64 protein-coding genes and 3 pseudogenes (1 of these 67 cut by a window edge) are annotated in these 115,343 nt (G+C 47.4%); 26 read left to right on the top strand and 41 right to left on the bottom strand.

Translation table 11 applies throughout. The features are described from left to right. From BGM27_RS00475 to sspO, 3 genes are all read right to left on the bottom strand, one after another. Positions 1 to 232, bottom strand: the 5' portion of a protein-coding gene (locus BGM27_RS00475) for an Hsp20/alpha crystallin family protein (RefSeq protein WP_007410324.1). It extends 140 nt beyond the left edge of the window; 232 of the gene's 372 nt are visible here — the first part of the coding sequence; the start codon lies at positions 230 to 232; its stop codon lies beyond the left edge, outside the window. Between the two features lie 93 nt (positions 233 to 325). Next, on the bottom strand, positions 326 to 472 hold the full coding sequence (locus BGM27_RS00470; protein ID WP_003153984.1) for a small acid-soluble spore protein P: 147 nt from the start codon (positions 470 to 472) through the stop codon (positions 326 to 328). A gap of 29 nt (positions 473 to 501) precedes the next feature. Further along, positions 502 to 648, bottom strand: coding sequence for an acid-soluble spore protein SspO (gene sspO / locus BGM27_RS00465; RefSeq protein WP_003153982.1), 147 nt, complete (start codon positions 646 to 648; stop codon positions 502 to 504). A gap of 231 nt (positions 649 to 879) precedes the next feature. Between sspO and acnA the strand changes: the two genes are divergently transcribed. The 7 genes from acnA to BGM27_RS00430 all read left to right on the top strand — a co-directional run bounded on the left by acnA (position 880) and on the right by BGM27_RS00430 (position 5,677). Continuing rightward, positions 880 to 3,606 carry an aconitate hydratase AcnA gene (gene acnA, locus BGM27_RS00460; RefSeq protein WP_007410323.1) on the top strand — a complete coding sequence of 909 codons (2,727 nt, stop codon included), beginning with the start codon at positions 880 to 882 and terminating at the stop codon, positions 3,604 to 3,606. Positions 3,607 to 3,667: 61 nt separating this feature from the next. Then, on the top strand, positions 3,668 to 4,177 hold the full coding sequence (locus BGM27_RS00455) for a TlpA family protein disulfide reductase (protein WP_007410322.1): 510 nt from the start codon (positions 3,668 to 3,670) through the stop codon (positions 4,175 to 4,177). A gap of 79 nt (positions 4,178 to 4,256) precedes the next feature. Next, positions 4,257 to 4,382: an FbpB family small basic protein gene (locus tag BGM27_RS00450; protein ID WP_012117651.1), complete on the top strand. Its 126-nt coding sequence runs from the start codon at positions 4,257 to 4,259 to the stop codon at positions 4,380 to 4,382. Positions 4,383 to 4,445: 63 nt separating this feature from the next. Then, positions 4,446 to 4,592, top strand: a complete 147-nt coding sequence (locus BGM27_RS00445; RefSeq protein ID WP_003153977.1) for an acid-soluble spore protein N — start codon at positions 4,446 to 4,448, stop codon at positions 4,590 to 4,592. 24 nt (positions 4,593 to 4,616) lie between these two features. Then, entirely contained in the window at positions 4,617 to 4,859 is a 243-nt protein-coding gene (gene tlp / locus BGM27_RS00440) for a small acid-soluble spore protein Tlp (RefSeq protein ID WP_007410320.1), read from the top strand. 86 nt (positions 4,860 to 4,945) lie between these two features. Beyond that, on the top strand, positions 4,946 to 5,362 hold the full coding sequence (locus BGM27_RS00435; RefSeq protein WP_003153973.1) for a YbgC/FadM family acyl-CoA thioesterase: 417 nt from the start codon (positions 4,946 to 4,948) through the stop codon (positions 5,360 to 5,362). 15 nt (positions 5,363 to 5,377) lie between these two features. Continuing rightward, the gene (locus BGM27_RS00430; RefSeq protein ID WP_007410319.1) at positions 5,378 to 5,677 is read left to right on the top strand and encodes a hypothetical protein; all 300 of its coding nucleotides are present in this window, start codon (positions 5,378 to 5,380) and stop codon (positions 5,675 to 5,677) included. A gap of 34 nt (positions 5,678 to 5,711) precedes the next feature. Here the strand turns inward: BGM27_RS00430 and BGM27_RS00425 are convergent, their stop codons facing one another. Both BGM27_RS00425 and plsY read right to left on the bottom strand, forming a co-directional pair. After that, entirely contained in the window at positions 5,712 to 5,999 is a 288-nt protein-coding gene (locus tag BGM27_RS00425) for a HesB/YadR/YfhF family protein (protein ID WP_007410318.1), read from the bottom strand. An 88-nt stretch (positions 6,000 to 6,087) separates the two neighbouring features. Beyond that, entirely contained in the window at positions 6,088 to 6,669 is a 582-nt protein-coding gene (gene plsY, locus BGM27_RS00420) for a glycerol-3-phosphate 1-O-acyltransferase PlsY (RefSeq protein ID WP_007410317.1), read from the bottom strand. Between the two features lie 151 nt (positions 6,670 to 6,820). Here plsY and BGM27_RS00415 point away from each other — a divergent pair, with 151 nt between their 5' ends. The 3 genes from BGM27_RS00415 (at position 6,821) to parC (ending at position 12,045) form a co-directional block, all read left to right on the top strand. Next, complete coding sequence (locus BGM27_RS00415) at positions 6,821 to 7,228, top strand: CoA-binding protein (protein ID WP_007410316.1); 408 nt, start codon at positions 6,821 to 6,823, stop codon at positions 7,226 to 7,228. A gap of 423 nt (positions 7,229 to 7,651) precedes the next feature. Then, complete coding sequence (gene parE / locus BGM27_RS00410; protein ID WP_007410315.1) at positions 7,652 to 9,619, top strand: DNA topoisomerase IV subunit B; 1,968 nt, start codon at positions 7,652 to 7,654, stop codon at positions 9,617 to 9,619. A 2-nt stretch (positions 9,620 to 9,621) separates the two neighbouring features. Further along, entirely contained in the window at positions 9,622 to 12,045 is a 2,424-nt protein-coding gene (gene parC / locus BGM27_RS00405; protein ID WP_007410314.1) for a DNA topoisomerase IV subunit A, read from the top strand. A 52-nt stretch (positions 12,046 to 12,097) separates the two neighbouring features. On the opposite strand, the gene BGM27_RS20700 is transcribed toward parC, so the two are convergent. Together BGM27_RS20700 and BGM27_RS00400 are read right to left on the bottom strand one after the other, a co-directional pair. Next, positions 12,098 to 12,223: a hypothetical protein gene (locus BGM27_RS20700; protein ID WP_007410313.1), complete on the bottom strand. Its 126-nt coding sequence runs from the start codon at positions 12,221 to 12,223 to the stop codon at positions 12,098 to 12,100. Positions 12,224 to 12,247: 24 nt separating this feature from the next. Further along, positions 12,248 to 12,601, bottom strand: coding sequence for a hypothetical protein (locus BGM27_RS00400; protein WP_007410312.1), 354 nt, complete (start codon positions 12,599 to 12,601; stop codon positions 12,248 to 12,250). A 376-nt stretch (positions 12,602 to 12,977) separates the two neighbouring features. Here BGM27_RS00400 and BGM27_RS00395 point away from each other — a divergent pair, with 376 nt between their 5' ends. From BGM27_RS00395 to BGM27_RS00340, 12 genes are all read left to right on the top strand, one after another. Beyond that, a complete protein-coding gene (locus BGM27_RS00395) occupies positions 12,978 to 14,396 on the top strand; it encodes an alanine/glycine:cation symporter family protein (RefSeq protein WP_007410311.1) in 1,419 nt (472 codons plus the stop codon). 200 nt (positions 14,397 to 14,596) lie between these two features. Next, positions 14,597 to 15,553 (top strand): sugar kinase, encoded by a 957-nt coding sequence (locus tag BGM27_RS00390; RefSeq protein WP_007410162.1) that lies wholly within the window; start codon positions 14,597 to 14,599, stop codon positions 15,551 to 15,553. A 29-nt stretch (positions 15,554 to 15,582) separates the two neighbouring features. After that, positions 15,583 to 16,602 (top strand): zinc-binding alcohol dehydrogenase family protein, encoded by a 1,020-nt coding sequence (locus BGM27_RS00385; protein WP_007410161.1) that lies wholly within the window; start codon positions 15,583 to 15,585, stop codon positions 16,600 to 16,602. Positions 16,603 to 16,615: 13 nt separating this feature from the next. Further along, a complete protein-coding gene (locus BGM27_RS00380) occupies positions 16,616 to 17,251 on the top strand; it encodes a bifunctional 2-keto-4-hydroxyglutarate aldolase/2-keto-3-deoxy-6-phosphogluconate aldolase (RefSeq protein WP_007410160.1) in 636 nt (211 codons plus the stop codon). Between the two features lies 1 nt (position 17,252). Next, positions 17,253 to 18,329 (top strand): mannonate dehydratase, encoded by a 1,077-nt coding sequence (gene uxuA / locus BGM27_RS00375; protein WP_007410159.1) that lies wholly within the window; start codon positions 17,253 to 17,255, stop codon positions 18,327 to 18,329. Next, the gene (locus BGM27_RS00370) at positions 18,326 to 19,162 is read left to right on the top strand and encodes an SDR family oxidoreductase (protein WP_007410158.1); all 837 of its coding nucleotides are present in this window, start codon (positions 18,326 to 18,328) and stop codon (positions 19,160 to 19,162) included. The genes uxuA and BGM27_RS00370 overlap by 4 nt, the downstream gene beginning before the upstream one ends. 83 nt (positions 19,163 to 19,245) lie before the next feature. Continuing rightward, on the top strand, positions 19,246 to 20,247 hold the full coding sequence (locus BGM27_RS00365; RefSeq protein ID WP_007410157.1) for a substrate-binding domain-containing protein: 1,002 nt from the start codon (positions 19,246 to 19,248) through the stop codon (positions 20,245 to 20,247). A 74-nt stretch (positions 20,248 to 20,321) separates the two neighbouring features. Continuing rightward, a complete protein-coding gene (locus BGM27_RS00360; RefSeq protein WP_007410156.1) occupies positions 20,322 to 21,593 on the top strand; it encodes an MFS transporter in 1,272 nt (423 codons plus the stop codon). Positions 21,594 to 21,711: 118 nt separating this feature from the next. Continuing rightward, positions 21,712 to 22,527: a hypothetical protein gene (locus tag BGM27_RS00355; protein ID WP_007410155.1), complete on the top strand. Its 816-nt coding sequence runs from the start codon at positions 21,712 to 21,714 to the stop codon at positions 22,525 to 22,527. After that, positions 22,524 to 23,132 carry a DUF4166 domain-containing protein gene (locus tag BGM27_RS00350; protein ID WP_007410154.1) on the top strand — a complete coding sequence of 203 codons (609 nt, stop codon included), beginning with the start codon at positions 22,524 to 22,526 and terminating at the stop codon, positions 23,130 to 23,132. Before BGM27_RS00355 ends, BGM27_RS00350 begins: the two co-directional genes overlap by 4 nt. Beyond that, positions 23,126 to 24,754, top strand: a complete 1,629-nt coding sequence (locus BGM27_RS00345; protein ID WP_007410153.1) for a YndJ family protein — start codon at positions 23,126 to 23,128, stop codon at positions 24,752 to 24,754. Before BGM27_RS00350 ends, BGM27_RS00345 begins: the two co-directional genes overlap by 7 nt. Before the next feature lie 181 nt (positions 24,755 to 24,935). Continuing rightward, complete coding sequence (locus BGM27_RS00340) at positions 24,936 to 25,214, top strand: hypothetical protein (RefSeq protein WP_007410151.1); 279 nt, start codon at positions 24,936 to 24,938, stop codon at positions 25,212 to 25,214. 517 nt (positions 25,215 to 25,731) lie between these two features. Here BGM27_RS00340 and BGM27_RS00335 read toward each other — a convergent pair. Beyond that, positions 25,732 to 26,868: an alpha/beta hydrolase gene (locus tag BGM27_RS00335; protein ID WP_007410149.1), complete on the bottom strand. Its 1,137-nt coding sequence runs from the start codon at positions 26,866 to 26,868 to the stop codon at positions 25,732 to 25,734. A gap of 259 nt (positions 26,869 to 27,127) precedes the next feature. Beyond that, a complete protein-coding gene (locus BGM27_RS00330; RefSeq protein WP_007410148.1) occupies positions 27,128 to 28,627 on the bottom strand; it encodes a cellulase family glycosylhydrolase in 1,500 nt (499 codons plus the stop codon). Positions 28,628 to 29,076: 449 nt separating this feature from the next. On the opposite strand from BGM27_RS00330, the gene BGM27_RS00325 reads away from it, so the two are divergent. Next, the gene (locus BGM27_RS00325; protein WP_007410147.1) at positions 29,077 to 29,388 is read left to right on the top strand and encodes a magnetosome magnetite crystal formation protein family; all 312 of its coding nucleotides are present in this window, start codon (positions 29,077 to 29,079) and stop codon (positions 29,386 to 29,388) included. 52 nt (positions 29,389 to 29,440) lie between these two features. On the opposite strand, the gene BGM27_RS00320 is transcribed toward BGM27_RS00325, so the two are convergent. The 18 genes from BGM27_RS00320 to BGM27_RS00235 form a co-directional block, all read right to left on the bottom strand. Beyond that, a complete protein-coding gene (locus tag BGM27_RS00320) occupies positions 29,441 to 30,841 on the bottom strand; it encodes a sensor histidine kinase (protein ID WP_007410146.1) in 1,401 nt (466 codons plus the stop codon). 2 nt (positions 30,842 to 30,843) lie between these two features. Continuing rightward, on the bottom strand, positions 30,844 to 31,551 hold the full coding sequence (locus tag BGM27_RS00315; protein WP_007410145.1) for a response regulator transcription factor: 708 nt from the start codon (positions 31,549 to 31,551) through the stop codon (positions 30,844 to 30,846). A gap of 143 nt (positions 31,552 to 31,694) precedes the next feature. After that, positions 31,695 to 32,966, bottom strand: a complete 1,272-nt coding sequence (gene xynC / locus BGM27_RS00310) for a glucuronoarabinoxylan endo-1,4-beta-xylanase XynC (protein WP_007410144.1) — start codon at positions 32,964 to 32,966, stop codon at positions 31,695 to 31,697. A 51-nt stretch (positions 32,967 to 33,017) separates the two neighbouring features. Continuing rightward, positions 33,018 to 34,553, bottom strand: coding sequence for a glycoside hydrolase family 43 protein (locus BGM27_RS00305; RefSeq protein ID WP_007410143.1), 1,536 nt, complete (start codon positions 34,551 to 34,553; stop codon positions 33,018 to 33,020). A 173-nt stretch (positions 34,554 to 34,726) separates the two neighbouring features. Next, positions 34,727 to 42,586 carry a bacillomycin D non-ribosomal peptide synthetase BamC gene (gene bamC, locus BGM27_RS00300; RefSeq protein ID WP_007410142.1) on the bottom strand — a complete coding sequence of 2,620 codons (7,860 nt, stop codon included), beginning with the start codon at positions 42,584 to 42,586 and terminating at the stop codon, positions 34,727 to 34,729. Between the two features lie 83 nt (positions 42,587 to 42,669). Beyond that, the gene (locus BGM27_RS00295; RefSeq protein ID WP_020954026.1) at positions 42,670 to 58,794 is read right to left on the bottom strand and encodes a non-ribosomal peptide synthetase; all 16,125 of its coding nucleotides are present in this window, start codon (positions 58,792 to 58,794) and stop codon (positions 42,670 to 42,672) included. A 44-nt stretch (positions 58,795 to 58,838) separates the two neighbouring features. Continuing rightward, positions 58,839 to 70,787 (bottom strand): bacillomycin D hybrid PKS/NRPS BamA, encoded by an 11,949-nt coding sequence (gene bamA / locus BGM27_RS00290; protein ID WP_020954027.1) that lies wholly within the window; start codon positions 70,785 to 70,787, stop codon positions 58,839 to 58,841. A 19-nt stretch (positions 70,788 to 70,806) separates the two neighbouring features. Further along, the gene (bamD, locus tag BGM27_RS00285; RefSeq protein WP_007410138.1) at positions 70,807 to 72,009 is read right to left on the bottom strand and encodes a bacillomycin D biosynthesis malonyl-CoA transacylase BamD; all 1,203 of its coding nucleotides are present in this window, start codon (positions 72,007 to 72,009) and stop codon (positions 70,807 to 70,809) included. A gap of 559 nt (positions 72,010 to 72,568) precedes the next feature. Beyond that, positions 72,569 to 73,354, bottom strand: coding sequence for a 3-hydroxybutyrate dehydrogenase (locus BGM27_RS00280; protein ID WP_007410137.1), 786 nt, complete (start codon positions 73,352 to 73,354; stop codon positions 72,569 to 72,571). A 12-nt stretch (positions 73,355 to 73,366) separates the two neighbouring features. After that, positions 73,367 to 74,029, bottom strand: a complete 663-nt coding sequence (locus BGM27_RS00275) for a CoA transferase subunit B (protein WP_007410136.1) — start codon at positions 74,027 to 74,029, stop codon at positions 73,367 to 73,369. Positions 74,030 to 74,046: 17 nt separating this feature from the next. Next, entirely contained in the window at positions 74,047 to 74,748 is a 702-nt protein-coding gene (locus BGM27_RS00270; RefSeq protein WP_007410135.1) for a CoA transferase subunit A, read from the bottom strand. A gap of 24 nt (positions 74,749 to 74,772) precedes the next feature. Next, positions 74,773 to 76,209 (bottom strand): GntP family permease, encoded by a 1,437-nt coding sequence (locus BGM27_RS00265; RefSeq protein ID WP_020954028.1) that lies wholly within the window; start codon positions 76,207 to 76,209, stop codon positions 74,773 to 74,775. A gap of 304 nt (positions 76,210 to 76,513) precedes the next feature. Next, positions 76,514 to 77,710 carry a cytochrome P450 gene (locus tag BGM27_RS00260; RefSeq protein WP_007410133.1) on the bottom strand — a complete coding sequence of 399 codons (1,197 nt, stop codon included), beginning with the start codon at positions 77,708 to 77,710 and terminating at the stop codon, positions 76,514 to 76,516. A gap of 1 nt (position 77,711) precedes the next feature. After that, positions 77,712 to 78,731, bottom strand: a complete 1,020-nt coding sequence (bioB, locus tag BGM27_RS00255; RefSeq protein ID WP_007410132.1) for a biotin synthase BioB — start codon at positions 78,729 to 78,731, stop codon at positions 77,712 to 77,714. 2 nt (positions 78,732 to 78,733) lie between these two features. Beyond that, positions 78,734 to 79,435, bottom strand: coding sequence for a dethiobiotin synthase (gene bioD, locus BGM27_RS00250; RefSeq protein WP_007410131.1), 702 nt, complete (start codon positions 79,433 to 79,435; stop codon positions 78,734 to 78,736). Continuing rightward, on the bottom strand, positions 79,432 to 80,592 hold the full coding sequence (bioF, locus tag BGM27_RS00245; RefSeq protein WP_007410130.1) for an 8-amino-7-oxononanoate synthase: 1,161 nt from the start codon (positions 80,590 to 80,592) through the stop codon (positions 79,432 to 79,434). Before bioF ends, bioD begins: the two co-directional genes overlap by 4 nt. After that, a complete protein-coding gene (gene bioA, locus BGM27_RS00240) occupies positions 80,582 to 81,928 on the bottom strand; it encodes an adenosylmethionine--8-amino-7-oxononanoate transaminase (RefSeq protein ID WP_007410129.1) in 1,347 nt (448 codons plus the stop codon). Before bioA ends, bioF begins: the two co-directional genes overlap by 11 nt. Continuing rightward, the gene (locus tag BGM27_RS00235) at positions 81,925 to 82,695 is read right to left on the bottom strand and encodes a 6-carboxyhexanoate--CoA ligase (RefSeq protein ID WP_007410128.1); all 771 of its coding nucleotides are present in this window, start codon (positions 82,693 to 82,695) and stop codon (positions 81,925 to 81,927) included. The genes bioA and BGM27_RS00235 overlap by 4 nt, the downstream gene beginning before the upstream one ends. A 223-nt stretch (positions 82,696 to 82,918) precedes the next feature. On the opposite strand from BGM27_RS00235, the pseudogene BGM27_RS00230 reads away from it, so the two are divergent. The 3 genes and pseudogenes from BGM27_RS00230 (at position 82,919) to uptA (ending at position 84,934) form a co-directional block, all read left to right on the top strand. Next, positions 82,919 to 83,370: pseudogene (locus BGM27_RS00230) on the top strand (GtrA family protein). 6 nt (positions 83,371 to 83,376) lie between these two features. After that, the gene (gene galU / locus BGM27_RS00225) at positions 83,377 to 84,276 is read left to right on the top strand and encodes a UTP--glucose-1-phosphate uridylyltransferase GalU (RefSeq protein WP_007410126.1); all 900 of its coding nucleotides are present in this window, start codon (positions 83,377 to 83,379) and stop codon (positions 84,274 to 84,276) included. A 67-nt stretch (positions 84,277 to 84,343) separates the two neighbouring features. Beyond that, positions 84,344 to 84,934, top strand: coding sequence for an undecaprenyl phosphate transporter UptA (gene uptA / locus BGM27_RS00220; RefSeq protein WP_007410125.1), 591 nt, complete (start codon positions 84,344 to 84,346; stop codon positions 84,932 to 84,934). A 54-nt stretch (positions 84,935 to 84,988) separates the two neighbouring features. Here uptA and BGM27_RS00215 read toward each other — a convergent pair whose 3' ends face one another. The 14 genes and pseudogenes from BGM27_RS00215 to BGM27_RS20845 form a co-directional block, all read right to left on the bottom strand. Next, positions 84,989 to 86,518: an acyl-CoA carboxylase subunit beta gene (locus BGM27_RS00215; RefSeq protein WP_007410124.1), complete on the bottom strand. Its 1,530-nt coding sequence runs from the start codon at positions 86,516 to 86,518 to the stop codon at positions 84,989 to 84,991. A 17-nt stretch (positions 86,519 to 86,535) separates the two neighbouring features. Next, complete coding sequence (locus tag BGM27_RS00210) at positions 86,536 to 87,315, bottom strand: enoyl-CoA hydratase (RefSeq protein ID WP_007410123.1); 780 nt, start codon at positions 87,313 to 87,315, stop codon at positions 86,536 to 86,538. A gap of 13 nt (positions 87,316 to 87,328) precedes the next feature. Further along, complete coding sequence (locus BGM27_RS00205) at positions 87,329 to 88,228, bottom strand: hydroxymethylglutaryl-CoA lyase (protein ID WP_007410122.1); 900 nt, start codon at positions 88,226 to 88,228, stop codon at positions 87,329 to 87,331. A gap of 15 nt (positions 88,229 to 88,243) precedes the next feature. Next, positions 88,244 to 88,456, bottom strand: coding sequence for an acetyl-CoA carboxylase biotin carboxyl carrier protein subunit (locus tag BGM27_RS00200; protein WP_007410121.1), 213 nt, complete (start codon positions 88,454 to 88,456; stop codon positions 88,244 to 88,246). Further along, positions 88,453 to 89,802 carry an acetyl-CoA carboxylase biotin carboxylase subunit gene (locus BGM27_RS00195; protein ID WP_007410120.1) on the bottom strand — a complete coding sequence of 450 codons (1,350 nt, stop codon included), beginning with the start codon at positions 89,800 to 89,802 and terminating at the stop codon, positions 88,453 to 88,455. The genes BGM27_RS00200 and BGM27_RS00195 overlap by 4 nt, the downstream gene beginning before the upstream one ends. A gap of 21 nt (positions 89,803 to 89,823) precedes the next feature. Beyond that, complete coding sequence (locus BGM27_RS00190) at positions 89,824 to 91,464, bottom strand: AMP-binding protein (RefSeq protein ID WP_007410119.1); 1,641 nt, start codon at positions 91,462 to 91,464, stop codon at positions 89,824 to 89,826. 44 nt (positions 91,465 to 91,508) lie between these two features. Continuing rightward, on the bottom strand, positions 91,509 to 92,651 hold the full coding sequence (locus tag BGM27_RS00185) for an acyl-CoA dehydrogenase family protein (protein ID WP_007410118.1): 1,143 nt from the start codon (positions 92,649 to 92,651) through the stop codon (positions 91,509 to 91,511). A gap of 140 nt (positions 92,652 to 92,791) precedes the next feature. Further along, positions 92,792 to 94,330 carry a glycoside hydrolase family 10-like protein gene (locus BGM27_RS00180; protein WP_007410117.1) on the bottom strand — a complete coding sequence of 513 codons (1,539 nt, stop codon included), beginning with the start codon at positions 94,328 to 94,330 and terminating at the stop codon, positions 92,792 to 92,794. Positions 94,331 to 94,451: 121 nt separating this feature from the next. Next, positions 94,452 to 94,832, bottom strand: a complete 381-nt coding sequence (locus tag BGM27_RS00175; RefSeq protein WP_007410116.1) for a DUF1360 domain-containing protein — start codon at positions 94,830 to 94,832, stop codon at positions 94,452 to 94,454. A 73-nt stretch (positions 94,833 to 94,905) separates the two neighbouring features. Further along, positions 94,906 to 98,709: a non-ribosomal peptide synthetase gene (locus BGM27_RS00170; RefSeq protein ID WP_007410115.1), complete on the bottom strand. Its 3,804-nt coding sequence runs from the start codon at positions 98,707 to 98,709 to the stop codon at positions 94,906 to 94,908. 18 nt (positions 98,710 to 98,727) lie between these two features. Continuing rightward, positions 98,728 to 103,911, bottom strand: a pseudogene (locus tag BGM27_RS20465) (amino acid adenylation domain-containing protein); the annotation flags it as partial. 1 nt (position 103,912) lies between these two features. Next, a partial coding sequence (locus tag BGM27_RS20460; protein ID WP_254122721.1) for a non-ribosomal peptide synthetase occupies positions 103,913 to 109,572 on the bottom strand: 5,660 nt, incomplete at its 3' end. A gap of 25 nt (positions 109,573 to 109,597) precedes the next feature. Then, a pseudogene (locus tag BGM27_RS00160) lies at positions 109,598 to 114,739 on the bottom strand (amino acid adenylation domain-containing protein); the annotation flags it as partial. Between the two features lies 1 nt (position 114,740). Next, positions 114,741 to 115,343, bottom strand: a 603-nt coding sequence (locus tag BGM27_RS20845; protein ID WP_483297755.1) for a phosphopantetheine-binding protein, incomplete at both ends; no start/stop codon positions are given.

The raw sequence follows: 115,343 nt of genomic DNA, 5'->3' as shown, positions 1-115,343 counted from the left end.
ACGTCCGTTCAAGCGTTTTAACAGAGAGCATAAACTCATTCCCCGAAAGAGTGACGGTTATCGCTTGCACCTGCTTCAGCGCCGTCAGGTCGGCTTCAATGATATATTGACGGCTTGTTTCATATAGATCGATCGGCAGCGTCTCGTCATACCAAGCATACGGGTCCTCGTAAAACTGCCGCAGCCATTCTTCCGTATCATCAAATTCTTCAGCGTTTTTTGAGTGATTCATGGAAGCATTCCTCCATATTAAAAAGCCTTGCTATAACGTATGCAGAAGCTTTGAATGGGTGAATGGCACAAAAAAACAGACACGGGGTCTGTTTTACATATCGTGGCTTGTATTATGTTTTTGTCTTGTATGGTTGCGGTTTTTCACTTTTTTGCTTCCGCTCAGCGGTTCCGGCTGGCCGGGGTTATGGCCCTTCGGAGCATTTTTATGCATATCTTTACTCGTATTTTTATTTGTCATGTTAAAGCCTCCTTTTTAAGGTGTTCCGGCTATTGGTTTGTTTTTCTTTTTTTATTGTTCTGCCGTTCTTCTTCCGTCAGGACGAGCTGGTCATTTTCTATATAACCCGCGCCTTTGCCTTGGCTTTTCGCATCATTCATGCCGTTAATGACATGATTGGCTTTCCGTTTTACCATGATCATCACCTCAACATTAATATGGCTCTTTACAGCCCGTTGTATGAGGCGGAAAATCGGACAAAATTTACCGAAAATCATGCTGATAAGACGATCTTATTGTATTTAATAAAAACATTGATATTTACTTATGTATGATTTTATACTAAGATGAAATTGTGAGAAAATTGTGATGGAATGTGAACATTCATCTAAAGAACGATCTTGATCATTGAAGGGGGATTTTGGAGAATGACAAATCAGCAAAAAGTCGCAACACAAGACGTTTTCCAAGCAAGAAAAACATTTTCTTCAAATGGGAAAACATACAACTACTATTCATTAAAAGCATTGGAAGACGCAGGGGTCGGCAATGTTTCAAAACTTCCTTATTCTATTAAGGTTCTTTTGGAATCCGTTTTGCGTCAGGTAGACGGACGCGTCATTACAAAAGAACATGTTGAAAATTTAGCAAGATGGGGTACTGCTGAATTAAAAGATATCGATGTGCCGTTTAAACCGTCACGGGTTATTCTACAGGACTTTACCGGCGTTCCGGCCGTAGTTGACCTGGCATCTTTAAGAAAAGCCATGGCTTCTGTCGGCGGAGACCCTGATAAAATCAATCCTGAAATTCCGGTTGACCTGGTCATTGACCACTCCGTACAAGTCGACAAAGCCGGTACGGAAGACGCGTTAGCCATTAATATGGACTTAGAATTCGAAAGAAATGCAGAACGTTATAAATTTTTAAGCTGGGCAAAGAAAGCGTTTAACAATTATCAGGCCGTTCCGCCTGCAACAGGTATCGTTCACCAGGTAAACCTTGAGTTTTTGGCAAGTGTCGTTCATACGAAAGAGGAAGACGGAGAACTTGTGACATATCCTGATACATTGGTGGGAACAGATTCCCATACAACAATGATTAACGGAATCGGCGTCCTCGGCTGGGGTGTCGGCGGTATTGAGGCGGAAGCGGGAATGCTCGGCCAGCCTTCATATTTCCCTGTTCCTGAGGTCATCGGCGCGAAACTTGTCGGAAAATTGCCTAACGGAACGACGGCGACTGACTTGGCGCTGAAAGTCACTCAAGTGCTGCGCGAAAAAGGCGTAGTCAATAAATTTGTTGAATTCTTCGGTCCTGGTGTTGCTGAGCTTCCGCTTGCGGATCGGGCGACTATTGCCAATATGGCGCCGGAATACGGAGCGACTTGCGGATTCTTCCCGGTTGACGAGGAAGCACTTTCTTACCTGCGTCTGACCGGCCGTGAAGAAGAGCAGATCGATATTGTGGAAGCATACTGCCGCAACAACGGTTTATTCTATACGCCTGACGCGGAAGAGCCGATTTTTACAGACGTTGTGGAAATTGATCTGTCAAAAATTGAAGCGAACCTTTCAGGACCGAAACGTCCGCAGGATTTAATCCCGCTTTCCGTTATGCAGGAAACGTTTAAAAAACATCTTGTCAGCCCGGCCGGCAACCAAGGATTCGGAGCGGATGCTGCTGAAGAGAACAAAGAAATTTCATTTAAACTTAACAGCGGCGAAGATGCGGTTATGAAAACGGGGGCGATTGCAATCGCTGCTATTACAAGCTGTACGAATACATCAAACCCTTATGTATTAATCGGTGCCGGATTGGTAGCCAAAAAAGCGGTAGAATTAGGCTTGAAAGTGCCGAATTATGTTAAAACATCACTTGCACCGGGGTCTAAGGTTGTTACTGGATACTTAGTCAACTCAGGCCTGCTTCCTTACATGAAGGAGCTCGGCTTTAACCTCGTAGGGTATGGCTGTACGACATGTATCGGGAACTCCGGCCCGCTTTCTCCAGAGATTGAAGAAGCGGTTGCTAAAAATGATCTCTTGATCACTTCTGTCTTGTCAGGTAACAGAAACTTTGAAGGCCGGATCCATCCGCTTGTCAAAGGAAACTACCTTGCGTCACCTCCGCTTGTTGTCGCATACGCATTAGCAGGCACTGTGAATATCAACCTGAAAACGGATCCGATCGGTGTCGGAAATGACGGACAAAATGTTTATTTCGATGACATCTGGCCGTCCATGGATGAAATCAATTCTCTCGTCAAACAGACTGTTACGCCGGAATTATTCCGCAAAGAGTATGAAACGGTATTTGACGACAACCAGCGCTGGAACGAAATCGAAACGACGGATGAAGCGCTGTACAAGTGGGATCAGGATTCCACTTACATTCAAAACCCGCCGTTCTTTGAGGAAATGTCTGTAGAGCCGGGAAAAGTTGAGCCTTTAAGAGGACTTCGTGTTGTCGGCAAATTCGGCGATTCTGTGACGACTGACCACATTTCTCCGGCCGGAGCGATCGGAAAAGACACACCGGCGGGCAAATACCTGCAGGAAAAAGGTGTTTCTCCTCGCGACTTTAACTCTTACGGCTCACGCCGCGGAAACCATGAAGTCATGATGAGAGGAACATTCGCCAATATCCGCATTAAAAACCAAATCGCACCGGGTACAGAAGGCGGATACACAACACATTGGCCTACCGGGGAAGTGACATCTATTTATGATGCCTGCATGCGGTATAAAGATGATAAAACGGGTCTTGTCGTCCTGGCCGGAAAAGATTACGGAATGGGCTCTTCACGTGACTGGGCTGCAAAAGGAACAAACCTGCTCGGCATCAGAACAGTCATTGCCGAAAGCTTTGAAAGAATTCACAGAAGCAACCTCGTCTTCATGGGTGTGCTGCCGCTTCAGTTCAAACAGGGTGAAAACGCGGATACACTCGGCTTAACCGGTAAGGAAGTCATCGAGGTGGATGTTGATGAATCTGTACGTCCGCGCGACTTGCTGAATGTCAGAGCAATCAGTGAAGACGGTACGGTAAAAACATTTGAAGTTGTTGTCCGTTTTGACAGTGAAGTGGAAATTGATTACTATCGCCACGGCGGCATTTTACAAATGGTGCTTCGCGATAAAATGAAACAGTAGCAGAATGAACAAAGGAGAGAAAGCAGTCTGCTTTCTCTCTTTTTATGCGGGAGGCCTTAAGATGCTTGCGAAATGGCTGGGCGGAATGTTACTTATCGGGTTGTTAGTATATGCGGGCTGGAACATTTATTCTGTACAAAAAAGTCCGAAAGAAGGGACAGAAGAAGGGATGAAAGCCCCTGACTTTACACTTGATACATTGTCAGGAAAAAGCATCTCCCTTTCTGATTATAAAGGAAAAAAAGTGCTCCTCAATTTCTGGGCGACGTGGTGCAAGCCGTGCCGAATGGAAATGCCCGATATGCAGGAGCTGCAGAAAGAATATCCTGATATTGCGGTAGCAGCCGTTAATTTTACGTCCTCTGAAAAAAATATACAGGCTGTGAAATCATTTGCTGATCATTATCAGCTGACCTTTCCTATTCTGATTGACAAAAGCGGAATTAACGGAGATTTCAACGTGCTTTCTTATCCGACAACATACATATTAGACGAAGAAGGAACCATTCAGCATATTCGCGTAGGCACGATGACAAAAAAAGAAATGAAAGAAAAACTGGATCTCAAATAGAGGTTCAGTTTTTTTATTTGTGGAGGGCTTAGGTTTTGAAAAATTGGAAAAAATGAATGAAAACACGGAGGTGAGAAGATTGAAAAAAATGCGAAAACGTTCTTTTCATGAATTGGTTATGGAAAATAAACGTGAGCTGATGACCAATACGGAATATTTGAATCAGCTTGAAGAAAAGCTGGAGCAGCGGTTCAAACAAAAATAACCTTTAATTTGCAGTCATGTTTGCACCTCCTTTTGCAAAATATACTCTTAAGGAGGGATGAACATGGGCATAAACAAGAAAGACGGCCAGCCGCAATACGCTCCGAGCCACTTAGGGACAAAACCCGTTAAATATAAACGCAACAAAGGGGAAAAGTTTCATGACAAGTCAAACGGACATCCGATTGTCATGCAGACGAAAGGCGAATAACATCATCAAAGGAGAGCAGACATTATGACAAACAATTATCAAAAACCGAATCCGGATGACCGTTCCGATAACGTTGAAAAGCTGCAGGATATGGTGCAGAATACAATTGAAAATATAGAAGAAGCCAAAGAATCAATGGAATTTGCGACAGATGAGGAAAAACAGCGCATTCAAGAGAAGAATGCCAGACGCAATGAAAGCATTGAATCGTTCCGCAGTGAAATCCAGGATGAATCGGCTGCAAGAGAAAACGGCTATCAATCATAATAAAAACCAGGGAAACCTGGTTTTTTTCTCTTTCCGGCTCGTTGTGATAAAATGGGGCTAATCTGATAATAAGGGAGCAGAGAACGTTGCATGTGTCAAAAAAAGAAATAGAAGTGCGTTATGCGGAAACAGATCAAATGGGCATCGTCTATCATGCCAATTACTTAGTCTGGATGGAGGTCGGCAGAACGGCGCTGATTAAGGAACTCGGATTCCTTTACAAGGATATGGAAGACAGAGGAGTGCTGTCCCCTGTATTGGATATCAGCATTTCTTATAAAAAGCCGCTCCGCTACGGAGAAACGGCTGTCGTACATACTTGGATTGAAGAATATAACGGATTTAAAACCGTTTACGGCTACCACATCTATAATCCGGATCAAGAACTTGCCATCAAAGCGACATCCTCTCATATATGCGTTGATAAAGAGAGCTTCAAACCGATTCAGTTTCGCAAGGCTTTTCCTGATTGGCATGCCGCTTACGAAAAGGCAAAAAAATAAGGAGCGGCTGCAGTTATGGCATTTGGAATTACGCGTAAGGAACTGGAAAGATGGAAGCGGGATGTATCGGAAGGGAAAATCGCTTTTTTAACGCATTACTGGCTGGACGACCGCTTTCCGGAGGCTAAGACCGTGACGAAGGCCGGTTCAAGCGATCTCAATAAACTGATCAGATGGGGAGCGGAGTACGGGCTGAAGCCGGAGTGGATTCACCATAAAAATGAATTTCCCCACTTTGACCTGCTCGGTGATACGCAAAGAAGCATATTAGAAAAAGAACATCTCACTGATCATCTCAAAAGGTTCAGGCTGTAAAAAAAAAGAACGCATCCGCTGCGTTCTTTTTTTCTTACACGTAATCAAATACCGGCTCTTCTGCCTGATCTGAATATGTGACTGACAAATCGTGATTATCAAAGTACCATAAGTCGCTTTCTTCAATAAAAAAGGTAATGCCTTCAACTTCCGTGCTGGTGCCGATGTTCATCGGCCGGTCTTTTAAAATGCCGAGAGAAAAGCCTTTCTGAACGTTGCTGCATCCCCCGTAACGGACAAAGAAACGGACATGGTCGCCTGTTTCCAGATCGAGCTCTTCTTTGTACCAATCCAGCGCGCCTTTCGTTACTTTCATGTTCATCCGGAACACTCCCTTTTTGTTTCTCATATAAAGAAATTATCTCTATTATAAACGCATATGGCATTTTGATGTCAAAATTGAAGTTTCATCAAAACCATTTGATCTTCGGTTCTGTTTTGTTTATAATCCGTTTGATGTTTGCCCTGTGTCTGTAGATAACAAACGCGGTCAAGAGCGTCACTACGACTAATAAATAAGGGTCTTTTACAAACAGACAGTAAATAATCGTATAAATCCCTGTTAACATTGAAGACAGAGAAACAAATTTCGTAAGGAATAAAAATACGAAAAATACTGCAACCATCGTAACGAATAACAGCGGAGCATAAAACAGCAGGACGCCCCCTGATGTGGCTACGGCTTTGCCTCCCTTAAACTTTGCGAACACGGGGAATACATGGCCGATTACTGCTGCCACCCCTGCGAGAAGAGGATGAATGGGGACGTGCAGTAAATATGGGAGCGCCGCGGCCAAGGTGCCTTTTAAAATATCGGCTGCGATGACAACAGATCCCGCTTTAACGCCAAGCGTGCGAAAAGCATTTGTAGCGCCCAAATTGCCGCTTCCGTGTTCTCTAATATCGATCCCTTTCGCAAGTTTGCCTACGATTAAACCTGACGGGATGCTGCCTATTACATAGGCCAAAATAATCAATAAAGCAATCAACATCTACATTTCTCCTTTTCAATGTCCCTTCACTCTATTTTAACACGAGTTGTTACCGTCTGATGACAAGTTTTTTGAGAATTAAGCTGACAAAGCGCTTTTTTTGATTCCGGCGAAGCGGTCATGTACAATATATCAAAAGGAGATGGTAAAGATGCAAAATCCTTCAAAATCAGAGATTAAAGAAATTCTGGATCGGAGCAAACGGATCGCAGTCGTCGGGCTGTCAGACCGTCCCGACCGGACTTCTTACATGGTTTCCAAAGCGATGCAGGATGAAGGGTATGAAATTATTCCCGTCAATCCAACGATTGATGAGGCGCTTGGCGTTAAAGCCGTCGCTTCATTAAAAGACGTGGAGGGACCGATTGATATCGTGAATGTGTTCAGACGCTCTGAGCAGCTTCCCGGCGTCGCTGAAGAATTTTTACAGACGGACGCTCCCGTTTTTTGGGCGCAGCAGGGCCTTGCAAATGAAGAAGCGTATCGCATGATTACAGACAAAGGACGGACGGCTGTTATGGATTTATGTATAAAAGTCGCCCGCGCTGTTATAAAATAGGAACAAAAAAAGCAAAAATCCTTGGCAAATCAGGGGTTTTTGCTTTTTTATTGAAAGAATACTCTTTGCGTATGATGATGAAACAGATACAATAAAGCATGAACAGCTTTTTTAGAAACCCCTTTATACAGGGGTTTACAGTCTGTTTGCGATGGCCGGCATAAAGCTATATAATAGAAAGCGAACTCATGTTCTTATTCGCTGAAAAGGGCACCAGAAAGATGAAAAGCCGTTCGAATGTATGTCTTGCGGCCTAAAAAACGAGCCATTCGCTTAAATATGTTGCGAAATCAAGCATATTGGTTATAATTGTGAGTCCGAGGAGAATTGGACCGAAGCTTGCGCATACTGAAAAACAAAGACATGAAAACATTTAAAAAAGAAAATGATTAAGAGCAGGTTTTTTGAAAGGGGTTTGTACGTTTGGCTAGAAAACAGCAATTTGATTACAACGAAGATGCCATACAGGTGCTTGAAGGCCTGGAAGCCGTCAGAAAACGACCGGGAATGTACATCGGTTCGACGGACACACGCGGCCTGCACCATCTGGTATATGAGATCGTCGACAATTCCGTCGATGAAGTTCTTGCCGGCTACGGAGATCATATTATCGTAACGATACATAAGGACAACAGCATCTCCGTACAGGACAGAGGACGCGGAATGCCGACCGGGATGCATAAGCTCGGAAAGCCGACGCCGGAAGTTATTTTCACCGTGCTGCATGCCGGGGGGAAATTCGGACAGGGCGGCTATAAAACAAGCGGCGGTCTGCATGGTGTCGGCGCATCTGTCGTAAACGCATTATCGGAGTGGCTGACGGTTACTATTGAGCGTGACGGATATGTGTATAAACAGCGGTTTGAAAACGGCGGCAAGCCCGTGACTTCACTTGAAAAAATCGGAACGACCAAAAAAACGGGAACGCTTACCCATTTTAAACCTGATCCGTCAATGTTCAGCGCAACGGTTTATAATTTTGACACACTGTCAGAACGTCTGCGCGAATCGGCTTTCTTGTTAAAAGGTTTGAAAATAGAATTAATTGATGAACGGAACGGAGTAAAAGAAGTATTTTATTATGAGAACGGAATTGAAGCATTTGTCGCTTATCTAAACGAGGAAAAAGACGCTTTATGCGAAGTGGTTTCCTTTGAAGGCGAGCATCATGACATTGAAGTCGATTTCGCGTTTCAGTTTAATGACGGGTATTCAGAAAATATGCTGTCATTCGTTAATAACGTCAGAACAAAGGACGGCGGCACCCACGAATCAGGAGCCAAAACGGCAATGACAAGAGCGTTTAACGAGTACGCGCGAAAGGTCGCCCTTTTAAAAGAGAAAGACAAGAACCTTGAAGGCGCCGATATCAGGGAAGGTTTGTCCGCAATCATTTCCGTGCGTATCCCGGAGGAACTGCTGCAATTTGAAGGCCAGACGAAAGGGAAGCTTGGCACAAGTGAGGCGAGATCCGCCGCGGATGCCGTCATTTCCGAGAATCTTGCTTATTTCCTGGAAGAAAACCGCGATACAGCAACCCTGCTTGTCAAAAAAGCGATTAAAGCAAGCCAGGCCCGTGAAGCGGCCCGTAAAGCGAGAGAAGAAGCGAGAAGCGGCAAAAAGCGCAAAAAATCAGAAGCGACGCTGAGCGGAAAACTCACACCGGCCGGTTCCAGAAATCCGGCGAAGAATGAATTGTATCTGGTGGAGGGAGACTCTGCGGGAGGTTCTGCAAAACAGGGAAGAGACCGGAAATTCCAAGCCGTGCTGCCCCTTCGCGGAAAGGTCATCAACACAGAGAAAGCAAAGCTTGCAGACATCTTCAAAAATGAAGAAATCAATACGATTATTCATGCGATCGGAGGCGGTGTCGGCGCAGATTTTGAGATAGACGACATCAATTATGACAAGATCATCATCATGACGGACGCGGATACCGACGGCGCGCACATTCAAGTCTTGCTGTTAACGTTTTTCTACCGCTATATGAAACCTTTAATCGAGCACGGAAAAGTCTTCATCGCCCTTCCGCCTCTTTACAAAGTGAGCAAAGGAAGCGGTAAGAAAGAGATTATTGAATATGCTTGGTCCGACGAAGAAATGGACGGCGTTTTAAAGAAAGTCGGCAAAGGGTATACCATCCAGCGCTATAAAGGGTTGGGAGAAATGAACGCAGACCAGCTCTGGGAAACGACGATGAATCCCGAATCGCGAACGCTCGTCAGAGTCAAGATCGACGATGCGGCACGGGTAGAACGCCGTGTAACGACATTAATGGGAGACAAAGTAGAACCGAGAAGAAAATGGATTGAAAAAAATGTTGCCTTCGGATTAGATGAGGAAAGCAATATTTTAGAAAATGAAAACTTGTCGGTCGCTGAGGAGGTTTAATAGTGGCACAGCCAGAATTATTTCATGATTTACCGTTAGAAGAAGTAATCGGCGACCGTTTCGGACGCTACAGTAAATACATTATTCAAGACAGGGCGCTGCCCGACGCTCGTGACGGTTTAAAGCCGGTGCAGCGGAGAATTTTATACGCCATGCACGCGGACGGAAATACATTCGATAAAAATTTCCGTAAAGCGGCGAAAACGGTCGGAAACGTTATCGGTAATTATCATCCGCACGGTGACAGCTCTGTTTATGAAGCGATGGTGCGGATGAGCCAGGATTGGAAAGTGCGGAATGTGCTGATTGAGATGCACGGCAACAATGGAAGCATTGACGGTGATCCGCCGGCTGCCATGCGTTATACGGAAGCGAGATTGTCTTCTATCGCGTCAGAGCTTTTGCGTGACATCGATAAAAATACGGTTGAATTCGTTCCGAACTTTGATGACACTAGTAAAGAACCGGTTGTTTTGCCCGCCATGTTCCCTAACTTGCTTGTCAACGGATCAACCGGAATTTCAGCGGGCTATGCGACTGATATTCCCCCTCATCATCTGGGTGAGGTCATTGATGCCGTCATTAAACGGATTGAATCTCCGGATTGCACCGTCGATGACTTGATGCAGGTGATTAAAGGGCCTGACTTTCCGACAGGAGGCATTATTCAAGGAGTCGACGGCATTCGGAAGGCTTATGAAACCGGGAAAGGCAAAATTATTATCCGCGGCAAGGCTGAAGTGGAATCCGTAAGAGGCGGACGGGAGCAGATCGTCATTACAGAAATTCCGTTTGAAGTAAACAAAGCCAATCTCGTAAAGAAAATGGACGAATACCGCATAGACAAAAAAGTCGAAGGCATTTCTGAAGTCCGGGATGAAACTGACCGCACGGGGCTTCGGGTGGTCGTTGAGTTAAAGAAAGAAGCCGATGCAAAAGGCATTTTGAATTTCTTATATAAAAACACTGATCTGCAGACAACATATAACTTTAATATGGTCGCCATACATAACCGCCGGCCGATGCTGATGAGTCTTACGGCCATCCTGGATGCGTATATTTCCCATCAGAAGGAAGTGGTGACAAACCGCTCCGTCTTTGAATTGCAAAAAGCAAAAGAGCGGCACCACATCGTTGAAGGACTGATGAAGGCACTGTCTGTGTTAGATGAGGTCATAGCCGTCATCCGGGCCAGCAGCGACAAGAAAGATGCGAAACAAAACGTAATGTCTAAATTCGCATTTACGGAGCCGCAGGCCGAAGCGATCGTATCCTTGCAGCTGTATCGTCTGACAAACACGGATATTACGGCGCTAAAAGAGGAAGCGGAAGAGCTCAGCAAGAAAATTCAGGAGCTCGAAGCCATTTTAAGTCATGATAAAAAGCTGTTAAAAGTCATTACAAGCAGCCTGAAAAAATTGAAAAAGACCTATGCTGACAGCAGACGGTCTGTCATTGAAGAAAAGATTGAGGAAATTAAAATCAATCTTGAAGTCATGGTAGCCTCTGAGGACGTATATGTGACAGTCACAAAAGACGGCTATGTAAAACGAACAAGTCAGCGGTCATTTGCCGCTTCTAACGGCCAGGATTTCGGTATGAAGGATACTGACAGGCTGATTCACCAATTTGAAATGAATACAACGGATGTTCTCCTGCTCTTTACCAATAAGGGAAGCTATGTTTATTGTCCGGTTCACCAGCTTCCCGATATCAGGTGGAAAGACATGGGGCAGCACGTAACGAACATCATCACGATTGACCGTGATGAAACCATCGTGAAAGCTATACCGGTAAAAGAATTTGATCCATCTTCATATTTATTGTTTATGACGAAAAACGGCATGGTGAAGAGAACTGAAATGACGCATTACAAAGCGCAGCGTTACTCGAAAGCGCTTGTTGCCCTTAACCTTAAAGGGGACGACGAGCTGATTGATGTTCATGTCACAGACGGCGGCAGCCAGCTGTTTATCGCCACCCGCCTCGGGTACGGTTTATGGTTCGGTGAAGATGAAGTAAATGTAGTCGGTGCCCGTGCGGCCGGCGTAAAGGGCATAAATGTAAAAGACGGTGATACCGTCGTATCAGGACAAATCCTGCATGAGACAGATTCGCTTGTCCTTGTCACACAGCGGGGAGCAATCAAGCGGATGAACCTATCTGAATTCGAAAAAACATCCAGGGCGAAGCGCGGTGTCATCATGCTGCGTGAGCTTAAAAAGAACCCGCATCGCGCAGTCGGCGTATTCGCGTGCGCTTTAGCCGACATGATCGCTGCGGAAACAGAAAAAGGCGAGAGAATCGAAATCGCCGTGAAGTCCTTGCGGGCGAATGACCGATACAGCAACGGTTCCTTCTTTACCGATGAAGATGAGACAGGGCCGGTAACAGATGTATGGCGTATCCCCGCGTCTGATGTTTAAGAGTAAAAATAAAATAAAAAAACCTCCGCTCATTGAGCGGAGGTTTTACTATTTAGCTTTCATGGTTGCCGAATAAGTCAGTGATAGCGTGAATGACTTCGATTCCCTGCCATACAAATAAATTCAATGCAGTGAATGAAAACAACCCTAAAATCACCATTCGTAAGATAAACAACATGTTTAACAACCTCCTCATTTTATGTTACATAGATAGGCGATGTTGAACATGAAGCTCATCGAAATACGAGGACTGATAAAATTTAGCGATTAAAAAGCTTTTCTTTCGCTGTCTTCCCCGGGAAGCGGGGCGTCTCCTGTCTGATATCACGATCAGTGAGACAGAAGCGGCAAAAAGCGCCGTCAAGATATATGAGCCCGTCAGCGATTTTTTCTCATCATCAGCATTTTGGCCGGCCTTCATTTCGTGCATTTCCTGCTGGTCGGCTACCGCTTTAAAATGATGAGCAGTATCGAACGCATGGGGAATGGAGAGCAAATGAAAGCTTGCAATCGCTAAAAATAAAATAGAAGCTTTTAAAAACAAGATTTTTTTCAAATGTTCTCCCCCCTTCATAAGTCTGAATATTTTTATTATAATACCCTAATTTAAATGTAAAGTAAACATATTTATTAAATTTAAAAAATTATTATCCTGGTTAAGTATATACCATTCCATCCATCTTTTCATCTCTTTCTTCTTAAAGACCTATTTGTTATGATATGCACGCATTCCTTATGACGTGACAACATTTTTCGGGCTGTAAGATAAAAAACGGGGCATGACAGCAAAAGACGTGATGTAGAAACCGAAACATTTTCTTAAAAAAACTTCTCAACCACTGTTGTTGTGATATAATAATACTCGTTGTGTTAAAAGATCTAACATATGCAGCAAAAATGACAGTAAAAGATATGTAAAAGGGAGGTTAAACATGGAGGCTTTCATCAGTGAAATCATAAATGTTCCAAATGATTTTATTTGGAAGTATCTTGTTTATATTTTAGTCGGGATCGGATTGTACTTTACGTTCCGTTTTCGCTTTATTCAATTCCAATACTTTATTGAAATGTTCAGAATCGTCGGGGAGAAGCCGCAAGGGAATAAAGGAGTGTCTTCAATGCAGGCATTCTTTATCTCAGCCGCTTCTCGTGTCGGAACCGGAAACTTGACCGGCGTCGCGCTGGCGATTGCAACAGGCGGTCCCGGCGCAGTATTTTGGATGTGGATCGTAGCGATTGTCGGTATGGCTTCCAGCTTTGTGGAAAGCACCTTGGCGCAGCTGTATAAAGTGCGTTCCGGTGACGAATTCCGCGGCGGTCCGGCATATTACATGGCTAAGGGACTGGGCGCCCGCTGGCTCGGTATTTTATTCGCCGTATTGATTACCGTTTCTTTCGGACTTATCTTTAACGCCGTGCAGTCAAATACGATTTCTGTGGCGTTTGACGAAGCATTCCATGTGAATAAAACAGTTATCGCAATCATTTTAGCTGTATTAACGGCTTTCATTATATTCGGCGGTCTGAAACGTGTTGTTTCCGTTTCGCAATTAATCGTTCCGGTCATGGCGGGTATGTATATTCTGATCGCGCTGTATGTCGTGATTGTAAATATTACAGCGGTACCTGAGCTGTTTGTTACGATTGTGAAAAATGCGTTCGGTCTTGAACAGATCGTCGGCGGAAGCTTAGGAAGCATCATTATTATCGGTGCGCAGCGCGGCCTGTTTTCAAACGAAGCGGGTATGGGAAGCGCGCCGAATGCCGCAGCGGCTGCACATGTGTCGCATCCGGCTAAGCAGGGATTAATTCAGACGCTCGGCGTGTTTTTTGATACATTTATTGTTTGTACATCGACTGCCTTTATCATTTTATTGTACAGCTTTACGCCTAAAGGCGACGGCATCCAAGTGACACAAGCCGCATTGCAGCACCACCTCGGCGGCTGGGCCCCGACATTTATTGCGATTGCGATGTTTTTATTCGCATTCAGCTCTGTGGTCGGCAACTATTACTATGGTGAAACGAATATTGAATTTATTAAAACAAGCAAAACATGGCTTAATATTTACCGCGTATTCGTCGTAGTGATGGTGGTATACGGATGTTTGGCTGACTTCCAGATCGTCTGGGACATGGCAAACTTGTTTATGGGACTCTTGGCTCTCATTAACTTAGTGGCAATTTTACTGCTGAGTAATGTAGCCTACAAGATCTATAAGGATTATGCCGCTCAGCGCAAAAAAGGTCTTGATCCCGTATTCAAAGCCGAGAATACCCCGGAGCTCAAGCATATTGAAACATGGGCGGAAGAAGAAGGTACAAGCCCCGAACGTAAGACTGCTAACTGAGGAAACATGCATACAATTTTCAAAAAACCTCTTACATTTTGTTGTGAGGGGTTTTTTTATGTGAAAAACCGGGTTTTTTTACCGAAAACAGTTTTTTGAATTTATTGTATTTTTCTCTTGCGTGTGTAAGGGTTTTCATATAAAGTTTTACTAAACCGGTTTACCAAACCGATTTAGTCTTAAAAGAAAGGAGTATTGATGTGGCTTCTGATTATGGCATTTTTACGATCGGTGATGCGATGATCACCTTAAATCCCGCAAGCACAGGACCTTTGCGTTTTGTTACCCATTTTGAACGAAAAGCAGGAGGAGCTGAACTGAATTTTGCGATTGCATGCGCCAGATTGAATCTGCACTCAAAGTGGGTCAGCAGACTGGGGAAGGATGAGTTCGGCAGAGTGATTTATCAGTTTGCCAAAGGAGAAGGAATTGATGTGACTGACGTCTCCTATGTTGAAGGCTTTCCTACATCTTTAAATGTCAAAGAGATCAGAAATGACGGTTCAGGCAAGACGTTTTATTATCGTTTCAATTCACCAATTCTGACTCTTGCACCGGAAGATATAACAGAGAATATGTTTGCCGGCATTCACATTGTTCATCTTACCGGTGTGTTCCTCGCGCTTGATAAGAAAAATGTTGAAATTGCTGAAAGGGTGCTTTCCATCGCCAAAGCAAGAGGGATTCCCGTATCTTTTGATCCGAATATCAGGCTGAAGCTGTGGACGATCGAGGAGGCGCGTGCGGCATTTCATCAAATCTTTCCGCATACTGATATTCTTCTGGCGGGCCGGGACGAAATGAAACAGCTGACAGGTATAGGGGAAAATGAAGCATTAGCCCGGTTTGCAGAGACCTATTCAATCAGTCAGCTTGTCATAAAAGACGGTGAAGCAGGTTCTGCGCTGTATCATGATCATAAGTGGATTCACAAAGAGGCTTTCCCGGTTGCGCCTGTTGACACGGTAGGAGCGGGTGACGGCTTTAATGCCGGCTACCTGTACAGTTATCTGCATGGTTTTGAACCGGAAAAACGTCTGGAGTTTGCCAATGCGGTCGGTGCGCTCGTCACTACAGTTTCCGGTGACAATGAAGGGCTTCCCTATCTAGAAGAGGTTCTGTCATTTATAAACAAAGAGACTGTGATTGAACGGTAGCAAGCACAACTTAAAAAGCGGGTGGGAAAATGAAAGCGGTTCTAGTACGGAAAGCATTTGATCTGGTGGTGACGGAATGTGAGAAACCGTCTGTTGTCCACGCGGATGATGTTCTTGTCAAGGTGAAGCGGGTCGGAATTTGCGGATCAGATTTGCATATTTATCATGGGACAAATCCGTTAGCGTCCCTGCCGAGAGTAATCGGACATGAAGTTACAGGGGAAGTCGCAAATACCGGTTCTCATGTCCGGCGTTTCAAGCCGGGTGACCGCGTAGTGGTTGAACCGATATCTTATTGCGGAACATGCTATGCCTGCCGGAAAGGACGTCCGAACGTCTGCAAAGCGCTTTCGGTGTTCGGCGTTCATGAAGATGGCGGGATGCGGGAATATATCGTGGTTCCGGAAAAGCAGCTGCATGCCGTTTCCCCCGATCTGGCCTGGGAGGAAGCGGTCATGGCAGAACCATATACGATCGGCGCCCAGGCCGTTTGGAGAGGCCGTGTCGAGAAGGAAGATACCGTTTTGATTCAGGGAGCGGGACCGATCGGAATCTGCATATTAAAAATGGCAAAGTTCAAAGGCGCTACTGTCATGATAACCGACTTGAATGATGAACGCTTGGCATTCGCTGAAAAAAACGGTGCGGACGTTACCGTCAACGCGCAAAAAGAAGATCCCGTTTTGCGGGTGAACGAATGGACAAAAAAAGAAGGCGCCAATGTCGTCATTGATGCCGTCTGTCTCCCCTCAACGTTTGAAACGTCCATTGACGCGGTGTCTCCGGCCGGTCATGTGGTTGTGCTTGGTTTTGATGAGAGGACTGCCGGCATTTCTCAGCTTCCGATCACAAAAAAGGAAGTCACGATAACCGGTTCAAGATTGCAGACGAATCAGTTTCCGTACATTACAGACTTACTGAATAAAGGCCTGTTAACGCACGGCGGTCTTATTACACATACATTTTCAGCAGATGACGTCCATCAAGCATTTCAGTTGATCGAACAGCACCCGGACAAGGTGGGAAAAGCAATCATTACGTTTGATTAAAGGAGGAGCGAGAATGCTGCCTAAGTACGCCATTTACGAAAAACTTCTGCATGCACAAGTGGTGGCTGTCATAAGGGGACAAAACAGCCAAGAGGCGCTTGAAGTTTCAAAAGCGGCCATTTCAGGAGGTATCAGCGCCATTGAGCTTACATACACAACTCCTGAAGTGGAAGATGTCTTTAAGGAACTCCGGCATCAAGATATTCTTCTTGGAGCCGGTTCTGTAATGGATACAGAAACGGCGAGACACGCCATTTTATCAGGCGCCTCATTTATCGTCAGCTCTCATTTTGTAAAAGAGATAGCATCTCTATGCAACCAGTACAGCGTACCGTATCTTCCGGGATGCATGAGTGTGTCTGATATGGCTTTGGCCCTTGAAGCCGGATGTGATGTGGTAAAGCTGTTCCCCGCTAATTCGTTTGAACCTTCATTTATCAAGTCGGTCAACGGTCCTCTGCCGAATGTCCGCATTATGCCGACCGGGGGTATCTCATTAAACAGCATGAATGACTGGCTCTCTGCCGGAGCGGTCGCGGTCGGTGTGGGAAGCGACTTGACAAAAGCATATCAAAAGGGCGGCTATGAAGCTGCCGTATCCCTCAGCAAAGAATACGTCTGCCGAAAAAACGAATATACGGGGGTATAACATGAATATCACGTTTCGCTGGTACGGCCAAGGTAATGATACGGTGACTCTTGAACATGTCAGACAAATTCCCGGGGTCAAAGGCATCGTCTGGGCTCTTCACCAGAAGCCCGCGGGCGAAGTATGGGAAAAGGAGGACATTGAAGCGGAAGTCAGAAACATTCAATCCTATGGGTTTCATGCAGAGGTCGTGGAAAGCGTGAATGTTCATGAAGCCATTAAACTCGGTCATGAAGAACGCGGACAATATATTGAGCACTATAAACAGACCATTCGCAATCTGTCCGAATTCGGCGTGAAAGTCATCTGTTACAATTTCATGCCGATATTTGACTGGACGCGTACCGATATGTTCCGCGCGCTGGAGGATGGGTCAACCGCTTTGTTTTTTGAAAAAGCGAAAGTGGAAAGTCTCCCTCCGGAGGAACTCATCCGCACGGTTGAAGAATCTTCTGATTTGACGCTTCCCGGGTGGGAGCCGGAGAAAATGGCCCGGATCAAGGAACTGTTTGAGGCCTATCAAACGGTTGATGAAAAACAGCTTTGGGCCAATCTTGAGTTCTTTTTACATGAAATCCTTCCTGTAGCGGAGGAACACGGCATTCAAATGGCCATTCATCCGGATGATCCGCCCTGGTCAATTTTTGGCCTGCCCCGTATTATTACCGGTGAGAAAAGTTATGAAAAGCTGCGAGAGATTTCAGATTCACCCGCCAATTGTATTACGTTGTGCACGGGTTCGATGGGAGCGAATCCCGCCAATGATATGGTGAAGATCGCCAAACACTATGCGGGAGCTGCGCCGTTTGCCCATATACGAAATGTGAAAATCTGCGATAACGGTGATTTTACGGAAACTTCGCATCTTACCAGTGATGGGTCCATTGATATTACCGGTGTGGTAAAAGAATTGCACGGCCAAGGCTATAAAGGATATGTACGGCCTGATCACGGCCGTCATATCTGGGGCGAACAATGCCGGCCGGGTTATGGTTTATATGATCGTGCCTTAGGAATTATGTACTTGAACGGACTGTGGGATGCGTTCTCGTCTCATGAGAAAGAGGTGAAGGGATGAGACCGATTCATGAACGTTTATCAGGAAGAACCGCTGTCATAACAGGCGGGAGCGGTGTTCTCTGTTCAGCAATGGCAAAGGAGCTTTCACGGCAGGGGATGAAAATTGCGATCGTCAGCCGGAATGCTGATAAAGCAGAGCGTGCGGCGGGCGAGATTGCTGACGCTGGAGGAACCGCGGTTTCTGTACCGGCTGATGTTTCAGCCCGTGATTCGCTCGAAAAGGCAAAAGACGAGATTATCAGCCGGTTCGGTTCTGTCAATCTTTTAATTAACGGAGCCGGGGGAAACCACCCTGATGCGATCACTGCCAGCGAGACGTATGAAGAGGATGAGCAGGGCACATCATTTTTTGATATGGACGAAACGGGGTTTTCCAGCGTATTTTCAACCAACTTTACCGGTGCATTTCTGGCATCGCAAGTGTTTGGAAAAGACCTTTTGAAGGCGGAATGTCCCGCGATTATTAATATTTCTTCTATGAGTGCGTATACACCGATGACAAAGGTGCCCGCCTACAGCGCGGCCAAGGCGGCGATTCAGAATTTTACGATGTGGATGGCTGTTCATTTCGCAAAAAAAGGGCTGCGGGTGAATGCCATCGCTCCGGGTTTCTTTTTGACAGCGCAAAACCGTGGGTTGTTATTACAGGAAGATGGAAGTCTGACAGACCGATCCAATAAGATTATGGCACATACACCGATGAAACGTTTCGGGAAACCGGAAGACCTTCTGGGAACGCTCCTGTGGTTTTCGGATGATTCATGCTCAGGCTTCGTCACCGGGGTCACCGTTCCCGTCGACGGAGGTTTTATGGCTTATTCCGGAGTGTGACAGAATCCATGTCCCTGTCAGATTGTAAACCATTTACTTCTGACTTATACTAGTGAAAAATGAAGACAGACGGGGATGAGTCTATGAAAACCATTACAATTTCTGATGTGGCGAAATATGCAAACGTATCTAAAAGCACCGTATCTCAATTTTTAAATCAGCGCTATGACTATATGAGCGAGAAAACGAAACAAAAAATAGAAGCGGCCATTCAAGAGCTGAACTATCAGCCGAATTTCGTCGCCCGCAGCTTAAAACAGAAATCAACATTTACGGTAGGTGTGGTGGTGGCTAATATTCTTCACACTTTTTCCACTCAGGTCATCAGGGCGGTTGAAGACTATTTTCATGAACAAGGATTTCATATTATTGTCTGCAATGCGGATGATGAACCGGAAAAAGAAAAGAAATATATTGAAATGCTGCGGGCTAAGCAGGTGGACGGAATTATTATTTTTCCGACGGGCGAAAATCTCTCTTTATATGAAAAGATGAAACGCGATACGTTTCCGGTCGTGTTTATGGACAGAACCATTGAAGAACTCGGGATTCCGACAGTGATGCTTGATAACCATCATGCAGCCGGTCTTGCCGTTGACCGGTTTATCGAGAGCGGCATTAAGAGAATTGCGATTATTACGACGTCCATTATTCGGGAAATCAGTCCGAGGGTAGAAAGGATTGAAGGGTATAAGAAGGCGCTTGACCGCCACGGAATGATGGTGCGGGACGAATATATCAAAACAGCCGATGCGGCTGATATTTCCAATGTTTTGTCAGAGTTGTTCTCACTTGAGGAGCCTCCGAAAGCGATATTGGCGGCAAACGATATCGTTCTTGTTGAGGTGCTGAAGTATATGAAGGAGCATGATATGACAATTCCGGATAAGGCAGCCGTCATCGGAATTGATGAAGTTCCTTTTGCGGGTTTTTTTACTCCTCCGATTACGACGATCGTCCAGCCTGCGGCAGAAATGGCGCGAAAAGCGGGAAGCCTTCTTCTTCGCCAGATACAAGAAAAAGATGGCGGTGAAAAACGGATTTACCGCTATAAACCGGCGCTGCTCGCAAGGCAATCTGGATAACCGGTTTCATTGCATAAACCGGTTTACTCCGGCAATTTAAATGTCTGAATATTATGAAATGAGAGGGGGATTTTATGTTCTCAAAAGATAGATTCCCTATTCTTCTTCTTTTATTTTCAGCCGGGGTGATTAACTATTTAGACCGCTCAGCGCTGTCTATTGCAGCGCCGTTCATACAGCAGGATCTCACATTGTCGGCAACACAAATGGGGCTGATTTTCAGCAGTTTTTCTGTCGGATACGCTGTGTTTAACTTTCTCGGCGGTGTTGCATCTGACCGGTATGGGGCTAAATTGACATTGTGTACGGCGATGATCGTTTGGTCTCTTTTCAGCGGAGCGGTTGCGCTTGCTTTCGGATTTGTAAGTCTTTTGATTATCCGTGTTTTATTCGGTATGGGAGAGGGGCCGCTGTCGGCTGCCATAAGCAAAATGGTCAACAATTGGTTTCCTCCGTCTCAGCGCGCCACGGTCATCGGCCTGACAAACAGCGGCACGCCGCTCGGCGGGGCGATTTCCGGCCCGATTGTCGGGATGATTGCTGTGGCGTTCAGCTGGAAGGTTTCCTTTGTCCTGATCATGATTATCGGTTTAGTCTGGGCGGTCATCTGGTTTAAATATGTCAAAGAACGGCCGGCGCCGACGGAAGACGCCCCGGCAATGAAAGCGGCGATTCAATCGCATGAGCAGCATATCGCGATGACCTTTTATTTGAAACAAAAAACGGTTCTCTTCACGGCTTTTGCCTTTTTCGCCTACAATTACATCTTATTTTTCTTCTTAACATGGTTTCCGAGCTATCTGGTGAAAGAACGCGGTTTAAGTGTTGAATTTATGAGCGTGGTGACTGTTATTCCCTGGATTCTTGGATTTATCGGTTTGGCGGCAGGCGGAATGATTTCTGATTATGTATTCAAAAAAACAGCCGGAAAAGGGGTTTTGTTCTCACGGAAAGTCATTCTTGTCACTTGTTTGTTCGCTTCCGCTGTACTGATCGGATTTGCCGGACTTGTTACCACTACCGTAAGTGCCGTTATTCTTGTTGCTTTATCAGTCTTCTTTTTATATATAACGGGCTCTATCTATTGGGCGGTGATTCATGATGTGGTTGATCAAAGGAATGTCGGATCAGTCGGCGGCTTTATGCATTTTCTTGCAAACACGGCCGGTATTATCGGGCCTGCTTTAACCGGCTTTATCGCGGACAAAAGCGGATCATTCTCCGGGGCGTTTTTGCTTGCAGGCGGATTAGCCGTTTTGGCCTCGGCTGCGGTAATCCGTTTCGTGCGCCCGATTATCATTCAAACCGCTTCTGAAGATAAAAAAGACACGATACCTTATTCATAAGTCATCAAAGCCACTGAGGCTGTCCTGCCGATAACGGGATGGCCTTTTCGTTCTGCCGCTTGATCTGTTCCTATGATAATATAGGAATTGTTTACAAAAGAAGGGAAGAGGAGGGGGCATGAAACAGAAGCCGATATATGTCGAAATCAATATTGCATCTGATATAGAAACGCTTTGGGAATATACGCAAAACCCGCATCTTCATAAAGAATGGGATCTGCGTTTTTCTGACATTACATATCTTCATAGGCTGCCAGATGAACCGCAGAGATTTCTATATGAAACACGAATCGGTTTTGGGCTGAAGGTATCCGGCACGGGCGAATCAATAGGTGACATAAGGTCTCGCTCGTCAGAAAGAGTGTCTTCGCTCGCTTTTGCCTCTGATCATCCGCTGTCACTTATAAAAGAAGGCAGGGGCTACTGGAAGTATATAGAGCGGGATAACGGACAAACCGCATTTTTGACTCAATATCAATATGAAACGGCCCGCGGTCTGCCGGGAAGTTGGATAGACCGGTTTTTATTTCGTCCTCTGCTAAGCTGGGCTACCGCATGGAGCTTTGATGCGTTGCGGCTTTGGATAGAACAAAACAGACATCCGAAGATATCAGTCCGTTTCGGGTTTGTCTATGTCTTTATGTGTCTCGTATTCAGTCTGTATTGGTTTTTTCAAGGCTTTCATGATGGCTGTGCCGATGCAGAGATCGTGAGGGGAGCGCTGGAGACAGGGTTAGGGGTATTATGGCTGCTTCCCATGCGGAGAAAGTGGCTGATTCACACCGGGCAGTCAGTCTTCTTTTGTGTAACGGCACTGCTATATTCGGGCGGCGGATTCGTGATCTCATTAGGAGTGCTTACGATAGCCGCAATGATTCTTAAGCTCAAGCTGCCGAGCGCCTGGCATACAAAACGAAAGAGAGAAGTGAAATGACGGATTCAATGTATGAAAAAGCGATTACTCATTATCAATCACTGCACCCGATGCTGCAGAAACGGTACAGATTTGACGGATCACGCACGTTTTGCGGAGAAGGCGTTATGTCAGAAATAAAGGGAGGTTCTTTTCTTGTCAGAATGCTTTTAAAGACAGGTGTTTTTTTCAGATGTTTTTTCTCAGAGAGGGGAAACGATATCCCTTTCACTATCGAAAACAAAAACAGGCAAAATGGCGTGGAATGGAATCGTACCTTTTTCTTTAAAAGCAAACCGCGTTTTTTTGATGCGGTCATGGAGTATGATGAGCGGGAAAACAGAATTCTTGATTACTTCGGCAAACCCCGCATCCTACTGTCTGAACTGCATTTAGAAGCGTCTTCAGACGGAGGGCTTGTTATTACATCCGGAAGGCAGTGGCTCCTGATAGTCGGAAAGAAAATCCCGCTTCCGGCATGGCTGTGCGGCAGTTCAACCGTTTATGAGGCTTATGATGAGGAAATGAATTGCTTCAGCATAAAGGTTCATGTGAAAAACCGGATACTCGGCACGCTTTTCTCTTACCGGGGGACTTTCCGGGAAACAGAGGGAGAAACATGCTGAAGCGTCATCTCATGGTAAGCGTGATTTGCTTTTTGGGATTTGCGGCGGCTGAAGCTCCGTATATATCAGCTGCTGAGATGTTTGTTTTATTTTCCGTACTTTTTTTCGTTCCCGCTGTATTCGATTTTGCTTTTCGACCGTCAAAGACCTTAGAGAATGTGTTATTACGGAGTTATCCTGTTGCCGCTTTATGTGCGGTGCTTGCGCTTGTCACAGACTTCAGTTTTTTTGCCGTTGTGTGGCTCATTTATACGGTTGGGCTGGCACTGTATGCTGTCCGGCGGCTGATGAAAACAAATATTCACAGAACAGAAGAGATGTCTGTTATGGCGGGTTTCATTTATTTGGCCGGGGGCGGATTCTGGTTCTTCGCATATGTCCTTGAGATTCCCGTCATGAATTTCGGCCCGCTTATCGTTCTGCTGACGGCGGTGCACTTTCACTATTCCGCTTTTCTCATTCCGATCTTTAACGGATTGCTCGGCAGGATCATACGGGAGAAACGGGTTCTTTACAGATGGAGCACGGTCATTATTTTGATTTCGCCGATCCTTATTGCCTTGGGGATTACATTTTCAAAGACACTTGATGTGATTGCTGTCGCTCTGTATCTGGCGGGTCTGTATGTAAATGCATATCTCGTCTTTACGGCGCCGTTTGTTACGAAAACAGGCAGGATCTTGATCAGGAGTTCTTCGGCTGTGTTAATGATCACAATTGCTTTTTCTTTGATATATTCGTACGGTGTCTACCGCGAGGAGGCAACGCTCACGATCAGCCAGATGATTTGGATTCACGGGGCCGTCAATGCATTCGGCGTTATCCTGCTGGCTTTGGCGGGGTGGAGGTTGGAAAATCCGAGACCGTTTGATGAGGGCAGCGAAAGAACGTTCAGCCGTATTTACGGGAAGAGAACGATAGGCAAAGACTTTTTGACTGATATTCATGCAGCAAATGACATCCATTATACCGGCCTTCTGGATCAGCTGAGAGAACTGCATTCTGAAGACTTTTCAACTGAAAAACTGGCGCCGGCCGTTATTTCCTTTTATGAAGAGACAATTGATTATGACATCATGGCAAAAGTGACGTGGAGCGGATGGTTTCGTCCGTTCGCGCGCGTGTACGAGCCGTTCAGCAGAAGAGCGGGGCAGATTCACCTGTCCATGAATCCGGATTGGTATATCATGCACAGTGATATTATAGGAGTTGACTCTGACAAAGACGGCAGAAAAAATGTCCGTGCGTGGATCAGAACAAATGAAAAGCAGGAAACCGTTTTTACTGCGCTGTATTCAGCGTACAGGGCAAAAGGGGAAGGATACATGAATATCTCTCTTCCGCTGCCGTACGGCCAAATGACGGGCATTTTAAAGCCTTATGCGCGTAAGCAGAATCTTGTTTTGACAAGCAGACGGCGAAAAAGCGGAGCGGGTGATGAAGGGATTTATCTGCAGACGAAATGGGGGACGTGTCATCTTCCGCTGGCAGAGACATTTCTTATTTCAGCCCAGAGCGAAACCAGCCTGAAGGCCGTTCATCATATGTGGCTGTTCGGACTGAAATTTTTAACTGTGCATTATCGGATCACTCATGCTTCCGCAGGTAACCGAAGCAAATAACTAGCTGCAGCGCTGCCTGTTCATCAGGCGGCTTTTTCTCATCTACATGGGTTATATTCACCATTTTATTTGCGACCTATTTTGCGGCGGATGATACGAAAGGAGTCATGCACTGGATCTCATTTATTCACGTGTTAGCTCAGCTGTCAGGGATGAGCATGAGCGGTTATGTTGTCAGTGAATGGGGTGGCACGCGGCACTTTGGATTGGGAGCGGCCTCGGTCTTTGCCTGTCTTTCATGATTCGCGAAATGAAAACGACCGCTATGATTCCGCACGCACTGGCTCCGCTGGTGATGGAAACGTTTTTTAATAGGTTTTCACTCGGCATTATCTTTCCTGTGCTGCTTGGAATGTCGATTGAGTCTGTTCCGGCGGGCATGAGAGCAACATCGATGGGGCATATCAGGCGCTTTATGCACTCGGTATTTTCGGAGGACCTTGGTTGCGGGATTTTTTAATGATTGGCTGGGCTCAGAGCCGGATTTTATTTCGCGGCAGTGCTCTGGCTGGCGGCTGTCATACTTGCTCATATGTGGGGAGCCGATGCAAAAACTCGTCGGAAAAAAGCAGGGAAGATGCGGCAAAGTATTACCAGACATGGTTTTTTTATTTCTGTCCCTAAAAATGATCTCATTCCGGGTAAAGGCCAAAGCTGAATCAAACCTAACGCTGCAAACATTTTTATACGTGTAACGAAATGACTGCAATAACACAATGTACGGTTAGTTCGTTATAAATTTCTCTTCCGTCTCAATAACTAAAGTATACTTAATTTATGAGACGGATAATTCATTTCTTCGTTTAACTTCCTAGAATATATATTATGTAAACTAGGAATTATGTAGAGAATATAAAAGTGGATCCATATTCTAAGAACATCCCCTTTTTGTAAGGTAATATTAAAAAACCTCTACGTCCTTAATAAATTAAATTGGTCATAAAGGTTTTTCAGTTTGAGTATTTTAATCGGTTATGTCACTTGTTGCTGGTCTTCTTAATCAAGTCCACGCCATCGTATGCCAGACTTTCCATACTTGCAGCCTTCTGCAGTATGTAATGATCAAAAAAGTTCTTCGTATAGTCTGTAACAAGATTTCGCATCTCCATGGCATCCCGTTCGCCTCTAAGTTCCTTATTCACACTGGTAAACACGATGTCGCAGTAATCTAAATGCGCAGCACGATCAACAGAGAAATAATAGGTATCCATGCTATTGTTAGCGCCAATGATCGCATTCATGTTATAGTTCGGTTCAGAAAACAGCAGCAAAAAGGGTTTCTTAATGTCGCTGCCCTGAAGGCCGAACGCTCCGCTATCCAAGCCAATCCCGCAGGCGAACCGTTCGTCGTCCCGGCAAACAATCGCCGTCGTAGGCCCTCCATAAGAATGTCCGACTATGCCCATGCCGATATCAAGCAACAATCTGCCCTTAAAGATGGAATTCAGCTCTCCAGAATCCAATTTGACAAGATAATCGGCTACATACCTTACATCTTCTGCCTGTAATTCACTATACTCTGTTAACTTGTCAAGTATCGGCAGTGTAAGCACGTTTTGGCACATCTCAATGGCAGTTTCATCGTCGGGCCGTATCTCCATCTTACCAGCCAAAGCCAGCATCTCCGGATCTTCAGAAAACGCCATAATGACATCCGAAAAATCCTTTGATACATTAAACAGGCGCCCATCTTTACGCTTATACATCGTGCTATTTTGATGGCCGATGCTTACTACAACATATCCCATGCTTGCCAAGTCTGTACAGATCACTGTACCCCATTCTGGAGAACCGCCCCCGCCGCAAACATAGAATAACACCGGATAGCGTTTTTCCTTCCCGGAGAGAGCAAGGTCGTCGTAACATTGGGTCTTGATATCTATAGAGTAAGCATCCTTCAACGCAGTGAGAAGCGGCTGCTCATCAAGCATTTCGCAGACTTCAGGAAACATGTACGCTGATGTAGTCTTCCCTTCGCTGCTGTCGGACGGATAGTACACAAACGCCGTCAGTTCTCTTTTTGTATGATCTGATGCCGTGTACTCAAAATCCATCTGGGTTCGGCCGACAGTATAGCCGCCAATTGGCTCTGGAAATGCGTCATACTTTTTCATTCTCTTGTTCCCCCTTACGTAATAAAAGTGGCGGATGTGAAATACACACATTGCGCTATAAACGCTTTTCAAAACTGTGAAACAATTACATCATATGTTCAGTGAATCATATCTACTCCTTGGCTTTCTTGAGATTGCTAACAACATTTGTACAGGCCCATATACTGTTTCAGAGTTTCATCCGCCACGTAAACCTCCTTGTATTGCTGTTTAAGATGATAAAAGCGGACATCGTTGCTGATGTCCGCCTAAAGCTTAACTAATTGGGTTCTGTTCCCCAAATCAGTTTTCCTTGATGATATAATGTGATTTTTTTCGTTGTTTTAAACGTATTTGATTGGAAAAAGGAATAATCGCCGCTTTGTGCATAATTGCTCCAGTCATCATTGTGAAGACGAAGCTGAATATTCCCTGTGCTTGCTCCCGGTGACAGCGTTCCTGTTTTAAACCCCAGTTCCAGATAGGTATCTGCACCTTGCTTAGGTTTATGCAGCGTCACAAACTTGTGGGTCAGATTGCCGCATCCTATCTGCGCGTAGTCACAGTCAAAGTTTTGGCCTTTGTTTTTCACGTTATACCAGTAACGGGCAGTGACATCTTTTAAATCAACCGTCGCATTGCCGTTATTTTTTATGTGAAGCTGCGGGCGGATTTGATTGCTGTTCACACGCCCATCCCCTGCTTTGTATTGTACAGAAACGCCTTTTTCCTGTGTGGGGTTATCTTGTGCTGGCGTTTCAGGGACGTCCTTCGTCGAATCTTTAGTGCCGCGAATGTTTTCTCTTACGAATGTTCCTGAAGCAGTTAAATCTGTAAGCGGCCAGCCGCCTGTTTTAGATGCTCCCGGCTTTAAAGCCGAAGATGATTCCTGCTTATCAGAAAGATTCCAGTTCACCCAGCTGATGTTCTTACTGTCGAGATAATTCAGCCATTCCCGCGACTGGTCAAGGAATACACCGCCATTTCCAGACGCGTCGCTTGTTCCCCATTCCGTCACGAAAATAGGCGCTCCTTTACTGAGTGCATAGTTTGCTTTATCCCGTAAAGATTGGCCATGTGTGCCGGCATAAAAATGAAGCGCGTACATGACGTTTGCATCTTTTAGCTGATCATCGGCTGCATCATTCACATCTTGGCTCCATGTACCGGTGCCGACAATGATGATGTTGTCTGGATCATTTTTGCGGATAACGGAAATCACTTCTTCCGCATACGGTTTAATATCACGCTTCCAGTTCACGTCACCGTTTGGTTCGTTTGCAATTTCATAAATGACGTTTGGCGTGTTTCCGTAAAGACTTGACATCTCCTTGAAAAATTCTTTTGCCTTCTCTTTATTTTGGTTTGGGTTGCCGTCATTTAAAATATGCCAGTCAATGATGACATATATCCCAAGTTCTTTTGCCGCTTCAACCGCTTCTTTTACTTTATTTTTCACGGACGGGTTGTCAATATAACCGCCATCTGCCGTATACATCGCCGCGCGGAAAACGGTTATGCCCCAATCGTCTCTCAGCCATTTTAAGCTGTCTTTATTGACGAAATCGCCATACCATTGCAATCCATGTGAACTGATCCCTTTCAGTTGTACCGCTTTGCCGTCTCGGTTTACAAGTTGTGTACCTTTTATGCTAAGCTGACCATTCTTGGCTACTGGCGTTTTTGTCTCTGCTGCTGATGCCGGCGAAGGCAGCAAGCCGCCCATTGTCAATACCGCAATCAATAAACACGTAATAAAAATAGAAATTGCCCGTTTCATATCTGATCTTTTCCTCCTTCGCATCATTTTGGCTCTTTCTTATGAGCTCGAACTCATTGTAAAAATCTTTCTCATGATTGTCTATCAATCTATTTTCTTGTTTTTGGGAGGTGTAAAAGCCTGTCAATTTGCTCTATCTCTATTGAATAAGACACACCTGACACATATAGAACAAAGAAAACCGGGCTGAATCGGGACTTTACACGTCATTTTTCAATCGAATCGAAAAATTAAATGTATTTCCAACGTAGACACGCTGAATGTGATGAGTCTCAATATGGCATTGAATCTTATGATTGCTGTAAGAAGACGAGTCCTTGTTAATTTAAGGTTGATGTAAGGTTCGGATTAATACGGGTTAAGGTTGGAGTTGTACAATAAGATTGTACTTCAGTGAGGGATTCAGCCAGAAGAATTCCCCCTTCAATAAATCATAGAGGTGAAAAGGTTTGAGAGAAAATAAAATGTTGTCTTCATTATGTTACTTCAGTATATTTTTTGCGCCGTTTCTGTTTCCGATTATCGTCTATTTCTTAGGCCAGGACGATGTGAAATATCATGCGAAAAAATCTTTGTGGACGCATCTGATTCCTTATTTGATTTTTGGGATTGGCATCATCGCTTCAGGTTTACTTGGTATGAATGACATCAGGCACGCCGGGCCTTTCCTGCTTGCGACGTATGCTGTTACATTCCTTGTGGCGATCTATTTTTTCATTTGGAACATTGTCAAAGGAATCAAAGTGTTTTCGGAACAATAGGAAAAAACGGTTCTGTTATTAATCAACAGAACCGTTTTTTTTTGTATAGCCATTATGATAATTGTATATCTATCGTTGTCCCTTCTCCCGCGGTGCTGTGAATGGTGATGTCCCCTCCGTGCTTTTGGATAATATCCTTTGCTATGGCCATTCCAAGACCAGAGCCTGCATGCGTCGTTCCTGTATTTGTGCCCCTGTAATAGCGATCAAACACTTTCTCCAGCTCCTCTTCTTCTATCCCTTTGCCGTTGTCCTTAATTGTCACATGAGTTCGTTCTTTTTGTTCAAGCTGTACAACGATCTTCACATCAGGATCATTGTGAACGAGGGCATTTAAAATGAGATTCGTGACGGCTCTCCTAATCAATATCGCATCAAGGTTCAGCATCAGCTTTTCCACGTTCGTTTGAAGCTCAATGGACTTATCCGCATATCTAGAATCGTTTAACATATCAATTAACGTTTCCCGCAGCAGCGATACAAGGTTTACCCGTTCTGTATGTAACATCACATCGTTGTTTTTCAGCCTTGTCGTTAAATTTAAATCTTCCATCACATCTTTCATATAGAGGGATTTACTCTCAATGATCTGGGCGTACTCTCTGACCTGTTCGGCTGTAAGATGGTAATTTGGATCTTGGATGATTTCTGCATAGCCTTGAATAGATGCTAATGGTGTTTTAATGTCATGAGAAATATGACTGATCCACTCTTCACGCATTTGCTCTAATTTATCTTTTTCTTTTTTGCTTGAAGATAGTTGTTCCGATAAATGATTGACATTATAGAAGACATCTTTATAAATGCCTTTGGAATTCATTTTGATCGTATAATCTCCATTAGCTAACCGCTGGATTCCTTGAATGACACGGCCGAGCGGTTTTGTGAGCTGCCGGCTGAATAGATAGCCAATGAGTAACGCGATCAATGCATCTATTGATAATAATATGATGGTTCCTGCATTGAACTTCGTCACAAATTCCTTGGTATCATATGAGAGGACATATTTTCCGAGAGAGGGATTTTTAAACCCTATAAAGTAACTGTACTCCTTGCCGTTTACTTTTTTCCCGCCGGCGTAAATGGTTGATAATAATCGTTCATCCTTATATTTATGTAAATTTACAATTTCAATAGGCGTATATTTTTTCTTCAGTCCTTTAGGTTCTCTATCATGATAAACATCCTGTCCGTTTTCATCTAATATTTGAATCCATGCATTCTGTTCTTTTAAAGCTTTTTGGCCCTCTTTGTTTACTGTGATACCATTGTTCGATAACGTGACATATTGTCGGAATGATCTTGTGAAAGTTTCCGGTGTACTTTCTTCGTCATGTTGGCTGTTCGCCTGGAAAACGAGCCAAAACATAAAAATAAATAAATTAATGAAGACTGTAATGATGGTCACGATAATGACAGAGACCATATATCTGCCTGTTAATCGCCAATTCATCCTTACGCATCCTTTACAACAAATTTGTAGCCTAACCCTTTCACAGTGACGAGAAAGTCTGGTTTTGATGGGGTGTTTTCTATTTTCTCACGGAGCCTGCGTATATGAACCATCACTGTGTTGTCAGAACCGAAGAAATCTTCTCCCCATACAGCTTGATAGAGTGTTTCTTTACTGATCACCCGATTGGGATGCTGCAGAAAATAGGTCATAAGCATAAGTTCTTTAGGTGTTAACTCAATAGCCGCTCCATTTTTGGTGAGCTCGGCTTGTTGTTGGTTTAATTCAAATGGCCCTTTTTTTATTAGGGTTCCGGTTTGAGAAGGCTGTAAGTAAGATGATCTTCTCAGCTGCGCTTTGACCCGGTATGCAACTTCCTTAGGGCTGAAGGGTTTTGTAATGTAGTCGTCCCCGCCGATGGCAAGTCCTACAATTTTATCCGTTTCCTCCCCCTTTGCAGACAAAAAGATAATAGGAACGTGTGAAATGTCTCTTATTTGCTTGCAGATATCATAGCCTTCACCGTCTGGCAGCATGATATCCAATATCACCAGATCGGGATTTTCTTGATGAAATTGAGCCAATCCGTCACGGGCAGTCGAAGCTGTCACTACGCGATCAATGCCTTCTCTTATTAATACGGTTTTGATCAGTTCCAAAATTTCTTTTTCGTCGTCTATGATTAATACTTTGCTGTGAAGCCGTGACATATATTGATCACTCCTTGAAGTCATTGTCATTATTATACCCAATGTCTGTGTATCGTTAAAAAAATCAACACTTCTCTCCCACAGAAAATAAGCCAATTTTCTTTTTTGAGTAAGAAAATTGGCTTATTGCGATGCTTATGCCTTTAACGCTTTACAACAAATGTTGTCACGCTTTGAGCCGGAAGATGGGCCCAAAAATGATTGTCCGTTACTTTGAGATCCGTTCCAGGTTGAAGATTGCTGCTGCTGCTCGTGATCCATCTGGATACTTGCGAAGCAGTTCCATTCTGCAACACGAAGTTTTGGTTGACCCCTGTGTTATTTTTATTAATGGCAACAATCACGACTTTATTGTCTCCTTTATAGGCTGACACGTAAACATTCGGTTCAGGATTTTTCGTTGCATCAATCCTTACATAGCCTGGGCGCACAAATTTTGAGAAATGAGCCATATTGTATCCGCGTTTGCTAATCATCCCATCTTCTTTCATAGGGCCGTATGATCTGCGGATGTACCACCACACATAAGCTTGAAAATCTCCCTCTACCATTGAATGATGAATATGCTCTGAAACACCTAAAGCCTCAGGCCAGCGATCCGCTGAATTGTTGTCACTATTCGGATAGTATACTTCCGTCATCCATAGCTCTTTCCCTCCTCCTTTTTGTTTGAAAAGAGGATAAGGAAACTGACTGACCTGAGTGCCGTACAGGTGGGTTCCGAGGATATCCATATTCCTAAGCGCCTGCGGATCGTTCAAAATGGGGTCCGATATATTTTTCAGGTATTGAAATGATTCCGGCGCAATCACGCGGGCATTAATGGAACCGGCATTCTCTCTCATGAAACGCAGGATTTCTTGGGGCGTCCACCATGTCCATTCGTGAGCGTAATCAGGCTCGTTTTGCATAGAAATCGCATACAGATTCACACCATTACTCTTCATGAAATTAACGAAATCGTTAAGATGCTGCGCGTATGCGGCGTACTTATCGTATCTCAGCCGCTTAGCTGTTGTGTCACCATTATGATTGAAAGTCTCAACCATATCGTTTGGCGGATTCCAAGGGGAAGCAAAAACGATTGCTCCATGTTTGATCGCACTCTTTGCAGTCTCCACTTCCTTGTACCAATTATTTCTATTTTCATCTACATGAATTCTTAAGACCGAAAAACCTAACTGATTCTGTCCATTGCCAAAAGCGGTCTCCCGTTGAGCCGCAGTCAAATCTCCAATCCAAGCTGGGTGGTTCATTCCTCCAAAACCGCGAATCACTTGTCTATCTGCAGATATATTAACTGTTGCATCACTTGCTGCTGAAACTTCAGTAACTCCCGGTCCTAAGAGCATGACGGACATCATTGTGAAACATACCAATAATACACAAATTGATTTTTTTACGCTCGACATCATTTTTTCCTCTCTTTCATATGTCTTTTATGGACTTAGAAAACGTACCTTTGCTTATCTTTGTGTAAACTGCCAGTAATCAACGTTAAACAAGTTTCCTGCACCAGTTCCCGTAAATACAAAGAATACGTTGTGAACACCTGTTGCGCCGCTTATCGCAGTTTCTATATCTCTCCAGGATTGCGTTCCGCCTGTGGAAGGGACATTCAAGGTTCCGACAAGCTTACCGTTTGCACTGTCTAGCCGCACTTCTATTTTCCCGCCAAGAGCGGACGCTACATTTGCTTTAAACGTCCTGGCACCACCTGACCCGAAATCTGCATTTCCAACAGCAATCCAGTCTCCGTTATGAATGTTTGTGACATGTTGATTATTGACCGGGCCGCCGGGTGCTGAGGATGCCTCTGTCAAAATCCGTCCGTTCCAGGCAAACGTTTCCGCTTCTACGCGGTGATATGGATTCAAATTGGATAGCTGTTTGACACCTGCAAAATTTGCCGCTACCTCTTGCAGGGAGCCATCTGGATTATGCACAAGCTTATTAATATGGGGAGAACGGTAACCTTTGCCGGCCCCGTAAAGAGCGGAGCTGACAGTTTGAGTATGATACACCACATACCACTCGTTTTTAAAATTGAAAACAGCATGATGATTGTTCCCGCCGCCTCCGAAAAATGCTCCCGGATTTTTCAGAAAGTGCCCTCTATACGAAAAAGAATCCATAGGACTTGAGCTGGTCATATAGCCGATCTCACCTGGAGGTTTATCGGCCGGGTGCGCGCCCCCGAAATTGATACAATAGGAATAGTAATATTTTCCGTTATACTTATGCATTCCCGAATCTTCAAACATAAAAGGCGCATCAATCGTAGACGCACTTCCGGCAACACTGGTCATATCAGGACCTAATTTCATGACTCTTGCTGTTTTAGGATTGGCCCATTGCCCCTGCGTTGGATTTGAACCGCCCGGAACGCCTCCGCCGGCATATAGGTAACCGGTACCGTCATCATCTACGAATACTGCAGGATCAAAAAGCCATACAACACCGGACATTCCTGGCGTATTTGGCGTTACCAGCGCTTTTCCGATCGGATCTGTCCATGGGCCGGTCGGGCTGTCTGCGGTGAGAACCCCGATACCTCCGCCGCCGTTTGCGAAATAAAGGAAAAATTTATCCTTACCATTGATCTTTTTCACCGCGGCTGACGGGGCCCATGATGCTCCTGCCCATTTGGCAATCCCCCGGCCGCCATTCGCCCCATTGGCACCCGCTGCGGGAATCGTTCCGTGATCTGTCCAGTTCACCATATCCGCTGAAGATATGACGGATATTTTATTCAAATTGGCAAATGAATTATCCTTAATCGTGCCGTCGCTATTATATTCATAGTCATCGCTTGACATATAGATGTAGACTCTTCCGTTATAGGTCAGCGCAAACGGATCTGCGCCCAGATGATGGTCAATAAGCGGATTTGAATTCCCAACATGTTTTGCAATTGGAGTGCTTACCGCATTCGCATATTCCCCAGGTAAACAGCTCAATAATAAAGCAAGAATCAATAAACATACGCTGCACTTTTTCATCTGCTTAACATCCTCCTGTTTCCGCATATTAGGTTTTTAAAAAATATGATAACAACAGGTCATGAAGAATGCGTAAAATGAATGATTTTTAGAGTGAAAACGTTGCAAATATCTGACCCTCTTTTATGAAAAATGCCGCCGGTTGCAGTCAGCGGCATTTTGCCCTGAATCACTTACATTTTGTCAAACTTCGTGTCCCCCGCAAACGATCCCATTGACAGTTGTTCTTCAAGAACAAGTCCGTGATGATGCCGCTCTTCAATCCTTTTGATAATAGATCGAATTGTATCCGTATTTTCTTCAATATTGTGAGGGTCAAAGATCGTCACATGGTCTCCTTTTAATTTATACTCAAGGTAATGCTGTGCGGTTGATTGCTTCCATCCTCTATCGGTCAACTCGCCGCATAGAAAATGATGAATGTTGGCGTTCACCGCGCCGGAATTGATCAGTTTATTGTGATATGTGAGATAGCTTCTGATTTTATCCTTAATCGAAGGAATGGTTAATAATTCTCTATAATAATCCGGAATGATATCCAGATTCCGATGAATGATCTCTTCGGTTTCCTCTTCCGAAAAATAATTCACCGAAACGGCTCTTTTAGAATCAAGCATCATAATGTCCGATACGATGCGTCCGCGCTTCTCTAAGGCTTTGGTAACCTCAAAAGCCAAATTCGACCCCGAGGAGTAACCAAGTAAAACAAAGGGCCCTTGTTCCTGAATGCCTATCATGCTTTCTGCATACCGGTCAACGATCTCTTGCTCGTAAGACGGCTCTTCTAGGAAATCAGCGGCATAGACGGTGCAGCGGCCGTCAAGTCTTTTCGCCATTTCATTATAGACCAGCCCGTATCCGATTAAAGGCGGGAAACAGAACACAGGGATTAAACCGTTCTGATTCATCTTGACGAATACGTTATCCGTCTTGGACTCGAAAACTGCCGCTTGAATGGCGCGTGCCATTGTTTCGATGGTAGGAAAATCGTATACGGCTTGATAATGCATTTTGATTCCCATACGGTCGTTGATTTGATGAATTACTTGCAATACTTTGAGCGAATGGCCGCCAACGTCAAAGAAGTTATCTTTAATTCCCGGGTCGCTGAGAGCTAAAATGTTCTTCCATATCTCGGCCAGCTGCTTTTCAATTAACGTTCCGGGCGCTTCGTATTCGGTTCCGGTGAGCCTATTTCCCTCAGGAGCCGGCAAAGCTTTTCGATCGATTTTTCCATTTGCGGTTATCGGCATCTTCTCCATTTGGACAAAGTAAGCCGGTATCATATAAGCGGGCAGTTTATTCAGCAAATGGCTCTTCAGCTGCGCCGTATTTAATGAATCGTCTCCTGACAAGTAGGCGCACAGCTGCTTTGAGCCCTCTTCTTCAATTGCGATGACGACCGCTTCTTTGACAGATTCCGATTGCAATAAAGCCGCTTCGACCTCGCCAATTTCAATCCGGTAGCCTCGGATTTTCACCTGATGATCAATTCTTCCCAAATACTCGATATTGCCGTCAGGCAGCCACCGGGCGACATCTCCCGTTTTGTACATTTTTTCGCCTGCGGCAAACGGGTGTTCAACAAATTTCTCAGCCGTTAATTCCGGGCGGTTCAAATATCCTCTGGCCAGTCCCTCTCCTGCCACATAGAGTTCGCCCGGTATGCCCATTACCTGAATGCGCTGATATTCGTCCAAAATATACGCTTGCAGAGTAGGAATAGGTTGTCCGATGTTGCTTCTGCCCTCGTCGATTTCCCGTTCCGTGATTTCTTTATATGTGACATGAACGGTAGTTTCGGTGATGCCGTACATATTGATTAATTGTGTTAAAGGATATTTAAGCTTCCAGTCTTTCAAGAAGGATGGATTTAACGCCTCTCCGCCAAATATGATTTTTCGGATGTTTAAATTGGATTCGGGATCTGCTCTCTCTTCCTGCATCAGTTGATAGAAATAACTTGGCGTTTGATTTAAAATGGTCACAGCTTCCGATTTTAACAATTGCAAATACCTTTCCGGGTTTTTTGCTATTTGTTTCGGAACAATCACTAATTTGCCCCCATACAGCAGCGCTCCGTACATTTCCCATACTGAAAAGTCAAAGCAGAAGGAATGAAACAAAGTCCATGTGTCCGATGCATTAAAATCAAAAACATTTTTATTATTAAATAACAGACGAACCACGTTTTTATGTTCAATGAGCGTGCCTTTCGGATTCCCCGTTGTTCCTGATGTATAAATAACGTAGGCTAATTGATTTGGCATTACGTTCAGATTGAGATTAGATGCTTCGGCGCCGTATGATGACGGATCGTCAAGGAAGACAGTATGACTTTGATAATCGGTACCTTCCAGAAGATGATGCTGCAATAATAAGATAGAGACGTTAGAATCCTCAAGCATATAATGGATGCGTTCTTTCGGATAATCCGGATCGATCGGTACGTAAACGCCCCCGGCTTTCAAAATAGCAAGGATGCCTATCACCATCTCCGGTGAACGTTCTGCCATAATGCCGACAAGCTCCTCGGCCTGAAGTCCTTTGGCAACCAAGGTTCGGGCCAGCTGATTGGCGCGTTCATTTAATAACCGATACGTCAGCTTCTTATCTTCAAAAACAATCGCCGCTTGCTCCGGCGTTCGCTCCGCTTGTTCTTCAAACAATTGATGAATCGTCTTTCCCTTTGGATACTCCGCCGCCGTATCGTTGAACTTATCTATCAGGAGCGATCGCTCATCCGCTGTTACGATATCAAGGTCTTGAACGCGAATTTCCTGATCGTCCGCCATTTGCTTCATGATTTGTATGAAATGCGTCTGCATCCGTTCGACACTTGCTTGGTCATAAACATCGCGATTGTATACAAAACGAATGTCAATTTCTCCATCCGGCATCACTATAAAAGTAAAATCGTAATGAGTATGTTCTTCCATATGAAAATCGAGAATGTCTAATGCGTTGTCATCCTGCTTCATATGTTCTATTTGTTTTTCAACCGGGTAATTTTCAAATACCATAATATGATTGATCAACTGCTGCTTTTGCTCAGTTTGAGCCTGAATGTCATACAACGGGAATGTATCATATTTTTGAGAAGCCAGTGCCCGCTCCTGGTTCATTTTCAATACTTGTGCAGCTGTCATTTCAGGCTGCGTATGAATACGTACGGGAATGGTATTGATAAATAAACCGACCATGGTTTCAATTCCCGGAATTTCTGCTGGTCTGCCGGATACGACCGTGCCGAAGACGACATCCTGACTCCCGTTGTATCTTTGCAGCAATAAGCCCCATGCGGTTTGTATCCATGTATTGACGGTGACTTGCTGACGGCTTGCGGCCCGTTTGATTTCGTCTGTGAGCCGCTTTCCTAAACGAAACTCATGCTCACCTTTTTCGTATCCTTTCGCCCGGTCGGAAGTTTGTTCTTGTAACAAAACAGTCTGCCCTTCATAACCTTCTAAATAGTTACGCCAATAGGCTGACGCCTGCTTGTGATCTTGTTGATCCAGCCATTCGATATATCGGCTGTATGGAGTGACGGCTCCCCGCTTCGGCTGCCTTTGCTCGAGTATCGCATAATAGGTTTCAAACACTTCTTTCGTAACAAGAGGCAAACACCAGCCATCCATTAAAATATGATGAAAGCTCCAAATCAATCGCGCTTGGTCTTCTTCTGTCCGCAGGATCGATACGCGCATTAAAGCATCCCGGGTGAGATTGAATCCCCGCGCCTTATCTCTTCTTGCAAAATCGGCAATAAACTCGCTGCGCTGATGACTGTTCATGCTGCGAATATCTTCAACGGCCGTTTCAATCGGCTTTTGCCGGAATACAATCTGCAAAGGCTGATCTTTCCATTCTGTATAAAAAAGAGTCCGAAGAATATCATATTTTTCGGCCAGATGCGCTAAACTCATCCTGAATGCATCGATATCCAAGAAACCTTTGAGATCAAAAGCGGCTTGTTCAAAGTAAGCTTCGGAAGCCGAATCGATCAAGCTGTGGAACAACATTCCTTTCTGCATCGGGGTTAATGGGTATATATTTTCAATGTCACCGAGATGACTCGTTTGCTGCACAAATTGATCCAGTTCACCGATCGTTATACCTTTTAACGAAATGTCGCTTGGCGTCAGGTGAATTTGATTTTGAGCATCACAATGTGCGATGACTTGCTGCAGGCTGCTTTTTAAGAGATCGGCACAGGCTTCCATTGTTTCTCTTTGATATTGTTTACCGCAATAGCTGATGGCCAGCGACAATCGGCCGTCTGAAATCATGCCGTTGATATCAAGTGTATAGGTCAAGGGACGATTGTCACTGGCTGTTTTCCCGCTTGAGTAAGGGGATACCTCCATCTTGCCGTTCCGGACATCTTGATCAAATTGACCCAAATAATTGAAACGTATTTCCGGATGTCCGGTCCATTCATGTGCCTTCGGGTGATCGGACAAATATTTGATCAGGCCGTAACCTATTCCTTTTTGGGGGATCTGACGCAAATTTTCTTTCACTGTTTTAATCCGCTGCGGGATATCCTGATCAGCTTTGATTTGAAGCGAAACCGGATATAGGCTTGTGAACCATCCCACCGTACGCGAAATATCGAGATCCGGAATGATAGACTCTCTGCCGTGTCCTTCAAGATCAATGAGAATGTCTTCACATCCGGTCCAACGATGAATAGCAGTTCCCAGACCGGTCAGTAATAAATCGTTCATATCGGTCGAATAAGCCCGGTGAGCGTTTTTTAATAAACGTTCGGTTTCCTCAACGGTCCATTGAACGATGACCGTTTCCTTGTCTTTGGCCAGACCGGTCTCCTGTTCATTGTCCTTTGGCAATGTAAGTTGCGGATTATGTTTCTGTCTGAACCAGTATTGATTTTCCGCTTCGAATTCCTGACTTTCTGCATAACGATTCAACTGTTCAGCCCATAACAGGTAAGAGTCCGTTTTCTTCGGAAGCCGGATCGCTTCGCCGTTTTGAAGCTGCTCATAAGCTGCCGCTATATCCTCAAGTAAAATCCTCCACGATACGCCGTCGATGACCAGATGATGAACCGCAATCAGCAAATGATCTCCCTCTTGACACCGGAACAATCCCAGTTTCATGAGCGGTCCTTCGGCTAAATGAATGGATTGCTGAATCTCATTGGAAATGGTTTCTATCGTCTGGGACACATTTTTTTCTTCGCGTAATGAGATCACTTCAAGGCTGAACAGATCACCTTCATCGATCCCGCGATTTCGGGCTTCATATCCATCTTCTGTCGGAACATAGACCATGCGCAAAGCATCGTGATGCTCTGTGATCTTCTTCATGACGTCCCGAAGCTTTGATTCATCCAGTCCCTCATTCCAATAAAGCATAACCGCTTGATTGTAATGGTGTAATTCCGGGTATTTCTGGTCAAAAAACCAATGCTGAATCGGTGTCAGCAGCGCCCGGCCTTTAATTTCCCCTTGTTCTGCGATTCGGGTTACCGGCTCTACGTATGGAACAAGCTCAGAGATCGTTGGGTATTTAAACAAGTGTTTGATTTCAAACTTATACCCGGCTTGGTATAATCTTGAGGACACTTGAATCGACTTAATGGAATCGCCCCCCAATTCGAAAAAATGATCTGAGATTCCGACCCGTTCTAAGCCTAAGACCGACTCCCACACCGCGGCCAGTATTTTTTCCAGTTCTGTTCGAGGAGCTTCATAGTTCATGCCTGTAAGATTCTCTCTTGGAGAAGGAAGGGATTTACGGTCTATTTTCCCGTTGAAAGTAAGCGGCATCTCTTCCAGCTGAACGAAATACGCAGGTATCATATAGGATGGAAGCTGGCGGGACAGCTCTTCACGGAGCTCGCCTGCAGTTAAAGCATGTTGTGCGGTATAATAGGCGCACAAGGATGTTTCCCCCTCGATTTCCCGGGCGATAACGATGGCTTCTTTGATCGCCGGCAGCTGAAAAAAAGCGCCTTCGACTTCGCCGATTTCAATGCGGTAACCGCGGATTTTCACCTGGTGATCAATCCGGCCCAAATACTCGATATTGCCGTCAGGCAGCCATCTTGCCAAGTCTCCCGTCCGGTATATCCGTTCTCCTGATGCAATCGGATGGTTTACAAACTTCTCGGCCGTCAGTTCGGGACGATTCAAGTAGCCCCTTGCAAGCCCATCGCCCGCTATGCACAGTTCTCCCGCCACACCGATCGGCTGCATATGTTCCAAATCAGCATGTAATATATACAATTGAATGTTGGAAATCGGTTTGCCTATCGGAATCGATGCATACATTTCTTCCGTCTGGCAATCAAAGTATGATACATCAATTGTTGCCTCAGTCGGTCCGTACAAGTTGATGATTTGAGCTTGGCTCACCGATGTGATGATGCGTTTGAAGCCTGCGACATGTACAGGCTTCAAAGCCTCACCGCTTGCAAACACATGTCTTAATGACGCTAATTTTTGTTTCAACATCCCGCTTGGCTTCTGATCCATGGATTCCAGGAAGGCATGCAGCATCGCCGGTACAAAATGCAATGTGCTGACACCTTTTTGTGCAATTGTATCTAAAATCAGCTCGGGATTCTTTTCTCCTCCGTTTGGCAACAGAACCAATCTGGAACCTGATATCGTCCACCAGAACAGTTCCCACACTGATACATCAAAGGTGATCGCAGTTTTTTGCAGAATCGCATCCCGCTCATCGAGAGGGTATTTTTCCTGCATCCACACCAGCCGATTGATGACCGACCGATGCTCAACCATAACCCCTTTCGGCTTGCCCGTTGAACCCGATGTATAAATAACATAGGCCAGATGATCCGGACCAGCAGCCGGCTCTACATTCGACCCGTCTTCACAAAAGTTTTGCGGATCTTTCATATCCAGCACTTTTCCCGTAAAAGGTACTCTCTCTCGCGATTGATTCTGCACGAGTAACAACTTCGTATCCGAATCCTCCAATATGTATCGAACCCGTTCCTCCGGATAGCCCGGGTCAATCGGTACATACGCTCCGCCGGCTTTCAAGATCCCGAAGATCCCTACAATCATATCCAGGGAGCGTTCGGCCATAATCCCGACCGGCTGATCCGGCTGCACGCCCTCAGATTGCAGTGTCCGAGCGAGTTGATTCGCCCTTTCATTCAATTCCCGGTACGTCAGACGGCTATCCTCGTAGACAACAGCCGTTTGATCAGGGGTACGTTCCGCTTGTTCCTCCAAAAATTGATGAATCATTTTTTCTCTTGGATACTCTGCAGCTGTTTGATTATAGGCGATGAGTTGATTTGTCTCTGAGTCTGACAGAATATTAAGCTGGCGGATCATAAGGTCGGGTTGGAATAACAAAATCGAAAAAATCCGGTTTACATGTTCGATCACTTGGATCATATACTGGCGATCATAAGCTTGTTCATTATAAGTTAACTTTAAATGAATCGAATCATTTTCTATGGAAAACTGAAATAACGTATCAGAAGCAGCCGTTTCTATAAAACGAATGGGGTGAAGCTGATCTAGTGATACAATCGTGTGGATCATTGGCAAATGATTTGAATCGTAGTTCAGATTTAATGGACCGGCCATTTTATCGAAAGGAACGTGCTGATGTAAGATGGCTCCGTTCAGCGTATGCTTGAATTCATTAAAAATGGATTTAAATGTGCCGTCCGCATTTATGTTTTGTTTGATTAACATGACTTGATCTAAACGAAGGTCTTCATCGGTTTCGTCTTCAAAGGTCGGTACACCTACAATAACGCCCTCTTCCCCCGTATATTTGTACAAAAGACACTCGATTCCGACCAGGAGAACCATATAAACGGCCATTGGCGATTTATTCGTCATCTTCATGATGCGCAGGGATACATCGGAGCTCAATGAACTGTGAATACGGTTGGGTGCACTCGGCGCCTCGTGCTCTATTGTTGAGTCCGACATTTGAAACGAAGGGATTGCACTGGGACGATCTTCCGCATCGAACATGCTGCTCCAGAACAACTCCTGTTGCTTAAATTCTGACATTAATATCCCTCCAGTAAGTTTTAGCCGGCTGACCGCTGTCCCCGTAAAAACATCATGCCGGGGACAGCCGATACCGGCCGTTTTTAGAAATTCAATTCGATTTCGTTTGCAAAGTGTTCACTTTTATTTACTTTCTCACTTAATTGAATTTCTTTTAAAGGAATCGATGGGTCTTTTATGATCGCCGACAGAATCATGGCATAATCTTTGCTCAGCGTAGCAATGGTTTTCTGTTTAAACAGCTTCGTGCAGTACTCAAAGCTTCCTTGAATCTCGTGCGGATTCATCACGAAGGTCAGCTGCAAATCAAATTTGGCCGCCGTATTTGTTTGTTCATATGGTCTGACCGCGAGAGAGTCCAATTCGATATCCGTTTGTTCCGTATTTTGCAGAACAAACATCGTATCGAATAACGGATTACGGCTTAAGTCCCGTTTCACTCCCAGTTTCTCAACTAATTCTTCAAAAGGATATTCTTGATTTTCATAAGCTTTCAGCATCGTTTCTTTTGTTTCCGTTACATAGTCCATAAAGGTTTTTTCTCCAGCCGGGGCCGTACGGATGGCCAGCGTATTCACAAACATCCCGATAATATGCTGTAAATCTTCATGCATTCTTCCCGCAATAGGCGTACCGACGACGATATCTTCCTGACCGCTGTATTTGGCCAGCAGTATGTTATAGGCTGACAGCAAGATCATGTAAGCGGTCGATCCGGTCAATTCTTCCATCTGTTTTATACCCTGGACCACGGTCTCATCGAGAGCGAAATTGTATCGCTTTCCTTCAAAGCTTCGAATTCGCGGTCTGGCAAAATCTTTCGGCAGCTCAAATGGCGGGAGTTCCTCATGAAATACGTTCAGCCAATAGTTCTCCTGCCTCTTGATGCGTTCCCTCTGCTCCGCCTGCTGCTGCCATACAGTGTAATCTTTGTATTGAATCCGGAGCGGGGTTAATTCTTTGCCGTCATACAATTGAATCAGTTCTTCAACAAAAATATTCATAGAAGCGCCGTCTGAAACGATATGATGCATGTCAAACATGAAAACATGTCTGTCCTGTTCTAATTCGATGAGTCCGGCCCGAAGCAATGGAGCCTGGCTGAGATTGAAAGGCCGCACGAAATTGCGGAACAGCTCCTCGACCTCTCCATCAGCTGCTTTGTACCTTTCTATAGAGAAATCCGCCTGCGGCTTGATCACCTGCACCAGCTCTCCGCGGATCATTTCAAATCCGGTTTGTAGCGATTCATGGCGCTGGATCAGACTTTGGAACGCAGATTGTAAACGATTCATGTCGATCCTGCCTTCCAATGTCAAAATCCCCGGCATGTTGTAACTTAGTTCTCCGCCTTCAATTTGTGTAGACAGGTAAACCATCTTTTGTACAGATGAAACAGGATAAACATCTTTGGCTTCTGCAATAGGGATTTCATCCGGTCCGCTGGTTTCCGCGCCTGCAATGACCCTCGCCATTTCTTCAATCGTCGGGTATTGAAACACTTCTCTCAATGAAATGCTTTTGTCGAATTGCTTATGGATCTTGGTAACGAGCGTCATCCCCCGTAACGAATGCCCGCCTAGATCGAAAAAGTTATCTTTGACGCCGACTTGTTCTACCTTCAATACTTCTTTCCAGATGTGAACCAGCTGCTCTTCCGGTCTTGTCCTTGGAGCAACATAGTCAATCCCGGTCTGCAAGCCTGCTTCAGGCAGCGGTAACGCGCTGCGATTCACTTTTCCATTGGAGGTTAACGGCATTTGCTCCAGTTGCATCAAGTATGAAGGAACCATGTAGCCTGGTATTTGATCGGAGAGTTTTTCTTTAAGCTGATTGATCGGCAGTGACTTCTCCCCTGTAAAATAGGCATACAAATCGCTTTGCCCCTCTGCATTTTCTCTGACCAGGATCACCGCTTCTTGTACATGCTCGATGTTGAGAAGAGCGGCTTCCACCTCGCCAAGTTCGATCCGGTAACCGCGAATTTTGACCTGGTGATCCTTTCTTCCGGCATATTCAATGTTTCCATCCGGCAGGTAACGGGCAAGGTCGCCTGTTTTATACATCCGCTCTCCGATTACAAACGGATCGGCCACAAACTTTTCGCCCGTTAATTCAGGCAAGTTCAGATACCCCCGTCCTACTCCGTCTCCGGCGATGCACAGCTCACCTTTTACACCTATAGGCAGCATCCGATCATGGGAATCAACAATATACACACGGTTGTTGCCCAGCGGTTTGCCGATCGGCACGTAACCGCCGTCGTCAGCGGATGCCAATGTCTCCGGTACGATGTGAAAGACTGATGCATCCACGCAGGTTTCCGTCGGACCGTATACATTGGTTATGAGCGGCATTGATGACCCGTTCGAAGCGAACAATTCAAGCAATTGCGCCACCGTCGCCTGCGGGAGCGCCTCTCCTCCAATAAGCATGTGCCGGATCGTTACCCCATGAAGGCTGTCTGCAGCGATAAGCAATTGCAAATGTGACGGTGTTCCGTCTGTTACGTCAATACGGTGGGTGCGATAATAGTTTGACAAGGCATAACCGTCTGATACTGATGCTTTAGGGACGATATACAGTGCATGTCCCCCTAACAGTGCCGCGAAAATTTGCTTGACCGATGCATCGAAATAGTACGGTGCCAACAAAGACACACGCAATCCCGAATCATAAGCACCGTACACTTGTCCGCGGAGCCCCTCCATCAAATGAAGGACCTGGCGATGCTCAATCAGCGTGCCTTTTGGCTTGCCGGTTGTGCCTGATGTGTAAATCACATACGCCAAGTGATCCGGTCCGGCTGCCGTCACCAGATTCGAGCCATCCCCGCTGTTCATTCGTTCGTCATTCAGCAGTAAAATCTCTCCGGCAAAGGATACACGATCTTGTAAATGGGGCTGTGCCAGCAGAACCTTTGCTCCTGAATCCTCCAGAATATAGCAGAGGCGTTCCTGCGGGCTGTCCGGATCCATCGGCACATACGCGCCCCCGGCTTTCAGGATCGCCATAATCCCCACGATCATTTCCAGAGAACGTTCTGCCAGAATACCCACAGGCTGGTCAGGCTGCACGCCTTCGCTTCTTAAAATCCGCGCCAGGCGGTTGGCCCGCTCATTCAGCTCACGGTATGTGAATCGGCTTTTCTCGTAAACTGCGGCCGTATGTTCCGGCGTGCGCTCCGCCTGCTCCTCGAACAATTGGTGAATTGTTTTGTCCCTTGGGCAGTCTATCGCCGGTTGGCCCCATCTCTCCACAATCTGCTCTTTCTCCTTCGCGGTGATCATCTCCAGCGATGAAAGCGGCGCCTGCGGATTATTCGCAATCGCCTCGATCAATTGGATAAAGTGCTTTGCCATGCGTTCCGCAGTTTCCTGCTTGTACAGCGCTGCCGCGTAACTGATCATACCTGTAATTCCGTCTTCATTCTCTGCCGCTTGGAACGTCAGGTCGAACTTCGCCATCGCATGGTTGTCCGGATAAGGGGTAAAACGCACATCATCGAGGCTCAATTCTCCCTGTTCTGTGTTTTGCCATATGAACATCGTGTCAAACAGCGGATGGCGGCTGAAATCCCGGGACACATTCAGCTTGTCCACCAGTTCGTCGAATGGATACTCTTGGTTTTCATACGCTTTTAATGTATGCTCTTTGACTTCCTGCACGTATTCCCGGAATGTTTTTTCCCCGACCGGATTCGTTCGTATCGCCAGTGTGCCCACGAACATGCCGATTAAGCTTTCCAAATCCGAATGGGTTCTTCCGGCAATCGGGCTGCCTACTACGATGTCTTCTTGCCCGCTGTATTTGGCAAGCATGGTCGTATAAGCAGCCAGCAGGACCATGTACAGCGTGCTTTCGCTCTTCAGCGCCAAGCCTTTCAGCTGTTCCGTCAACTCCGGTCCGATGACAAACTCGATTTGTCCTCCTTCAAAGCTCCGCGCAGCCGGTCTTCCGTAGTCGGTTGGCATATCCAGCACCGGAACCTCTCCGCTGAACACATCCAGCCAGTACGCTTCCTGTTTCTTCATCCGTTCGCTTTGCATATCCGACAGCTGCCACGCCGCATAATCTTTATACTGAACCCGCAATGGCGGCAATTCTTTTCCTTCATATAATGAAACGAACTCTTCAATCAAATTCTTGATAGATACGCCATCGGAAATGATATGATGCATGTCAAACAGCAGCAAATGGCGGTCTTTTGCAAGCTCGATCAGTCCTACCCGCAGCAGCGGCGCTTTCTCCAAGTCAAATGCCCGCACAAACCCATGAACGAGGGCTTCCGCCTGTTCTTCTTTCGCTTGAGTGAATTCCACTGCAAATTGGACGTCGTCATAGATCCGCTGCACCGGTTCTCCATCTATCAGTTCAAAGCCGGTACGCAGCGTTTCATGGCGCTGAATCAGCTTGCGGATCGCTTTCTCGACAAGTTCCCGATCCAGAGCTCCATCGGCTCTCATGACACTCGGCATGTTGTAGCTCAGCTCTCCGCCTTTCAGCTGATTCAAAATGTACAGCCGTTTCTGCGCCGAGGAGACGGCATAGTATTCTTTTGCTTCAACGGTCGGGATAGATGTATATGCTGTGTGTTTCATTCCGGTAATCGTTTCTGCCATTTCTTCAATTGTTGGCGATCGGAACACTTCCCGCAGCGGCAGGCTGACCCCCATCTCTTTGTGCAGCTTCGCCGTCAGCGTCGTTGCCCGCAGCGAGTGACCGCCGATGTCGAAGAAATTGTCTTTCACGCCGATACGCGGAAGTCCAAGCACCTCTTGCCAGATATGCGCCAGCTGCGCTTCCGCCGCTGTACGGGGAGCAACGTATTCGATTCCTGTTTGCACGCCTCCTTCTGGTGCTGGCAATGCTTTGCGGTCGATTTTTCCGTTTGCCGTTAACGGCAAACGCTCCAGTTGGATAAAGTACGACGGGATCATATACCCCGGCAATTCCTGCGACAGCGCTATTCGCAGCTCGCTCACCATCAGCTCGGTGTTCGCTGAAAAGTATGCGCATAGCTGCTTTTCTCCGTCTCCGTCTTCAAGAGCGGTGACTACTGCTTCCTGTACCGCCTCTATCTTTAAGAGCTGAGCTTCCACCTCGCCGAGTTCGATCCTGTATCCTCGAATTTTCACTTGATGATCGATCCGGCCCAAATATTCGATGTTACCGTCCGGCAGCCATCTCGCCAGATCGCCCGTCCGGTACATCCGTTTGCCGGGTTCGAACGGATGATCCGCGAACTTCTCCGCAGTCAGCTCAGGACGGTTCAGGTACCCCCTCGCCAGTCCGTCGCCTGCGATACAAAGCTCTCCCGGTACTCCGACTGGCTGTAGACGCATTGATCCCGGTGCCATCATATACAGCTGTATATTCGAGATCGGCTTGCCGATCGGTACCGATGCATACGCTTGGTTCGCTTCGCAGTTGAAGTACGACACATCGACTGTTGCTTCCGTCGGGCCGTACAGGTTGATCAGTTGGGCGCCGTTCACAGGCGTAATAAGGCGATGAAATCTTGCCGTATGTGCCGGCATTAATGCCTCGCCGCTTGCAAACACTTGCCGCAACGTACGCAGCTTGCTTGTCTGTCCGCTCGCCGTCTGTGTTTCCGCAAACTTCAGGAAGGCGTGCAGCATCGCCGGGACGAAATGCATTGTCGTGATACTTTGCTCTTCTATTGTGTTCCAAATCACTTCAGGGTCTTTCTCTCCGCCGAGCGGAAGCAGGCACACCTTCGCACCGGTCAAAGCCCACCAGAACAGCTCCCATACCGAGACGTCGAAGGTGATCGCTGTCTTTTGTAAAATCGTATCGCCGCTGCCGATCGGATAAGCCTTTTGCATCCACATCAGCCGGTTTATAACCGGACGATGTTCAACCATAACCCCCTTGGGCTTGCCGGTCGATCCGGACGTGTAGATTACATATGCCCTATCGCCCGCACCGGACAGCGGATCCAAGTTAGAAACGTCATCATCGTAAACGGAAGTATCATCGAGATCGATGACCGTTCCTGCAAAAGCAACCCGTTCTTTCACGTGACGCTGTGACAGCAGCAGGGTCGCTCCTGAATCTTCAAGGATGTAGCGGATGCGTTCCTCCGGGTAATCCGGGTCGATTGGCACATAAGCGCCTCCCGCTTTCAGGATTGCATAAATCCCGACCATCATTTCTAGAGAACGCTCAGCCATGATCGCAACAAGCTGGTCGGCCTGTAGGCCTTCAGCTCGTAAAGTGCGTGCTAGTTGATTGGCCCGTTCATTTAACTCAAGGTATGTCATACGCTGCTCCTCGAATATAACCGCCTCATGGTCCGGCGTCCGGAGTGCTTGTTCCTCGAACAGCTGATGAATCGTTTGTTCACGTGGGTAATGCATTTCGTTAGACTGAAAACGGCTGTGCAGCTGTTCTTTTTCTTGCTGCGTCAGAAGTTCCATTTCTTCTACTTTGACAGACGGCAGCTGCAATACTTGCTGCATAAGCTGTTCAAAATGTCCGCGAATCCGCTCTGCCTCTGATTGTTCATATTCATTTCGGTTAAAACTAAAATGAACAGTGAGTTGTTCGCCAGGGATGACAACTACATTAAAATCGTAATGGGTGTGTTCTTCTATATGGAAATTCACGATATTTAAATCCGCAGCATCATGGCCCTCTTCAACTTGCTGCCCTATCGGATAATTTTCAAAGATCATGATATGATCAATTAAGTTTTGCTTTTGTTCCGTTTGGGCCTGAATTTCGTATAAAGGATAGGTATCGTACGATTGGGAAGCCAGCGCGTTTTGTTGAACCATTTGCATCGTATCAGCAAAAGTGCTGTCCTCATCGCAGCGGATGCGAACCGGAATCGTATTGATGAACAGACCGATCATCTGTTCCACATCAGGAATTTCCGCCGGCCTTCCCGACACGACACTGCCGAAGACAACGTCTGCGGACCCGCTGTATTTCTGTAACAAAATCCCCCATAACGTTTGGATCAACGTATTTAACGTAACCTGATGCTGATTTGCGATCTGCTGTAATTGTTTTGTCTGTTCGTGATCAAATCGGCAGATCACATTGGCATAAGCGTATTCTTTTTGTTCATGCTGCGCTATTTTATGAAGAAGCGTGGTTTCACCTTTATATCCTTCAAGATACCCGCTCCAGTACCGCTTTGCCGCTCCCTGATCTTGGCGGTCAAGCCACTCGATATAGTCGCTGTAAGGAGCTGCCGATGGCGGTTCTGGTTCCCTGCCTTCCTGTAAGGCGCTATAATGATCAAACACTTCCTTCGTGATAAGAGACAGGCACCAGCCATCCATCACAATATGATGGAAGCTCCAAATCAAATGATATTTGCGGTCTTCCATACGGAAAATCGCTATGCGCATCAGCGGATCCCGAGCCAAGTCAAATCCTTTTGCCTTGTCTTCTCTTTGATAGGCTGCGATTGCATCCTCTCTCAGGTGCTCCTCTATATCACGCAAATCTGCAAAATGAATTTGCGGTGTTTGCGTTTTATAGACAATTTGTAAAGGAGTATCGTTCCAGCCGCTGTAAAAACGGGTTCTGAGCACGGCGTATGTTTCAAATAATCGTTCAAGGCTTGCTTTAAACCAATCAATCTTTAACTCTCCCTGCAAATCGAACGATGCTTGTTCAAAATAAGAACTTGAGGCCTCGTCCAGCAGGCTGTGGAAGAGCATTCCTTTCTGCATCGGAGTGAGCGGATACACGTTTTCAACCTCACCTGCATGCGGCAGTTGAATGAGGAGCTGATCCAATTCGTCAATGGATATGCCTTTTAACAAAATATCGCTTGGCGTCAGTTCCGATTGTTCTTTATGAACGCAATGCGTAATGATTGTCCGCAGGCGGCTTTGAATCGTTTCCGATAACCGCATGATCGTTTCTTTTGCGTACTGTTTGCTGCTGTAGCTGATCGTAAGCTTCAGCCGGCCCTCGGTGATCATTCCGTTTATATTCAATACATACGGTCTTTCTTGATTTCCGCTTGAGTCTGAACCGCAAGAATAAGAAGATAACTGAACCCCATGCTGCTGTAAATCTTGGTCAAACTGTCCCAGGTAGTTAAAGCTGATCTCAGGATTGAGTTTCGATGGCATTCCGCCGCTTAAGTACCTTGCTATTCCATATCCGATCCCTTTATACGGAATTTGGCGCAATCCTTCTTTGGTCGTCTTGATATAATCAGAGATTTCTTTGCCCGGCTGCGCGTGCAGCACAACCGGATACAGACTTGTAAACCACCCGACCGTGCGGGAGATATCTATATCTTGTATAATCTGTTCTCGGCCGTGTCCCTCTAAATGAATCGGAATTTGTTCCAGTCCTGACCAATGCGATATGGAAAGACCCAGAGAAGTTAAAAGCAAATCGTTTATTTCCGTGTGATAAGCGCGATTCGCTTGTTTTAATAAGAGCTCCGTTTCCTCTTTCGTCCATTCCACAGTTGCTGTTTCGCTGTCTTTTGCAGTTGTATGGGTTTCATGAAAATCTTTAGGCAGCGGTTTGACTTCGGTTTGTTCGATTTTTGTCCAATATTCCTGTTCTTGTTTTATGGTTTCACTTTGCGCATATTCTGACAGTCTCTTAGCCCATAATTGGAAAGAGTCTGTTTTTTGCGGCAGTTGAATCACTCGCCCGTTCTCGGCTTGCTTGTAGCCGCTAACGATATCTTCTAGTAAAATGCGCCATGAAATCCCGTCTATAATCAAATGATGGATGGCAATGAGCAAATGATCTCCATCTGCGCATTGAAACAACCCGGCTTTCATTAACGGCCCATCACTTAAATGCATACTGCTTTGTATCTCATCAGCTTTGGCTTCAATTGTCCGTCCCGGATCGGGATCTTCTTTCAGATTCAGGACTTCTAAGCGGTACAGTCCGCTTTGGGCGATTTCTTCATTCTGTGCCTCACAGCCATTTTCCGTAGTCCGGAACGTCATGCGGAGCGCATCGTGATGTTCAGCAAGCTTTTGCAGGGTTTGACGAAGCTGCGTTTCCTGAAAACCTTCCGGCGCATGCAGCATGACGGCTTGATTGTAATAATGCTGATCTGTTGTTGTTTGTTCGAAAAACCAATGCTGAATAGGAGTCAGGCTGACTTTTCCTTTGACCTCACCTTGATCGGCTATACGCAGATTCTGCTTGATATGCGGACTCAATTCTGCAATTGTTGCATATTGAAACAAGTCTTTGATTTCCATTTTGTATCCTTGCTGATTTAATCTGGAGGATACTTGAATGGATTTAATGGAATCTCCGCCAAGATCGAAGAAATTATCAAGAATACTGACGTTTTCAGCGCCTAATACCGATTCCCAGGCAGAAACTAATATTTCTTCAGCTTTTGTTCGGGGAGCTTTATACTCTGCTCTGTCCTGCAGTTCGAAATCCGGAGCCGGCAGCCCTTTTTTGTTTATTTTTCCGTTAGAAGTTAAAGGCATTTCATCAAGCTCGATAAAATAAGCCGGAACCATATAACTTGCAAGGGTTTGAGACAATTGTTTCCGGAGCCGGGCTGCCGTTGTTTGCCCGCCGCTCACGTAATATGCACACAATTGTTTAAACCCGTGGACGTCCTCTCTGGCTGTAACGACAGCTTCCTTAATCACTTCTTCTTGAAGCAGTGCCGCCTCGATCTCGCCTAATTCGATACGATAGCCTCTGATTTTCACTTGTTCATCTATTCTGCCCGCATATTCAATGTTTCCGTCCGCCAGCCACTTCGCCAAATCTCCGGTCTTATACATCTTCGCTCCGGGTTCAAACGGGTCATCGACAAATTTCTCTGCCGTTAATTCGGGACGGTTCAAATATCCTCTTGCCACACCGGCGCCGCTGATATAGATCTCTCCCGGGACACCGATCGGCGCGGGTTTCATATTCTCATCAAGAACGTAAATGCTCGTATTTGCCGCAGCGGTTCCGATCGGTACTGATTCCCGCCTGTCCTTTGCGGCATCATAACGGTAAATCATGCAGCCGACAACGGTTTCCGTCGGTCCGTACTCATTGCATATTTCAATCCGGCCATCGAACTGTTCATGAATGCTGCGGGCTAACCGGGTGCTTAAGTTTTCCCCGCCCACAATCATTCTTCGGACAGCCGTTTGATCGGCAATGTTCATTTCTTTCAAGACCTGCAAATGGGCCGGGGTCAATTTAATGATATCCACCCTCGGGTCCCGCACAATTGATTCAAGCAGAGCTGTTTTATCCTCTCCGTCATAGACGATGATTGCATTGCCTGTGACAAGCGGCGTGAAAATAGAAGTCACCGTCAGATCAAAAGAAATTGACGAATACAATGGGAAGTTGGCTTTCTCGCCTTTTACATAAACTTCTTTCGCCCACCAAATATAATTGGTCAAGCCTCCGTGCTCGATTAGTACGCCTTTTGGCCGGCCTGTGGAACCTGACGTATAAATGACATATGCCAAATGGCTCACATCACTTATCGGAGCAAGGTCAGAGCCATCTTGGTGATAAGAACTTTCATCATCAAGTAAAACCGTGACGCCTTCATAGGCAAGCTGTTTCCTGACGTCCCGCTGCATTAAAACGATTCCGGCTTGGGAGTCATCCAGCATATACCGGATGCGGTCTTGCGGATATTCCGGATCTATAGGGACATAGGCTCCGCCTGATTTTAAAACGGCAAGGATTCCGACCACCGATTCGATGCTGTTTCTTGTGATGATGGCTACAGGCTGATCCGTCTGCACTCCTTTCGCTCTTAACGTTCGCGCCAGGCGGTTGGCCCGCTTATTGAGCTCTCCGTACGTGAGCTGCCTGTCCTTATCAATGACGGCTGCTTGATCGGGCGTACGCTCCGATTGCTCTTCAAATAATTGATGAACCGGCGTCTGCGGAAACGGCGCGGCCGTGTCGTTAAGCGTCTGCAGAAGAGTTCTTCTTTCGCCTTCCGTTAACAATTCCGCTTGATCCACCCGGATATCCGCATCTGTCACGACTTGATGCAGGATTTGCATGAAATGTTCCCGAACCCGCTCTATGCTTGCCCGATCATACACATTTGCATTGTATTCAAAAGAGATGTTCATCTCGTCGCCCGGTATAACGGTCAAATTAAAATCGTAGTTGGTCTGTTCTTCCATTTGTACGTTGGAAATCGTGATGGATGTTCCGTTTTGGCGGCCTATACTTTCCATATACTGATCAACCGGATAATTTTCGAATATCATTAAATGTGTAATTAAATCTTGCTTTTGCGTTGTACGCGCTTGAATATCGTACAGCGGGTGTGTCTCAAATTGTTGAGACGCTACAGCCCTTTCCTGCGCCTCTTTCATAAGCTCAGCAAACGTTGTCCCGGCTTCACACCGGAACCGGACGGGAATGGTGTTAATGAATAAGCCGATCATGGTTTCCACGTTTGGAATTCCAGCGGGTCTTCCGGATACAACACTTCCAAACACAACGTCCCGGCTGCGGTTATATTTCTGCAGCAAAACCGCCCATACCGTCTGCAGCAGCGTGTTCAGCGTGACATGATGCTTGCCTGCCGTCCGCTTCATTTTCGAAGTGAGATCAGAGCTTATGTCACACGTCACTTTTTCAGGAACGTATCGTCCGTCCTCCGCTGCATGGTGATCCTTAGGAAGGCCGGTTTGCTCCTCATATCCCTCCAAGTACTGATCCCAATAAGCCGTGGCCTCTTTCGCATCTTGCCGGCCGAGCCATTCAATATATTGACTGTACGGAGTAATTGACGATTGTTCAGGCTGCTTTTGCTGAAGCAAAGCAAAGTAATTCTCGAAAATTTCTTTTGTAATCAGCGGCAGACACCAGCCGTCCATCAAAATATGGTGGAAACTCCAGATAAAACGGTATGTTTTTTCATCCGTACGAAGGATGAATAACCGCATTAACGCGCCTTTTTCTAAGTCGAACCCCCGCATCTTATCTTCTCTGGCATACTGCTGAATCATCGCTTCTTTTTGTGATTCCTTCATCTCTCGTAAGTCATTGAATTGAAAACCGATTTTTTTCGTTTTGAATATGATTTGGAGCGGCTGATCCTTCCAGCCTCTGTAAAAATTCGTGCGGAAAATATCATATTTTTGCGATAAGCCGTCCAAGCTTTTTGAAAATGAATCAATTTCCAGATCTCCATGCAGATCAAACATCGTTTGCTGAAAATAAGCACCAGAATTCGGATCAAATAAGCTGTGAAACAGCATGCCCTTCTGCATCGGCGTTAATGGATAAATATTTTCCGCTTCGCCTAATTCACGCGTCTGCTCCAAAAGCTGTTCCAGTTCGTCGATTGAGATGTCTTTTAACAGGATGTCACTTGGTGTGAGAGAAGTCTGCTGCCGGCTTACGCAATGCGCAATGACTTCTTGCAGACTTTCTTTCAACCCCCGGGCAAATTGAGCCATAGTAGATCTTTCGTATTGTTTGCTGCTGTAGCTCAGTGTCAGTGATAATGTCCCTTCGGCAATCATTCCGTTCAAATCAAGCACGGCCGTTCTCTCTTGGTTTTCGTTCATTGACAACCCTGTGGAAAAAGGCGAGATGCGCAAAGCCTGATGCTTCAGGTCTTGGTCAAATTGTCCCAAATAATTAAACGATATCTCCGGATTCAGCTGCAGGCTGTCGGCTTCCGAGTGCCCGGATATATATTTGATGATGCTGTAATTCATTCCTTTGTCAGGGATACGGCGCAGCCCTTCTTTTACGATCTTGATCCGCTGCGACAGGTTTTTTCCGGCTTCCATCCTCAGGACGACAGGGTACTGGCTTGTGAACCATCCTATCGTGCGGGAAATGTCAGCATCCGGAATAATCGGTTCTCTCCCGTGGCCTTCCAAATTCACGACAATGTCTTCCGTGCCTGTCCACTTGTGAACAGCCAGCCCTAACGAAGTCAGCAGCAGATCGTTGATATCCGTGTTGTAGGCGCGGTTCGCTTGTTTTAATAATTGCTCCGTTTCCTCTTTTGTCCATTGAATCGTCACTTCTTCGCTGTCTCTTAATAACGACCCTTCGCTGATAGTGTCCTTAGGCAATGGCTGAGGCTTTATACTTGAAAGCTCAGTCCAATACGCAATCTCCTCTTCCATATCGGTTTCCGCCGCATATTTGGACAATTGACCGGCCCAGAATGGAAACGAGTCTGTTTTTTGCGGGAGCTGGATCGTTTGTCTGCGTTCTGCCTGCTCATAACCGCTTGCAAAATCTTCGAGCAAAATACGCCAGGATACACCGTCAATCAGCAAATGATGAATTGCAATCAGCAAATGATCTCCGTCCGGACATTGGAACAAACCGAGCTTCACCAATGGCCCTTTGTCTAATACCATGCTGCTTTGAATCTCATTCGCTTTATCGGCAATCGCTTGAGCCGGATCGGTTTCCCCTTTATAATTCATCACTTCCAGATGGAATAGTTCACTTTCATCTGTTCCTGTAATTCGCGGAGCGTATCCGTCCGGCGTTTTTTCAAAAATCATCCTCAAGGCATCGTGATGCGACGCGATCCGTTCCATCGTCCGGCGAAGCGGGCCCTCTTTAAAGCCTTCCGCCGAATATAACATGACGGCCTGATTGTAATGGTGTGCATGCGGCATTTTTTGCTCAAAAAACCAATGCTGTATCGGGGTCAGCTTGGTTCCGCCATTCACTTCTCCTTGATCAGCCACCCTGCTGACCGGTGCTACAAACTGACTAAGTTCAGCAATCGAGGGGTGTTTAAACAAATGCTTCATATCAACCTTGTATCCGGCTTGATACAATCTGGATGACACCTGAATTGATTTAATCGAATCTCCGCCAAAATCAAAGAAATTATCCAAAATTCCTATACGTTCTGCCCCTAATACTTCTTGCCAGATAGACGCCAGCAGTTCTTCTATTGTGTTCCGCGGGGCTATGTATTCGTTTTCCGCCCGCGTATTTTCGTCAGCAGCAGGCAAAGCTTTCAGATCAATCTTCCCATTGGAAGTGAGCGGAATGCGTTCCAAAGGGATAAAGCGGGAGGGAATCATATAATTCGGCAGTTCCCGGGATAATTCTTCTCTGAACTGCGCAGCGGTCAAAGAAGGCTCGCCGACATAATAGGCATACAATTGTTTGGCCCCGTCTGCGTCTTCCCGCGCGACGACTGCGGCTTCACGAACGTTTTCCAGATTGAACATGGCTGCCTCTACCTCGCCGATCTCAATCCGGTAGCCGCGAATTTTCACTTGATGATCAATCCGCCCTAAATATTCGATTCTTCCATCCGGCAGCCATCTGGCGAGATCCCCCGTTTTATACATCTTTTGACCAGGGACATGCAGATGCTCCACAAATTTTTCCTCCGTCAATTCAGGCCGATTGAGGTAGCCGCGGGCCACTCCCGCTCCTCCGACATACAGCTCTCCCGGTATGCCGATCGGCTGGATTTGATGGTGCGCTCCTAAAATATAAGCTTGATGGTTGGCCACCGGGCTGCCGATTGTGATCTGTTCATCAGCGGACTGAACAGGGTGAAATGTAGATACCACGCTGTTTTCTGTCGGTCCGTATTCATTATTGATCCGAATGCGAGGCTGCAGAGAATGCAGCTTCTCAACTGTATCTGTTTCCAGCTGCTCACCGCCTACAACAACATGCTGAACATGGATGAAATCCTCTCTGTTCATCTGTTCAATCATCGTTTTCAGAAGACGGGGGGAAGTTGAAAAATGGGTAATTCTCTCTTGTTTTATGGCATTTTGAATGGCGAAAGTTTCTTTATTCTCTTCATTAGGCAGAAGGTGCAAAGTTGCTCCTGAGATGAGCGGGCCGAAGAAATTTAAAATGAACGCATCAAAAACATACGGGTACAAGACAAGCACGCGATCCGCCGGAGAATGCTTGAAAAACGCCTTCTTCCACTGAAGCGAGTTCACAATGCCGCCGTGTTCAACCATGACCCCTTTCGGCTTTCCTGTTGTACCCGACGTATAAATGACATAGGCTAAATGGCTGTGTCCCGCTACTGGTGATAACAATGAGCAATCGGCATGGTATGATGCTTCATCATTCAAATCAATCACCGGGCCGTCAAAGGCGAGGCTGTTTTTTAAATGATGCTGAACAAGGAGAACGTCTGCATCCGCATCATGAAGCAAATATTGAAGCCGCTCTTTTGGATATTCAGGATCCAGGGGCACATAAGCGCCCCCTGCCTTCCAAACAGCTATAATGGATACGATCATCTCTAATGAACGATCAGCGAGAATGGCGACTAACGTATCGGGTTGAACCCCGCAATTACGCAATGTTCTTGCCAAACGGCTCGCCTTCTCATTCAGTTCCCTGTACGTCAAATGGTCGTTTTTAAATTTGACGGCCGCATTCTCAGGCGTTCTTTCTGCCTGCTCTTCAAATAATTGATAGACTGTTCTGCTCCCGGAGAAATCTCTGACGGTGTCGTTAAAATCAAACAATAGCTTCTGTTTTTGCGCTTCCGGTAAGATCTCTGCCGTATGGATCGCGGCTTGAGGCTGAAACAGGATCACAGACAGCAGCTGATCCAAATGGGATACAATTTGATTGATATAGCGCTCATCGTACAGATTGCCGTTATAAAAAAGCTTCAAATGAATCCCGTTGTTCTCCAAATCAAAGTGAAACAGCGTATCGGTTGCAGTATCTTCTTTACATTGCAAGGAATGAATTTCGTTAAGCGAAACGACGGTATGAATCAAAGGCATATGCTCGTCATTGTATTGCACGCTCAGATGCCGGGCCATTTTTCTGAACGGCAGGTTTTGATTTTTCAGAGAATCATTAACGGCTTCTTTCAGCTGCCCGAATACGGTTTTAAATGTGCTCTCGTTTGAAAGTGTATTTTTTAAGAGGACAATGTTGTTAACGGCTGACTGGCCGGCTTTTTGCTTCGATACCGTTGGAATGCCAAGAATCAGGCTCGTTCGATCCGTATATTTATATAACAAGCACTCAATACCCGCCAATAAAATCAGATAGGCCGCCATATCGGAATGATTCGCCATTGTCATGATTCTTTGAGATACTTCCGGAGATAAGGAACGGCAGATGCATTTTTCCTGGTAGCCGGTACGGACCAACGACGCTTTATCCGCTGCTTTAAAGTAAGGGAATGCGCTTAGACCGTCTTCTTCATCAAACAGGTTTTCCCAGTACGTTTCTTGAGTTTTAAATACCGACATTGGAGCACCTCATTTTATATATTTTAAAGAAATAATGCTTTTCCCTAAAAGTTCAATTGAATAGAATCAAGCGCGTTCTCTTCTTCCTCATTGCTGCCGCTCAATCCGATATGTTCGATTAGAATGCTTGGCTGTTCCAAAATCGCCGATAGGATGTGTAAGTAGTCGTTTGATAAAACCTCGATTCTGCTTTTCTTAAACAGTTTTTTCGAATATTCAAACAGTCCGTGATAGTTGTCGCGGTCCGCCTGAATCGACAAGGTCAAATCGAATTTGGCAACCGGATGATGAAATGGATACGGCTTGAGTTGAAGGGAATCGAAAGTCAATTCAGCATGATCAAGATTTTGCAGCACAAACATCGTATCGAATAAAGGATTGCGGCTTGAATCTTTTGGAAGATGCAGATGCTGAATTAATTCTTCCAACGGATAGTCTTGATTTTTATAGGCGTTCAGCATGTTTTCTTTTACTTCATTTAAGTAGGCATCAAATGTTTTACGGCCCGCCGGGTGATTGCGAATGACTAACGTATTGACGAACATTCCCACGACCGGCTCTACATCCAGATGAGTCCGCCCGGCAGATGGCGTTCCTACGATAATATCTTCTTGTCCGCTGTATTTGGATAAAAGAATCGTATAGGCTGCCAATAAAATCATATACAGTGTTGCTCCTGTGTCTTCTTCCATTTGGCTTAAACGCTGTTTCAAGTGTTCGGGTATAAGAAATTCAAATGATTCGCCTTCGTAATCGCGTATGGCAGGTCGCTCATAATCCGCAGGAATATCCAGTACAGGAATATCACCGTGAAACTGATCCAGCCAATACGCTTCCTGGCTCTTGATGTTCCGTTTCTGAATGTCCGATTGCTGCCAAACTGCAAAGTCTTTATATTGAATAGAGAGCGGGTCCGGTTCGTTCCCCTCGTAGATTCGGCTTAAATCTTTCATCAGAATATTGACGGACACGCCGTCAGAAATGATATGATGCATATCCACCACAAGCAAGTGCCGCGCAGGTTCAATTTCAATCAGTCCGGCCCGCATCAGCGGCGGCTTGGCTAAGTCAAACGCTTTGATGAAATCAAGCACACGGTCTTCCGCTTCTTCTTCGCTTGCTTGAATTCGTTCTATCGTAAAGTCGACGTTCTGATGAATACGCTGTGCCGGCTCGCCTTCATATAAATCAAAGCTGGTACGCAACGCTTCATGACGCGCGATTAATTTTCGGAAAGCGGCGTTTATCCGTTCGGGATCGATCGCCCCTTCCACATTCATGGCACCCGTCATATTGTAAGTCAGCTCGCCGCCTTCTGTGTGACTTAATAAATACATCCGCCTCTGAGCTGAAGAAACCGGATAATATGGCATTTCCTTTGCAGCCGGAATCGGTACATATCGATTTTTGTCCATGTGTAACGCCTTGTCAGCCAATTGTTCAATGGTAGGAAACTTGAATATGTCTTTGAGAGACAGATTCACATCCAGCTCTTTGTGAATTCTGGCGGCTAAGGCTGCCGCTCGGATGGAGTTGCCCCCGAGATCAAAGAAATTATGTTTGATCCCCGCATGGCTTATTCCGAGCACTTCCTTCCATAAATCTGTCAGTTTGGACTCCGTCTCATTACCCGGCGGAACATATTCAGCTGTCTGCTGCAGACTCGCTTCCGGTGCAGGCAGCGCCTTACGGTTTATTTTCCCGTTGGATGTTAACGGCATATGCTCCAGACGGACAAAATAGGACGGAACCATGTAGTCCGGAAGCTGGGATGACAAATGTTCCCTAAGCTGCGCAGCCGCTATAGGCTTGTCGCTTACGTAATACGCGCATAATTGTTTTAAGCCGTCTTCTTCTTCTTTCACTGTTACCGCGGCTTTTTGCACCGCTTCCGCGTTATGCATCGCTGCTTCAATTTCACCAAGCTCGATTCGGTGTCCCCTGATTTTGACTTGTTCATCAACGCGCCCAATATATACGAGATTTCCGTCCTTCAATCGCTTAGCCAAATCCCCTGATTTGTACATTTTCGCTCCCGGGACATACGGGTTTTCAACAAATTTCTCTTCCGTTAAATCCGGGCGGTTCCAATACCCTCTGGCAACACCCGGTCCGCTGATATATATTTCGCCGATTACCCCGATCGGAACCAGGTTTCTGCTTGCATCGGCCACATAAATATCCGTGTTGGCAGCCGGAGTGCCGATCGGTACAAATTCCCGCTTGTCCCGTTCTGCGTCGAAGTGATAAATCATACATCCGACGACAGCTTCCGTCGGTCCGTATTCATTGAAAATGTCCAGCCGGCCTTTAAACTGCTCGCTGACACTTTTGGCCAGACGGGTGCTTAAATTTTCTCCGCCGACAATCATTTTCCGTATGGCGGTGCCGCCAGCGATATTCATCTCCTTGATGACGTGCAGATGTGCCGGGGTCAATTTGATCATGTCTATTCTTGAGTCCCGCATAATCTCAGAAAGCACAGCGCTTTTGTCTTCGCCGTCAAAGACAATGATGGTATTTCCCGTAACCAGCGGTGTAAATATCGAGGTCACAGTCAGATCGAAAGAGATGGAAGAGTATAATGGAAAGTTGGTTTTCTCACCTCTTACATAAACCTCTTTCGCCCACCAAATATAATCAGCCAGCCCCTGATGCTCAATGAGTACACCTTTTGGATTTCCCGTCGAACCTGACGTATAGATCATGTAGGCCAAATCATGCGCATCGCTGTCCGATTCAAGATTCGAGTGCTCCTCATGGTATGAGTTTTCCTCATCCAAAAGCACAATGTCACCATCATACGGTAATTGATCCAGCAGGCTGCGCTGTGTCAACACAACCTCCGCTCTTGAATCTCTCAGCATATATTGGATCCGATCTTCCGGATATTCAGGATCAATGGGCACGTATGCGCCGCCGGCTTTCAGAACAGCCAAAATTCCGACAATCAGCTCGATCCGATGCGGGCTGATGATGGCAACGAATTGATCCGCTTGTACGCCTTTTGTCCGTAACGTCCGCGCCAATCGGTTCGCCCGTTCATTGAGCTGTCTGTACGTATACCGCTCATTGCCAAAAATAACGGCTTCATGATCGGGACTCTGTTCCGCCTGCATTTCAAACCACCGATATACCGTTTCCTTATGCGGATACGGCGTCTTTGTGCCATTACACTCCGTCAGCAGTTGATGCCGTTCGGTTTCAGACAGCATAGGAACGGAAGACAATGTCATCTCCGGCTGCTCAGCAAGGCTGTTTAAAATGGCGGTATAGTGTCTGGTGATCTGTTCAATGGTGTCTTTTGTGAATCGTCCCGGTTTATAATCAAAATGCATCTCTATCTGTTGACCGGCATCTTCGATCGTGAGCATCAAATCATATAAAGAGACCCCTGGATTTCGTTCTTTCACTTTAAATGTACATTCATTGTGCCGGATTTCATGAAATTCAATGTTTTGAAACACAAACATCGTATTAAACAGAGACTTTCCGGTTGTTTCCCGCTGTACATTTAATTTCTCCACAAGCCGGTCGAATGGATAGTCTTGGTTTTCGAAAGCGTCAAGCGTCTGCCGCTTTACTTCTTCCAGATAATCCGTAAACGTTCTATTGGCGTGCGGCTTCGTCCGGATTCCAATGGTTTGTATGAAAATACCGATGATCTTTTCGATATCCGGATGATTTCTTCCTGAAGCAGGCGTGCCTACGACAATGTCTTCTTGTCCCGTATATTTATGAAGCAGCACATTATAGGCGGCCAGAAGCACCGTATAGAGAGTCGTTTCCGCCTTTTGCGCCAAATCTTGAAGCGAACGGATGACATCCGGCTGTAAGGAGCATGTCACACGCTGTCCCTCAGAAGACCGTTCTGCCGCTATTGAACCGTCTGTCGGCAGGTCGAGAATGGGAATTTCGTCTTGAAATTGTTCCAGCCAATATGTCTCCTGCCGCTTCATGGCATCCTCATTCAGCCGTTGGTTTTGCCATTCTGCGAAATCTTTATATTCAAATTCAATGTCCGGTAATGGTTTCTGATGATATAAAGCCAGCAATTCATTTGTAAGGATGTTGACGGAATAACCGTCCGAAATGATATGATGCATATCGATGAGCAGTTCGGCCTGCTCGTTTTCAATCTTGATCAGCTCCGCACGAACTAACGGAGCTTGATCCAGGCGGAACGGTTTTACAAACCGGTCTGAATAGGCATCAAATTCGTCCCGGCTCATTGCCCGGACATGAACGTTAAAATCAACTTCGTTTTCAAGTTTCTGAACGATATCGCCATCTATAATGTCGAAATACGTGCGAAACGCTTCGTGCCGCTGCATCACTTGTTGAAGAGATGAGATCAGGGCTTGCTCATCGTACTTCCCTGTTATTGATATGTGGCCGAACATATTTTGCGCCAGCTGATCCGGTTCCAGTTGGTGCAGGAAATATACTCTTTGCTGTGCCGGCGATGTCGGGTAATACGCTTTTTTCTCGGCAGCCTTCATTGGGAGGTGCACGACTTTCGTTTCGTTCTGAATGAAACGTGCTAATTCCTTAACAGTCTGGTGATTGAAAAATTGTCCGATGGAAACCTTTTGATGAAATGTCTTCTGAACTTTGGAAAGCATAAGCGTTGCCTGAAGTGAGTTTCCCCCCAGAGCCAGGAAGCGATCTGATCTGCCAACCCGTTCAAGGCCGAAAAGTTCCTCCCAAATCCGCGCCAGCTGCCGTTCCGTTTCATTTACCGGCGCCTCATAGGCTTCAGTAAAATTTGCCGTATTGCTTCCTATTGAAGAGATCCGCTTCTGGTGTTCGGCGTAAAGTGCTTGTAAATCATGCTGTTCTTCATCGGAAAACATCATCATGGCGTCAAGAGGGATTGAATCTCCCTCAACCATTTTTTGCAGCAATTTTGTAAAACCCGCTCCCCACTTTTTCATGATTTCCGGACTGACGACGTTCGTATTAAAGTCGAAATCAAGAACATATTCTTGATGCGCGTCTGTTATGTTCAGAAATAAATCGTATAGGGTGCATTTTACCGGGTATGCAACGGGCTCCGCCTCCGCCTTTCCGAAATGCAGCTTTCGAAAAGGCCTGTCTAAATTAAAGATAATACGCATATCCGGCACTTGATCGTGCGGAAGCTCTCTGGCCACCAGTGTCATCGGGACGGCTTGGTGCCGCATTGCAAGATTCACGCTTTCTTTCATACTGCCAAGATAACCGGATAAAGTGCTTTCTGAAGAAGACGTGTTCTTCACCGGAATCATATTGACGCAATTTCCAATCAGATCATGCTGTTTCATATGCGATTGACCTGCTGCGGGGACCCCGATCACAAGGCCTGACTGTTTGGTAAGCCGGTGCAGAAAAAGATGAAATGCACCCAGCATCGTCACAAATACGCTATTTTTCATCTGAATGCTTAATGACCTTAAAGCCTCGCTCAATGGCCGTCCAAGCCTGACGGTACACCGGTCTCCCTCATACCCGTTCGGATAACGGACAGAATCTGTGCTTGGCAGAATTGGCTGCTGTATCGGTTCAGAGAAATGACGCCGCCAATAACGGACCCCTTCTTCATAATGGCCGCTGTCAATCTGTGCCTGCTGCCAGTCTAAGTATTGGCGAAACGAAACATCTGCCTCTTTCGGCGAAATCGGTTTTCCTTGTACGATTGCCGCGTAGTTGCTCTCCAGTTCTTGAACAAAAACGGCGATTGACCATCCATCGGCAATGATATGATGGAACGTGAGCACAATCAGATGTTCATTGTGAGCCGATGTAAGCACATGGATTCTAAACAAAGGTTTTTGTTCATGGAAATGAAACGGCCGCTTGGCATCTTCTGTCAGCCATTTTTGGATTTCCGGCTCCCGATGTTCATGCGGGTGACCGGTAAAATCAATGACAGGTATTTCTATATTCATCCGTTCCTGCACTTGCTGTACCTCGTCATCGGGATGAATCACCGTACGTAAAGCTTCATGACGGTCAACGATATGCCGGACGGCTTGTTTTAATGATGTATACTGCAGTTCGCCCTTCACTTTCAGCATAATGGACTGGTTTAAAGCGGCGGAAGCTTCATTCCCGTAATGGGATGCCATAACCAACTGCTTTTGTTCAGGTGAAAGCTCGCGCGTCCCGGACTTTTTACGGCCTCCGCCATCAGGGGAATCCGGGCCTTCCGGAATAAATCCGCCTCGGCGAAGATCCTCCACCGTGTCTTTCACCGCTTGAATAATATTTTCGATATCATCCGCGGTATGCGCCGCAGACAAGAAGCAGTTGCGTCCCTCCCATACATAGACCCCTTTATAGTTGAGATGGTAAAAGAACAAGTCATTATCAAGCGATGAGACAAACCGGAATAAAGAACCGAATCGAACCATGCGGATAGGCACTTGCGCTTGTTCGAAGCAGCGATTCAGCTCATCGACCAGGTAGGCTGTTTTTTGATTAAGCTGCTCATACAGATGTTCTCCTTCGGTTTGTAAATGGCGAAGGACGGCTAATGACATCCTCATGGTAAGCGGGTGAGTATTGAAGGTGCCGGCCACAAACGTGCGTTTCGCCTCGTCTTGCGGGTAGGAATCGTCCCCATACTGCCAGGTACCCCCGTCGATCGCATTCATGAACTCAGCTTTTCCGGCAACTACCCCTAACGGCTGTCCGCCGCCGATGATTTTTCCGTAGGTCACTAAATCAGCCTGAATGCCGAACCATTCCTGTGCGCCGCCAAGACCGATCCGAAATCCGGTAATAATTTCATCCATAATCAGAGCTGTTCCGGATTGCTGCGTGATCGCCCGCAATTCTTTCAAAAATGCCTGCGGCTGCAAATCCGGTCTGCGGCTTTGTACCGGTTCCACCAGTACGGCTGCCAATTCATCACCAAGACTGCGGATCACGTCCAGCGAATCGGGATTGTTGTAATGTAAAATAATCAAATCATCCATAAAGCTCTGCAGTATGCCCGGAGCCAGCGGATTCGCAGACGCAGCCCCGCCTTTTGTGCCGGCAACCCCTAATACGCCGTCAAACGTGCCGTGATAAGATCCGGAGAACGCCACGACTTTCTTTCTTCCTGTTGCCGCCCGCGCCAAACGCAGGGCAACCATGACGGCCTCTGTTCCTGAATTATAGAAAGCGACCCTTTCCACTCCGGTACATGTGCGGATCCGGTCGGCAACTTCACCGGCGACATCTGACATCGGGCCGAGCGGAGGCAATGATGAACGGGTTGAATCATCGATAACCTGTGTAATAAAGGAAGGATGATGCCCGAAAAGGTTAACCCCGAATCCCATGGTGATATCGATATATTCATTTCCGTCAATATCCCACATTTTAGAACCGTCAGAACGTTCGGCGATAATTGGGTATACGATTTCCTTCCAATACGAACGGAAGCTGGACAAATTGCGGTTGTTTGCATGAGCAAATCGGGTATTGTCCGTATATTGTTTGGAACCTTTCGTTTTATCTGCGTATTTCTTGATGAAGTCTTCTAAGTATTGTTTTTGCCGTGCGGTATAGTGTCCCTGATCATGCAGGTTCTGAGGCTGGAAAGGAACATAGGGTTTCGCTTCTTGAGCCGCTTTCTTTTCTGCAGTGACGGCCGGAGGCCCCTGCTTGACAGAAGGAATTGATTTCTCTTGCGCCTTAGCGTATTCTTTCTCATCGGAATGATGCCCGCTGTTTCTCAACAAATTAAAGCTATTTAATTGAGCTTGCAAGGTATCCTGAATTAATTGATTCTGAGAAGAGATTATTTTTTCGAGCATATGCTCTTGATGACCTTCTCTGCGATCCGATTCAGACTGCGCTTCTGAAATGACCTGTATTTCCTGCGCCGGAACATTCTCTTGAGGGGGAGCGGATGCAAAGGACGATGGAACGGTCTCAGCCAAGTAATCTATGACACTTTGAAGGTTGTTCATCGTATCAAAAAAACGATCCATCGGGATGTCTGCCCCAAATTCGTCCGCGATGGCTTTTTTGACCTGTGACAGCATGATAGAATCCATTCCGAGCCCGATAAAATGAGCATTCAGATCGAGTTCCTCCGCTCTGATCCCCGAAGCATTGCTGATTACAGTTTTCAGGAAGGATTCAATGTGCGCCTTCGATTGGTTGATATTCAATGCCGCTTCTCCTCTCTTTTCGTCCTCGTTTAAGCGCAATTGGTCAGCTTCAGCCCAGCATCGGCTCCGTTCAAACGGATACAGTGGCAATGGCGTCTTTTGTACAGTTTCACCGGAATAAAGCGCGCGCCAATCGATAACGGCTCCTTGCACAAATAATTCGGCTGCGCGATTCAGCCATGTGATCCGTTCATCTTGCGTACGTAAACGCTGCTTAATCAGAGCGGCTGCTTGTTGATTCAGCTCTTCTTTATGAGCAGGCAGCATTTCCTTCATATTCTTGTAACCGATGTATACACCGGGAAGGTTTCTGTCTCCCTGAATCAGGCGGGTCAGCTTATCCGATAGTTCTTGTTTACCGGATACAATCATGGCAATGCCATGATCCAAATGAGCCCTGCCCGTACTTGCTGTATAGCAAATGGACTTTAATGAAGCTTGGCTGTCATCCGATACATATTGCCGGTACTGCTGTGCGAGTTCATAGAGTGATTTTTCAGTATGAGCGGATAAAACAAATAGGTGCGGCCCATGTTCATCCTCGGGTGCATACTCACTTTGAGAAATATATTCTTCCAATACCACATGAGCGTTCGTTCCGCTAAAACCGAACGAGCTGATTCCGCCTCGCAGCGGCTCATCACCGGATGTGAACGCTGCAGCTTCCTGATTCACATAAAATGGTGATGAGTGAAAATGAATGAGCGGATTAGGTTCATTAAAGTGAGCTAACGGCGGATTTTTCTTGTGATTCAGCATGAGGACAGATTTGATCAGCCCGACGATGCCTGCCGCTTCAAACAAATGACCGATGTTCGATTTAACAGAACCAATCGCACAAAATTGTTTTTTTGCCGTGTACTTTTCAAACGCTTTACAAAGCCCGTTAAATTCAACCGGATCGCCGAGCTTCGTTCCGGTGCCATGCGCTTCGATGAAAGACAGTGTTTCAGGGGCAATGCCCGCGTCTTTCCAAGCCGTCTCAATGACCTCAGTCTGAGCTGCCGGATTCGGTGCTGTAATCCCGGCGGTTGTTCCGTCTTGATTCATCGCGCTTCCCTTGATTACGCCGTAAATATGGTCTCCGTCGCGAACAGCATCCTGCAAAGGTTTTAGCAGGACTGCGGCCGCGCCTTCACCTGTGCCCGTGCCGTCTGAATCTTTGCTGAACGTTTTGGTGTATCCGTCCGAAGATTCCATATCAAGCCCGATACAGATCGGCAAGAGCGATGTCCGGATACCGCCTGCAAGAGCCATTTCACAATCGCCGGACGTTAAAGATTTACATGCCATATGAACGGCGGCAAGCGATGAGGAGCATGCCGTATCCACTGTGACCGCCGGCCCTTTTAAATTTAAGAAATAAGCGATTCGGCTGGCTAACACGGAAGGAAGATTGCCCACGATATATTGATGAAGTTCCTCCGGATAATTCGCAGAAAGGAGACGTTCATAATCGTAGCCCACCTTCGAGTACCCTGCATATACCCCGACACGGCTCCCGTTCATGCTGCCGCCGGCATAGCCCGCATCTTCAATCGCATGCCATGCAGACTGCAAAAACAGTCTTTGGTTAGGGTCCATAAACTGAGCCGTTTTAGGAGCTAAACCGAAGAACGAGTAATCAAAGCGGTCGATTTCATCTAAATAGCCGCCCTTCACAAACTGATTCTCATTGAACTCGCTTTGGATGGACTTTAAATAATCCGCCGCATCTTTCAGCCGGGATTCGGGGTATTCTCGAATGCTGTGCTCACCTTTTTCAAGCAGATTCCAAAAATCACTTTTCGTTGACGCTCCCGGGACATTGAGCGACATCCCGATAATGGCGATATCTTTCGGTGTCACATGGCTTGGTTTCGCTGCCGCGTCCTGTTTGATTTCAGCCCGGCTTTCAGACAGATATGCCGCTAAATCAGTGATAGAAGGATACGTAAAGAGATCTGAAACGGCAAGCTCGCGTCCGAATTTCTGTTCTATGCGCTCGGCAATCTGCGATAACTGTAATGAATTTGCTCCCATATCAAAATAACTGTCAGCGAGGTGAACCTTTTTTCCATCGAGCACTTCGGAAAAGATAGACAGCAATTCCGTTTCTATCTCATGAATGGGTGTCTGTCCGGATGTTTCCGGGCTGCTCTCCAAACATTCATTGATGGCGGCAGACTCTGTTGAAAAATTCCCTGCCTCATACTGTCTGGCAAGTTCGTAGCGTTTAACCTTTCCGCTGGTTGTTTTAGGGAGTTTTCGGATCGGAAGGACTTCTTTTATGCTCCAGCCGCCCCGCTTGTACAAATGCTTTTTTATCTCTTTGACAAGCGGTGCGAATTTTTCAGGTGATTTTTTGTAAACAACAAAGAGCACGATTTCTCCGCTTTGTGTCTTTTGATCATATACACCGCAGGCGGCAACCCTTCCTAAGTCAACCTCTTCCATTTCAATCGCGACCCGTTCAATATCGTGCGGGTAGATATTTTTTCCGTTCACGAAAATAATGTCCTTTTCTCTTCCGGTTACGACTAAGTTACCACTTTCACTAATAAATCCGAGGTCTCCCGTTTTTACCCAGCCGTCAGAAGTCAGCGCTTTTTCCGTACTCTCTGGGTTGTTATAATACCCTTGCGTCACATTGTCTCCTTTGATGTGGATATGGCCGATGATTCCGTCTTCTACTCTTTCATTTGTTTCATCGGAGATCCGAAGCTGACAATAGTCAATAGGTTGTCCCACCTCAACGAATGAAGCGCAATTTTGGTCCTCTTTGCTGACTTTTACAGCTCTTTCACCAAGATTTAAATAGTCACGATGCAAATAAACGGGAACGAATTCTTTACCTATTTTAGAGAACGCTGCGCCAACCGAAGCTTCCGCTAAACCGTAAACATTCAAAATGGCGGATCTTTTCAGATTGAATGCTGCGCATCTTTTCAAAAATTCGTCACACAGCTCCGGCAATATCGGTTCTGCACCGTTTGCGATGACCTTGATGTGGGATAAATCCCAGTCTGGTTCGTTTTTCAGAAATTTAAGGAAGTAGTTGTACCCGAAATTAGGAGATGATAGAATACTGGCTTTATGTTCATGAGCTTTTTTCATCCAAAGAATAGGTCTGCGAATAAATAACTCTGTAGGCATTAGATTTTGATTGATTCCGGTTATGAAGGGAACAAGGTGGCAGGCGATGAGCCCCATATCATGCGTTAAAGGCATCCATGATAAGAAAGAGTCTTTCGAATGAATGGCTAGGGCAGTCCCAATGGCGCACGTGTTATGTATTAAGTTGTGATGCGTTAACATGACTCCTTTTGGGTCTCCTGTCGATCCGGAAGAAAATTGGATAAAGGCGAGTTCATCCGCATCAGGTTCATAAAATGAAGCGGGGTAATCGTAGGTTTGATCTTGAATGATGTCAGATTTTTCGTTTAATTGATGATGGAAATCCTGTAAATCGTGTTCTGCAGCGTATTTCTTTATTTTGTCCAATACTTTTTCAGAGGCAATCAGAAAGGGATGATTTAATATATTCCAAATGCGCCAGACCTTCAGTTTATGGTCATCATCTTCTCCGATACTGACCGGAACCGGGATCATTCCTCCTAATATACAAGCCCAAAAAGCAACGACAAATGATTTGTTTTCTTGGATTTGAAATACAATTTCCTGCTTCGGCTTAATGCCGAGATGCTGTAAATAGCCAAGATACCCTTGCGCCTCTTCAAACAATTGGCGATAAGAGACAACCGTCTCGTTTTTATCGGATTCGATAAAACGGATCCCGCGATCAGAGATATTGCTTCTTTCCCGAATGACATCTACTAAGGTTTGGAATTGTCTGGTATACATAGGTCCCCTCCTGGGCGCTTTATTTTAAAATCCGCAATTCTTCCCAAGCCGGAAGCTGTTTAGCTTCACAAATTAATTTGCATAAATGGATCGAATGTTCGAGTTCTTGTTCTGAAAGCACGTCTTCATGCCTTTTCATTCTCTCTTTCAGCTCTTGGATTTGCGTAAATAATGGCGTCGTCCTATTGGAATAATCCGCTGAATCCTTGTTGTAATTTCGCGCAATGACGGATTGAATCATCAATTTATTCAGTTGTTTTTTGCGTAAATGGACAATATGTTTCTTTCTTTCCGTTGAATTGGAAAGCGGGGGAACATCAGATGTCTGTCCTAAGGGATATGGTACAATGTGATTCGTTGTTTTTCTCAGCAGACCGGCTAAGACATTGTTCGGACCCATTTCGATGACTTCTGTGACTCCATGTAAAAGCAAGTAATGCATCGATTCTGTCCATCTAACCGGCATCGTCATGTGCTGCTTGAGATGTTCGCTTATCGAATTTCCGCTGCTGTAAGGGCGCGCGGTGACATTTGAAATGATCGGCCATGCGGCATCCCGGAAGGAATACCGGTGTAATACAGTCTGGAATTGTTCGGAGGCTGATCGTATCATCGAACTGTGAAAAGGCGCACTGACATTCAAATAAGTGTATGCCGCACCCTTTTCCTCCGCCATCTTGATGACACGTTCCACAGCTTGCCGGTGTCCGGAAATCACATGCTGCTGTTCTGAATTCATGCAGGCTACATCTGCCGGAAAGTCTTCCGTCGATACTTTCGAACATATTTCCTGCAAGGTTTGGAGAGAGAGCTGTGTCACGGCGGCCATCGTCCCCTGCTGCTGGGGATCCGCATTTTGCATAAGAATTCCCCGCTCCCTTACAAGTGTAACGGCATCCTGAAAAGAAAGGGCGCCGGCACAGACAAGCGCTGAATATTCGCCTAAGCTATGGCCTGCCAGGAAGCGGGGCTTCACCCCTATTTCCTGCATATACACTTGAAAAGCAATCACACTGACCGTTAAAATAGCGGGCTGCGCGTTCATTGTCTTTGTCAATTCATTCATATCTCCGTTAAAACACAGTTTTTTTACATCCAAGGAGATCGCATCGCTCGCTTCTTCAAACAATCTCTTTGCGAGCACAAAATCATTCCAAAATTGTTTGCCCATTCCTACAAATTGAGACCCTTGTCCAGGAAATAAAAAGGCAAGATTGTTCATGAGATTCCTCCGATCATATTGAACAGGGGATACAATATCCTACAAAATATCCCTTTATCTAACATCCTAGCATGATTATAACAAATGTGTATAGAATACTTTCGGAGGAGTTATTGTTCGTTTTCACAAACGAATTAGATATATTTATTCATAAAATAAAACATGGGGGTTTCACCGAAAATCAGTCTTAAAGAGAGATGATGAAAGCCGGGGTGGAGCCTGTTACCGGCTCTTCTTCACTTAGGACGCGCTCTTCATGTTTCATATATTTTAGGGCTATTGGCATTATTGTGTCAGAAATTACATATTTTCTGTTTATTGTAAAAAATCATTTGTATATCTGTGAAGGATTGTAAACTGATTGCGCTTGTTTATAAATGTGGCGCAAGAGATGGATCTGGATGGGGAAAATCCGCAAGGACGAAATACGCCGCAGAACATGCGAATGACCCTGCCCGGATACCGATTGACGCAGTAAATCGGCCTATTGAGTGAACAAGGTTTTCAGGCATAAAAAAACAGCCGTTCAGAGCGGCTGTTTTTTTAAAAAGTATAAGAACTATTGAGCGGTATACCCGCCATCCATGACTACGGCCTGACCTGTGACCCCTTTTGCTTTGTCGCTGGCCAAAAATACGGCGTAATCAGCGATTTCCTTCACTGACAGCAGCCGTTTTTGGGGAACGAGCGGAAAGATGACGTCCTCAAGCACCCGCTCGTACGGTACATTCCTTGTTGCGGAAATGTCCTTTAACTGATTGCGGACAAGCTGAGTGTCCACATATCCCGGACAAAGCGCATTGACGGTAATGCCGTCAGCCGCGCCTTCAAGTGCGCCGACTTTCGTTAAACCGATGACGCCGTGCTTGGCGCTGTTATATGCCGCTTTCCCGTGAAAACCGATCAGTCCGTTGACAGACGCCATATTAATGATTCGACCGAATTGCTGTTTTTTCATAATGGGAAATGCATGCTTCATTGCGATAAATGGCGCAGTCAGCATGAGACGAATGAGCCGTTCAAACTGTTCGGTGGGAAATTCCTCGATGGGCGCGACATGCTGAATGCCCGCATTATTCACAAGGATATCGAGACGTCCGAATTGTTTCTCGACCGTCTGCAGCATGTCGGCCACTTGCTTTTCATTTGTTACATCGCATGTGATGCTGACTGCTTCACAGCCTTCATCTGTCAGTCTTGCCGCCGCTTCTTTCCCCGCTTGTTCGTTTACATCAGAGATGATGACGGCTGCTCCTTCACGGGCGAATTCTTTTGCGATTTCGAGCCCGATTCCTCCTGCTGCACCTGTTACAACGGCTGTTTTTTCAATAAGCAATGAATGCATGACGGCACCTCCTCATTTTGGTCTGACCCCGTTTTTTAACGACTGGCTGACAGTAAAATGACCTTCTGTTTTCTCAAAGACCTCCTCCATTGTTACACCTTCCTGCAGTTCGGTGAGCGTCATACGGCCATCATGAAAATCGAATACAGCCAAATCTGTGATCAGCCGATCGACCACCTGCCTGCCGGTTAAAGGCAGCGTACATTCCGTTCTCACTTTAGATTCCCCATATTTATTAACGTGCTCCATAATGACAATAATCCGTTTTGCTCCGTGGACCAAGTCCATGGCGCCGCCCATTCCTTTGATCATTTTTCCTGGGATCATCCAGTTCGCCAAATCTCCCCGTTCGGACACTTCCATCCCGCCGAGGATCGCTACATCAATGTGGCCGCCGCGAATCATGGCAAAGGATTCGGCACTGTCAAAATACGAGGCTCCCTTTACTTCGGTGATGGTTTCTTTTCCCGCGTTGATCAGATCGGGGTCCTCCGTTCCTTCCGCCGGATAAGGCCCGATCCCGAGCAAGCCGTTTTCAGACTGAAGCAGGACGTTATAATCATTCGGTATCTCATTGGCTACAAGCGTCGGCATCCCTATCCCCAAGTTCACATTCATTCCGTCCTTAATTTCCTTTACAGCCCGTTTGATCATTCGTTTTCTGCTATCTCTCATTCTGTCAGCCTCCTTTATCATGCTTGCCGGACGGTGCGGCGTTCAATCCGTTTTTCATGAATCCCGCCGAGCAGCACGTGCTGCACAAAAATACCCGGCGTATGAATTTGATCCGGATCAAGCTCTCCGGCATCGACGATTTCTTCAGCCTCTGCAATCGTCACTTTGCCTGCCATTGCAGCGAGCGGATTGAAATTTCTCGCCGTCTTTCTGAACATCAGGTTGCCCAGAGGATCGGCTTTCCAGGCCTTTACGATGGCGGCGTTCCCTGTAATCCCTTTCTCCAGAAGATAGGTGCGTCCGTCAAATGTCTTATGTTCTTTTCCCTCGGCTACTGATGTTCCGACGCCCGCAGGTGTGTAAAACGCCGGAATGCCCGCCCCTCCCGCGCGAATTCTTTCTGCGAGCGTTCCTTGGGGCACCAATTCGACTTCCAGCTCTCCGCTTAAAAACTGCCGTTCAAAGGTTTTGTTTTCTCCCACATAGGATGCGACCATTTTTTTGATCTGCCGGTTTGCAAGCAAGAGGCCTAACCCCCAATCATCAACACCGCAGTTATTACTGACAACGGTCAAGTTTTTTACGCCGCTGTCCCTGATCGCGAGAATTAATTGTTCCGGAATGCCGCACAGGCCGAAGCCTCCTGCGATGAGGGTGTCTCCGTCCTTGATCAGTGCAGCAGCATCTTGATAAGAGTCCATCACTTTTCCTTTTCCCATATTCGTTTCCCCTTTCTGTTTTGGCTACACAAGGCCCGTCAGACTGTAAATGGCGATGATGACAAACACAGCGGCTGTTTTAATGACGGTAATGGCAAAGATATCCCTGTAGGATTGGCGGTGGGTCAACCCGGTGACCGCGAGCAGCGTAATGACGGCTCCATTATGCGGAAGAGTGTCCATCCCGCCGGAGGCCATCGAGATCACCCGGTGCATGACCTCCGGCGGGATGTGGAATGTATTGATTGCTTCTGTATACGCTGCTGACATCGTGCTTAAAGCGATGCCCATTCCTCCTGATGCCGATCCTGTAATCCCGGCAAGCGCAGTGGTCGTCACCGCTCCGTTGACGAGCGGATCTGTAAACGTCTGCGATATGCCGCTGCTGACCATTTTAAAGCCGGGAAGCGCCGCAATGATGCCGCCAAATCCGTATTCGGCTCCTGTATTCATCGACGCCAGCAAGGCACCCCCGATGCCCTCATTCAGTCCTTCTTTCAAATTGAAGAGGACTTTTTTCCAATCGAACAAAATCGTGGTCATGATTCCGATGAACAGTGCGAGTTCTACTGACCAGATCGCCGTGACGGAGGAAAGGTCAATCTTCCCGAACGCTTCTAAGCCGAGCGGCGCAAAATCAAATCCGTCAGGGTACCAATGCGGGAGCCACATCGTGAAGCATTTGTTCATGACTCCCACAAGGATAAGCGGAACAAAGGCGAGCACTTGCCGCGCGGGGCTGGGTTGCGGTAAAACAGGCGTATGTGTTTCATTAGCCAGACTTGAGGATTCCTCTGCAGCGGAAACTTCAGATTGAAATCCAGCATAGCCTTCTCCGGCATTGGCCGCTTTTTTGCGCCGGGATTCTAAATAAATCATTCCGGCCGTAAGCACAAATGCTGCACCAATCAGTCCGAGCCAGGGAGCGGCATAAATGTTTGTTTTAAAAAAAGCTGTCGGAATGACATTTTGAATTTGCGGTGTGCCGGGAAGCGCATCCATTGTAAAAGTAAACGCGCCCAATGCAATCGTACCGGGTATCAGACGCTTGGGAATATCAGCTTTAATAAATAGGTTTTTAGCAAACGGATAAATGGCAAACACCGCTACGAAGAGACTGACGCCGCTGTACGTTAAAATCGCACCCATTAAGACGATGGCGAGAATGGCTCTTTTTGCTCCCACAAGTCTGACGATTGTTTTTGCAATCGACTCGGCGAGCCCGGATATTTCAACAACCTTGCCAAAAACGGCCCCTAAAAGAAATACGGGAAAATACAGCTTAATAAATCCTACCATCTTCTCCATAAATATATTCGAGAAGAAAGGAAGTACGAAGCTTGGATCTGTCAGGAGCACGGCAAACAGCGCACAAATCGGGGCGAATAAAATGACTGAAAAGCCCCGGTAAGCCGCAAACATCAGCATGCCTAATGCCAATAAAATAATAACAATGTCCACAAATCCCCCTCTTTTCTGCTCAATATTAGTAAGCGCTTACAAAAAATCGAGAAAATAAAGCAAAAAACATGCCGGTTTTGCACAGTTTCTGAGGCTGAAAAAATGTGCATCATGGTGAATGTTCCGTTTTGGCGAAAGAAAGGGAGACTCTTGCTGTATTAGATTGATTGGCTGAGCAGTGAGTTTTTTTAGGGATAGTGAGATGGATCAGAGAGGATTTTTGCTTTATAAATATGTATTCTTTTTTCTTTCATTTATTTCCTGCAAGAGGAACCGATAAAATCCGGCCCTCCTGCATGGTCATTCAGCCAATGACAACCGGGAGCTCTTTGAGCGACCTAAAACCAATGAGCTTGCGGTATTCAAGGCGGTGTGCAGCCAGCCGAAGCTTAGGCATCCGCTCAAACAGTGTAAGAATTGCAATTTGTGCTTCGATGCGCGCTAATGAGGAGCCTATGCAAAAATGGGCGTTCTTTCCGAATGCAAGATGCGGGTTCGGCTTTCTTTGGATATCCATTTTGTGAGGTTGATCGAATATGCTTGGATCGCGATTGGCTGCCCCTAAAAGGATATATACCTGCTCTCCTTTTTTTATGGTCTTCCCATTTATTTCGCAGTCTTCTGAGGCGGTGCGTGCCGTCAGCTGCGCGGGGCTGTCGTAGCGCAGACATTCCTCAACTGCAGTTTCAATAAGCGAGGGGTTTTCTCTCAGTGCGCTAAGCTGTTCAGGGTGTTTCAATAAAGTAAACACACCGTTGCTTATGAGGTTTACCGTCGTCTCGTGTCCGGCTATGACAAGTAAGATACATGTCGCGAGCACTTCCTCTTTTGAAAGCTGTTCCTCCATAATAAACCTGCTGATCAAGTCTTGCTGAGGGTGCGCTTTCCGCTTGTGAATCAAATCTTTGAAATATGACGTCAGCCTGCCTGCGGTGTCGCTTGCTCTGACTAACGTCTTTCTTGATCGGGTAAGATCAATGGCCTGGATGACGTCTGCCGTCCATTGTCTGAATTGATATCTCTCCTCTTTCGGCACTCCGAGTATCTCCGCAATGATAAGGCTTGCCAATGGAAAGGCAAACTCTGAAACAAGGTCCGCGGTTTTTTTGATTTGGACTTGATCCAACAAGTCATGAACCGTTTCTTTTATACAAGGGCGAAGTGATTCCGCCGTCTTTGCGGTAAATTCTTTACCGATAAGCATCCGCATCCGCTTATGGTCTGATTGATTTTTAAATAACAGCATATCGTGCTGGATATGCGATAGATTTTGATATTTCGTTGAAGCTTCCGGAAGAGGAATGCGGTTTTTAAACCGAATGTCTTTCAGAATCGCTGCCGCTTCTTTGTACCCGGTGACATACCAGCCCGGATATTTTAATACGGTTCCTTTATAAACAGGATCAATGGATCGCAGTTTGTCATAAAACGGGTAAGGGTCATTCCAAAAATCCGAATCCGCATGGAGAGACGGATGTACAATCGATAGGTCCGCCGTCATCTTATACCTCCGTATTGCAGGCGGATTGCAGGCCGGCTTTCATTTCTTCAACGGATTCGACTTCAAAACCTAAATCATGGAGCATTTGATGATCCTCTGTTTCTTGCTGCCCTGCTGTCGTTAAGTAATCTCCGACGAAAATCGAATTTGCGGCGTAAAGTCCCAGCGGCTGTAGCGAACGAAGGTTGACTTCCCGGCCTCCTGAGATACGGATTTCTTTTGACGGATTGATAAAACGGAACAAGGCGAGCACTTTCAGGCAATACACCGGATGTAATTCGCTTACCCCTTCTAACGGAGTTCCGTCAATCGCATGCAGAAAATTAACCGGGATGCTGTCGGCGTCAAGCGCTTTTAAGCTGTTCGCCATATCAATGACGTCCTGTTTCGTCTCTTTCATGCCGACGATGACACCAGAACAAGGTGACATCCCCGATTGTTTCGCCGTTTCCACTGTATTGACCCTGTCGTCATACGTGTGGGAGGTCGTAATGTTTGAGTGATTCCTCTGTGATGTATTGATGTTATGATTGTACCGGTCTACTCCTGCCTGTTTCAGCCGCTCTGCCTGTTCCGGCTTCAGCAGACCGAGACATGCGCAGATTTTTAAACCGTACGTTTCTTTAATTTCTTTGACAGCATCAACAACTTGATCTACTTCTCTGTTTGACGGTCCCCGCCCGCTGGCGACGATACAGTATGTCCCTATATTCAGGTCGTGGGCGCGTTTTGCCCCCTTTAGCAATATATGCTTATCCACCATCCGGTAAGACTCAATCGGCGCTTTTGATATTGAAGATTGTGAACAGTACCCGCAATTTTCCGGACACAGGCCTGATTTGGCATTCATAATCATATTCAGCTTTACTTTTTTTCCGTAAAATCGTTTTCTGATATGAAAAGCGGCATGCATCAGCAATAAAAGATCCTCATCAGGACAATTTAAAATGGCCAGCGCTTCTTGATTCGTTACTTCCGCCCCGTCCAGCACTCTCTCTGCAAGATCCATCCATTGATTCATGTTTATCTCCCCATTTGTGTCAGATTCATGAAAGAGGAAACATCTATATGTTTCTCAATCATGTGTTGAATGTTTTCCGGTGAAACGTGATCCAGCTTCGGTGTGATTCCCAAAATCGGAACTTTGCATAATGTTTCAATCATGCTCGGGTTCGTCTTTTCGTCCAGCCCCGGGTTGCTCTTTACGCCGTTGATAATAATGCCGAGAACCTCTATCCCCATGTTTTTCGCATATTCAACGGTTAAATATGTGTGGTTGATGGTTCCGAGATCAGGCCTGGTGACAATCACCGCCGGCAATTCCATGGCTTTTATCAGATCACTGACTAAGTAATTTTCACCAAGCGGGACGGAAATGCCGCCTGCCCCCTCAACGATGAAACACTCATGACGATTTTTGATCTTACTCCAGTGGGCCATGACATCCGCCATGCTCACGGATTTCCCCTCAAGCATGGCGGCCGTGTACGGCGCAAGCGGCTCTTTCCATTCAAATGGCGTAATTTCTTCATGAGACAGTGCGGTTTGTGACATGTCTTTCAAGAGCGAGGTGTCACTTTCCGGATGAGTTCGCGGCACACCGCTTAAAAACGGCTTAAACACTCCGATATCCGCCTGTTTCTGCCGGAATGCCGCGGCAAGTCCGCAAGAAACGATGGTTTTTCCGACGCCGGTATCTGTTCCTGTGACAAAAAAACTTCTCATTTGTTTATATTCAGCTCTTTTCTAATGGAATCAAATGCTTCTGTCAGTTCGTCTATGTCCTGTAAGCTGCGATCCGCCGTAACGGTCAGCCTGATTCTGCTTTCGCCTTCCGGAACGGCGGGCGGGCGGATGGCCGGGGCGCAGATACCCTTTTTCTCCAGCAGCGCAGCGGCTGAAACTGCTGTTTTTGCATCACCGATGATAACGGGGATAATCGGTGTATCTCCGCCTCTTACGGTAAAGCCCATATCGGCCAGACGCGTTTTTATCGTTTTGACAGACGACTGCAGCTCACGGCGCGTATCGTGCATATCTGATATGATGTCAAATGCCGTATGCGAAGCCGCACAAATTGACGGCGGGAGGGCCGTCTGAAAAATAAACGTCCGCGCCTGATTCAGCAAAAAATCAATGAAAATGTTTGATCCCGCGGCAAAACCGCCTTCCGTTCCTACAGCTTTGCTTAATGTGCCGATGACAACATCAGGACAAACACCGAAATAGTCACTGGTTCCCCCGCCGTTTTCCCCGAGTACACCGGTTGCATGCGCGTCATCTGCTATCACAAATGCCTGGTACTGCTTTGCAAGCGCCATTATGCGGTCAAGAGGCGCGATGGTGCCGTCCATGCTGAAGACGCCGTCTGTGACGATGAAGCGGCGGTTCCGAGCCTGGACGGAAGCAAGTTTTTTCTCAAGATCAGCCATATCAATATGGCGGTACACGATGGTTTCCGCTTTTGATAAACGGCAGCCGTCAACAATGCTCGCATGGTTCAGTTGATCGCTTAAAATGACATCGCCTTTTTGAGGCAGTGAGGCAAGCACGCCGATATTCGCCAAGTAACCGCTTGAAAACAATAAAGCCGCTTCCGTCTGTTTAAAGTCCGCGATTGTTTGTTCAAGTTTTTCGTGCCACACAGTATTTCCTGTCGTTAACCGTGAGCCGCCGCTTCCCGCTCCGAACCGGCTCAGCGCCGTTTGCGCGGCTGTGATCAGCCGCTCATCTTTTGACAGGCCTAAATAGTCATTGGACGCCCAGGTCTGCCGCTTTTGCCCCTTGGTTTTGAGAGCGGTTTCCTGTGTTCGCAGCGTCCGATACAGCCCGTCTCTTTTCACCGCATCGAGCCTTCCGAGGAGCCATCCGTCAAAATCCACGGCCGGTCACCTCGGCTATCGCTTCTTTCATAATGGAGATCATGGCTTGTAACTGATCGGTTGTGCTGGCAAGCGGCGGCAGAAAGGCGATGACGTCTCCGAGCGGCCGTGTCAGCATACCAAGCTCTCTCATTTTCAAGGACACCTTGTATCCCATCCGCTTTTCAGGCGGATAAGGCTGTTTTGTCCCCTTATCCTGCACAAGCTCTATGCCGCACATGAAACCGAGCTGGCGGACATCGCCGACATGAGGAAGCTGCTTCAGATCATGAAGAAATTTCGCTGCCGTTTTTGATTTTTCGGCGACTTGATCAACGATGCGCTCTGATTCGAATAAACGCAGATTTTCAATTGCCGCGGCACAGCCAAGCTGATTTCCTGTATAGGAATGGCCGTGGAAAAATGTTTTCATTTTGTCGTAGTCATCGTAGAAGGCTTCATAAATGGCTTCTGTGGCAAACGTCACAGCGATCGGCAAATAGCCTCCCGTAATGCCTTTCCCTGCCGCCATCAAGTCCGGCTGGACATTTTCATGCTCACAGGCAAACATTTTTCCGGTGCGGCCGAACCCCGTCGCCACTTCGTCAACGATCATTAACACATCATATGCCGTACACAGCTCTCGTACGCCTGCCAGAAAGCCTTCAGGCATGACGATCATGCCGGATGCGCCTTGCACCATCGATTCAATCGTAAGTGCGGCAATCTCTTCGTGATGCTTTGCAAGCAGCTGTTCGAGCGCGTGAAGGCATTCATCCCGGCACTGTACGGGGTCGCCGCTTTCAGATCTGTATACATACGGAATCGGGGCTTTGTAGCTTTCAAACATCAGCGGGCCGTACACATGGTGGAAGAGTTCAATGGAGCCGACGCTGACGGCTCCGATCGTATCGCCGTGATAGCCGTTCTGCATAGAAATAAACGTCTGTTTCTCGGGTCTCCCTATGTTTTTCCAGTATTGAAAGGCCATTTTCAGAGCGATTTCCATTGCTTCCGCTCCGCTGTCGGAATAAAAAACGCGTGTCAGCTTTTCCGGTGTGATGCCTGTCAGCATCTCGGCAAGTTCTGTTGCGGGAACGTTCGTCATACCCAGCAAAGTCGAATGAGCGATTTTTTCAAGCTGTTTTTGAATCGCTTCATCCATTTCTTTTTTGCGGTGGCCGTGTACATTAAGCCATACTGAAGAAAAGCCGTCATAATATTCTTTGCCGCTGATATCTTTCAGCATGATCCCGTTTCCGCTTTCAATGATTAACGGATCTTCATCGTAATCTTTCATTTGTGTGAAAGGCAGCCAAAGATGCTGTTTGCTTTTTTCAATCATTGATTGTTTCATATGTTCCCCTCCCGCTGAATGAATACAGGCTGCTTCTCTAAAAAATGGATACAGCTCTCCGTATCTATGGAGCCATCTGTAAAGAAAATCCGGCATCCGCTTTCATCTCCGGCATTCTTCATCTTGGAAATCCGTTGATATCCCAGCTTCTTTGCGGCAACGTAGCCTGTTATGTAATCAGGGTCATCCGACCAGCACAATTCAGCAATAATCCCCGGATGTGCGCAAACTTTTGCCGCGATGGCATGTGCTTCTTTTATTCGTGAATGTTCCGGCATGTTGTGCGTAAAAGCCCATTTTTGAAAATCATGTGACGGCCAATCCACTCGGGATACCCGCACACCTCTATTTCCTCTGCCGTCAATGCGTTTTCCTGCCCGGATATCAAACAGGACCGCTCCTCTTGCTTCTGCATATTCCGCAATGTTTTCGTACGCTTTCTCTATCATGTGCGGGGGAATCCCCGCCTTTTGCAGAAGCTCGCGGGCGATTGCTTGTCCTTTTTTCGGCGTGTCTGATTGATGGAAAGCAACCGGCAAAGGGCGGATCGTTTCGATCGGTTCATTAATGCTTTCAAGCTGAATCTGCATAAAATCAGGTATCCCTCTTGAGTGCGAGAAGCCTTTATGTAATAAGCCATCTACCGCTTCCTGTAAACCGCTGTAAGTGATGAGCCGTTCTCCGCCGGAAATGTGTTTTCCGCCCTGCTCATGGGGGGCGTTTCGGGAAGCTCTCATTCTGACGCTGTAATAGGTCTCTTCCCGCATTAAATCTCCCTCCTTTCTCTTACTTTGAAATTTAATGTTAACCGAAATAACAAAAGGTTAACACTTATACAGAATATTAGTGTCTTGTACGTAATATGTCAACCTAAACTATCAAACTGTTAACTTAATAAGTTTTGCAAAGTCTCATTACGTTTTCATGTTTTGTTCATATTTTAGTAATTGTTTATTCAACACTGTCCGCTAAAGTAATCCATATCAACAAATAGGACAGCGAACCGCATCTTATTATGAGGGGAGGTCACCGTTATGCTGAAAGAAAAAGTAAAGACAGCAGGCCGTTTTTGCACTGTAGGCGTCGGCAATACGCTGATCGATTTTGGTGTCTTCTTTCTTCTCGCCGCTTGTCATGTCCCCTATCTTCCGGCGCAGATCTGCTCCTATTCGGCAGGGATCATCAACAGCTATGTATGGAACCGGAAGTGGACGTTTCGTGTAAAACGCAAGGCTGACGGGAAAGAGATCATGCGATTTCTCATGATTAATCTTGCCGCGTCGGGAATCACCTTTTTGCTGCTTTACGCGTTTCAAAAAGGCGGCTGTTCGCTATTGGTGAGTAAGTTCGCCGCCACTATCGGCGGGATGATGATGAATTTTATCGGAAACCGAATCTGGGTATTTGGAGATTCGCTGAAAAACATACAGGATCAGGAGTGAAGATGAATGAGAAAAAAAGTGAGAAAAGCGGTCATTCCCGCAGCAGGTTTAGGAACGAGATTTCTGCCGGCGACAAAGGCGCAGCCGAAAGAAATGCTTCCGATTGTCGACAAACCGGCCATCCAATATATTGTCGAAGAGGCCGCAGCGTCAGGAATTGAAGATATATTGATTATTACAGGGAGAAACAAACGCTCGATTGAAGATCATTTTGACCGGTCGGCGGAATTGGAATTCAATCTGCAGGAAAAAGGCAAGACGGAGACGCTGAAGGAAATGCAGCGGATTGCCGATTTGGCCAATATTCATTACATCCGTCAGAAAGAACCGCTCGGATTAGGACATGCGGTGCTGTGTGCGGAGCATTTTATCGGAGATGAGCCTTTTGCCGTTCTATTAGGTGATGATATTATGGTATCTGATACTCCCGCTCTTTCACAGCTCATCGACGTCTATAACCAACACGGCACAGAAACGGTCGGCGTACAGCCCGTCGATCCTGCTGATGTCAGCAAATATGGTATTATACAGACGGGGCGGCAGAGCGGTCATGTGTACCAGGTTGAGGATCTGATTGAGAAGCCGGCTGTTGAAAAGGCGCCCTCTCATATTGCCGTGATGGGCCGCTACATATTAACCCCTGCTATTTTTAAAACGCTGAAGACGATCGGAAGAGGCGCGGGCAATGAAATCCATTTGACAGACGCGCTGCGCGAAGTGTGCCGCACCCGAAGCATTTACGCGCGGGAGCTTGAAGGAAGCCGGTTTGATATAGGAGATAAGTTCGGCTGTTTTAAGGCCGGCACGGAGATCGGGCTTCTGTGGGAAGAAATGAGACCGAAACTTTTAGCTTATTTAGAAGAGGTGTTAAAAAGAGAATCTGAAAAATCGTGCGTTAAAAAATAATTTGTAACCATTTTGCTTGTCAATCAGTCATATAATTGGGTAAAAAGATAAAGAGGTTGTGAACAGTGTGGGCAATTTTATTAGTGAAATATTATCCTGGCTGACAAGTATGGGCTATTTAGGGATTGCGCTCGGATTAATGATCGAAATCATTCCGAGTGAAATCGTTCTGGCTTACGGAGGCTATATGGTGTCAGAAGGCACGATCAGCTTTATCGGCGCCATTGTCGCCGGTGTGATCGGGGGAACGATCGCGCAGTGCTTTATTTACTGGATCGCCCGTTATGGGGGACGGCCGTTTTTGGACAAGTACGGCAAGTACTTACTTCTGAAAAAGCATCATGTTGATGTTGCGGAAAACTGGTTTCGCCGTTACGGCGCCGGCGTTGTGTTCTCGGCGCGGTTTATCCCGGTCGTCAGACATGCGATCTCCATCCCGGCCGGCCTTGCGAAAATGCCTCTTTCCAAGTTTGTCATATTGACGACGCTTGCCATTATTCCGTGGTCTGTCATTTTCGTTTATCTCGGGTATCAGCTCGGGGGACAGTGGAAAGACGTAGACAGCTATGCCGGAATGTATACAACTCCGATCATTATATTGGCTCTCGTATTTATTGTTGTTTATTTTGTTGTGAAGAAAATGAGATCAAGACTATGAAAAAAGACTGCATAAGAACGGCTGCGAGCCGGATCTATGCAGTCTTTTTTTTATTTATACCGGGTATACGGGGTGTTTCCGGTGTGTGAATGTCAGTTGTTTGGACATGTAAGCAGTGAGGCGTTTATTGAGTTCTTCCCGCAAGGAATCAGCAGGAACAATGCCGTCAATCACCATTTCAGAGGCAAGCCGGTAAAGGTTAATGTCTTCCTTATATTCATCACGCTTTTCTTGAATAAAAGCCGGCCTTTCTTCAGGGGCTAGCTCGCTGATTTTGTTTGCGTAGACCGCATTCACCGCTGCTTCAGGACCCATTACGGCAATTTGCGCAGTCGGAAGCGCTAAACAGCAGTCCGGTTCAAAAGCAGGCCCCGCCATCGCGTATAATCCGGCACCGTAGGCTTTTCTGACGATAACGGAAAGCTTCGGAACAGTCGCTTCCGCCATTGCGGAGATCATTTTTGCGCCATGCCTGATGATGCCCGCCTGCTCAACCTTCGTTCCGATCATGAATCCGGGAATGTCTGCTAAAAACAGAAGCGGAATATGGAATGCGTCGCACAAAGCGATAAATTTTGCGGCTTTATCCGCCGAATCGAGAAATAAAACCCCGCCTTTGACACGCGGCTGATTGGCGATAATGCCGACCGGCTGTCCGTGAATCCGCGCAAGCCCCGTTATTAATTCCTGCGCAAATAACGGTTTAATCTCAAAAAATGAGTCTTCATCAATGACACGTTCAATTAAATCCATCATGTTGAACGGTGCGTTTTGATGTGCCGGGATGACATCTGAGAGCGGTTTTTCAAAAGCTTTCGGGTTCTTAGATTTGTTGACGGGCGCTTTTTCAGTATAATTTGCCGGAAAGTAGCTGAGATATGTCTGCGCCATCATGATTGCTTCCTGTTCCGTTGGGGCGAGGAGATCACCGCAGCCTGATACGGAACAATGCATACGGGCGCCGCCCATTTCTTCAAGCGATACTTTCTCGCCGATCACCATTTCTGCCATACGCGGGGAACCTAAGTACATGGATGCATTGCCCTCAACCATAATGACAATGTCGCAAAAGGCCGGAATGTAAGCGCCGCCCGCAGCGGAAGGGCCGAACAATAAACAGATTTGCGGAATGCGGCCCGACAGCTTTACTTGATTATAAAAGATGCGGCCGGCTCCCCTTCTGCCCGGGAACATGTCGACCTGATCCGTAATTCTCGCACCTGCGGAATCGACTAAGTACAAGAGCGGACACTGAAGCTTTTCCGCCGTCTCCTGAATGCGGATGATTTTTTCCACCGTTTTCGCGCCCCACGAGCCCGCCTTTACGGTTGAGTCGTTTGCCATCACACAAACGGTTCTGCCGCCGATGGTGCCGATCCCGGTAACGACCCCGTCTGCCGGAAGTCCGTCTGACATGCACTCGGCGAAAAAAGCGTCTTCAACGGATATGCCGTCATCGAATAAAAGCTTCAGCCTGTCTCTTACAAAAAGTTTTCCCTTCTTTTCGTTGCTTGCGTGATATTTCGCGGCTCCTCCCTTTTCAATCGTTTTGCTGCGTGTCTGCCGTTCTTTTTCGTAATCCATCCGAGTCCCTCCATGTTTTATTTTCCTTTGTATTCAGGGGGTCTTTTTTCTTTAAAAGCGCGCAGGCCCTCTTCTCTGTCAAGTGTGGGGATGACTTGTTCATATGCTTTTCGTTCGATTTCGAGCCCTGTATTGAGATCTGTCTCCAGACCCTTGTTTATCGCGGATTTTGCTTGTCTGACGGCGATCGGCCCATTAGCGGCGATGCGGCCGGCCAGTGCTTTTGCTTTTTCCATAAGTTCATCGGCTTCACAAACATGCTCGATCAGCTTCATGTCTTTTCCCTCTTCGGCAGAAAGCCTTCGGCCGGTATAGATCAATTCTTTTGCCGCGCCGGGGCCGATAAGCCGGGGCAGTCTCTGCGTTCCGCCCGCTCCGGGAATGATCGCAAGCCCTGTTTCAGGAAGGCCGAGGCCCGCCTGGCTGACGGCTGTTCTGATATCGCAGGCGAGAGCGAGTTCAAGGCCTCCTCCGACAGCGGTTCCGTTCAGCGCTGCAATGACCGGCTGCGGGAGAGCTTCAATGGATGCGGCCGTTTCACCGATACGCCTGACGCTTTGCTTAACTTGTTCATGATTCATCCCCGCTCTTTCTTTTAAATCAGCACCGGCGCAAAATGTGTTCCCGGTGCCGGTGAGAATGACACAACGAATGGATGGCGAGTTTTTGATGTCTTCAATCACACGCTGTAAATGATCAATCATGTCTGAAGACAGCGAGTTGGCCGCATGCGGGCGGTTCAGCGTGATCAGACCGATCGTTTCTTGACAGACGGAATACAAGACGCAATCTCCCATGGCTTCTCCTTTCTCATTTCGTTCTGAATGCCTGCAGGTTTCTGCTTGGCAGGTCTTTGCCTATTTTATCCGCGATCCAGCCGGCGGCATAAAGAAGTTTATTCATGTCCGTCCCGGTATCAATCCCCATTTGTTCGAGCATATAAATGACGTCTTCTGTGGCAGCGTTTCCTGCTGATCCAGGGGCGTACGGGCAGCCGCCAAGCCCGCCTGAGGAAGTATCAAAGGATGTGATGCCCATATCAAGAGCGGGAATGATATTCGCTAGAGCCGTTCCTCTTGTATCATGGAAATGGAGTGCAATTTTTGAGGCGGGAATTCTCGGCAAAAGGGCTTCAAGCACGGCTATGACCTGCAAGGGGTTTGCCGCGCCGATCGTGTCGCCGAGCGATATTTCATCAACACCCATTTCGAGCAGGGTGTCTGACAGGCGGATGACTTGTTCGACCGGCACGTTCTGTTCGTACGGACAGCCGAACACAGTGGACAGATAAGCTCTCGTCGCCATTTTTTCAGCTTTTGCTTCAGTAATAACCCGCCTGAGCTCTTGAACGGTCCGGTCAATCGGTTTGTTTACGTTTTTTTGGTTATGGGTTTCGCTTGCAGATAAAAATACACATGCCTGATCGATTCCGCCTTCTGCCGCATGCTCCAGTCCGATGAGGTTCGGAACGAGAGCCGCGTAGACCGTATGTTCAGATCTGGCAATGCCTTTTGCGACGTCCAGGCTGTCACGAAGAGCCGGAATCCATCTCGGATGCACGAATGATGTCACTTCGATATAGGGAAGGCCTGTTTTTGACAGCATATTGATCCACTCAATCTTATCTTCTGTATCCACCCACGCCGATTCATTCTGCAAGCCGTCACGCGGTCCTACTTCATTGATGCGGACATGTTTCGGACAGTTCATGCTGCACCTCCCGTTTTATTGAAGTTCAATCAGGACCTCTCCTTCATCAGTGAAATCACCTTCTGATTTTTTCACTTCTTTCACCGTACCCGCTGCATCAGCGATAATCGGAATTTCCATTTTCATAGATTCCAAGATGGCCACTTCCTGTCCTTCTTCAATGACATCACCCGGCTTCACATGAATTTTCCACAGGTTTCCCGCCATTTGAATTTTTATGACGCTCATTTGGATGCCCCCTCGTTCATTGTTTGTAAAAAACCGGTTGTAGCCTCGCCCTTTTCAAACACTTCTGAATGAGCAATTTTTGTCAGCAGCGGAATGTTGGTTTTAATCCCTTCTACATGATATTCGCCAAGGGCGGTTTTCAGTTGTTCAATGGCTTGTTTTCTCGTATTCGCCGTGACGACCATTTTGGCAATCATCGGATCGTAAAACGGAGAAATGACGCTTCCCTTTTCGACGGCGCATTCGTGTCGCACTGACGGGTGTCTTAAAACGTAAAAAGACGAGATGGTACCGGGTGACGGGTAAAAGGTGACCGGATCTTCCGCATAGATCCGCACTTCAATCGCATGACCGCGGTGGTTGATATCTTTCTGCGAGAAAGGCAGCGCCTGCCCAGCGGCAATTTTCAGCTGTTCTTCCACAAGATCCAGTCCTGTAATTTCTTCTGTCACCGGATGCTCCACCTGCAGTCTTGTGTTCATCTCTAAAAAATAGATTTGTTTCTTTTGGTCGACGAGAAATTCTATTGTGCCTGCATTTTGGTAGCCGATCGATTTTGCGGCTTTAACGGCGGTTTCACCGAGTCTTTGTCTTAATTCATCGTCAACAAACGGCGACGGCGCTTCTTCTATCACTTTTTGGTGGCGCCTTTGGACTGAACAGTCACGTTCAAACAGATGAACGGTGTTGCCGAAAGAATCTGCGAGTATCTGAATTTCAATATGACGGGCATTTTCAATGACCTTTTCCATATACATTGCGCCGTCTCCAAAAAAGGAGGCGGCCCGCTTTTGATTGCCTTCAAACGCTTTGGCCAGCTCTTCTTCTGAATGTACGATCTGCATGCCGATTCCGCCTCCTCCTGCGGATGCTTTCAGCATGACCGGAAAACCGATGGCACGGGCTTCGGCTAAGGCGGAGTGAACATCGGGCAATGGCTCTGAAACACCGGGAACGATCGGGACCTTTGCTTTTTGCATCGTTTTTCGGGCTTCAATCTTGCTTCCCATCTTGGCGATGATATCACCGGGTGGACCGATAAATGTGATTTGTTCCTTTCGGCAGCGTTCGGCGAACAGGCTGTTTTCTGACAGAAGCCCGTAGCCCGGATGAATGGCGTTCGCTCCGGCGGATTTGGCGGCTTCTATGATTCTGTCGATATGTAAATAGCTTTCATTTACTCTCGATTTACCGATCGGATAGGCCTCATCAGCCGCTTTTACATGCAGCGCGTCCCGGTCGGCTTCTGAATACACAGCTGCCGAGGGGATGCCGAGACGTTTGCAGGTGCGGATAATTCGTAAGGCGATTTCTCCTCTGTTGGCAATCAGGACTTTTTTAAACAAATGTGAAGCACTCCTTTTTCATTAAGTTAACTTGAGCTCTTCAATCGTTTTTTCCCGCAGCTTGAATTTCTGAATTTTTCCTGAGGCTGTCATTGGATATTCATCTGTAAACAAAACATACCTGGGGACTTTATAGCGGGCGATATGTTCTTTGCAAAAGGTTCTGATGTCTTCTGCGGAAGCGGTTTGTCCGTCTTTGAGCCTGATCCACGCCGCGGCCTCTTCTCCGTATTTCGGATCAGGAACGCCGACGACCTGAACGTCCGCCACTGCGGGATGCCGATATAACATTTCCTCAATCTCGCGCGGATAGATATTTTCGCCGCCCCTGATCAGCATGTCTTTCAGACGGCCCGTGATTTTGCAGTATCCGTCCTCGTCCATGACCGCCAAATCACCGGTATGCAGCCAGCCGTCTTTGTCTATCGCTTCTTCGGTCGCTTCTTGATTTTTATAATAGCCTTTCATGACATGATATCCGCGGGTGCAGAGCTCTCCTTGTTCGCCCCTGGCGGCTTCTCCGGATGTTCCGGGCCGAACGATTCTGACTTCGATATGGGGAAGCGCGCACCCCGCTGTTTCCACTCTTCTTTCAAACGGATCATCTGTTCTTGTCTGCGTAATGACAGGTGATGCTTCGGTCTGTCCGTAGGCAATTGTAATGTCAGTCATCCCCATTTTGCCGATCACTTCTCTCATGACTTCCGCCGGGCATGGCGAGCCTGCCATAATCCCGGTTCGGACGTGGGAAAGATCATATTCAGAAAAACGGCTGTCATTTAGGAGGGCGATAAACATCGTCGGTACACCGTGCAGAGCCGTGCAGGCTTCTTGCTCCACCGTTTTCAGAACGGCCGGCGGAGAAAACTGTTCGATCGGAATCATCGCCGCACCCGCGGAAACACATGCCAGCACGCCGAGCACGCACCCAAAGCAGTGGAAAAACGGCACGGGAATACATAAACGGTCACATGAAGTAAGCTTCATGCATTCTGCGATATTGGCCGCGTTATTTACGATATTAAAATGTGAGAGCATGACGCCTTTCGGAAATCCGGTCGTACCTGATGTATATTGCATATGAATGCAATCATCCTTTTTCAGGCTGTCCATCCTTCCGTCAAGCGCTGCATCCGTTACAGCTTCGGCATTATCCAGCAATGAATCCCAACGGTGCATCCCGGGCAGGCTTTTATCACCGATATATAACACCGTCCTTAAAAAGGGATAACGTTTCGAACGCAGCCTGCCGCGCTCACAAGTTTTCAGCTCCGGAATTAGCTTATTCACCATCTCAACATAAGATGTCTGCCGGTAGGAATCCATGATTATCAAGGCCGAGACGTCTGAATGCGCCAGCAGATAATCGAGCTCTGCGATTTGAAAATTGGTATTAATGGTGACCAGAACGGCGCCGATTTTCGCCGTTGCAAATTGCGCCGCGAGCCATTCCGGAATGTTGGATGCCCATATGGCAACATGATCTCCTTTTTCAACTCCCAGCTTCATCAGCCCTTTTGCGATTTGCCGGCATAACCGGTCAAACTCGGCATACGTATAACGAAGGCCGCGCTCAGGGTAAACAACCGCTTCACGATCCGGAAAAAGCTCCGCGGTCCGCTCAAGCAGCTTTCCGGCTGTTAAATGGATAAGTTCAGCCATATGACCTGCCCCCTTCCATCCCTGTCTTAGTAAACGTTTTCATTTCACTTCAAAAGCTGTCTTGCGATGACCATTCTTTGAATTTCTGACGTTCCTTCGCCAATCTCCATCAGCTTTGCGTCACGAAGCATACGTTCGACACCGCATTCCTTCATATAACCGGAACCGCCATGAATTTGGATGGCCTGAAGGCACGTTCTGACGGCCATTTCAGAAGCATAGAGCTTGGCGAATGCAGCTTCTTTCGTAAATGGCAGGTTTTGATCCTTCAGCCATGCCGCTTTAAGCACCATCTGTCTGGCAAGGTCAATTTCCATCGCCATATCGGCCAGCTTAAATTGAATGGCTTGAAATGACGATATCGGACTGCCGAACTGCTTGCGTTCCTTCGCATATGACAGCGATGCCTCCAGTGCGCCTTGAGCGATACCGACAGCCAGTGCCGCAATCGAGATCCGCCCGCCGTCTAATGTATATAAAAATTGTTTAAAACCCTTTTCAGGATCACCGAGCAGGTTATCGGCAGGCACCCTGACATCCTCCAGCACAAGTTCGGCCGTATCCGACCCTCTCACACCCATCTTGTCGTACGGATTTGTGATCGTAAATCCCGGTGTGTCTGTCGGGACGATGAGAGCTGAAATGATCGGTTTTCCGGCGGAGTTCTTTCCCGTAACGGCGGTGACAATGACAGTGCGGGCGTAATTTGCGTTTGTGATCCAGCATTTCTCTCCGTTTATCACATAGTCATCGCCCTTTTTCTCGGCTTTTGTCTGGGTTCCGCCGGCATCGGAACCGGCATTCGGCTCTGTCAGCCCGAATGATCCGAGCGCTTTTCCCGAAGCAAGCGGAATAAGATGTTCTTGCTTTTGTTGGTCAGTACCGAAATAGTATAATGGGCTTGCGCCGAGTGACACGGCCGCCGCGTAGCTCAGCCCCGTGCTGCCGCAGGCTTTTCCGATTTCTTCGACCGCTGCTGCATATGAAATGGTATCACCGCCCGCCCCGCCGTATTCTTCCGGAAACGGAATTCCGAGCAGCCCGAGTTCGCCTATTTTTTTAAATGTGTCTATCGGGAAGACGGCCGATTGATCAACCTCATGGGCTTTCGGGGCAATTTCATTTTTGGCGAAATCTCTGACCATTTCGCGCACCATCTGCTGTTCTTTTGTCAGTTGAAAATTCATTAACCTTCCTCCTTCTGCTGCTTTCTACATTTTATTAATGGGGGTCTTTATTCATTCCATCCAAATAAAGTCTGAACATTCGGACTCATCCGCTGCAAAAAAACTGACAGCGCCGCAACTGTCAGTTTTATTAATAATGGCTATTTAATTGTCCGTTTTGCGGAGGGACGGCTCTCATGGTGAAGCCTGTCAACGGAAGTAACGAAATAGGTGCAGGCTTCTTTCGCCCGAATATCAGTATCTGAAAATGTCTGCGTCCGTGACGATGTTTTTCTGACTGTATCCACTAAATAAGGCTGCTTTCCCTTTTCTGCGCGGTAAATGGCGTAATAAGCCGTTTTTTTACCGTTGGATTTCGCATCTTCGATATAGAGTGTATGGCCTGAAGCGTTCTTCTCCGCCCGTTTGACAGCCGGTTTTTTTAAAGCGGAATGTCCGAGCCAAGGCATCTCGGGAATTAATGCGGGCCGGCTGTACATGTCTTTGATCAAACGGTTTTTTACATCGAGCGGATTACGGTTTAAATCCTTTAAACTGAAATGCATGCTGCCTTTTATCCATGCTGATCCCCTGTTTAGAGTAATCTGCCTTCCGTATTCCCCCGGGTCGGCCCAGGCCGGATCAGCGTTGTTGTTGATTTTATAAGCTGCCTGCCCGATATATAAATGCACCGGCCGATTGTTCACTTCTTTTCCCCACCAATCCGCTAAGACGTCATATGCCGCCGCTTTAAATCCGATGCTCCAGTAAATTTGCGGTGCGATGTAATCAATGTATCCTTTTTGGATCCATTCTCTCGTATCAGCATATAAATCATCATAGTTCCGCACCCCTGCGGCCGTTTCGGAGCCTGTCGGGTCATCTGCGGCATTTCTCCATACGCCGAACGGGCTGATTCCGAATTTGACATAAGGTTTTTCTCGTTTGATGGTTTGGTTGATTTCTTTTACAAGCCGGTTGACGTTATCCCTGCGCCAGTCATCAACTGATGCAAAGTGAGCTTTTCCGTACCGTTCGTATTCCGCCTGATCGGGGAATTCCTGTCCGGCAATTTTATAAGGATAAAAATAATCATCCATATGAACCGCATCAATATCATAACGGCTGACCACCTCTTTGATTCCATCCGTTATAAATTGTCTTACTTCCGGAATGCCCGGATTGTAGTACAGCTGTTTTCCGTATGCAGCGACCCAGTCCGGATGCGAACGCGCGGGATGATCATCTGAAAGCGCATTCAAATTTGTGTGATTCATCGTGATCCGGTAAGGATTGAACCAAGCGTGAAATTCAAGATTCCGTTTATGTGTCTCTTCAACTAAAAAAGCAAGCGGATCGTAGCCGGGATTTTTGCCTTGTGTTCCTGTCAGATACTCTGACCAAGGCCCGTAATCTGATGGATAAAAAGCATCAGCCGCAGGCTTAATTTGGACGATAACGGCGTTCATTCCCATCTCCTGAACGTCATCCAGCAGCTTGCTGTATTCTCTTTTTTGCTCTTCCGGTGACAGCCCTTTTTTAGAGGGCCAGTCGATATTGGTGACAGACGCGATCCATACGGCTCTCATTTCTCTTTCCGGCTGAGTGCCGCTTGCTTGTGCGGATGCTGAGAATGTAAAGATGCCGGCTGTCAGTACAACGGCCAAAAACCATATCATGCTAAAACGGCAGCTTTTCATGTTTTTCCCCCTCTCTGCTTTACGGTATTCCGAAGCATTCCGGGCGGTGAATCAGAAAGCCTGCTTTGCTCCTCTCAGCCTAAAAGGGAAAGAAAAAAGTCCTAAAGCGAATCAAAACGCTTCAGGACTTTTTATGTTTCATAGCGGCGAGCACGTCAATGACCTTCGTTCCGACGCCGACACACGTTTCAAGAATGGCCTGCGCTCCGGCGATGGACAAAATGAAAATAACCGGATGTGCATAGCGGGGCCAGACCAAGTAGCAGATGCCGATCAATATGGCGCACCAGACGCCCGCACACCAATAACATTGCAGCATATAACCGAATGCGGAGGAAGGGACTTTTTTTTGGACGGCGCGCCCGTTTTGATCGACGGTTTTTTCTTGCTTTATAAAGGGTTTTCTTATGAATTCCGTAATCTTATCAAATACGATCAAATGGGTCAGCCGGTAGCTGGCAAGAATGATCATTACATACGTAAGCCAAGATAGGTTCGTCATGTCAAAGCCTCCAAAAAAACTGGTTTGATTCCCCTATCTTGCCCTCTGTCATCCTGAACCATTCTGCCGGATGTTACAGATTCCGCGCCAAGCGTCTTCCGCTGTTTGCAATGATGTCCAGTATGATCTCAGCATTCTGCTGTGCAAAGGCGGGTTCAAACATATCTTTATGGGCGCCCTCACCTTGATATTCCTGATAGAGTCCCGTTGTGGCGCCTTCCCATTTCATCGGCTCGGTCTTATCACTGTGCTCTTCCTTTATGCCGGCCTCGATAAAATGGAGGTTTGCCGCGATTTGGCCGTCATTTATCAGTTCCGCCCAGTACGTTTGATAGCGCTCTGTTTTTCGGATGACCGCTTCCCTGACGGCTTCCGGGACATTTTCGGCTGTTGCGTTTGTTGGCTGCGGCGGCAATGTGTCAAGCTTTCTGTACGCGTCTGCGATAATGACGTCGCTGATTTCTAAGCCGCGCTTTTCCATCGCTTTTGCCGCCTCGAATGCCGTATTGCCGCCTGCCGAATATCCGAAGAGTATATAAGGGCCTTCCGGCTGGATTTCCAGCATTTTATCAATGTATTGTTCCATTCTGCTGTCTTCTTCAATAAAGTTAAAACCGTACACAGCAGCCCGTTCGTTTAATGCCGCCGCAAGATCTTTAAAGAAAATCCCGAAACCTGAGATAGGCGGAAAACAGAAAAGATTTCGGCCTTTCGGCTGGTTCAGTCTGCTGATATGCTGCTCTGCAGCTTCTGTCAGTGTGTTTGAATACAGCTTTTCAGCCAATTGTTCAATTGTCGGATATTCAAATATCATTTCAATTGGCACATCCATCTGCTGCCTGGTCTTCAGCTGATGAATCACTTGCAATGCTTTCAAAGAATGGCCGCCCAGCTCAAAGAAGTCATCCTGTATGCCCAGCTCCCTGCAGCCGAGGATCGGCGTCCAAATGTCGATCAGCTCACGCTCTACCCAGTTTCGTGGCGGAACGGCTTTTGATGACGTTTTTTTCCGTTCTGGCGCAGGCAGCCCGCGGCGGTCCACTTTGCCGTTTGCGGTAAGCGGCATACGGTCAAGCTTCATCACATACTGAGGAATCATATAGTCGGGAAGCGACCTGGCCAACAGGGATCGAATGGCTCTTTCTTCAACATGTGCGCCTGTATAATACGCACAAAGGATTGCTTCTTGTCCTTCGTCTGACACGATGACTGCCGCTTCCCTGATTCCATCAATTTCAGTCAAGCGCGCTTCGATTTCGGCCGGCTCAATCCGCTTCCCGCGAATCTTGAATTGGCGGTCGATACGGCTGATGTATCCGATGCTTCCATCAGGCAGCCAGTGTGCCAAGTCGCCTGTTTTGTAGATCTTTTCTTCAGGATGAACCGGGTGGCTGACAAACGCTTCACTTGTTAAGTCAGGCCTGTTTAAATAGCCTTTGGCAACCCCGTCACCGCCGACACAAAGCTCACCGGGCACGCCGATCGGCGCAAGTCCGCCATTTTTATCAATGATATACGCGGTTGAATTGCTGATCGGTTTTCCGATTGGGATCGGCTGAGAAAAATCGTGCCTGATTTCGTAAAAGGTAGAAAATGTCGTATTTTCTGTCGGTCCGTATATGTTATAAAGGCTGAGATTCGGACAGCGGTGTCTGACCTTATTGATGAGCGCCGGGGACAATGCTTCTCCGCCGACATATAAGGTGTGCAACCCAGAAAACATCTCCGGATCTGCCTGGGCGAACTGGTTAAAGAGCGCCGTCGTCAAAAACAGAATCGTAATACGGTTGGAAGAAAGATAATTGCCGAACCTCTCAGGGGCAAGCATTGTCGAGCGGTCAACCACATGAAGACATGCTCCGTTCAAAAGCGCTCCGAAGATTTCAAACGTCACTGCATCAAAACCGATGGACCCTGTCAGAATGAGACGGTCCGACATGCCAGCCGACGTGTAATTGCTGTTTGACACGAGCGATACGACGTTTCGGTTGGAAATCATCACGCCCTTCGGTTTTCCTGTTGAACCGGATGTATACATAATATAGGCAAGGTCATCAGGTGCTGTATCGGTATTCAGTTTTCCCGCATCAGGTGTTTGTTTTTCAGCTGCAGCCGGGATAGAGATGATGTGAGAAAAGTCAATGTCAGTCTCAATTCCTTTTTGTACCGTTAACAGCTGTGCTCCGCTCTCAGTGAGCATATCGGCGATCCTGTCGGTTGGCAGTTCTGCATCAAGAGGAAGGTACGTCCCTCCCGCTTTCAATACAGCGAGAACAGCGATGATAAATTCCGGTGAGCGTTCGGCCAGAATCCCGGCAATTCCCTTTGGCGCCAGACCGTTTTCCAGCAGGGTGCGGGCGAATGCAGTTGACCGTTCATCGAGCTCCCGGTACGTCATCGTCAGCCCGCCGGCGTGAAGCGCCTGATGGTCCGGGGTTTTCTTCACCTGTCGGCTGAACAGGCTGATGATGCTTTCATCTCTTTCATAAGTTGTTTTCGTGTCATTAAATTCGCCGATTATTCTTGATTTTTCCTTTTGTCCGAGCATCGGAAGCCGATCAGCGGGAACATCGGGATTGAAGGCGGCGCCGCGCAGAGCTTCTTCCAAGTGTCCTTTTACGCTCTCTATCCATACTTCATCATAAACGTTCGCATTGTAGCTGAATTTGATGAGCAGCTCATCGCCAGGCGCTATGATGAGGTTAAAATCGTAGCCCGATTGTTCCGAAACGTTGACATTCCCGATCCGGAATGGTGCATCCGATTCCTTTTCCGCGTCTTTCATCTGCTGCTGAATCGGATAATTTTCAAACACGATAATATGGTCGATTAAATCCTGTTTCAGCTCAGTCTGCGATTGGATGTCAGCAAGCGGATGATAGCTGAACGCCTCTGAATCAAGCATTTCTTTCTGCAAGCGGCCCAGCAGTTCTCTAAAGCTTTCGTCACCCGTTTTAATGCGTACCGGAACGGTATTGATAAACAACCCGATCATGCTTTCCACGCCGTCAATGACGGAAGGCCGCCCTGATACGACGGCGCCGAATACGGCATCGTCCGTCCGGTTGTAGCGCTGCAGCATAAGGCCCCATACAGTCTGCATAAGAACCGCAAGCGTAGCGCCCTCTTCTTTGGCGATGGTTTTCAGCTTGTCCGTCAGGTTTTGATCTAAAGAAAACAGCAGCTCTTCCTTGCGGTAGCCTTTTTCCTGGGGACGGGCCGATATTTTCGGGAGTCCTGAGGGTGTCTCGCAGCCTGCTAAATATCCTTTCCAATACTCAGAAGCCGCGTCTTTGTCCTGATCCGTCAGCCATGTAATATAAGAGCTGTAAGGCTTTGCGGGCGCCAGTGTGACGGGTGAGCCTGATTCAATCGCCCGGTACATATGCATGAATTCCTGAAGGACGATGCCGAGGCACCAGCCGTCCATAAGGATGTGATGGTGGCTCCAGACGCATACATATTTTTCGTCAGCCGTTTTAAACAAAGAAACGCGCATCAGCATATCCTTTTGCAAGTCAAAGCCTTTTAAGCGGTCACGTTCCTTAAATCGCTGTAAGTAGGCGCTCTGTTCCGCTTCGTCCAAATGTGTAAGATCTTCGCGGTGCAGCCGGAATTCCCGCTCACGCAGCACAACTTGGCGGGGGCCGTTCAGCTGAGCGACATGAGGTAAAAAAACCGTTCTGAAAATATCGTGGCGTCTGATGACAGACTGTACGCTTTGCTCAAACAATTCCGGACGAAGCCGGCCTTTTATGGTGAAGACGGATTGCTCGATATATGCAGCCCCCTCCTTTTGCAGAAAGGAATGAAAAAGCATTCCTTCCTGCATTCGGCTGAGGGGATAAATATTTTGGATATTTTTTGTTTTGTCCATGTGTTCCTCCCGCTCGGTTTAGTGGAAGCTGAGTAAGTCGGCAATATCCTGCAATGCTTCCTCAGTCAGCTCCCGATCATCAAAGTCACTGACGGTCTTCTCCGTATCGGTTTTGCCGAGGCAGTGTTCCGACAGTTTCAGGAGATAATATCGGCAGCTTTCGGACAGCCGTTCGATCGTATCTTGCCGAAAGCGCTCCGTTTCATAGGAAATGCTGACGGTCATCCGGCCTTTTGCCGCAATCGCGCTGATTTCAAGTGACTGCTCCCGTTTCCATGTATCTGTCACATCATCTCCGCCTCCCAAAGGAGAAAACTGAAACGCGTCAGGCTGTTCCGTTTCTGCCGGGTTCCCGCCGGGCGCATCGAATTGTCCGAGATAATTAAAGCTGATCTCCGGTGCTTTCCCGAAAGTCATCCCGGCAAGCTTCGGCGGTGTTAAATATTTGAGGACGCCGTATCCGTTGCCTTTATCCGGAATGCGCCGCAATGTGTCTTTGACGGTTTTCAATGTGCGAATTTCATATTCTTCAAGAGGTTCATAAGCTCCGCTCCGGAAAAGCACCGGGTAAATGGAAGTGAACCACCCCACTGTCCTGCTGATGTCCGCACCTGCCTGCTCTGATTGGCGTCCGTGTCCTTCAAGGGCGATTTTCAAAGCGTGCCGCGGCGACCATTTCTGAACAGCGAGCACGGCGGAAGCCAAAAGCACATCTTGCGTATCCGTATTGTAGGCGCTGTGCACATCTTTCAACAGGGCGTCCGTTTCACTTTCTGTCAGAGTGAAGGATACCGTGTTCCGTTTTTTTGCAGGAGTTTGAGATAAATCTGCCTGTTCGTAAGGAAGACTTTCTGTTTCATAGTGTTCAATCTCCCGCCAATACTCCGCCTGCTGAAGAAGCTGTCTGCTTTCGGCATAATCGGCCAGCTGCTCCGTATATGTTTTGAATGACATGGTTTTCGGAGGAAGTTTGATTTCCTGTCCAGAGACGGCCTGCTCATAAGCAGAAGCCAAGTCTTCCAATAAAATCCGCCATGATATCCCGTCGACAGCGAGATGATGGACCGTCAGAAACAAGTAATCTTCTGCTTCAGAACGGAACAGCCCCGCCTGTACCAGCGGCCCGTTCTCTAAATCCATGTTTCTTTGAAGCTCTGCGACGCGGCGTTTTACAAAACGTTCCTTCTCATGCTCATCGCCTTCCATTTCTAATATGGTCAGGCTGTAAAGCTGCTCATCTGCGAGGTCAGCCGGTCTGTTGAAGAGGAGAAGACCTTTCTCTTCGTCTTTTTTGCAGACAAGGCGCAAGGCATCATGATGAACGGTAATGGCTTTTAACGTTTTCCTCAGAGCCTCTTCACCTATTGAATTTGCTCTCGTCAGCATGACGGACTGGTTAAAATGATTTGCTTCCTTCATGTCTTGTGTGAAGAACCATTTGTGAATCGGCGACCACTTCACTTCTCCTTCTGCAGGAGCTTGGCTGACCGGCTGCCGCTCTGTACGGACATAAGGCGCCAGCTCCCTAATTGTCGGCCGGCTGAAAATATCTTTTACGGCGATCTGTTTTCCTGCCTGATGTAATCGGGCTGATACTTGCAGGGCTTTGATGGAATCGCCGCCCAGTTCAAAAAATGATTGATCCGCGGCAATGTTTTCAGTTCCGAGCACTTCGCTCCAAATCGCGGACAGCTCTTTTTCCATGTCGCTTTCAGGCTCGGTAAATGCCCGTCCGGTGTGCGCTTTTTTCCGCGGCTCAGGAAGCGCGCGGCGGTCAAGCTTCCCGTTCGGTGTGACAGGCAGGGCTTCAAGTGTTTCAAAGAACGCCGGCACCATATAAGCGGGCATTTCATTTCTGAGTGCCTGCTGCACGGTTTCACTTTCTGTTCCTTCTTCTGTCACGATATAAGCGCATAGTTCCGTTTGGCCTGCTGATGCGGTATGAGCGGTGACAGCTGCTTCTTTGACACCTTTTATGCCTGTTAAGGAGGATTCAATTTCTTTCAGTTCCACCCGGTAGCCTCTGATTTTGACTTGCTCGTCCATTCGGCCGATATACTGCAGCGTGCCGTCCGGCAGCCATTTTGCCAGGTCGCCCGTGCGGTACATGCGCCGGTTCTTCTGGAACGGGTCTTGGACAAAGGCTTGGGCCGTTTGCTTAGGAAGATTGCGGTACCCTCTTGCAAGGCCGGAACCCGAGATGCAAAGTTCTCCCGTTACACCGATCGGCTGCGGATGATCTCCGTTTAAAATATAAACGTGTGAATGCTCAATCGGACGGCCGATCGTAATGTTCTTACTTTGTTCTATATGTCTTGCCGCTGTAGTGGCGACGCTGTTTTCCGTCGGGCCGTACTCATTGGCAAGCTCCGTGTGTGGACAAACTGATAAACTGCGGCTGATAATGTTTTGGTCGACAGCTTCTCCCGCTAATGTGACAATTCTGAGAGACTCTGCATCCCCCGGCTCCAGTACGTCAAGCAGTGTACGGTACAGTACGGGAACAATGATCATGTGAGTGATGCGGTAAGATGCAAGATAGTGTTTAATAGCAAGAATATCTCTTGCTTCATCTTCGGCTAAAACGGCCGCTTTCGCACCGGAAATCAGCGGTGTGAACATGCTTGTTACAAACCCGTCAAAGGAAAATGAAAAGAGCTGAAGAATCGTATCTTTCTCATTCAGATCATAAAATCCGCTCCGCCATTGAAGGGTTTGGCTGACGGATCGATGTTCGACCATAACCCCTTTCGGCCTGCCTGTCGTTCCCGATGTATAAATGATGTAAGCCAAATCTTCCGGTGCTGATAATGACTGGACCGGCGAAGCATCCTGTTCTTGAATATCCTCCAGTGCGAGCACTTCACCGTTAAAACGATCAGGCACTTGTTCTATCGCACCGTGTGCGGTAAGGAGAAGCGCTGTGCCGCTGTCTGAGATGATATATTGCTTGCGTTCCTCCGGATATTCAGGATCTATCGGGACGTAAGCTCCTCCGGCTTTCCAAACCCCGAAGACTGCCGCTACTTGTTCCGGAGATCTTGGTATCACAATGCCGACGGCTGCATCAGGTCCGATCTGCCGTTTTTGCAGGGCTCTGGCGATTTTATTCGACCAGTCATCTAATTCTTTGTATGTGATCAATGTTTCCCCGCTGATAAGGGCCGCGGCATCAGGTGTTTTTCGCGCCTGGGTGATGAACAGTTCATGAACTGTTTTTTCAGGCAGCTGTTGATCCGTCATGCCGTTAAAGTCTGAAAGAATCCGGTTCCGTTCCGGAGCAGTCAGCATGCTGATCGCTTGTAAAGAAGTTTCCGGTTCACGGACAATGTGTTCAAGCATCGTCATAAAGTGGGAAGCCCAGCGCTGCATCGTTTCTTTCCGGAATAAAGACGCCGCATATTCAAACAGAAAATGAATCTGTCCCCCGCCTTCAGAAGCCTGCAAAGTGACATCAAATTTGGAAACCGGACGGGACACGTCCGCATTCTGAATATGCAAACCGTCCAACAGCAGTTCCTCATGCTCTATATTCTGGACGACAAGCATGGCGTCAAACAGCGGATTGCGGCTTGTGTCCCGCTGCACCCCGAGCCGTTCCACAAGCTCTTCAAACGGGTAGTCCTGATGCTCATACGCCTCAAGCGCAGCCTGGCGGACTTCCGCCAAATAATCGGTGAACCGTTTGTCTCCTTTCGGCTCCGTTCTGATGGCGAGCGTGTTGACGAACATGCCGAGAATCGGTTCAAGGTCTTTGTGCGGGCGCCCGGCAATCGGCGAGCCGACGATGATGTCTTCCTGCCCGCTCAGGCGTGCGAGTAACGTATTGTACGCGGCGAGAAGCACCATATACAAAGTGGAGCCGTGATCCCGGGCGATGCGGTGAAGGCCGGATGCCGTTTCAGCGTCAAGCGTGCACGATACGCTGCCGCCCGCAAAGCTTCTGACAGCCGGACGGGGCTTGTCAGCCGGAAGCTCAAGCACCGGAAGCTCTCCTTCAAGCCGCTTCAGCCAATAGGCTTCCTGCTTCTGATACCCTTCTTTCTCCTGAAATGACCGCTGCCAGATGGCATAGTCTTTATATTGAAGGCGCATCGGCGCAAGCGAACGGCCTGCGTACAGCTCGCCGAATTCTTTAATCAAGGTGTTGACGGACACACCGTCAGAAATAATATGATGCATATCCGTTAATAAAAGATGACGTTCGTCCGATTCTTTCACGAGGGCCGCACGGAAGAGCGGCGCTTCCTCCAGACAAAACGGCCGGACGAATGCGTCAGCTGACTCGGCCTCATCCAGCTGAAACGGTACGCTGTCATGGATGCGCTGCACCGGTTCGCCGTCAGGCCCCGTTTCAAAGGACGTTCTGAGCGACTCATGCCGCTCCACAAGCCGCCGGAACGTCTCCTTCAGCCGGCCGCGATCGAGCGGGCCCGTCAGTTCCAGCACAGCCGGCATATTGTAGCCGACACCGCCGTCTTCAAGCTGTTGGAGCACATACATCCGTTTCTGCGCCGAAGACACCGGATAGGTGTCCTGTGTTTGCGCAGGCTGAATCGCTTCATACGGGCTCTCTTCCAAGTCCTGAATAACCGAAGCGAGCTCTTCCACCGTCGGCCGGGCGAAGATGTCCTGTAACGGCACCTGAACACCGAACTCTTTGGCGATGCGGGAGACGAGAGCCGTCGCTTTTAACGAATGGCCGCCCCGCTCAAAAAAGTGATCCCGGATGCCGACGGGGCCGTTTTTCAGCACCTCTTCCCAAAGGGCGCAAAGCTTCATTTCCGTGACGTTCCGCGGGGCGGTGTACGCCTGTCTGTCTGCCGCTCCGCCGGGAGCCGGCAGCGCGCGGCGGTCAAGCTTTCCGCTCGGCGTGACCGGCCATTCGCTCATCTCTATAAACTGAGCCGGCATCATGTAGGCCGGAAGGCGTGTCGCAAGCTCCGCCCGCACGTCATCGCTTTCCCGTCCTTCGATATAGGCGTAAAGCGCGGTTTCGCCGTGTTCGGTCCGGGCGGTGACCGCCGCCTCACGAATGCCGTCGATGCGCCGGATCGCCGCTTCGATCTCTCCCGGTTCAATCCGGTAGCCGCGGACTTTCACCTGTCCGTCTGAACGTCCGAGCCATTCGACTAGGCCGTCTTCTGTCCAGCGTGCGATATCGCCCGTCTGATACATGCGCTCTCCCGGATAAAACGGATCNAGGCCGTCTTCTGTCCAGCGTGCGATATCGCCCGTCTGATACATGCGCTCTCCCGGATAAAACGGATCATCGAGAAAACGCTCCTCCGTCAGCTCGGGCCGGTTCAGATAGCCCCGGGCCACCCCTGTCCCCGCGATGTACAGCTCTCCGATACAGCCCGGCGGCAGAAGCCGTTTCTTTTGATTTAAAAGATACAGCCGCATGTTATGCCCGGAAATGCCGATCGGAACATTGTGAAATTCTTTTCCTTGCGGCAAATCAAAGTACGCCGCTTCTACTGTCGCTTCCGTCGGACCGTAGGAATTTGTCAATTCCGTTCCCGGCAGAAGGTCATAAAAACGGGAAACCAGGTGCGGGCCCAATTGTTCGCCGCCGGCAAAAACCCTTTTTAAGCAGGTTTTTTTGATCGGCTGTTTTCTGGAATTTATATATTCCAAGAAAGCATGAAGCATGGATGGCACAAAATGAGCCGCCGTTATGCGGTTATTCTCCAATGCGTTCAGTATCATTTCAGGGTCTTTCTCGCCGCCTTGCGGAAGGAGGAAAACAGAAGCTCCCGCGATCGGCCACCAAAACAGCTCCCAAATCGAAGCGTCAAAAGAGTATGATGTTTTATGCAAAATGATGTCAGAATCACTTAATCCATAACGCGTTTGCAGTGAGTATAAAAAGTTTACGGCTGACCGATGTTCAACCTGCACGCCTTTTGGGCGTCCCGTAGAACCGGATGTATAGATGATATAAGCCAATGAATCAGGTTTTACCGGAACGTTAGGGTTGGCCGCAGCTTCAAGGTTTCCTGTTTGTCCGCTTTTCAGAGAGATCGTTTCTCCCTCAAAAAGATCTGGTGCGAAAAGTTCTGGTTCTGCCAGTAAGAATTTCACGCCGCTGTCTTTCAGTAAAAAGCGAATCCGCTCTTCCGGGTAATCCGGATCAATCGGCAGATATGCACCGCCTGCTTTTAAGACAGCGTAAATGCCGATCATCATGTCAGGAGAACGCCGGCCCATAATGGCGGTTTTATCCTCCAGCCTTATCCCGCGCTTGATCAGCTGGTGCGCAAGCTCGTTTGCCCTTTCGTTCAGTTCCTGATACGTAATCGAAATGTCATCAGTTAAAATTGCCGGACGGTCCGGCGTTTTTTCCGCCTGCTGTTCCAGCAGATCATGAAGAGACTGATGAAGCGGAAACGCTGTTTTCTGAAAGGGGCTGAAATCTTGAAGCAGAGACACTTCTTCTTTTTCTGTCAAAACAGAAATATCGTCTAATTCCAAGCCCGGATCAGCCGCGGCGTTTTCGGCAAGTGTCGTAAAAAATCCCGCCCATTTTTGAATCGTTTTTCTCTCAAACAAATCGGTGCTGTATTCAAACTGGCAGTACAATTCACCGGCATTTTCAGAGATGTACAGTGATAAGTCAAATTTAGAAATCGGCAGGCTGACGTCTGCCGGCTGCAGTTCAAGTCCGGCTGCCCTAAGCTTCTGCTGTTCCATATTTTGCAGCGCAAATGTTGTGTCAAACAGCGGATTTCGGGACATGTCCCGCGGCACACCGAGCTTATCGACGAGCTCTTCTAACGGGTAATCCTGATGTTCGTAAGCCTCAAGCGCTGTTTGGCGAATTTCCTTTAAATATTCTTTGAATGTCATGCTTCCGTCGGGACGCGTCCTGAAAGCAAGCGTATTGACAAACATGCCCAGAACGGCGTCAAGGTCGGCATGTGGCCTTCCTGCAATCGGAGACCCGACGATCATATCTTCCTGTCCGCTTAAACGGGCTAACAGAACTGTGTACACACCGAGCAGCGTCATATACAGTGTGCATTTGTTTTCTTTCGCCAGCTTTTTCAACTGTGCTGTATGTTTTTCATTGATGACAAATGACACCCGGTCACCGGAAAAGCTCCGCACCGGGGGACGCGGCTTATCAGCCGGCAATTCAAGCACGGGAATCTCACCGGCAAGCCGGTTCAGCCAGTACTCCTCTTGTTTCCGATATGCGGCGCCCGCCATAAATGATTGCTGCCAGACGGCATAATCTTTGTATTGAATCCGTAACGGCGGCAGACTTCTCTCAGCATACAGCTCACTGAATTCACGTATCAAAAGATTGACGGATACGCCGTCTGAAATAATATGATGCATGTCAGCTAAAAGCAGATGCCGGTCTTTTTCTATTTGGACAAATCCCGCCCGGAAAAGGGGCGCTTTGCCGAGATCGAACGGCCGGATAAACGCTTCGGCTGATTGTTCTTTTGTAAATGCAAACGGCACGTCGTCATGAATCCTCTGCACAGGCAGGCCGTTTTTTTCTTCAAAGGACGTTCTGAGCGGTTCATGCCGCCGGATCAGTTCCTTGAACACGGCTTCCATCCTGTCTCGGTCAAACGGCCCCTTCACCTCTAAAACGGCTGGAATGTTATAGCTGACACCGCCATTTTCAAGCTGGTGAAGGACGTACATCCGTTTTTGGGCGGATGAGACAGGATATGTTTCTTTCATTTCTGTCTTTTCTATGGATGCGAACGGGTTCTCTTCTGCTTCACTGATGATTTTGGCGAGTTCTTCTACAGTCGGATGGCTGAAGACATCGCTCAGCGGGATTTGCACACTGCACTCTTTAGCTATTTTTGCAACGAGTGCCGTCGCCTTTAATGAATGGCCGCCAAGCTCGAAAAAGTGATCGTGAACGCCGATCGGGCCGCTTTGAAGCACTTCTTCCCATATGCGGGTAAGCTTCAGCTCCGTCACATTCCTGGGAGCTGTATATCGACGGCCCGCTGCGTACGCCGAAGCTTCCGGAAGGGCCCGCTGATCGACTTTTCCGTTCGCAGTGAGCGGAATCGAGTCAACAAAAGCCCATTTGACCGGAATCATATAATCAGGCAGCTCTTTCGCCAAATCACTTCGCAGCTGAGAAGGATCAGTCGCTTGTGAGACGTTGCAGTAGGCGCATAATTCATTTTCGCCCGACTCATTCGTTTGAATCAGAACAGCAGCTTCTTTCACGGCATGATGATTTGCCAGGACAGTTTCAATTTCCTTCGGTTCAATCCGGTATCCTCTGATCTTCACTTGATCATCTGTCCGGCCGATGTATTCAATTTGGCCGTCCGCACGCAGTCTTGCCAAATCTCCGGTCCGGTACATGACGGCGTCCGTTCTGAACGGATCCGGCAAAAATTTCTCTTCGGTCAGCGCCGGATTGTTCACATAGCCTCTTCCTGTATTCGCCCCGGAAATATACAATTCTCCCGCAATTCCGAGAGGCTGAAGCTGTCTGTTTTTGCTGAGAATATACATTTTGTTATGATGGATCGGTTTCCCGATCGGCGGATGTTCAGGTATGTCATCACCCGCAGAAATCGTATAAGTTGAAACCACATGAGTTTCTGACGGGCCGTAATGATTATGCAGATGCATACCGTGTAAACGGAGCGTCTGCCTGAACAAACGCGAAACGGTCAGCTGCTCCCCGGCCGTAATAACATGCTTCACACAGCGGGGAAAAGAATGTGCATAACCTTCTTCATTGAAAAGCATCTTGACAAACGCAGTCGGGAAAAACACAACTTCCGTTTTGTGCTGATCAATAAACGAAAACAGCTGAGAAACGTCCCGTTTGATTGATTCGGGCACGATACAAAGGGTGCCGCCGCTCAAGAGTACTGAAAATAACTCTTGATAGCAGACGTCAAACGCCACAGATGCGTACTGCAGCACATTTGTGCAAAAATCAATGTCTGTGTTCGTCAATTGGTGAGAAAGCAGGTTGGCCATATTTTTATGTTCGAGCAGCACACCCTTCGGTTTCCCTGTCGTTCCCGATGTATAAATCATATAAAGGAGGTCGTCCGCCGTATTAATGGATTGCACATTGCTTCCGTCCGCTTCCGTCCCGGCCTCTTCTATGTATGTAACTTGCAGCGCTTGTTCCGCGGGGACTGACTGATGCCGCTCTGTTACAACATGGACGCAGCCGCTGTTTTCAATGACATATCGGATACGCTCCTTTGGACTGCCCGGATCAATCGGGACAAAGGCGCCGCCCGCTTTTAAAATACCGAGAACAGCCGCCGCTAAAGAAGGGGAACGGCCGAGCATGACGCCTACCGGTTCCTCCCGCTTTAATCCGCGCTTTTGCAGCAGGCGGGCCAGCTTATTAGCCGATTCGTTCAGCTCTTTGTACGTCACTGACTCGCCTTCATACCGAATCGCGATTTGATCCGGTGTTTTTGCGGCCTGCCGTTCAAACATTGCATGAACCGTGTCATATACAGGCTTTTCGGTCTCTTCAGAAATCGGTGCAAGCAGCTGCGCTTTTTCCTCCGGGGTTATGATTTCAAGCTTGTCCGGCGTGATGTCCGGTTTGTCGAGAACCTGGGAGACGATGTGTGCTAAATGGCCTTTGATATTTTCAATAAATTGGCGGTCATACATGCTTGAATCGTATCTCATTTTCAAATGAATTTCGTCACCCGGCGCCACCATAAGATAAAAACTGTAATTGGTTTCGTCTTCCATGCTGAAATCATGGATGTGAAAAAGGTCTTTCGTGTCCCCCTTGCTGTTCAGCACATCAAGCTCCTGTTCAACCGGATAATTCTCAAAGACGAGAATGTGGTCAATTAAGCCTTGTTTTACCTGTGAATTCGCCTGTATGTCATAAAGCGGATGATAGCTGTATGCCTGTCCTTTCAAAGCATCCTTTTGCACATTTTTGATCAGCTTTTGAAACGGGATGTTTGCCCCGCTGATCCGGACAGGCACGGTATTAATAAACAGGCCGATCATTCGCTCGATGCCTTCGATTTCAGACGGCCTTCCGGAAATGACAGAACCAAAAACCGCATCTTCTGTCTGGTTATACGCCTGAAGCAAAATGCCCCAGAGCGTGTGGAAAATGGTGCTCAGCGTGACCTCTTCTTTTACGGCCAGCTCTTTCAGCTTAGCCGTGTCCTCTTTTGAAAAGGAAAACGTCACTTCCTCTTGTCTGCTTTCGCCGGCTTTTTTCTGCTTCGGCAGAACAGTCTGCTGCTCAAAGCCTTCAAGGTACCGCTCCCAGTACGAAGCGGCTTTTTCTTTATCTTGCTCCATCAGCCACTTGATGTAGGTCCCGTACGGCACAGCGGGCTCAAGCGTTAACGGTGTCCGGCGGAGCCGCGAGGCGTATATCTGGAAGAACTCTTTCAGCACGATTCCGAGACACCAGCCATCCATAATGATGTGATGGAAACTCCATATGCACGTATATTCACATTCACCGGTTTGAAGCAGCGTCACCCGCATCAGCATGTCTTTTTGCAGATGAAATCCTTTCTTACGGTCTCTTCGTTTGGCTTCTTCAATATGCTTGATTTGATCAGCCTTGTTTAAATTGGTGAGATTTTCCTCAATGATGCTGACGTTCCGCTCTTTTAATACGACCTGCTGCGGCACTGACACGTTCTGGCTGATAAAGATCGTTCTGAAAATATCATGTCTTTCGAAAAGGGCATGAACGCTCTCTTCAAACACGCGGGTGTCAACCTTCCCCGTTATTGAAAAGGAGGCCTGCTCGGCGTAAGCCTGTGATTCCTTTTGCAGGAGGGAATGAAAAAGCATTCCTTCCTGCATATAAGACAGCGGATAAATATCCTGAATTGCATTCTTTTTTGTCATGTTATAATCTCCCCGTCGCCTTTTTCTACAGTTCCTCGACAAAACTCGCTATGCTGTCCAAATCATCAGATGTTAACGTTTTGCTGCTAAAATCACTAACGGTTTTTTCTGCTTCCTCTTTGCCGGTGCAGTGCGCCATAATATCACGCAAATATTGCTGTAAAGTTTGCAGCAGCTGTTCCATCGTTTCTTTGCGGAAGCGGCTCGGCGGATAGCTCAAACTGAAGTGAAGTTTGTTTTGTGCGGCCATCGCGCTCATTTCCACCGCTTGTTCCCGCTGCCATGTCGGCGTGATGTCGTGCCCGCTTGCAAGACCGGACAGACTGAACGTGTGCTGATCTTCTGTATCATTGAATTGCCCTAAATAGTTAAAGCTGATTTCAGGCGCTTGTCTGAAGCGGATTGTTTTTTGTTCAGGCGGTGTCATGTATTTTAAAATGCCGTAGCCTATTCCTTTATCCGGTATTCTTCCGAGTGTGTCTTTGACCGTTTTTACCGCCGTTCCAAGCTCAGCGCCTGCTGTGTTCAAGTCAATGAGCACCGGATACATGGAGGTAAACCAGCCTACGGTGCGGCTGATGTCGAGCTCCGGCATGATGTGCTCTCTCCCGTGCCCTTCCATCGCGATGCGCAGTCTGCCGCCCCCTGTCCAGTCCCGTAAAGCCAAAGCTGCGGCAGTCAGAAGAATATCTTGCGTATCGGTATGGTAGGCCCGGTTGACCTGCTGAAGCAAAACGGACGTTTCTTCTTCTGTAAGCGTAAAGCTTACCGTTTGCCGAATGCTGTCGGCTCCCGTCTGATGCTGCGGTTTTTCATAAGGAAGTTCGGCGGCTGTTTCTTCTTCAATAAAACGCCAATATTCTTCTTCACGCATCAGCTTGCTGCTTTTTGCGTATTCTGAAAGCCTTTCAGCGTATTGCTTAAACGAATCGGTCTTTGGCGGAAGCTGGACCGGCTGACCTTTTACGGCTTGAGTGTAAGCGGCAGATAAATCCTCCAGCAAAATACGCCATGACACTCCGTCAACCGCCAGGTGATGTACGGTGATGAATAAATAATCCCCGGACCGGGTTTTGAACCAGCCGGCTTTTAATAACGGGCCTTTTTCAATATCCATCCGCTGTTGGAGCGCAGCGACTTCACTTTCTATTTCTTTTTCCCAAGTATCTGTCTCAGACAGATCCCAAATGTCCAAGCTGTACAGTTCATCTTTTTGAATACCGTGATTGATTTGTCTGAAACTTTCGTTTTCTGCACTGACGGTGATCCGGAGTGCATCATGATGAATGACAAGATGCTCCAAGGCTTCTTTGAGCGGCTGTTTATGCAATGCGTCAGAGCTGAACATCATGACGGACTGATTGAAATGATTTCTGTTTTCCATCCGCTGTGATAAAAACCAGTGCTGAACGGGTGTCCAAGGTATGTCTCCTTCCACCTGCCGCTGATCGATGACTCTTTCCGCTTTCCGGATAAGTGGCGCGAGCTCCTTAATGGACGGATGCCGGAATAAGTCGCTTGCCGTCATTTTCCGCCCATAGCGTCCGAGCCGTGCGGAAACTTGCAGCGCTTTGATTGAATCGCCGCCCAACTCAAAAAATGAGTCCTCAATCCCGACTTGTTTTGTGCCGAGCACTTCCTGCCAGATCACGGAAAGCTGTTCTTCAAGCTCATTGCGGGGAGCTGTGTACGCGGTTTGAAGCGCGAGCTCCGGTTCGGGCAGATTTTTCCGATCCAATTTACCGTTCGGCGTAAGCGGCAGCTTCTCAAGTTCCATCATATAGGCCGGAACCATGTAATTCGGCAGTTGCTTAGACAGTGAAGAACGCACTTTTTCTGTATCCATGTCCGCCTGCAGACTCATATATGCGATCAGTTCTTTATTGCCGGACTGCCCGGTTCTGACTGACACGACAGCTTCTTTCACGCCGTCCAGGCTCCTCAGTGTTGCTTCAATCTCTCCCAGCTCGACCCGATAACCGCGGATTTTCACTTGATCATCCATCCGCCCGGCATATTCGATCGTTCCGTCCGGCAGCCAGCGGGCTAAATCTCCGGTGCGGTACATCCGTTCTCCGGGAACAAAAGGATTGGGGACAAATTTTTCTTCCGTCAGCTCAGGGCGGCCGAAATATCCTCTTGCCACACCGTCTCCGCCCGTGCACAATTCGCCGATGACGCCGATCGGCTGCGGTGTTCCCCTGCTGTTTATGATATATGCGGTTGAATTTCCGACAGGGCGCCCGATCGGGATTGAATGATCGTATGATTGTTCAATCAAAAAGCAAGTCGAGAACGTCGTGTTTTCAGTCGGTCCGTATCCATTCCATACTGAGAGATGCGGCAGCGCATTCCGAACCCGGTTTACATGGCTTGGGGACAGTGCTTCCCCGCCGATAATCAATCGGGATAATCCGGAAAACACGTGTTCATTTTGTTCTGATAAATGGTTGAACAGAGACGATGTCAGCCACAGTGTCGTAATGCCGTTTTGTTGTATAAATGTTTCCAGAACATCAGAGTCGAGATAGGTTTCCTGGTCACTTACATATAAAGAAGCGCCGTTTAAAAGCGGACCGAATATTTCAAATGTCGTAACATCAAATCCTAATGATGAAGTAAACAATAGTCTGTCTTCCGGCGTAAAATCAATATAATTGCTGTTTTTCACAAGGCGGATCACGCTTCGCTGTTCAATCATGACGCCTTTTGGCGCACCTGTTGATCCGGACGTATAAATCATGTAGGCCAATGATTCAGGTCCGCCGAGCGGTTCGGGATTTTCCGAACTCAAGCCGGCCTTTGTTTGAATATCCTCTATGAATAAACGTTTTCCTGAAAGCGGCAGACCGTCAAGTTTATCAGATTGGAGAAGAATATCAGCTTTACAGTCTTTAAGCATCCATTCAGCCCGTTCCCGCGGCACATCGTCACCGATAGGCAAGTAGGCGCCCCCCGCTTTTAATATTCCGAGGATTCCGGAAGCAAGCTCTGTTGTGCGGCCGGTTAATAATGCGACAACGCTTTCCGGACCGACGCCATTTGATCGGAGAGCCGCCGCTATTCTGTTAGCCCGTTCGTTCAGCTCACGGTATGTCAAGATTTGTCCATCATATACAACTGCCCGGGCATCGGGGGTTTCTTTTGCCTGCCGCTCAAATAAACGGCTGATGGTTTCGTGTCTTGGGTAATCGCTTTTCGTCTGATTAAACTGATAAATGACGCGATTTGTTTCAGCATCATCCAGTACGTGAATGTCACCAAGCGGTATCGCTTGGTTTTCAATTACTTTTGTAAGAATACGGGTAAAATAAGAAAGCCATTTTTCAATTGTCTGTTTTTGATAGATATCTGTATTGAATTCAAAATCAAAGCTGATGGAACCGTCAGACCCTTCTGACGCGTAAAGCGTGGCATCAAACTTTGCGGTTTTATGACTTGTATCCGCAGCTTGAGCCAAATGCAGCTTATTTAACACCAGGGATTCACGCTCCATATTTTGGAGCACAAACATAACGTCAAACAGCGGATTGCGGCTTGTGTCCCGCTGCACGCCGAGCCGCTCCACCAGCTCTTCAAACGGGTAGTCCTGATGCTCATACGCTTCAAGCGCCGCCTGGCGGACTTCCGCCAAGTAATCGGTGAACCGTTTGTCTCCTTTCGGCTCCGTTCTGATGGCCAGCGTGTTGACGAACATGCCGAGAATCGGTTCAAGGTCTTTGTGCGGACGCCCGGCAATCGGCGAGCCGACGATGATGTCTTCCTGCCCGCTCAATCTCGCGAGTAACGTATTGTACGCGGCGAGAAGCACCATATACAAAGTGGAGCCGTGATCCCGGGCGATGCGGTGAAGGCCGGATGCCGTTTCAGCGTCAAGCGTGCACGATACGCTGCCGCCCGCAAAGCTTCTGACAGCCGGACGGGGCTTGTCAGCCGGAAGCTCAAGCACCGGAAGCTCTCCTTCAAGCCGCTTCAGCCAATAGGCTTCCTGCTTCTGGTACCCTTCTTTCTCCTGAAATGACCGCTGCCAGACGGCATAGTCTTTATATTGAAGGCGCATCGGCGCAAGCGAACGGCCTGCGTACAGCTCGCCGAATTCTTTAATCAAGGTGTTGACGGACACACCGTCAGAAATAATATGATGCATATCCGTTAATAAAAGATGACGTTCGTCCGATTCTTTCACGAGGGCCGCACGGAAGAGCGGCGCTTCCTCCAGACAAAACGGCCGGACGAATGCGTCAGCTGACTCGGCCTCATCCAGCTGAAACGGTACGCTGTCATGGATGCGCTGCACCGGTTCGCCGTCAGGCCCCGTTTCAAAGGACGTTCTAAGCGACTCGTGCCGCTCCACAAGCTCCCGGAACGTCTCCTCCAGCCGGATGCGGTCAAGCGGGCCCGTCAGTTCCAGCACAGCCGGCATATTGTAGCCGACACCGCCGTCTTCAAGCTGCTGGAGCACATACATCCGTTTCTGCGCCGAAGACACCGGATAGGTGTCCTGTTTTTTCGCAGGCTGAATCGCTTCATACGGGCTCTCTTCCAAGTCCTGAATAACCGAAGCGAGCTCTTCCACCGTCGGCCGGGCGAAGATGTCCTGTAACGGCACCTGAACACCGAACTCTTTGGCGATGCGGGAGACGAGAGCCGTCGCTTTTAACGAATGGCCGCCCCGCTCAAAAAAGTGATCCCGGATGCCGACGGGGCCGTTTTTCAGCACCTCTTCCCAAAGGGCGCAAAGCTTCATTTCCGTGACGTTCCGCGGGGCGGTGTACGCCTGTCTGTCTGCCGCTCCGCCGGGAGCCGGCAGCGCGCGGCGGTCAAGCTTTCCGCTCGGCGTGACCGGCCATTCGCTCATCTCTATAAACTGAGCCGGCATCATGTAGGCCGGAAGGCGTGTCGCAAGCTCCGCCCGCACGTCATCGCTTTCCCGTCCTTCGATATAGGCGTAAAGCGCGGTTTCGCCGTGTTCGGTCCGGGCGGTGACCGCCGCCTCACGAATGCCGTCGATGTGCCGGATCGCCGCTTCGATTTCTCCCGGTTCAATCCGGTAGCCGCGGACTTTCACCTGTCCGTCTGAACGTCCGAGCCATTCGACAAGGCCGTCTTCTGTCCAGCGTGCGATATCGCCCGTCTGATACATGCGCTCTCCCGGATAAAACGGATCNCGGTCAAGCGGGCCCGTCAGTTCCAGCACAGCCGGCATATTGTAGCCGACACCGCCGTCTTCAAGCTGTTGGAGCACATACATCCGTTTCTGCGCCGAAGACACCGGGTAGGTGTCCTGTGTTTGCGCAGGCTGAATCGCTTCATACGGGCTTTCTTCCAAGTCCTGAATAACCGAAGCGAGCTCTTCCACCGTCGGCCGGGCGAAGATGTCCTGTAACGGCACCTGAACACCGAACTCTTTGGCGATGCGGGAGACGAGAGCCGTCGCTTTTAACGAATGGCCGCCCCGCTCAAAAAAGTGATCCCGGATGCCGACGGGGCCGTTTTTCAGCACCTCTTCCCAAAGGGCGCAAAGCTTCATTTCCGTGACGTTCCGCGGGGCGGTGTACGCCTGTCTGTCTGCCGCTCCGCCGGGAGCCGGCAGCGCGCGGCGGTCAAGCTTTCCGCTCGGCGTGACCGGCCATTCGCTCATCTCTATAAACTGAGCCGGCATCATGTAGGCCGGAAGGCGTGTCGCAAGCTCCGCCCGCACGTCATCGCTTTCCCGTCCTTCGATATAGGCGTAAAGCGCGGTTTCGCCGTGTTCGGTCCGGGCGGTGACT

The organism is Bacillus sp. FJAT-27001, assembly GCF_019039175.1.
GTDB lineage: Bacteria > Bacillota > Bacilli > Bacillales > Bacillaceae > Bacillus > Bacillus velezensis.
The sequence above is the reverse complement of the archived record's forward strand: the minus strand, read 5'-3'. Positions and strand labels throughout refer to the sequence as shown.

Excerpts from the sequence above, each read along its gene's own strand:
- BGM27_RS00305 (WP_007410143.1), bottom strand. The coding sequence starts at position 34,553 with ATGAAAAAGTGCAGCGTATGTTTATTGATTCTTGCTTTATTATTGAGC.
- BGM27_RS00445 (WP_003153977.1), top strand. The coding sequence starts at position 4,446 with ATGGGCATAAACAAGAAAGACGGCCAGCCGCAATACGCTCCGAGCCAC.
- BGM27_RS00275 (WP_007410136.1), bottom strand. The coding sequence starts at position 74,029 with ATGAGAGATAGCAGAAAACGAATGATCAAACGGGCTGTAAAGGAAATT.
- BGM27_RS00185 (WP_007410118.1), bottom strand. The coding sequence starts at position 92,651 with ATGAATTTTCAACTGACAAAAGAACAGCAGATGGTGCGCGAAATGGTC.
- BGM27_RS00355 (WP_007410155.1), top strand. The coding sequence starts at position 21,712 with ATGAAACAGAAGCCGATATATGTCGAAATCAATATTGCATCTGATATA.
- BGM27_RS00330 (WP_007410148.1), bottom strand. The coding sequence starts at position 28,627 with ATGAAACGGGCAATTTCTATTTTTATTACGTGTTTATTGATTGCGGTA.
- BGM27_RS00335 (WP_007410149.1), bottom strand. The coding sequence starts at position 26,868 with ATGAAAAAGTATGACGCATTTCCAGAGCCAATTGGCGGCTATACTGTC.
- uxuA (WP_007410159.1), top strand. The coding sequence starts at position 17,253 with ATGAATATCACGTTTCGCTGGTACGGCCAAGGTAATGATACGGTGACT.
- BGM27_RS00315 (WP_007410145.1), bottom strand. The coding sequence starts at position 31,551 with ATGTCACGGCTTCACAGCAAAGTATTAATCATAGACGACGAAAAAGAA.
- BGM27_RS00210 (WP_007410123.1), bottom strand. The coding sequence starts at position 87,315 with ATGGGAGATTGCGTCTTGTATTCCGTCTGTCAAGAAACGATCGGTCTG.
- xynC (WP_007410144.1), bottom strand. The coding sequence starts at position 32,966 with ATGATGTCGAGCGTAAAAAAATCAATTTGTGTATTATTGGTATGTTTC.
- BGM27_RS00365 (WP_007410157.1), top strand. The coding sequence starts at position 19,246 with ATGAAAACCATTACAATTTCTGATGTGGCGAAATATGCAAACGTATCT.
- BGM27_RS00205 (WP_007410122.1), bottom strand. The coding sequence starts at position 88,228 with ATGAACTGTCCGAAACATGTCCGCATCAATGAAGTAGGACCGCGTGAC.
- BGM27_RS00455 (WP_007410322.1), top strand. The coding sequence starts at position 3,668 with ATGCTTGCGAAATGGCTGGGCGGAATGTTACTTATCGGGTTGTTAGTA.
- BGM27_RS00235 (WP_007410128.1), bottom strand. The coding sequence starts at position 82,695 with ATGCGGGAAGAGACCTATTACAGCGTCAGAATGAGAGCTTCCCGAAAC.
- bamD (WP_007410138.1), bottom strand. The coding sequence starts at position 72,009 with ATGAACAATCTTGCCTTTTTATTTCCTGGACAAGGGTCTCAATTTGTA.
- BGM27_RS00470 (WP_003153984.1), bottom strand. The coding sequence starts at position 472 with ATGACAAATAAAAATACGAGTAAAGATATGCATAAAAATGCTCCGAAG.
- BGM27_RS00345 (WP_007410153.1), top strand. The coding sequence starts at position 23,126 with ATGCTGAAGCGTCATCTCATGGTAAGCGTGATTTGCTTTTTGGGATTT.
- BGM27_RS00215 (WP_007410124.1), bottom strand. The coding sequence starts at position 86,518 with ATGGATTACGAAAAAGAACGGCAGACACGCAGCAAAACGATTGAAAAG.
- bioD (WP_007410131.1), bottom strand. The coding sequence starts at position 79,435 with ATGAGAAGTTTTTTTGTCACAGGAACAGATACCGGCGTCGGAAAAACC.
- bioB (WP_007410132.1), bottom strand. The coding sequence starts at position 78,731 with ATGAATCAATGGATGGATCTTGCAGAGAGAGTGCTGGACGGGGCGGAA.
- sspO (WP_003153982.1), bottom strand. The coding sequence starts at position 648 with ATGGTAAAACGGAAAGCCAATCATGTCATTAACGGCATGAATGATGCG.
- BGM27_RS00350 (WP_007410154.1), top strand. The coding sequence starts at position 22,524 with ATGACGGATTCAATGTATGAAAAAGCGATTACTCATTATCAATCACTG.
- BGM27_RS00385 (WP_007410161.1), top strand. The coding sequence starts at position 15,583 with ATGAAAGCGGTTCTAGTACGGAAAGCATTTGATCTGGTGGTGACGGAA.
- BGM27_RS00180 (WP_007410117.1), bottom strand. The coding sequence starts at position 94,330 with ATGAAAAGCTGCCGTTTTAGCATGATATGGTTTTTGGCCGTTGTACTG.
- BGM27_RS00270 (WP_007410135.1), bottom strand. The coding sequence starts at position 74,748 with ATGGGAAAAGGAAAAGTGATGGACTCTTATCAAGATGCTGCTGCACTG.
- BGM27_RS00170 (WP_007410115.1), bottom strand. The coding sequence starts at position 98,709 with ATGGACAAAACAAAAAATATCCAAAATATTTATCCCCTCAGCCGAATG.
- bamC (WP_007410142.1), bottom strand. The coding sequence starts at position 42,586 with ATGTCAGAATTTAAGCAACAGGAGTTGTTCTGGAGCAGCATGTTCGAT.
- BGM27_RS00430 (WP_007410319.1), top strand. The coding sequence starts at position 5,378 with ATGGCATTTGGAATTACGCGTAAGGAACTGGAAAGATGGAAGCGGGAT.
- bioA (WP_007410129.1), bottom strand. The coding sequence starts at position 81,928 with ATGAAACAATCAATGATTGAAAAAAGCAAACAGCATCTTTGGCTGCCT.
- BGM27_RS20700 (WP_007410313.1), bottom strand. The coding sequence starts at position 12,223 with ATGTTGTTTATCTTACGAATGGTGATTTTAGGGTTGTTTTCATTCACT.
- BGM27_RS00370 (WP_007410158.1), top strand. The coding sequence starts at position 18,326 with ATGAGACCGATTCATGAACGTTTATCAGGAAGAACCGCTGTCATAACA.
- plsY (WP_007410317.1), bottom strand. The coding sequence starts at position 6,669 with ATGTTGATTGCTTTATTGATTATTTTGGCCTATGTAATAGGCAGCATC.
- BGM27_RS00360 (WP_007410156.1), top strand. The coding sequence starts at position 20,322 with ATGTTCTCAAAAGATAGATTCCCTATTCTTCTTCTTTTATTTTCAGCC.
- BGM27_RS00395 (WP_007410311.1), top strand. The coding sequence starts at position 12,978 with ATGGAGGCTTTCATCAGTGAAATCATAAATGTTCCAAATGATTTTATT.
- BGM27_RS00415 (WP_007410316.1), top strand. The coding sequence starts at position 6,821 with ATGCAAAATCCTTCAAAATCAGAGATTAAAGAAATTCTGGATCGGAGC.
- acnA (WP_007410323.1), top strand. The coding sequence starts at position 880 with ATGACAAATCAGCAAAAAGTCGCAACACAAGACGTTTTCCAAGCAAGA.
- BGM27_RS00280 (WP_007410137.1), bottom strand. The coding sequence starts at position 73,354 with ATGCATTCATTGCTTATTGAAAAAACAGCCGTTGTAACAGGTGCAGCA.
- tlp (WP_007410320.1), top strand. The coding sequence starts at position 4,617 with ATGACAAACAATTATCAAAAACCGAATCCGGATGACCGTTCCGATAAC.
- BGM27_RS00320 (WP_007410146.1), bottom strand. The coding sequence starts at position 30,841 with ATGAATTGGCGATTAACAGGCAGATATATGGTCTCTGTCATTATCGTG.
- bamA (WP_020954027.1), bottom strand. The coding sequence starts at position 70,787 with ATGTATACCAGACAATTCCAAACCTTAGTAGATGTCATTCGGGAAAGA.
- BGM27_RS00380 (WP_007410160.1), top strand. The coding sequence starts at position 16,616 with ATGCTGCCTAAGTACGCCATTTACGAAAAACTTCTGCATGCACAAGTG.
- BGM27_RS00295 (WP_020954026.1), bottom strand. The coding sequence starts at position 58,794 with ATGTCGGTATTTAAAACTCAAGAAACGTACTGGGAAAACCTGTTTGAT.
- galU (WP_007410126.1), top strand. The coding sequence starts at position 83,377 with ATGAGAAAAAAAGTGAGAAAAGCGGTCATTCCCGCAGCAGGTTTAGGA.
- BGM27_RS00190 (WP_007410119.1), bottom strand. The coding sequence starts at position 91,464 with ATGGCTGAACTTATCCATTTAACAGCCGGAAAGCTGCTTGAGCGGACC.
- BGM27_RS00200 (WP_007410121.1), bottom strand. The coding sequence starts at position 88,456 with ATGAGCGTCATAAAAATTCAAATGGCGGGAAACCTGTGGAAAATTCAT.
- BGM27_RS00425 (WP_007410318.1), bottom strand. The coding sequence starts at position 5,999 with ATGAACATGAAAGTAACGAAAGGCGCGCTGGATTGGTACAAAGAAGAG.
- BGM27_RS00175 (WP_007410116.1), bottom strand. The coding sequence starts at position 94,832 with ATGACGAACCTATCTTGGCTTACGTATGTAATGATCATTCTTGCCAGC.
- BGM27_RS00260 (WP_007410133.1), bottom strand. The coding sequence starts at position 77,710 with ATGACGGCGGACCTATCGATTGTACATCCGTCTCTCCATGCGGATTCG.
- BGM27_RS00340 (WP_007410151.1), top strand. The coding sequence starts at position 24,936 with ATGGGGTGGCACGCGGCACTTTGGATTGGGAGCGGCCTCGGTCTTTGC.